Source organism: Bacillus sp. VT 712 (assembly GCF_001614195.1).
Classification (GTDB): Bacteria; Bacillota; Bacilli; order Bacillales; family Bacillaceae_H; genus Priestia; species Priestia flexa.
The window spans coordinates 1-115343 of sequence record NZ_LWBK01000013.1; the positions used below are offsets into that span (position 1 = coordinate 1).

At 38.5% G+C, this 115343-nt stretch carries 102 protein-coding genes, 2 pseudogenes and 3 riboswitches (1 of these 107 running past the window's edge); of the genes and pseudogenes, 26 read left to right on the forward strand and 78 right to left on the reverse strand.

What is annotated here, in order from left to right; translation table 11 throughout:
• Positions 1 to 263 precede the first annotated feature (263 nt).
• Positions 264 to 368, reverse strand: a riboswitch (SAM riboswitch).
• Between the two features lie 99 nt (positions 369 to 467).
• A riboswitch (SAM riboswitch) is annotated at positions 468 to 565 on the reverse strand.
• Between the two features lie 434 nt (positions 566 to 999).
• The 14 genes from A2U94_RS08050 to A2U94_RS08115 form a co-directional block, all read right to left on the reverse strand.
• Positions 1000 to 2319: an aspartate aminotransferase family protein gene (locus A2U94_RS08050; protein ID WP_025910408.1), complete on the reverse strand. Its 1320-nt coding sequence runs from the start codon at positions 2317 to 2319 to the stop codon at positions 1000 to 1002.
• A gap of 746 nt (positions 2320 to 3065) precedes the next feature.
• Positions 3066 to 3737 (reverse strand): HAD hydrolase-like protein, encoded by a 672-nt coding sequence (locus tag A2U94_RS08055; protein ID WP_025910407.1) that lies wholly within the window; start codon positions 3735 to 3737, stop codon positions 3066 to 3068.
• A gap of 342 nt (positions 3738 to 4079) precedes the next feature.
• The gene (locus A2U94_RS08060; RefSeq protein ID WP_025910405.1) at positions 4080 to 4667 is read right to left on the reverse strand and encodes a histidine phosphatase family protein; all 588 of its coding nucleotides are present in this window, start codon (positions 4665 to 4667) and stop codon (positions 4080 to 4082) included.
• Between the two features lie 66 nt (positions 4668 to 4733).
• Positions 4734 to 5213, reverse strand: a complete 480-nt coding sequence (locus tag A2U94_RS08065; protein WP_025910404.1) for a hypothetical protein — start codon at positions 5211 to 5213, stop codon at positions 4734 to 4736.
• Positions 5214 to 5624: 411 nt separating this feature from the next.
• Entirely contained in the window at positions 5625 to 6083 is a 459-nt protein-coding gene (locus A2U94_RS08070; protein WP_025910403.1) for a flavodoxin, read from the reverse strand.
• A gap of 23 nt (positions 6084 to 6106) precedes the next feature.
• Positions 6107 to 6505 carry a hypothetical protein gene (locus tag A2U94_RS08075; RefSeq protein ID WP_025910402.1) on the reverse strand — a complete coding sequence of 133 codons (399 nt, stop codon included), beginning with the start codon at positions 6503 to 6505 and terminating at the stop codon, positions 6107 to 6109.
• 188 nt (positions 6506 to 6693) lie between these two features.
• Entirely contained in the window at positions 6694 to 7497 is an 804-nt protein-coding gene (locus A2U94_RS08080; RefSeq protein WP_025910401.1) for an alpha/beta fold hydrolase, read from the reverse strand.
• 78 nt (positions 7498 to 7575) lie between these two features.
• Positions 7576 to 7947 (reverse strand): DnaJ family domain-containing protein, encoded by a 372-nt coding sequence (locus tag A2U94_RS08085; protein WP_025910399.1) that lies wholly within the window; start codon positions 7945 to 7947, stop codon positions 7576 to 7578.
• Positions 7948 to 8166: 219 nt separating this feature from the next.
• Complete coding sequence (locus A2U94_RS08090; protein ID WP_025910398.1) at positions 8167 to 11043, reverse strand: ATP-binding protein; 2877 nt, start codon at positions 11041 to 11043, stop codon at positions 8167 to 8169.
• The gene (locus tag A2U94_RS08095; protein WP_025910397.1) at positions 11033 to 11401 is read right to left on the reverse strand and encodes a response regulator transcription factor; all 369 of its coding nucleotides are present in this window, start codon (positions 11399 to 11401) and stop codon (positions 11033 to 11035) included. Before A2U94_RS08095 ends, A2U94_RS08090 begins: the two co-directional genes overlap by 11 nt.
• Positions 11401 to 14634, reverse strand: a complete 3234-nt coding sequence (locus tag A2U94_RS08100; RefSeq protein ID WP_025910396.1) for a hypothetical protein — start codon at positions 14632 to 14634, stop codon at positions 11401 to 11403. Before A2U94_RS08100 ends, A2U94_RS08095 begins: the two co-directional genes overlap by 1 nt.
• The gene (locus tag A2U94_RS08105; RefSeq protein ID WP_025910395.1) at positions 14631 to 16040 is read right to left on the reverse strand and encodes a glycosyltransferase family 2 protein; all 1410 of its coding nucleotides are present in this window, start codon (positions 16038 to 16040) and stop codon (positions 14631 to 14633) included. Before A2U94_RS08105 ends, A2U94_RS08100 begins: the two co-directional genes overlap by 4 nt.
• Positions 16030 to 17082 carry a HEAT repeat domain-containing protein gene (locus A2U94_RS08110; RefSeq protein ID WP_025910394.1) on the reverse strand — a complete coding sequence of 351 codons (1053 nt, stop codon included), beginning with the start codon at positions 17080 to 17082 and terminating at the stop codon, positions 16030 to 16032. Before A2U94_RS08110 ends, A2U94_RS08105 begins: the two co-directional genes overlap by 11 nt.
• A gap of 1 nt (position 17083) precedes the next feature.
• Complete coding sequence (locus A2U94_RS08115) at positions 17084 to 18688, reverse strand: diguanylate cyclase (protein WP_025910393.1); 1605 nt, start codon at positions 18686 to 18688, stop codon at positions 17084 to 17086.
• A 390-nt stretch (positions 18689 to 19078) separates the two neighbouring features.
• On the opposite strand from A2U94_RS08115, the gene A2U94_RS08120 reads away from it, so the two are divergent.
• Positions 19079 to 19588 carry a GNAT family protein gene (locus A2U94_RS08120; protein ID WP_025910392.1) on the forward strand — a complete coding sequence of 170 codons (510 nt, stop codon included), beginning with the start codon at positions 19079 to 19081 and terminating at the stop codon, positions 19586 to 19588.
• Positions 19589 to 19648: 60 nt separating this feature from the next.
• On the opposite strand, the gene A2U94_RS08125 is transcribed toward A2U94_RS08120, so the two are convergent.
• The 13 genes from A2U94_RS08125 to A2U94_RS08185 all read right to left on the reverse strand — a co-directional run bounded on the left by A2U94_RS08125 (position 19649) and on the right by A2U94_RS08185 (position 33662).
• Positions 19649 to 20392, reverse strand: coding sequence for a sugar phosphate isomerase/epimerase family protein (locus tag A2U94_RS08125; protein ID WP_025910391.1), 744 nt, complete (start codon positions 20390 to 20392; stop codon positions 19649 to 19651).
• A gap of 98 nt (positions 20393 to 20490) precedes the next feature.
• Positions 20491 to 21297, reverse strand: a complete 807-nt coding sequence (locus A2U94_RS08130) for a carbohydrate ABC transporter permease (RefSeq protein WP_025910390.1) — start codon at positions 21295 to 21297, stop codon at positions 20491 to 20493.
• Between the two features lie 77 nt (positions 21298 to 21374).
• Positions 21375 to 22226, reverse strand: a complete 852-nt coding sequence (locus tag A2U94_RS08135; RefSeq protein WP_025910389.1) for a carbohydrate ABC transporter permease — start codon at positions 22224 to 22226, stop codon at positions 21375 to 21377.
• 112 nt (positions 22227 to 22338) lie between these two features.
• A complete protein-coding gene (locus A2U94_RS08140) occupies positions 22339 to 23619 on the reverse strand; it encodes an ABC transporter substrate-binding protein (protein ID WP_025910388.1) in 1281 nt (426 codons plus the stop codon).
• A gap of 840 nt (positions 23620 to 24459) precedes the next feature.
• Positions 24460 to 25719: a 3D domain-containing protein gene (locus A2U94_RS22090; RefSeq protein ID WP_025910387.1), complete on the reverse strand. Its 1260-nt coding sequence runs from the start codon at positions 25717 to 25719 to the stop codon at positions 24460 to 24462.
• A gap of 436 nt (positions 25720 to 26155) precedes the next feature.
• Entirely contained in the window at positions 26156 to 27049 is an 894-nt protein-coding gene (gene rbsB / locus A2U94_RS08150; protein ID WP_242529457.1) for a ribose ABC transporter substrate-binding protein RbsB, read from the reverse strand.
• A 35-nt stretch (positions 27050 to 27084) separates the two neighbouring features.
• A complete protein-coding gene (gene rbsC, locus A2U94_RS08155; RefSeq protein WP_025910385.1) occupies positions 27085 to 28053 on the reverse strand; it encodes a ribose ABC transporter permease in 969 nt (322 codons plus the stop codon).
• Position 28054: 1 nt separating this feature from the next.
• Positions 28055 to 29536, reverse strand: a complete 1482-nt coding sequence (locus tag A2U94_RS08160) for a sugar ABC transporter ATP-binding protein (protein WP_025910384.1) — start codon at positions 29534 to 29536, stop codon at positions 28055 to 28057.
• Positions 29537 to 29550: 14 nt separating this feature from the next.
• On the reverse strand, positions 29551 to 29946 hold the full coding sequence (gene rbsD / locus A2U94_RS08165; protein WP_025910383.1) for a D-ribose pyranase: 396 nt from the start codon (positions 29944 to 29946) through the stop codon (positions 29551 to 29553).
• Positions 29947 to 29948: 2 nt separating this feature from the next.
• Positions 29949 to 30827, reverse strand: coding sequence for a ribokinase (gene rbsK, locus A2U94_RS08170; RefSeq protein ID WP_025910382.1), 879 nt, complete (start codon positions 30825 to 30827; stop codon positions 29949 to 29951).
• Position 30828: 1 nt separating this feature from the next.
• Positions 30829 to 31809 carry a LacI family DNA-binding transcriptional regulator gene (locus tag A2U94_RS08175; protein ID WP_025910381.1) on the reverse strand — a complete coding sequence of 327 codons (981 nt, stop codon included), beginning with the start codon at positions 31807 to 31809 and terminating at the stop codon, positions 30829 to 30831.
• 241 nt (positions 31810 to 32050) lie between these two features.
• The gene (pgoN, locus tag A2U94_RS08180) at positions 32051 to 32878 is read right to left on the reverse strand and encodes a glyoxal/methylglyoxal reductase (RefSeq protein WP_035320935.1); all 828 of its coding nucleotides are present in this window, start codon (positions 32876 to 32878) and stop codon (positions 32051 to 32053) included.
• Positions 32879 to 32912: 34 nt separating this feature from the next.
• Positions 32913 to 33662: an IclR family transcriptional regulator gene (locus A2U94_RS08185; protein WP_025910379.1), complete on the reverse strand. Its 750-nt coding sequence runs from the start codon at positions 33660 to 33662 to the stop codon at positions 32913 to 32915.
• Between the two features lie 266 nt (positions 33663 to 33928).
• Between A2U94_RS08185 and A2U94_RS08190 the strand changes: the two genes are divergently transcribed.
• Together A2U94_RS08190 and A2U94_RS08195 are read left to right on the forward strand one after the other, a co-directional pair.
• Entirely contained in the window at positions 33929 to 34264 is a 336-nt protein-coding gene (locus A2U94_RS08190) for a PadR family transcriptional regulator (protein WP_025910378.1), read from the forward strand.
• 2 nt (positions 34265 to 34266) lie between these two features.
• Positions 34267 to 35031, forward strand: a complete 765-nt coding sequence (locus A2U94_RS08195; protein ID WP_025910377.1) for a hypothetical protein — start codon at positions 34267 to 34269, stop codon at positions 35029 to 35031.
• Between the two features lie 8 nt (positions 35032 to 35039).
• On the opposite strand, the gene A2U94_RS08200 is transcribed toward A2U94_RS08195, so the two are convergent.
• Positions 35040 to 35351, reverse strand: coding sequence for a hypothetical protein (locus tag A2U94_RS08200; protein ID WP_025910376.1), 312 nt, complete (start codon positions 35349 to 35351; stop codon positions 35040 to 35042).
• A gap of 418 nt (positions 35352 to 35769) precedes the next feature.
• Between A2U94_RS08200 and A2U94_RS08205 the strand changes: the two genes are divergently transcribed.
• Both A2U94_RS08205 and A2U94_RS08210 read left to right on the forward strand, forming a co-directional pair.
• Complete coding sequence (locus tag A2U94_RS08205) at positions 35770 to 36102, forward strand: DUF485 domain-containing protein (RefSeq protein WP_035320939.1); 333 nt, start codon at positions 35770 to 35772, stop codon at positions 36100 to 36102.
• A 17-nt stretch (positions 36103 to 36119) separates the two neighbouring features.
• Positions 36120 to 37670, forward strand: coding sequence for a solute symporter family protein (locus A2U94_RS08210; protein ID WP_025910374.1), 1551 nt, complete (start codon positions 36120 to 36122; stop codon positions 37668 to 37670).
• A gap of 332 nt (positions 37671 to 38002) precedes the next feature.
• Here the strand turns inward: A2U94_RS08210 and A2U94_RS21795 are convergent, their stop codons facing one another.
• From A2U94_RS21795 to A2U94_RS08220, 3 genes are all read right to left on the reverse strand, one after another.
• Complete coding sequence (locus tag A2U94_RS21795; protein ID WP_226372970.1) at positions 38003 to 38506, reverse strand: zinc-binding dehydrogenase; 504 nt, start codon at positions 38504 to 38506, stop codon at positions 38003 to 38005.
• Positions 38507 to 38572: 66 nt separating this feature from the next.
• Entirely contained in the window at positions 38573 to 38968 is a 396-nt protein-coding gene (locus tag A2U94_RS21800) for an alcohol dehydrogenase catalytic domain-containing protein (RefSeq protein ID WP_231882740.1), read from the reverse strand.
• A gap of 13 nt (positions 38969 to 38981) precedes the next feature.
• Positions 38982 to 39479 (reverse strand): lactoylglutathione lyase family protein, encoded by a 498-nt coding sequence (locus A2U94_RS08220; RefSeq protein WP_025910373.1) that lies wholly within the window; start codon positions 39477 to 39479, stop codon positions 38982 to 38984.
• Positions 39480 to 39652: 173 nt separating this feature from the next.
• On the opposite strand from A2U94_RS08220, the gene A2U94_RS08225 reads away from it, so the two are divergent.
• A complete protein-coding gene (locus A2U94_RS08225) occupies positions 39653 to 40018 on the forward strand; it encodes a winged helix-turn-helix transcriptional regulator (RefSeq protein WP_025910372.1) in 366 nt (121 codons plus the stop codon).
• Positions 40019 to 40033: 15 nt separating this feature from the next.
• Here A2U94_RS08225 and A2U94_RS08230 read toward each other — a convergent pair whose 3' ends face one another.
• The 7 genes from A2U94_RS08230 to A2U94_RS08260 all read right to left on the reverse strand — a co-directional run bounded on the left by A2U94_RS08230 (position 40034) and on the right by A2U94_RS08260 (position 48478).
• On the reverse strand, positions 40034 to 42370 hold the full coding sequence (locus A2U94_RS08230) for a YhgE/Pip domain-containing protein (protein WP_025910371.1): 2337 nt from the start codon (positions 42368 to 42370) through the stop codon (positions 40034 to 40036).
• A gap of 482 nt (positions 42371 to 42852) precedes the next feature.
• Positions 42853 to 43857, reverse strand: coding sequence for an ABC transporter substrate-binding protein (locus A2U94_RS08235; protein WP_025910370.1), 1005 nt, complete (start codon positions 43855 to 43857; stop codon positions 42853 to 42855).
• Positions 43854 to 44606 carry an ABC transporter permease gene (locus A2U94_RS08240; RefSeq protein ID WP_025910369.1) on the reverse strand — a complete coding sequence of 251 codons (753 nt, stop codon included), beginning with the start codon at positions 44604 to 44606 and terminating at the stop codon, positions 43854 to 43856. The genes A2U94_RS08235 and A2U94_RS08240 overlap by 4 nt, the downstream gene beginning before the upstream one ends.
• Positions 44603 to 45367 carry an ABC transporter ATP-binding protein gene (locus A2U94_RS08245; RefSeq protein ID WP_025910368.1) on the reverse strand — a complete coding sequence of 255 codons (765 nt, stop codon included), beginning with the start codon at positions 45365 to 45367 and terminating at the stop codon, positions 44603 to 44605. The genes A2U94_RS08240 and A2U94_RS08245 overlap by 4 nt, the downstream gene beginning before the upstream one ends.
• Positions 45360 to 46031 carry a thiaminase II gene (gene tenA, locus A2U94_RS08250; RefSeq protein ID WP_025910367.1) on the reverse strand — a complete coding sequence of 224 codons (672 nt, stop codon included), beginning with the start codon at positions 46029 to 46031 and terminating at the stop codon, positions 45360 to 45362. Before tenA ends, A2U94_RS08245 begins: the two co-directional genes overlap by 8 nt.
• A complete protein-coding gene (locus tag A2U94_RS08255) occupies positions 46031 to 47308 on the reverse strand; it encodes an acetylornithine deacetylase (protein WP_025910366.1) in 1278 nt (425 codons plus the stop codon). Before A2U94_RS08255 ends, tenA begins: the two co-directional genes overlap by 1 nt.
• Positions 47309 to 47415: 107 nt before the next feature.
• A riboswitch (TPP riboswitch) is annotated at positions 47416 to 47518 on the reverse strand.
• 306 nt (positions 47519 to 47824) lie between these two features.
• Entirely contained in the window at positions 47825 to 48478 is a 654-nt protein-coding gene (locus A2U94_RS08260; protein ID WP_035320926.1) for an HAD family hydrolase, read from the reverse strand.
• Positions 48479 to 48791: 313 nt separating this feature from the next.
• On the opposite strand from A2U94_RS08260, the pseudogene A2U94_RS08265 reads away from it, so the two are divergent.
• Positions 48792 to 49292, forward strand: a pseudogene (locus tag A2U94_RS08265) (cytochrome P450); the annotation flags it as partial.
• Positions 49293 to 49310: 18 nt separating this feature from the next.
• On the opposite strand, the gene A2U94_RS08270 reads toward A2U94_RS08265, so the two are convergent.
• Both A2U94_RS08270 and A2U94_RS08275 read right to left on the reverse strand, forming a co-directional pair.
• On the reverse strand, positions 49311 to 50081 hold the full coding sequence (locus A2U94_RS08270) for a class I SAM-dependent methyltransferase (protein WP_025910363.1): 771 nt from the start codon (positions 50079 to 50081) through the stop codon (positions 49311 to 49313).
• A 33-nt stretch (positions 50082 to 50114) separates the two neighbouring features.
• Complete coding sequence (locus A2U94_RS08275) at positions 50115 to 51245, reverse strand: AbrB family transcriptional regulator (protein WP_025910362.1); 1131 nt, start codon at positions 51243 to 51245, stop codon at positions 50115 to 50117.
• 201 nt (positions 51246 to 51446) lie between these two features.
• Between A2U94_RS08275 and A2U94_RS08280 the strand changes: the two genes are divergently transcribed.
• Entirely contained in the window at positions 51447 to 52319 is an 873-nt protein-coding gene (locus tag A2U94_RS08280; RefSeq protein WP_062954508.1) for a LysR family transcriptional regulator, read from the forward strand.
• A 35-nt stretch (positions 52320 to 52354) separates the two neighbouring features.
• Here the strand turns inward: A2U94_RS08280 and A2U94_RS08285 are convergent, their stop codons facing one another.
• The 5 genes from A2U94_RS08285 to A2U94_RS08305 all read right to left on the reverse strand — a co-directional run bounded on the left by A2U94_RS08285 (position 52355) and on the right by A2U94_RS08305 (position 58334).
• On the reverse strand, positions 52355 to 53305 hold the full coding sequence (locus tag A2U94_RS08285) for a tripartite tricarboxylate transporter substrate binding protein (RefSeq protein ID WP_035320925.1): 951 nt from the start codon (positions 53303 to 53305) through the stop codon (positions 52355 to 52357).
• A gap of 15 nt (positions 53306 to 53320) precedes the next feature.
• Positions 53321 to 53995, reverse strand: coding sequence for a response regulator (locus A2U94_RS08290; protein WP_025910359.1), 675 nt, complete (start codon positions 53993 to 53995; stop codon positions 53321 to 53323).
• 44 nt (positions 53996 to 54039) lie between these two features.
• Positions 54040 to 55629, reverse strand: a complete 1590-nt coding sequence (locus A2U94_RS08295) for an ATP-binding protein (protein WP_025910358.1) — start codon at positions 55627 to 55629, stop codon at positions 54040 to 54042.
• 559 nt (positions 55630 to 56188) lie between these two features.
• Positions 56189 to 57496, reverse strand: coding sequence for a CitMHS family transporter (locus tag A2U94_RS08300; RefSeq protein ID WP_025910357.1), 1308 nt, complete (start codon positions 57494 to 57496; stop codon positions 56189 to 56191).
• Between the two features lie 271 nt (positions 57497 to 57767).
• Positions 57768 to 58334, reverse strand: coding sequence for an ImmA/IrrE family metallo-endopeptidase (locus tag A2U94_RS08305; RefSeq protein WP_025910356.1), 567 nt, complete (start codon positions 58332 to 58334; stop codon positions 57768 to 57770).
• Between the two features lie 997 nt (positions 58335 to 59331).
• On the opposite strand from A2U94_RS08305, the gene A2U94_RS08310 reads away from it, so the two are divergent.
• Positions 59332 to 59520: a YolD-like family protein gene (locus tag A2U94_RS08310; RefSeq protein ID WP_025910354.1), complete on the forward strand. Its 189-nt coding sequence runs from the start codon at positions 59332 to 59334 to the stop codon at positions 59518 to 59520.
• Between the two features lie 41 nt (positions 59521 to 59561).
• Here the strand turns inward: A2U94_RS08310 and A2U94_RS08315 are convergent, their stop codons facing one another.
• A complete protein-coding gene (locus tag A2U94_RS08315; RefSeq protein ID WP_025910352.1) occupies positions 59562 to 60248 on the reverse strand; it encodes a response regulator in 687 nt (228 codons plus the stop codon).
• 26 nt (positions 60249 to 60274) lie between these two features.
• Entirely contained in the window at positions 60275 to 61852 is a 1578-nt protein-coding gene (locus A2U94_RS08320; protein ID WP_025910349.1) for an ATP-binding protein, read from the reverse strand.
• A 135-nt stretch (positions 61853 to 61987) separates the two neighbouring features.
• On the opposite strand from A2U94_RS08320, the gene A2U94_RS08325 reads away from it, so the two are divergent.
• The 3 genes from A2U94_RS08325 to A2U94_RS08335 all read left to right on the forward strand — a co-directional run bounded on the left by A2U94_RS08325 (position 61988) and on the right by A2U94_RS08335 (position 65114).
• Positions 61988 to 63025: a DctP family TRAP transporter solute-binding subunit gene (locus tag A2U94_RS08325; RefSeq protein ID WP_025910347.1), complete on the forward strand. Its 1038-nt coding sequence runs from the start codon at positions 61988 to 61990 to the stop codon at positions 63023 to 63025.
• Positions 63026 to 63484: 459 nt separating this feature from the next.
• Positions 63485 to 64750: a dicarboxylate/amino acid:cation symporter gene (locus A2U94_RS08330; RefSeq protein WP_025910346.1), complete on the forward strand. Its 1266-nt coding sequence runs from the start codon at positions 63485 to 63487 to the stop codon at positions 64748 to 64750.
• Positions 64751 to 64880: 130 nt separating this feature from the next.
• The gene (locus A2U94_RS08335; protein WP_025910345.1) at positions 64881 to 65114 is read left to right on the forward strand and encodes a hypothetical protein; all 234 of its coding nucleotides are present in this window, start codon (positions 64881 to 64883) and stop codon (positions 65112 to 65114) included.
• Positions 65115 to 65154: 40 nt separating this feature from the next.
• Here A2U94_RS08335 and A2U94_RS21120 read toward each other — a convergent pair whose 3' ends face one another.
• Positions 65155 to 65319 (reverse strand): hypothetical protein, encoded by a 165-nt coding sequence (locus A2U94_RS21120; protein WP_156413457.1) that lies wholly within the window; start codon positions 65317 to 65319, stop codon positions 65155 to 65157.
• A gap of 393 nt (positions 65320 to 65712) precedes the next feature.
• Here A2U94_RS21120 and A2U94_RS08340 point away from each other — a divergent pair, with 393 nt between their 5' ends.
• Positions 65713 to 65910, forward strand: coding sequence for an IDEAL domain-containing protein (locus A2U94_RS08340; RefSeq protein ID WP_025910344.1), 198 nt, complete (start codon positions 65713 to 65715; stop codon positions 65908 to 65910).
• 37 nt (positions 65911 to 65947) lie between these two features.
• On the opposite strand, the gene A2U94_RS08345 is transcribed toward A2U94_RS08340, so the two are convergent.
• A complete protein-coding gene (locus A2U94_RS08345; protein WP_231882741.1) occupies positions 65948 to 66475 on the reverse strand; it encodes a cell wall hydrolase in 528 nt (175 codons plus the stop codon).
• 9 nt (positions 66476 to 66484) lie between these two features.
• A complete protein-coding gene (locus A2U94_RS21805) occupies positions 66485 to 66736 on the reverse strand; it encodes a LysM peptidoglycan-binding domain-containing protein (protein WP_231882742.1) in 252 nt (83 codons plus the stop codon).
• A 389-nt stretch (positions 66737 to 67125) separates the two neighbouring features.
• Between A2U94_RS21805 and A2U94_RS08350 the strand changes: the two genes are divergently transcribed.
• The gene (locus tag A2U94_RS08350) at positions 67126 to 67971 is read left to right on the forward strand and encodes a DUF4097 family beta strand repeat-containing protein (protein WP_025910343.1); all 846 of its coding nucleotides are present in this window, start codon (positions 67126 to 67128) and stop codon (positions 67969 to 67971) included.
• A gap of 303 nt (positions 67972 to 68274) precedes the next feature.
• On the opposite strand, the gene A2U94_RS08355 is transcribed toward A2U94_RS08350, so the two are convergent.
• The 8 genes from A2U94_RS08355 to A2U94_RS08390 form a co-directional block, all read right to left on the reverse strand.
• Complete coding sequence (locus tag A2U94_RS08355; RefSeq protein ID WP_025910342.1) at positions 68275 to 68466, reverse strand: hypothetical protein; 192 nt, start codon at positions 68464 to 68466, stop codon at positions 68275 to 68277.
• Positions 68467 to 68561: 95 nt separating this feature from the next.
• Complete coding sequence (locus A2U94_RS08360) at positions 68562 to 69758, reverse strand: ABC transporter permease (RefSeq protein ID WP_025910340.1); 1197 nt, start codon at positions 69756 to 69758, stop codon at positions 68562 to 68564.
• Positions 69755 to 70444 (reverse strand): ABC transporter ATP-binding protein, encoded by a 690-nt coding sequence (locus A2U94_RS08365; protein WP_025910339.1) that lies wholly within the window; start codon positions 70442 to 70444, stop codon positions 69755 to 69757. The genes A2U94_RS08360 and A2U94_RS08365 overlap by 4 nt, the downstream gene beginning before the upstream one ends.
• Complete coding sequence (locus A2U94_RS08370; protein ID WP_025910338.1) at positions 70441 to 71562, reverse strand: efflux RND transporter periplasmic adaptor subunit; 1122 nt, start codon at positions 71560 to 71562, stop codon at positions 70441 to 70443. Before A2U94_RS08370 ends, A2U94_RS08365 begins: the two co-directional genes overlap by 4 nt.
• Positions 71562 to 72221, reverse strand: coding sequence for a YknW family membrane protein (gene yknW / locus A2U94_RS08375; RefSeq protein WP_025910336.1), 660 nt, complete (start codon positions 72219 to 72221; stop codon positions 71562 to 71564). Before yknW ends, A2U94_RS08370 begins: the two co-directional genes overlap by 1 nt.
• 195 nt (positions 72222 to 72416) lie before the next feature.
• The gene (locus A2U94_RS08380) at positions 72417 to 73424 is read right to left on the reverse strand and encodes a Rieske 2Fe-2S domain-containing protein (RefSeq protein WP_025910335.1); all 1008 of its coding nucleotides are present in this window, start codon (positions 73422 to 73424) and stop codon (positions 72417 to 72419) included.
• Between the two features lie 104 nt (positions 73425 to 73528).
• A complete protein-coding gene (locus tag A2U94_RS08385) occupies positions 73529 to 74041 on the reverse strand; it encodes an acyl-CoA thioesterase (RefSeq protein WP_025910333.1) in 513 nt (170 codons plus the stop codon).
• A 467-nt stretch (positions 74042 to 74508) separates the two neighbouring features.
• Positions 74509 to 75552: a DUF5105 domain-containing protein gene (locus tag A2U94_RS08390; RefSeq protein ID WP_025909679.1), complete on the reverse strand. Its 1044-nt coding sequence runs from the start codon at positions 75550 to 75552 to the stop codon at positions 74509 to 74511.
• A gap of 484 nt (positions 75553 to 76036) precedes the next feature.
• Between A2U94_RS08390 and A2U94_RS08395 the strand changes: the two genes are divergently transcribed.
• Positions 76037 to 76555, forward strand: coding sequence for a cupin domain-containing protein (locus A2U94_RS08395; protein ID WP_035320624.1), 519 nt, complete (start codon positions 76037 to 76039; stop codon positions 76553 to 76555).
• 49 nt (positions 76556 to 76604) lie between these two features.
• On the opposite strand, the gene A2U94_RS08400 is transcribed toward A2U94_RS08395, so the two are convergent.
• Positions 76605 to 77798 carry an MFS transporter gene (locus tag A2U94_RS08400; protein ID WP_025909677.1) on the reverse strand — a complete coding sequence of 398 codons (1194 nt, stop codon included), beginning with the start codon at positions 77796 to 77798 and terminating at the stop codon, positions 76605 to 76607.
• Between the two features lie 313 nt (positions 77799 to 78111).
• On the opposite strand from A2U94_RS08400, the gene A2U94_RS08405 reads away from it, so the two are divergent.
• From A2U94_RS08405 to A2U94_RS08415, 3 genes are all read left to right on the forward strand, one after another.
• The gene (locus tag A2U94_RS08405) at positions 78112 to 78459 is read left to right on the forward strand and encodes a winged helix-turn-helix transcriptional regulator (RefSeq protein WP_025909676.1); all 348 of its coding nucleotides are present in this window, start codon (positions 78112 to 78114) and stop codon (positions 78457 to 78459) included.
• 35 nt (positions 78460 to 78494) lie between these two features.
• Complete coding sequence (locus tag A2U94_RS08410; RefSeq protein ID WP_025909675.1) at positions 78495 to 78692, forward strand: YwbE family protein; 198 nt, start codon at positions 78495 to 78497, stop codon at positions 78690 to 78692.
• A gap of 159 nt (positions 78693 to 78851) precedes the next feature.
• Positions 78852 to 79658 carry a glycerophosphodiester phosphodiesterase gene (locus tag A2U94_RS08415; RefSeq protein ID WP_025909674.1) on the forward strand — a complete coding sequence of 269 codons (807 nt, stop codon included), beginning with the start codon at positions 78852 to 78854 and terminating at the stop codon, positions 79656 to 79658.
• A gap of 226 nt (positions 79659 to 79884) precedes the next feature.
• Here A2U94_RS08415 and A2U94_RS08420 read toward each other — a convergent pair whose 3' ends face one another.
• The 17 genes from A2U94_RS08420 to A2U94_RS08500 all read right to left on the reverse strand — a co-directional run bounded on the left by A2U94_RS08420 (position 79885) and on the right by A2U94_RS08500 (position 106439).
• Positions 79885 to 81669: an L-lactate permease gene (locus A2U94_RS08420; RefSeq protein ID WP_025909673.1), complete on the reverse strand. Its 1785-nt coding sequence runs from the start codon at positions 81667 to 81669 to the stop codon at positions 79885 to 79887.
• Positions 81670 to 81913: 244 nt separating this feature from the next.
• Positions 81914 to 82687, reverse strand: coding sequence for a fumarylacetoacetate hydrolase family protein (locus A2U94_RS08425; protein ID WP_025909672.1), 774 nt, complete (start codon positions 82685 to 82687; stop codon positions 81914 to 81916).
• A 24-nt stretch (positions 82688 to 82711) separates the two neighbouring features.
• On the reverse strand, positions 82712 to 84892 hold the full coding sequence (locus tag A2U94_RS08430) for a malate synthase G (protein ID WP_025909671.1): 2181 nt from the start codon (positions 84890 to 84892) through the stop codon (positions 82712 to 82714).
• A gap of 21 nt (positions 84893 to 84913) precedes the next feature.
• Entirely contained in the window at positions 84914 to 86380 is a 1467-nt protein-coding gene (locus tag A2U94_RS08435; protein WP_025909670.1) for an FAD-binding oxidoreductase, read from the reverse strand.
• Positions 86377 to 87732: a (Fe-S)-binding protein gene (locus A2U94_RS08440; RefSeq protein ID WP_025909669.1), complete on the reverse strand. Its 1356-nt coding sequence runs from the start codon at positions 87730 to 87732 to the stop codon at positions 86377 to 86379. The genes A2U94_RS08435 and A2U94_RS08440 overlap by 4 nt, the downstream gene beginning before the upstream one ends.
• A gap of 3 nt (positions 87733 to 87735) precedes the next feature.
• Positions 87736 to 89058, reverse strand: coding sequence for an FAD-binding oxidoreductase (locus A2U94_RS08445; protein WP_025909668.1), 1323 nt, complete (start codon positions 89056 to 89058; stop codon positions 87736 to 87738).
• A gap of 36 nt (positions 89059 to 89094) precedes the next feature.
• Positions 89095 to 89790, reverse strand: coding sequence for a FadR/GntR family transcriptional regulator (locus tag A2U94_RS08450; RefSeq protein ID WP_025909667.1), 696 nt, complete (start codon positions 89788 to 89790; stop codon positions 89095 to 89097).
• A 180-nt stretch (positions 89791 to 89970) separates the two neighbouring features.
• On the reverse strand, positions 89971 to 90984 hold the full coding sequence (locus A2U94_RS08455) for a carbohydrate-binding protein (RefSeq protein WP_025909666.1): 1014 nt from the start codon (positions 90982 to 90984) through the stop codon (positions 89971 to 89973).
• Positions 90985 to 91224: 240 nt separating this feature from the next.
• Complete coding sequence (locus A2U94_RS08460; protein ID WP_025909665.1) at positions 91225 to 91929, reverse strand: 4'-phosphopantetheinyl transferase family protein; 705 nt, start codon at positions 91927 to 91929, stop codon at positions 91225 to 91227.
• 69 nt (positions 91930 to 91998) lie between these two features.
• Positions 91999 to 93441, reverse strand: coding sequence for an MDR family MFS transporter (locus A2U94_RS08465; protein WP_025909664.1), 1443 nt, complete (start codon positions 93439 to 93441; stop codon positions 91999 to 92001).
• A gap of 1 nt (position 93442) precedes the next feature.
• Positions 93443 to 93661, reverse strand: coding sequence for an MbtH family protein (locus A2U94_RS08470; RefSeq protein WP_025909663.1), 219 nt, complete (start codon positions 93659 to 93661; stop codon positions 93443 to 93445).
• A 35-nt stretch (positions 93662 to 93696) separates the two neighbouring features.
• A complete protein-coding gene (locus A2U94_RS08475) occupies positions 93697 to 100851 on the reverse strand; it encodes a non-ribosomal peptide synthetase (RefSeq protein WP_062954509.1) in 7155 nt (2384 codons plus the stop codon).
• Positions 100852 to 100870: 19 nt separating this feature from the next.
• Positions 100871 to 101776: an isochorismatase family protein gene (locus A2U94_RS08480; RefSeq protein WP_025909661.1), complete on the reverse strand. Its 906-nt coding sequence runs from the start codon at positions 101774 to 101776 to the stop codon at positions 100871 to 100873.
• A 34-nt stretch (positions 101777 to 101810) separates the two neighbouring features.
• Positions 101811 to 103433: a (2,3-dihydroxybenzoyl)adenylate synthase gene (locus A2U94_RS08485; RefSeq protein ID WP_025909660.1), complete on the reverse strand. Its 1623-nt coding sequence runs from the start codon at positions 103431 to 103433 to the stop codon at positions 101811 to 101813.
• A 2-nt stretch (positions 103434 to 103435) separates the two neighbouring features.
• Positions 103436 to 104671 carry an isochorismate synthase DhbC gene (dhbC, locus tag A2U94_RS08490; protein ID WP_025909659.1) on the reverse strand — a complete coding sequence of 412 codons (1236 nt, stop codon included), beginning with the start codon at positions 104669 to 104671 and terminating at the stop codon, positions 103436 to 103438.
• A gap of 37 nt (positions 104672 to 104708) precedes the next feature.
• Positions 104709 to 105494, reverse strand: a complete 786-nt coding sequence (locus tag A2U94_RS08495) for a 2,3-dihydro-2,3-dihydroxybenzoate dehydrogenase (protein WP_025909658.1) — start codon at positions 105492 to 105494, stop codon at positions 104709 to 104711.
• A gap of 132 nt (positions 105495 to 105626) precedes the next feature.
• Entirely contained in the window at positions 105627 to 106439 is an 813-nt protein-coding gene (locus A2U94_RS08500; RefSeq protein WP_025909657.1) for an alpha/beta hydrolase, read from the reverse strand.
• 356 nt (positions 106440 to 106795) lie between these two features.
• On the opposite strand from A2U94_RS08500, the gene A2U94_RS08505 reads away from it, so the two are divergent.
• From A2U94_RS08505 to A2U94_RS08530, 6 genes are all read left to right on the forward strand, one after another.
• A complete protein-coding gene (locus A2U94_RS08505) occupies positions 106796 to 107785 on the forward strand; it encodes an ABC transporter substrate-binding protein (protein WP_025909656.1) in 990 nt (329 codons plus the stop codon).
• A 15-nt stretch (positions 107786 to 107800) separates the two neighbouring features.
• Entirely contained in the window at positions 107801 to 108808 is a 1008-nt protein-coding gene (locus A2U94_RS08510) for a FecCD family ABC transporter permease (protein WP_025909655.1), read from the forward strand.
• Positions 108801 to 109823, forward strand: coding sequence for a FecCD family ABC transporter permease (locus A2U94_RS08515; RefSeq protein ID WP_025909654.1), 1023 nt, complete (start codon positions 108801 to 108803; stop codon positions 109821 to 109823). The genes A2U94_RS08510 and A2U94_RS08515 overlap by 8 nt, the downstream gene beginning before the upstream one ends.
• Before the next feature lie 15 nt (positions 109824 to 109838).
• A complete protein-coding gene (locus tag A2U94_RS08520) occupies positions 109839 to 110660 on the forward strand; it encodes an ABC transporter ATP-binding protein (protein ID WP_025909653.1) in 822 nt (273 codons plus the stop codon).
• Between the two features lie 14 nt (positions 110661 to 110674).
• Positions 110675 to 111460 (forward strand): alpha/beta hydrolase, encoded by a 786-nt coding sequence (locus A2U94_RS08525; protein WP_035320619.1) that lies wholly within the window; start codon positions 110675 to 110677, stop codon positions 111458 to 111460.
• A 205-nt stretch (positions 111461 to 111665) separates the two neighbouring features.
• Positions 111666 to 111944 (forward strand): Fur family transcriptional regulator, encoded by a 279-nt coding sequence (locus A2U94_RS08530; protein ID WP_025909651.1) that lies wholly within the window; start codon positions 111666 to 111668, stop codon positions 111942 to 111944.
• Between the two features lie 74 nt (positions 111945 to 112018).
• Here A2U94_RS08530 and A2U94_RS08540 read toward each other — a convergent pair.
• Positions 112019 to 112766 (reverse strand): annotated as a pseudogene (locus tag A2U94_RS08540) (PLP-dependent transferase).
• Positions 112767 to 113001: 235 nt separating this feature from the next.
• Positions 113002 to 114171, reverse strand: coding sequence for an IS701 family transposase (locus tag A2U94_RS08545; RefSeq protein WP_062954511.1), 1170 nt, complete (start codon positions 114169 to 114171; stop codon positions 113002 to 113004).
• Positions 114172 to 114438: 267 nt separating this feature from the next.
• Here A2U94_RS08545 and A2U94_RS08550 point away from each other — a divergent pair, with 267 nt between their 5' ends.
• Complete coding sequence (locus A2U94_RS08550; protein ID WP_224840068.1) at positions 114439 to 114705, forward strand: RNA polymerase sigma factor; 267 nt, start codon at positions 114439 to 114441, stop codon at positions 114703 to 114705.
• A protein-coding gene (locus A2U94_RS08555; RefSeq protein ID WP_025909857.1) for a DUF4030 domain-containing protein crosses the window boundary here: on the forward strand, positions 114677 to 115343 show its 5' portion. The gene runs 218 nt beyond the window's last position; the window shows 667 of its 885 coding nt (coding positions 1-667); it begins with the start codon at positions 114677 to 114679; its stop codon lies beyond the right edge, outside the window. The genes A2U94_RS08550 and A2U94_RS08555 overlap by 29 nt, the downstream gene beginning before the upstream one ends.

Genomic DNA, 115343 nt, shown 5'->3' on the forward strand with positions numbered 1-115343 from the left:
TGGATAGAAAAGGCGATATCGTTTTCTTGTAATTTCATTTCTAATTCTAAAGGTAAAATTAATTGATTCATGTTATAATCTTTAAACATAAGGACCCTTCTTTCTGGTTGAATTTGTTGTGGTGACTATATTTTATCAGAAGTGGTCCTTATTTTTATGGAAAAAATAAAACAAAGCCGTGAAATTTTACTCATCGTAAAATTTCACGGCTTTTTTCATCTCAGAGGAGGGTTTTGTCCCAGCCTCTTATCTAAAGAACCTGCTTCTTATCGTTCAAGCTGCTAAGCGCTTGCTGGAATTAGCACAGTGCAATCAGCCTGTTGCTGAGGTGTCATAGGGCCAAGTCCCTCTACCTCTCTAGATAAGAAAACGTACAGTATGTAGTTATAAAATAATAAAACCTCCACTTACAGTGTCTTAATGACTGTAAGAAGAGGTTGGGATCACGTAAGTAAGAACCAGCTCTCTTCTTATCTATCAAGCACTGCTTGTTGGAGTTGGCACGGTTCAAATGTCCGTTGCCGAGGTTTCACAGGGCCAGTCCCTCCACCTCTCTGGATAAGAAGTTTGTCGAATATTGTAGAATATTGTTGATAACTTAAATCCTATGTTACACGCTGAGCAAAGGAATGTCAATGACTTTTCTGAAAAGATTTTTCTTTCTAACAATATGATACCGCTATCATAACTAGACCAACAAGAGTTTGGGACATAACAAAATGATTGCTTCTAAAAGACGAAAACTAGCTGTTCCCATCTCTTTGGTTTGTCTCAACACGTTCGTTCCATTGCGCTACGGCCACTCGCTTTCCGCGGGGAGGAACCTGAGCTTCCTCGCTGCGCTGCGGGATCTCCGTTTTCCCTCTCTTTCCCGCAGGAGTCGAGTGTCCTACGCTCCATTCCACCCTGTTTCCAACATTGTTTTCACAATCAACCAAAAAACCTGAACGATTAAAAGTGAGAAACTCTCAATCGTTCAGGTATAGTAAGGACTGAACTCTATACATTAATAGCAACTTTTTGCTCATATAAATGAATAGCCTGATCTAGCATAGCAAGACCTTCATCAATCTGCTCTTTCGTTACGGATAAAGGTGGAACCATACGAATCACTTCGCTTGCATTGCCACAGAAATAGAAGAGAACGCCTTGTTCAAGAGCTAAGTCTAGAATTTCAAATAGTGCATCCCCATTGGGTTCACCTGTTTCAGGATGTACAATCTCAATTCCGATCATAAGTCCCACTCCACGGATGTCTCCAATTAGCGAATGCTTTTCTTTTAACAGCTCCAATTGTTTGAGCGCATAAGCACCCATTTCTTTTGCATTTTCGAGAAGATTTTCTTCTTGAAGCACTTCAAGTGTAGCAAGCGCAGCCGAACAGCCAATTGGATTACCGCCAAACGTAGTGCTATGCGTGCCAAGAGGCCATTTTTTCATAAGCTCTTGTGAAGCCACAGTAGCACTTAACGGAATGCCTGAAGCGATGCCTTTTGCAATAGCCATAATATCTGGCACGACGTCAAATGTCTGTGCAGCAAACCATTCTCCAGTACGTCCAAAACCTGTTTGCACCTCATCAAAAATGAGTAAAATGCCATGACGGTCACAGATTTCACGAAGCTTTTTCATCCAGCTTTTTGGTGGAATGATATATCCACCTTCACCAAGAACAGGCTCTAAAATAACAGCTGCTACTTCTTCTGGCGTTACTTGATGTTTGAACAGGGTATTAAAGTCTTTTTCAAGCTTGTCTTCAAAATAAGCATCCACATCAACATTCTCTGGACATTCTTTTGGGTTTGCATATGGAATTTGATAGGTTAAGCCAGAAGGCTGCTGAAACTGACGGTATTTACTTTTTGAAGTTGTGACGCTTAGCGCTCCCATTGAGCGTCCATGAAAACAGCCTAAGAATGACACGACGTAAGGTCGTTTTGTTACGTGACGAGCAAGCTTTAAGGCTCCTTCAATTGCTTCCGTACCGCTGTTTCCAAAGAAGAAACAGTCCAGGTTACCAGGCGTAACTTTTCCTAGTTCGTCAGCTAATCTTAAGATAGACTCGTACATAATAACGCCAGAAGGCCCATGAAGTAGCTGATCAGCTCCGTCTTTAATAGCTTGCACAACTTTTGGATGACGATGTCCAACATTCGTTGTTGCAATTCCAGATGTAAAGTCTAGGTATTGTTTGCCGTCTAATCCATAGTAGTAGCACCCTTCTTCTTTTATAACGGGTAGATTTGGATGATCTTTTGCCATAGTAGGTGCTAAAAGTTCAGGCATTCTGTTAAATAGATGATTCCAATCGTTTGACATAGTAATCCTCCTGTTTTCTAACAAATTATTAAAAATATTCTAAAAACATTTGATGTCTTTATGATAAATGATGTGCATGCCGATGTAAATGAGTGTTTTAGGAATGATGACTCCATCATAGACTACGACTCTACAGGGTTTGTATATAAAATAGATTATTTTTATTTTTATGCTTTTTTTCTTTTTAAAACTTCTGATAAAGCTTTGATAGAATAATATTTCTGTTTTATTCTACTATGTATTTTTATAAAAATCAATTGCATATATATAAATTTCTATGGTGACTAGTAGTTCTTATTTAGTTATTAAGAATGGGCTCTCCGCTTAGTGTAATTTAGAAACCATTCTTTACTTAGCATGATTTCCATTTCAGATTGCTCCCTTTCCGCAGGGCGAGCGTTGAGCCTCTTCGTAAACTGCGGGGTCTCAACTGACTCGCTAGTCCTGCTGGAGTGTCGCATCTTCCATTCCAATCACGGGCTTTTTATAGGGAAAACCTTTGATGAGGTTACACTCTGTATGCAATTTAAAAATACTCTTTGCTTTGCATCATTGCCACTTATCATTAACTCTTTACACATAGATTTGTCGCACGAAGCATTCTAAAACACTAGCATTTTATTAATTATATGCGAGTAAAAGACAAATTGGCTGATTTAAGCTTGGTACACTACCAGACTTAAACCAGCCAATCTGTTTCATCATTTAAAACCTAACTTTATTTAAAACCTAACTTTTTAGGATAATTAGATAAATAAGCTATTATTTATTTTAGGTACAATTGTTTTCAGTTCAATTAAATCATCTATTACGATATCAGCCTGAGCTAGTTCATGCTCTTGTGCAAAATCGAAATTACATCCTACTGCAATCAAATGATTATTTTTGGCAGCGTTGATATCGGACAGACGATCTCCGACTACTGCCGCTTGTTTTATATCGTATTTTTTTATAATTTTTTTTACTAAATCACTTTTGTCTAAGGTTTCTATTTGTTCAATACTAAATGTTTCAGTAATCCAATTATCCAAACGATAATAACTTACAATGGCTTCTAAATAATCCTTTAAGCCATTACTAGCTATGTAAATGGAACAACCATTCTCTTTTAAATAACTAAAAATCTCTTTTACATTAGGATATAGAGCACCTTTGCCCTTTTGGATATTCTCAATTAATCTATTCAAAAAATAAGCATCGGCTTGCATTCTTATTTCATTCGAATGATTAGGTAATAAAGCTTCCCATACTTTCGGCAAAGGTACCCCCATAATGTTACGATATTTATCAATAGGCGTCTCAGCATCCCATTCATTTAGTAAACGTAAATGATTAAAGGTATCATCAAGTGATATCTCTAAAATTTTATCCGTTTGAAACAACGTTCCATCCATATCAAAAATCAGTGATTGTATCATTACTCCCTCTCCCTTTTTCACAATTAAAACCTAACCTCTTATTCATAATACCATAAAAAGTAAATTAAACTTTTATAAACCAAGTACAAGTTCGTTACATTGCGCTACGGCCACTCGCTTTCCGCGGGGAGGAACCTGAGCTTCCTCGCTGCGCTGCGGGATCTCAGTTTTTCTCTCTTTCCCGCAGGAGTCGAGTGCCCTACGCTCCATTCCACCCTGTTTCCAACATTGTTTTCACAATCAACGAAAAAACCTGAACTCTCAACCGTTCAGGTTTATCATTGGCTGAATTACTTATTTCCCACCCTCTTTTAGTATTCATCTAAATAGCCATAAGATTCTTTAAATAAGATGACTGTGGTTGTTTAAGGTTTGAAGCTTCCACTTTTGGTCCTCATAGATAAAGGTTGTGATGCTCGTGTTTTGCAGGGCCGTTTTTCCTGTGCCGTGCTCTCCGTTTGTTACGTAGTGGATAAAGGTATTGATGATGGCTCCGTGGCTGACAACGACTACCTTTCTCCCTTTTGATTCTTTCATAATTTCTGTTAGTCGTTTTAAGAGTCGATCTTGAATGACTTCTAGTGATTCCATATTGTATAAAGCTTCGCTTCCCCAGTTCGTATCATAATTGGGCACTAAGTCTCTTAATGAAGCAACCGGCTTTCCTTCCAGCTGACCAAAAGAGCGCTCTCTCAGCCTTTCGCATGTTTCAATGTCATTAATGCCCGATGCAGCTGCAATTGCTGCAGCCGTATCGTATGCTCGCGTTAAATCGCTTGAATATAATTTTTCAATTCCTTCATTCTTCAAAAATTGTGCAACTTGCTGAGCTTGCTTCATACCTTGCTCATCAAGTCCTATATTGCGCTGCCCTTGAATAAGGCTCTTTTTATTCCATTCAGTTTGTCCGTGACGAATTAAGTACAGCATACTCTCACTCCCTTTTTAACTTTATTATAAATAAAGTTTGAGGGACATTCAGATAAAAAGTTTACGTCAATCAGGATTACATGATGCTTTTCCATAGCGAAGTACATCAAAGATAGCTTGGCCGTCACTTGAAGCATTCTCTGAAAACCTAACGGGTAATAAAGAAAACACCGTATAGTAAACTGAAAAATAAACAAACTGATAAAAAAATAGGTTTGCCGTAAAAAAACTAGATTCAATCAAACTATTCACAATAAAGATAGATGCTAAATTAGCCAACGCTCCCCCCGCATATACGCATGCATGAGAAAAACGATTATCGTATCGTAATTTTTCATAAACGCAAACAGAATCTAAAAAATAAATGGATTTTAATTTAATCTTCTTCCATTGAAAGATCGTTCTTCCTTTTCCAATTGTAAAGTTTACCTCTCCTCCAAATAATAGAGCCATAAACGAATGGCCTAACTGATGAATAAGAGATACAATTGGGACAATGAGTAAAAACGAAAACAAAAATTTAGGGATATCATCCATTCCAAACACGGTTCCATCTCCTTTATCATACGAATTGTTACCACTACTATTCCACTGTGTATCTCTTTAAAACCTAAGATTTCTCCATTTTTATTCATTCAATTAAACCAAAAGAGAGTGGGACATAACAAAACAAATTTTCAAAAAGACGAACAATCCCTTTTCTCACCTCTTTACGTTATCTGAACACGTTCGTTCCATTGCGCTACAGCCACTCGCTTTCCGCGGGGAGGAACGTGAGCTTCCTCGCTGGGCTGCGGGATCTCAGGTTTCCCTCTCTTTCCCGCAGGAGTCGAGTGTCCTACGCTCCATTCCACCTTGTTTTCACAATCAACAAAAAACCTAAATGATTAAAAGCGATGAACTCTCAATCGTTTAGGTTTATCATTGACTAAATTACTTATGCTCCAGCCTCTTTTGTTAATAAGGGCTAATATTTAGTTCATTTAAAAAGGTAACAGCAAATGCTTCACATGCTAGAATATCTTCTTCCGTCTCAGGAGCCATTTCAACTTTTAAACCGGCTTGAACAATATCCGCTCCACACTTTTTCAATCTTTCTTCAAGTAGGTCTACCGCCGCACAGAACTCTGGATAAACGCGATCCCCTGAACCAAAAGCAGCTGCCTTTTTACCAGTTAGATTCATTTCATCTAAATCGTCATAAAAATCTTCTGCTTCATAAGGTAAATCTCCGTTACCCCACGTATAAGCTCCAAGTAGAATACCATCGTACGCTGATAGGTTTTGTACATCTAATAATTCAAGCTCTTCCATATGTACCTCATGTCCTGCACTCTGAACTTTATTTTTCAGAAGAACTGCTATCTCTTCTGTGTTACCCGACATACTTGCATATCCAATTAGAATTTTCGCCATTTCTTTACTCCTCTTACTTACATTTAAACAATTTGTGCATAAATTGCATCCACTTTATCTCTTATCTTTTGTAAGTTAAATCGCTTGCTAACCATCGAATGGAATAATTCTCGGTTTTGTGTATCAAGTGCTTCGTTAATCTTAAAGTTCAAATGATTCATTTGAAGATCTACATCTAATATTGAACAGATGACTCCGCTCAGATATAAATCTTGAAGCTCTTCAGTACTTATGAAACATTGAAACTCTCGATTGACATCCATCAACGAATGCCAGCCTAACGAATCAATATATTTCCGTTCATCTGTAAGCGTCCATACATCTCCTTGGTGGAAGGTAATGACGTGTTGATGACTTTCTCCAGGACAACAACAGCTTACTTCATGACTAAATGCCTTTATTACCACTAAATGTTTATCCATTGATTTTTCTCCTTTTCTATTTATACATTTCAACTGAGTCTCTTTAAGTTTGTCTTATGTTCAAAAAGCTTATTATTTTCAATCAGTAATTGATAATTATCATCAGTTTATATGATAATGATTATCAATGTCAACTATACTTTTTCAGATAAACAAAAAAACATGCATATGTCGTCATATACATGCTTTTAATCTCTCTTTAAAAATTGATAAACGGCTTCATCGACTTCTTTGCTCTCATGTAAATTTGAGTGCGACTCATGGAATGTCTGAAAATGAATATGTTCGGTAAATGAGTCAAGTCCATATGCACTTTCAATCGTTACAACGCCATCCGTACCATCGCCAATATCTCCAGCTCCGGAAAATATATCAATATGTTGTGCAAAATCTTCTTTCCTAGCATGCATGTCTCTTAATGCAGCGGAATGAAAAACTAAATCACGAGCTCCTTCAGACGCCTGATAATTCTTTGCACGTGGATACATTTCCATTAGTTCACCATAGTCTAAGCCTTTTAATGGGGAACCAAGTGTTACAAGCTTATGAACATCTTTAGGTCTTTCTAAGCTAACGGCTGTAGCGGTTAAACCACCCATACTATGACCTAATAAATCAACAGAGGAAATATGATACATTTTCTTTAGGTCATCGATAATACGCCCAACCCATTTCGTCTGCTCTTCAAGACTTGCATCTGCCTTTTTAAAGACAACGTGTACCATAGGTAACTGTCCCGCTAACTTTCCTTTTTGTTTCCACTGTACTGTTCCATCACTTCTCACGATACAATATGCTGATTTTTGTCCCCAGTTGTTTTCTTCAAATCGTTTTATCATCGTTCCTAAGCTATTTTGACTTCCTAAATATCCATGTATAAACAAAACAGGTATTTCTCCCGACGAACTTGCCCGCTTTGTTTGGGACGAGAAGATATACCAGCAAAAAGCTACTAATAATATAATGCTAAGAAGCAAAATGAATATTCTCAAGCTGCTAGCCTCCGATCATGCCTTTACCATATTATTTCTCTAAAAGATTGTATCCCTATATTAGCTGTCTCTCGTTTGTTAGTCAAAAAATTTCGCATGAATCTTTTGTTGATATTGACGATAAGAAGGAGAAGACATCATGCCTTTTTGCTTCATGATTTGCTGTAGCATTACTTTTTTTTCTGTTAGCTTTTGTTCTACTTCAGCTTTTTCATCACCGCTACAAACAGCTGCCAGCTGTTCAAGCGTAAGGACTTCCTTTTTCAGTTGCTTCTCATCTGAAACCATACCAGCATTTTTCATCATCCGATATGCTTGACGCAGCTCTTCTGGAATATGACTCAAGTCTTCTAGCTGCAGCGGCTTTCCTGCTCCTGGTAAATTATCGAAATCACCATCGTTAATCGCTTGCTTGATTTTTTCTTCCGCGATAATATGAGCAATATCCATATAAGTCCCCCTTTTATATACTATCGACCAGTTATGACTAATTTATAAAAAAAGCCTCCTTATATCAAATAAGGAGGTGAAAAAGTTGTTCAAAGGTCATCATTGTTATGCCTATAGTTTAATAAAACCACATTATGATAGCGTTTTCAAGTTTTTTTAAAAGAAAGAATGGCTTTCACCACTCTTTTTTCACATCTTTCTCTAGCATTTTATTTTATGCTATTCTGTGTCTGATCGTGGAACTAAAATTTCCCCGTTCCCTTCATTTTTTTCTACAATCATTTGTAAAATCGTATTCGTTAATTTGCTAGGTTGATACGGTTTCACTAAATAAGCATATGCTCCAAATTCCATACCTTTATTTTTTTCATCGAGAGCTGACGAAATAAAAATTGGAATATGCTCAGTATTTGGATCGTCTTTCAGCGTCTTTAAAATATCCCACCCGTTCATCTCATGCTCGTGTAGCATAATATCTAATACAATAGCTTCTGGCGGATTAGCTTGTATCGCTTCTATTGCAGCTTCGCCTCGATCGAAATGTCGAACGTAAAAACCGCTTTCTTTTAGCTCTACCTGCAGCAGACTTGCTAGACTTTTATCATCTTCAATAATGATGATGCTACGCTTACCTTCTTCTTTTTCTTGGTCGAGTTGTTCAACGGAATGAGTTGTCATTAAAGGCAAACTAATCGTGAATGTGCTCCCTTTTTTCCACTCTGAATCAACTTTAATTTCACCTTGATGCGATTTAACGATTTCTTTTACAATAGAAAGCCCTAATCCTGTTCCACCAATTTTTCTCATATCCGAATTATCAACGCGATAAAACTTTGTAAACAGCTTATTTATTGCTTCTTCTGGAATTCCAATTCCTTCATCTTTAATAGCAATATACACTTTATCATGCTCTGCAAGTACTTTTATTTGTACATTCCCACCATCTGGTGAATACTTAACAGCATTGTGAATTAAGTTGTTAAATAGCTGTATGAGCTTATCCTCATCACCGAAAACAACAAGATTTTCACTACTTGTTATGATATCAAATGTATGCTTTCCCGCATTTATCTGCTGAACGTTTACGACTTGCTTTAAAATCGGAACTAAATCCACATAATTTTTATGATACGTTTGCGTTCCAGATTCCATTTTTTGCACATCAAGAAAATCATTAATTAAAGCTGTTAAGCGTTGAGCTTCTTGATAGATGGTATTTAAATATTTCGTTTGCCTTTCCGGTCGAAGCGTTTTGTTTAACATAAGTTCTGTAAAGCCTAATACACTCGCTAACGGTGTTCGAAGTTCATGACTTACTGTACTAACAAACTCAGACTTCATTTGGTCTACTTCAAACTCTTTGGTAATATCTCGGTGAACAAATAAAACACCAAAGCGCTGACGGTTACGATAAACGTATTCACTGTACACCTGAATTACACGATTTGAGCCTGCAATATTTACTCGATACATGACAGTTGACTGACGGTTTTTAGACATATCAATTGTGTCATTAATGAATGCTAGCAGTTCTTCGCTATTATCCACTCGCTCACTAATCTGCTTCGTCCATTCATCCAATGGTGAATTAAGAACTGTTTTTGAATGCTGAGACCCAAAGATTTCACAAATATTTGTATTCACTTGTAAAACCTTACCTGATGCATCCACAAGCTGAATACCTTCCTTAATGGAATTGAGTACATCCTGAGATAATAAACGATCATGCTCAGACTCTTCGTAAATATTAATCTTCTCTAGCGTAAGCGCTACTTGTTTACTTAAAGCCGAGAATGTATCTAAATCGTTTTCTGAAAAATCGTTCGCATATCGGCTATAGCACATACAAGCAATCAGTTCACCTGTTGATGAAACAACTGGTACAACAACATCATATACATAGAGCTCCTTTTCATGATGAAGCTGCTCTGACTGTTCGCATTGTCGCTTAATGACAACAGGCTGATGCTCTTCCTTAAGAATTGCTACATAACTATTTATATAAGTTAATGCTTGTGCCATAGCATGCTCTGATAAGCCAATTGAGGCATGCCCTTGTTCGGTTAAAAGGGCAATAAATCCGTGGTCAACTTTCATTACATTCCGCATATTTTTTACAATGTTATCTAGAACCTCTTGTTTTTTCAAGGAATTTGTTAATTCATCTATGAAATTGTTGCGCGCTTCTAATTCGTGCTCTCGTTCTTTCATTTTATCTAACGCATTTTGGAGTTCATCTTGCTGGCTATGCAACTCGTCTTGTTGCGCAGTCAGTTCTTCATTCTGAGCGAGTAATTCCTGTTCGTTCGCCTGCAAGCTCACCACCATTTTATAAAAAGCTTTGGATAGTACGCCAATTTCATCCTCACGCTTTTCATCTAGCTCATAAGATAAATCTTTACCATTGGCAATTTCGCTAGCCACATAAGCAAGCTCGTTAAGAGGCTTTCCAACTTGTTTTAATAGAATCCTTGTTAATACAATGAGCACTAATAAGCTAAATCCCAATAGCCCAATAAAGAACCACTGGCTTTGATTTATATCTTTAGAAGCAACCATATAGGCAATATTTATTTCATCGGAGAGCTGCTGTTGGTATTCATTTAAATCTTCTTGAACTTTTTCAATACCTGCTGTCGCTTCTTTACGATCTTGATTCTTTTTAATTCCCTCTATACCCTGTTTGTCATACACGTCTTTAAACTTTGGCATCGTCTCTGTAAAATAACTATTCACAAAATAATCAAGGTTACGAATCATGACTTGATCTTTTTCATCAGCTGAAAGGAATAACTCATCAATATGTTGCTGTAAAGGTTCTTTTCGACTTATTGCTTGCTGATACATGTCTTGCTCACCAAACGCAATGTAGCCTCGTGCTTGTAGAAAAGCACTATTTAAATCCGTTTTAATCGCAATAACAAGCTTTTCTTTTTTCATTAACTCTTGACGTTTTTCATCGAACGTTTCAGCAATATTTTTTTGATCGTTAATTAGCATGACAGAGCCGATTGTAAACATAACGAAAAACACTACTATCAATAAAATAAACTGGGAAGAAATGTTCTTTCTTCCCACTTTTAATTTAGTTTTCATTTAAAATATCCTCAACCTTTTCCGCTAAAGCTAGTGGACTAAACGGCTTTGACATAAAATGCGCCGCTCCTGCGTCAATGACCCTATACTGGTCAGCGAGCTGACTTTTGGCTGACAATACGAGAATGTTTTTATACTTCTCACTGTTGATTGCTTTTAGCTTTTGAATGACCTCCAAACCGGTAAACACCGGCATCATATAATCCACAATAAGTAGATCAAAGTCTTCTCTTTGTGCATATTCAACAGCTTCTTGACCATCCTGTGCTTCTACTACTTCATGCCCTTCGTCTTCTAGCGTATCTACAATTAGCATACGAAGCACTGCTTCATCTTCAGCCAGTAAAATTTTCGCCATTATTCTCCTCCTAAACGCTGGTTTTTAAAGGTATCTTGTAAAATATAATAAGACGATTTCAACCTCTCGTGATGCGTTGGCTCCTGCCACGTTTTCCACGTATAGTGATAAAAGTCTTTAGGTTCTAAACGGTTTTCTTTCATAGCTGGAATTGTATCCTTTATGGCTTTTGTTTTACGGTCAACTGCTACAACAGCTAGGTCAATTCCATCCAAAGTTACACTTTCTGATAGCTCACCTTTTTTCCATACATCTCCCATTGCTTCTCTAGAGCTAGGGTCTTTCATATTTAATAACGCCCATGGAATACGAAGCTCAAACACGCCCGTTTTTTGATTCAAATAATAGTCTGTTAAACTATCAAAATTCTTATCTTCTGGATCTGTAGTACCAAACCTGAGCTTTCCTGTTTCATATGATTCAAACGGAATTATTTCTTCCTTTCCGCTGCCATTCTTAATTTGAAGCTCTTTATTAAGCGTTAATCGAATTGGATGGAACACCCCGTTATCTTTTTGATTGGCATACGGTACAGTTGGAATCATCTGCAGCTTATGTGCATAAGAAAAATAAAACGTATCATAGTAGCTATCAATCCAAAGATGACTGTTTTCTTTTCCATTAAGTTCAGCGACAAAATCAATGCCTTGTGTTTTTAAGCCTGGTAGCTGCTTTATGTTCGACTGACCTTGATCTTTAATTGTGTTGAAAAGCACATATAAACTTTCATCTTTAAGATTGTCTGACTTCCCTTTTACGTATAAATATCCTTCATCACTCGTTACTTGGAAGTTCTTTAATGAAGAAGAGGAACTGCTTTCTGTTGTTGCTTTCTTCCAATCATCCTCTTTTCCGTCAATAATTACTTTTTGCTCTCGTCCCGGTTCAAAGCTTAGTAAACCAAAATGCTGTTCATTAGTTTGCATATTATTCCAAAACGGTCTGCGGTCAGGATTGTCATAGTCCATTGTATTCCACGTTCGCTTAAACCACTCATCTTGCCATGTGAAAACAAGTCCTCCAGCCATTTTTTCTTCGACGATGTCTTCAAACAAGTGCGTTAGCATTTCTCCTTGTTCTTGTTCTGAATGAAACCCTTGATTCCATCCATATCGATTGCGGTGCGTTAATCCTCGGGAAGCCGGAATGCCAAACTCAGCAACAAGGAGCGGCATGTCGTGAACTTCTTTCATATGCTGCAAATAACCAGCATAATTATTTTTGTTGCCACGGTGATCTACATAATTCACATAACGAGATTCATAGTTTAAAAAATCCGGATAATAAGGGTAAATATGATACGAAGCAAATAACCCGGGCTCAAATTGATCCGTCGCATGAATTAGATTTGGATTAACCGTTATTTTATCTTCGTCTTCTGAAGGCTCAGAAGGATGCGTCAGTAAATCCGTCGTCACCCAATTTGTAAAGCTCATCGGCCTTTGCCAGTTGTAATTTTCCTGTTCGTAATCAATTGTTTGTTCCATCATTTCAGCAAGCCATACCTCAAAAGGCTGTGCTCCTTGTGTATAAATATATTTACCTTTAAAATCCTTCATGCCCTGATGCTTCTCATTGGTTGATAGTGCAACATCCGGGTCCCACTCAACTCCAATCATCCATCCAAGTACGTATGGCGAAACATCTGCTTTATACGTACCGCTTGCATGCCCTGCACGCTTTGGTAGTGTTGCGTTACCGTGAACTAAATCAACTACGCGCTTGATTTCATCTACAAACTCATCGGTATTTTCTTTTGAAAAAGCGTCTTGTGACTCATAAAATACTTCTTCATTAATCCATACACCATGAAAAATATAAAGAGGATCTTTCGCTTGCTGATTGTATTCAGCTAATGCTTCATAAAAACCCGGGGGATGAATCGTATATACCCGAATAGCGTTGGCATTCATTTCACCTATTTGTTTAAACCATCTCATGTACTCTGCTTTTGTAATAGCCGTCTCACCAGGAAAATGTCCAGGGTTCGCAATCCCCATATTAACACCCTTTACTAGAATATCCTGCCATTTTCCATCTTTATAAACTTGCAGGTAATCGTCTCCTGCTTTTCCAGTAGATTGATAGTTTTTGCCGCTATAAATCTCAATCGGAAGCTTTTGATCTTTTGTTTCTTTACTTTGAGTGACAACCTCTTTCATTAACGGAATATAGATATTCCAATAAAAAGCGGTCGAATCATCTTTTCGTAAAGATGTAATCCATTTTTTCCATGTTGGATAAAAAGATGCTTGATGAACAGCAGGTATTTCTCCTTCATCTGCGAAGTCTCCTGCAAAATAATACGTATTATACTTACTTGTCTTATGATACGTTACCGCTGGAATCGTTGTTGGAATATTGTGCTCTGAGAGTTTTTGTTTAGCTGAATCTTTCAAGTTCAGCGTATACGTTGCCTGAATTTCACTTTCATCTTGTGCTTGGATAACGTCGAACCAGTACTGATATGCTGCTTCATCATTTAGTCCAAGTTCTTTCTGCCCGCTCTTGGTATACTGAAACCAAACTGGATTATCTTTTAATTCTTTTTCCGTAATCACAATTAGTTCATTTTGTTCATTTACAAATAATAATCCTTTACCTGTAAGAGCCCATTCTTCTCCAAACTGCTCTCGGTACGCTAGTTTAGCCCAATTTGGAACTTCACTACTGCTAAAGTCTTCGAAATAGCGTCCAATCCATCCTGTCCAAGTGACGTTATAAAGGTCATAAAGTTCTGTTCGCACCTCTTTTGGTGTTGGGCTCGCAAAAGAATTAAATTCTCCTACAAGAGTTGAGTGGTGATCGTATAAAGACGTACGGATAAAGGCAATATCCTCTGATGTTACTCCTCCGTATAAAAGCTTGGAGCGGTTACCTTCTTTTACGCCGCCATTCAAATCCTCTTCATATACTCCATATCCATCTGCTAGGTAGATCATGTCATAGTCATTTTGCTTTGGTAGAGAGCGAATTGTATACTTGTCGTTATCACCTGGAACAAACCCTACATAGTCTTCCTTTGCATCATAAGCTTGCCCGTCTTTGACTAACTTTGACTGATTTAACATCCACACAAGTCCTTGGTGCTCTCTGTACGTTGAGTCAGGTACTGTTTTATCAATAATTAATACGTTAAAGTCCGTTTTTCCTTTTAATGCCCATGCAATAAATGGAGAAACAGCTAGCAGTACAATCGCTGTAATCCCTGCTGTCCACAGCCATTTCCTCATTGCGACACACCCTTTCTTTGCATGTCACCCCAACCTGTTTTCTTACGTAAAACATCAATGAACCCGTGACAGCGCCAAATTACTGTTAATGGTCGGTACCAAAAAGATTCTGTTAGCGAAAAGAAAAATAAAACGAAAATATCCTGCACTTTTGGAAACTTTCTCAAGCTCCACTCTTCTAATAGGACCGCAGCCATTGAATACAGGGAGCCATAAATGACCATCATCATAAACAGCAAATACGCAAATTCTAAGTAAATTCCTCCTACAATGAGGGAAATTACAATAAATAAGTAACCAAATAATTCCATCAAAGGACCTAATAATTCGATGAAAAAGAAATAAGGCATCGATACCATCCCAATGCTTCCATACTTAGGGTTAAACATCACCTTTTTATGTTTCCAAAGACTATCAAAAAGACCACGATGCCAGCGGTTACGCTGTCTGCTTAAATACTTCATTTCATCCGGTGCTTCTGTCCAACAAACAGGATCGGCAATATACACAATTTGCTTCTTTTCTTTGCGGTCTTTTAAAAGGCGATGAAGGCGCACAACAAGCTCCATATCTTCACCAACCGTTTTAGAATATCCTCCTGCTTCAATTACCCAGCGTTTTGAAAATACGCCGAATGCCCCTGAAACAATCAGCAGTAAATTATGCCGACTCAGTCCAATTCTCCCCATTAAAAATGCTCGTAAATATTCAATGACCTGCATCACAACAATTGGTTCACGTGCCAGGCCTACTGATACAACCGCTCCGTTTTCAATTTGGCAGCCGTTAGCAATTCGCACGCTTCCCCCAGAAGCAATAACATCTCCATTTGAATCAATAATAGGCTTCATTACTTTCAAGAATGCATCGCGTTCTAGTACAGAGTCCCCATCAATTGAACAGAAATACGGATAGTGGGAAATGTTAATCCCAGCATTTAAAGCGTCTGATTTCCCACCATTTTCTTTATCAACCACATACAAATATTCATAAAGCTCTGACTGATAAAGTGCGTTTATCTCTTTCGTTTGTAGCTGTTGTCGAATGACTCGGTTGACTTTTTTTAGCTGAAATTCTTTAATTAATTGCTGCATTGTAGCATCCGATGAGCCATCATTGATAACGATTACTTCGTATTCTGGATATTCAATACTTAGTAATGAACGAACGCTCCCAATGATTCCTTTTTCTTCATTATATGCAGGAACCAAAATAGACAGCGGTGTCGTGTAGCTGACGTTAAGTAAATCTTCATACGGCTCTTCATCATTTAACTGATACTGTCTTCGAAGCTGAACCGCTGAAATTAAAAACATAATAAAATAAAAAAGCATTACAACTCCCATATAGATAAATACAGCCGTACCAAAAAAATATAATAAATAATGCCATATGCTATTGAGCATCTAGTTCACCGCCTTTTTCTAACCATTCATTTGCCATGTCACGCGCAAAGAGGTCTGTGGTTGTATTTGAAATTCTGCGCAGTCGCTCATATCCATTCGGAAGCTGCGTAATTGATCGAGCTGCGTTGGATCGAACCAGAAAATGACGGTCATTTAATAGCACCTCTAACCACATAATGGCTTCTTCTCCTTGCGCTTTACTTAATAGCTTCGCTGCCATCATTCGCTCTTCCCATAAATCTGATTTTATATGCCGAAGCAGGCGAGATGTATCTGAAACGTAAGAAAGTTCATTTAATGCTTTTAACGAGCGAATGCGAGTTTCATCAGAAGTAGAATGAAGCTGCTTCTCTAGAAAAGGAAGTTGTTCAAGATTGCGATTAATACCAATAATATCAATAGTTGCCAGCTGTACTTCTTCCATATGTTCATTAAATCGAACAATAAATTTTTCAAATTGCTCATCATTCATCATGCTTAATAAGGAACGATACGTAAACTCAGAACGTTTATAATGCTCATTGAACAAATACTGTTCATAGTGAGGGTCATGAAACCGAACTAATATTTTTAAGATTTGACTTTCCTCTGCCACTGTTATTTGCTTTTTTTCCATTACCTTTCGTACATCATCCAAGAGATTGACCATGTGTAGTCCTTCAATTGCATACAACGTATTCATTCGAACGCTCCAACGGCGATGTCGCAACTGCTTGCGATACAAAGCGCTGAGTTCTCTTTCAGCATATCGCTGAATAAAGTGCAAAATTTCTTCTCCATTCACAACTTTAACAAGTGCTAAAAGCAGCTCTTCTACGGCCGTCCTCTGTACATCATTCTTGGGGGTTATTTTCAAATTTTCATCTTGTAGATACATATATTGAATAAATGATTCTTGAATACTTTCTTTATAGTTTTCTACTTCTTCTCTTTTACAATTCACACGCGCTTTTTTTATCACTAAATACAAGAAGAAACCAATTAGCAAAGCAAATAAAACTAAAAATAAATAGAACACCCACTGAATCTGTATAAATTCCATATTATTTTACTCTCTTCATTAACAAGCGCATTCTCTCTTCTAACTCCATTAACTTAAATGGCTTTGTCATATAATCATCTGCTCCTAGCTGCAAGGCCCTTTGGATATCATTTTCACTGTTTCTAGAGGTTAACATCACAACTGTAAATTGATCATGTCTTTTTTCTTTTCTTAATCGTTGAAGCACTTCTAGCCCATCCATTTTCGGCATCATTCCGTCTAAAATAACAAAGCAATGAGTATTTTCATCTAGGATAGTTGAGTTCATAAACTCTAAACCATCTTTATACGTATGAACTTGCACCTCATATCGAGTACCAAGATCAATTCGTCCCAGTAATTCTGTTAACATCGTACGAATAATTGGATCATCATCAATAATGGCTAAATTAAACTTTTTGAGCTTCATTTGCTGATGATGACATGACACTACTACTTGGTTACGCCCTTTTTCCTTTGCTGTATAAAGTGCGCGGTCAGCTTGATTTAATATGTTTTCCAGAGTACTTTCACTACTCACTTCAGCTACCCCAGCTGAAAATGTGACAAAGAAAGTCTGATTATTAATATGGAAAGATTCTTTTCCAAAGCTACTTAAAATACGATTCAGCGTTGTTAGTGCCTCTTCAGCACTCGTTCTTGGAAGACATAATACAAATTCTTCACCACCGTAGCGAAACAGCTGATCGGTTGTTCGGATATGTGACTTTACATGCTTCACAAATCTTTGCAGTACTTCATCTCCCATTAAATGACCATATGTATCATTTATTTTTTTGAAGTAATCTAAGTCAATCATAGCTATACAATAAGTCTCTTTATTCCGAACATAATTCGTTTGTTGCTGCTTATATACTTCAGTTAAATACTTGCGGTTATAAGCACCTGTTAATTCATCTACCAATAAGTATTCAGTAAACAGCTTGCGGCGCTCTAAATGACGCCCAATCTTCACCACACATTCTTCTATATCAAGAGGCTTCGCTAGGAAATCATCTGCTCCCATTTGAAATGCTTTAATTCTTGTTTCTTTCCTGTTATCTGCACTAATCATAATTGTTGGAATGAAACGTTGCCTCGCCTGCTCATTAAAGAAAGAAAGTAGCTCAAATCCATCTTCCTCCTGCATGTATACATCTAAAATAAGGCAATCTGGCTTTAATTCATAAAAAGCAGCAACTGCTTTTTCTTTATTTGACGCCACAAATACGTGCCATCCTTGCTGTTCAAATTGCTCTTTCAAGTAAATTAAAATTGATAAATCATCATCAATTAATAAAATACTAGCTGATGTTTGAGATCGCTTATCGTTAACCATAAGTTGCTCAACTTCTACAATCTCATCTTTATAGCAAATTTTTATAATATCGATTAGCAGACTCTGTAGTTCTTTTGTATGCCAAGTTGACTGTGGATGTTCAGAAATATGATCCAAAAGCTCTGTTGATACTTTTCCTAAGTATTCAAGTCCAATGGTTTGAGATGTACCTGCCACCGAATGCAAGAACCGTTTTACATCTTGATACTGCACGGGTTGACTTTTTTCAAACCATTCCTGCAACTGCTTGCGTATATTCATTAGCAAAGCTACCTGATATTTTTCCATTTTAGACAACACCTTTTTTATTTTTTCATTCAGCCACATTTAAAAGTATTAACGTTAAACTATACTTTTTTACCTTTTGTTAGTTATAAAGACCTGTCAATTTCCAAACTATTACTCTAGAGAATATACCTCATTTTATAATTGCACACAACCTATTTAATCGATTAAAATAAAGGGTTATCGTTGACAATAATTGTTTCATTTGTTACGGTAATTAACGTTGTTTATTTTATAATACGAATAATATATCCTAGTCATAGATGATAAGAAGAGCACCTCAATTCTTATTTGTATGACTAATTATTTAATCTATAACTACTACGCTTTTTCCACTACTATCATTTTTCATTATTCCTAAAATATAAAATTAGACGAAAGGAGATTACATCAGTGTTAAGTGCATTTGCTCCATCAGAACCCAAAGATGCGGAAGAGTTACAGGAAACATTAGATGAATTAGAATTTCAGTTATATCGAATGCAGGATAATTTGAAAGAAATTGCTAAAAAATACGAGGTCATTGGTGTTGATCAACCTGAAGAAAATGAGTTAGTTATTGTATCGGCACAAAATGACGGAAATGAATGCAAAATTATGATTAACAATTGTCATAAAGCGTATAAAGGCGTTTGGGATTTTGCTATTCATGGCGTATATGAAGACGACCATACCATTCATATTGGCGATATTAAAGGACCTGCTAACAAAGGTTATGGTTCTATCTGCATGAACTATTTAAAAGAAGTAGCTCGTGACCAAAACGTACACACCATCAAAGGTGATATCGCAAAGCGCGATTGGGACCATGTTAATCGATTGGTTCATTTTTATGAAAAACACGACTTTCACGTTGAAATTGACTATAATAACCAATGTGGTGAGATTGAATGGACCCCTTAAATAAAAAAACACATCTGCAACAACTCGTTAATTAAACGGCTGTCGCAGATGTGTTTTTTATTATGCATGTTGTAGATAATAACCTAAGCTTTGTTTAACGCTATCTAACGCAGGGCCTTCACATTGATCTTGCTCAATGATCCACCACTTCACATCCATATTGTCTCCTTGACTTAAAATGGCAGTTAAATTCACTCCGCCAGTTCCAAGCGGCGCAAATAGCTGCTTGTCATCGGTTGTCATATCTTTTAGATGAATTAAACGAGCACGATTTTGATATTTCTTCATCCATTCAACAGGATTCCCCCCTGCTTTTGTAAGCCAATACACATCAAACTCGACGCCTACATTTGTTTCATCTAAAATCGTTTCAAGAGCTGACTTGCCATTTGGTAGCTCCTTTAATTCAAAGTCATGGTGGTGGTAATAAAGCCTAATACCTTCTTCGGCGCAGCGACGCTCTGCGTGATTTAGTACGCTGATTAATTGCTTATAGCCTTCTTCAGTTTGTCGTTCTGGAGCTAAATACGGACAAACAATCGCTGTATTACCAAGCTCTTTCTCAAACGAAATAACTTCTTCAAGGTTCTCTTCAAGCTGTTCTAATGAGATATGACTAGCAGCCACTTGTAAGCCTACTTGTTCCAAAAGCTCCCTTACTTCTTGTGCTGAATATCCTCCGTAACCCGCAAACTCAACGCCTTCGTAGCCTAATTCTGCTACTTTTTCAATCGTACCCTTAAAATCTTTTTCTAGCTCATCGCGCAGCGTATAAAGCTGCACTGCTACTGGAATCCTTGTCATATCTTTTCTCCCCTTTGTTTTTGATTTGCTTCTAGCATACATTGAAAACGTAATCATTTCCAGGAAAAAAGATCCAATAACCGGAGCTTTTTTGTTTCTTATTTTACAGCACTTCCTAACATACCTGAGATAAAGTGACGCTGCAGTGCAAGGAAGAAAATAATGATTGGAATCGTCGCAATCGTAACGCCCATCATCACTTGCCCGTAGTCAATAAACGATAAGCCAATTAAGCTAGATAACGCAACAGGCAATGTTGCCATTTCATTTGATGTAGTTGCAACAAGAGGCCACATGAAGTTATTCCACTGCGTCATAAACAGGAAGATTGCAGCTGCTGCCATCGCTGGTTTCATAGAAGGCAGAACAATCGTTAAGAAAATTCTAAACTCTCCAGCTCCATCAAGTCTCGCAGCTTCAATTAATTCCGTTGGAAAAGCCAAGAAATTTTGTCGAAGCAAGAAAATAGCAAATGGATAGCAAAGCTGCGGTGCGATTAACGCGAAATACGTATCCAATAAGTTGAAGTTAGACATCATTTGAAACAGCGGAATTAATGTTGCTTGATAAGGAATCATCATCGACAGTAAAAACGTCGTGAAAATAAGATTTCTCCCTTTAAATTCAAACTTAGATAATGCATAAGCTGCTGTCGAACAAACCATTAATGCCACAATAACATATACAATAGATACAAACATTGAATTAAAGAATACGCGTCCTAAGTCAATGGATGCATTTAAATTTTGAAAGTTTGTCATAAACTGATCGCCAGGTGTTAGCGTTGGCGGGTTGGTAAACATCTTGCCTGATTCATTTGTAGCACCGATAAACATCCAATAAAACGGAAAGATAGAAATGACGGTGAAGATACCTAATAAAAAATATAAACCAATTTTTCGCAGCAATCCACTTTTTCTCTTTTTATTTACATTTGGCTTTGTGTTAACAGTTGTCGTCTGTACTCTCTCTACTACACTCATTATTTATCACCCGTAAATTTAAATTGGAAGAATGTTAATACACCCACTAGTAATACAACAACATATGCAACTGCTGATGCATAACCAAAATCAAAATATTCGAAGCCATTTTGATAAATGTATAAACCAAGCGTCATCGTTGAGTCAGCTGGACCACCTTTAGTTAAGTTAAAAGGCTCATCGAATAATTGTAGCGTTCCAATTGTTGATAAAATGGTTGCAAATAAGATAACTGGTTTAAGCTGTGGAACCGTCACATGGAAAAACTTTTGGAAGCGATTAGCTCCATCTAAATCCGCAGCTTCATAAACTTCGTGAGACAAACTTTGTAATGCAGCTAAGAAAATAACCATATTGTAGCCTGTCCAGCGCCAAGTCATCGCCACGATAATTGATACTTTCGCCCAGAAAGGATCTCCTAGCCATTGTATTGGATCTATACCGATGAACCCAAGTAATGTGTTCATGATTCCTTCATCTTGAAGAATGATGGAAAATAAGATTGAATAGGCAACTAAAGACGTAACCGCTGGCAAGAAGAAGGATACGCGGAAAAGTCCTCTTAGCTTCAGTAGCTGGCTGTTTAATGCATTTGCTAACACTAATGCAAGAAGAATCATTACTGGAACTTGAATAATTAAAATGATTCCCGTATTACCAAGCGCTGTCCAGAAGATATCATCTTCAAGTAGGCGCGTATAGTTCGAAAGACCTGTAAACGAATATTCACCTGCATCCATTGTTTGAAAGCTTAACATAAACGAAGAAAAGATTGGATAAATCGTAAATAATGCAAACAAGATCAAGGCAGGTGCAATAAAGACATATGGCAATGATTTATTTGTTTTCATGATGACCTCCGTTTTACACCGCAAGCATGAGACTTTGAGTTGAATCCCCTGCTTCAAATAGCAGGGGATTCAACTCAACGCTTGCTTAACGTTCTATTTTTATAGTAAATGCTTACTTAATGCGATTTTCCAAACGCTTTTCAGCTGCTTCTAATGACTTTTTGATGTCTTTTCCATTCGTTACTTCTGATACAGCTTTTACAGCTTCGTCATTTGCAACAGAATAGTTTCCAGTAAAGTTAACTGGTTTGATGTCCTGCATTTCATCTGCGAACGTTTTCCAAATTGTTTGGTTGCTGAAGTACTCATCAGGCTGAGTGAATAACTCTGAATCATATACAGTGTTTAATGAAGGGAATAATCCACCTTCCATTGCTGCTTCTTGAACTGAATCTGTTGTTGAGAAGTACTCCATAAATTTGTAAGCTTCATCAGCTTTTTTACTGTTTGCTGTTACAACATAGTTACTACCACCTAGGTTTGAAGCACGATTTCCGCCTTTTTCAAATGATGGAAGTAAGAATACGCCCCATTTCCCTTTTAAATCTGGTGCTTGTTGCTCAATTGACCCATATAACCATGCACCTGATGGAGAAGATGCTACTTTTCCTTCTGCTAATGCACTGATTGAAGCATCCCAACCAACTGTGTTACGAACAACGCCAGCATCTTTTAGCTTTTTGTTTAGTTCCATTGCTTGTTGAGACTCTTTAGATGTTAAGTTAAGTTCACCTTTGTCATCAAAGTAGAATGTACCTTGTTGTGTTAATGTCATACGGAATAATCCGTCATCATTGTTTAAATCAAGACCAAGTAAGTCAACGCCTACTTTTTCTTTAATCTTTTTACCAGCAGCAATGTAGTCATCCCACGTTTCAATTGTAGCTGGGTCTACACCTGCTTGTTCAAAGAAATCTGTTCGATAGAAGACACCTGTTGGGCCAGCATCAAACGGGAAGCCATACATTTCACCGTCTTTAGAAAGAAGCTGCTTTTTAAATTCTGGGAATTTATCAGCGTGCTCATCAAAGCCTTTTTCTGATAGATTTAAGAATGCTTTTGGAAATGAATTAACGTACCCTTGGAAGCGATCATCTTCCACTAACACGATATCTGGAAGGCCTTTACCCCCTGCTTGTAAACCTGTTGTTAGTTTTGAGTAAACGTCTTCACGTCCCATATCTACAACTTTCAATTTAAAGTCTGGGTTTTCTTTTTGATATTCTTCAGCTGCTTTTTCTAAAACAGGAACGTTAATATTCCATGCCCAAGCAACTACCTCTTTTCCATTGCTTCCGCTCCCACTTGCTTCGTCTGCTGATTTCCCTCCACATCCTGCTAAGATCAGCGTGAAAATAAGTGTACAGCTGATAAGACCAAACCAACGCTTCATCGTAATCCCCCTCTGAATAAACTCATTTTCTTTTTCTTACAAAATTTGAGTTTGATGTAAACGTTACATAATTCTTTTTTGCCTTTTTGAAAGCTTTATGTAAGCGGATACAATTAACTTAGTTAAATTATATGAAGGATTGGCCATTTACTCAATGGTAAAAATAAAAGGCAAAAATGATACATTTTTGCCTTTTGATTAAATTTGTATAGGAAGAAGACCTTCACTAAAAGAAGAGAAACGTTTGTTAGTGACGGAAGGAGCTTAGAGTAAGTTAACCATTTGTTAACTAAAATCCCTTCGTTAAAGTAATTAGAAAATTCAATTACTTATTAAAAATGTAGGTGTTTAGCATTCTCCCCTTTATAAAGTTGTAAACGATTGTATTTTACACTATAAGAATATACTCAGCTAGCTTATTAAGAGGGAAAACAGATTTTTTTGCTATTGCAAAGAGACTTTTTTGCTTAATTTATCTTTTAACAGCAATAATTTATTTGAAGGTAATAAAGACTCTCGCTACTTGGCATACTTTTAATGAACACATTTCTTGCTTCTTATGATTTTAAAATCACTCTTTACTTGGCGTAATTCCCCTTACAAATTGCCACCTTTCCGCAGGGCGAGCGCTGAGCCTCCTCGTAAACTGCGGTGTCTCGCTAATCCTGCTGAAGTGTCGTATCTTTCATTTCAATCACGAGGCTTTTTTATCAGGAAGCTTTTGATGAGGACTGTTCTTTCCCCTAATAATTTAAAGCCTCTAGTAACTTATATATCTAACAGTTTGTTTCTTTTAAAATGGGGTAATAAAAAAGCATGGGAAGAGTCCCATGCTTTTTGTTAGTTCAGTACCGTTACTTTTACTGTGCGGCGTCCCCATGACATCGCTGCAGATTTGCTTGGTACGAATACGTCAATTTTATAACCTTTGATTGCGCCACCTGTATCACCAGCAACCGCAACTCCGTATCCTTCTACATACACTTTAGAACCTAAAGGAATGACTGATGGATCAACTGCGATTACTTTTAAGTGAGGGTTAGCTTTTAAATCAATACCTGTTGCTGTTTTACCGCTACAACCTGCGCAGCTTGCCGTGTATGCTGTTGATTGAACATACATTTCTTTTCCGCTTACTTTATCCGGTTTAGATTCAGAAGCTGGCTTTGATGCTGGTTTTGATTCTGTTTTAGAAACTGGCTTTGTGCTTTCAACTTTCTTTTCTTGCTTCACTTCAGCTTTAGCCGTTGCTAGGTCTGTTTGGCGCTGATTTTCTTCTTTTTCAGCTTGAGCTGCTACTTCTTTTTCTTTAGCTACTTTTTCAGCTTGCTCTTTAGCAGCTTTTTGCTCTGCAGAAATTTTATCTTGAATTGTTGCTAATTGTGACTGTAGGCTTGCTTTTTCAGATGAAGCTGTTTCAATATCACTTACAACTGCGCTGTACTTTTCTTGCATCTTTGTTAGAGCAGCTGTTTGTTTTGAGATATTTGATTCTAATTCAGCTTTTTTTGCTTTTAAATTAGCTTCTTCTTCTTCTAATACTTTTTCTTGCTTATCAATTTCTTTTTTATCTTTTTCAATTTGATCTAAGTCTTGTTGGTGCTGCTTTAAAATATCATTGTCTGCTGATAGAAGCGTTGTTGCTGCACCCATACGTGCAACTAAGTCACCAAAGCTTTCAGCATTCATTACCATTTCAAGCATAGCATTCGATTTATCATCATGTTGCAATGCAACTAAACGCTCTTCAATAATGTCTTTACGACTAAGAACTTTTTCTTGAAGCTCTACAATCTCTTCTTTCTTTTTCTCGATCATGCTTTTCGCTTCTTTAATTTTCTTTTCTGTAGAAGCTAATTCTTTCTCATTATCAGAAATAACTTTATGTAAAGAATCTAGTTCACTTTGTAATGCTTTTACGTCCGTATCGATTGACTGTTTCTCTTTTTCTTTTTGTTGAACAGCCTTTTCGCTTTCTTTAAGCTGTTGTTCAGTACTTTGGAGCGCTTCTTCATTCGATTGGGCGTGAGTCTCTGTTATGCCTGCCGTGAAGAACATTCCCGTGACTGCTACAAGAGTCATACGCTTTAAAATTTTCATAAAGTAATAGTCCCCTTTCCTCATAGACATAGTTATACCATAAAAAAGAGGGGAGTTATGTTACAATACCGTTAAAAGTTTCCCATTTTCTGTATATAAGTATAACTTTTTATTCATACATTCACATGAACCCTTACTGTATAAAGGTTTTTTTGCCTTGCTACCTTTTAAACTACTGTAAAAAAATGTCCAATATGCAACGCAGAATTTTGTCAAAAAGTCGTTATGTTACAGAAGTATTACATTGTTACAACAAAAAATAGCGAATTTGTGAACTTATTCACGTGATTTATTTCCATTTAATTACTTTAATGGTTGTTTATTTACTTTTTCTCTTGCGTTTTATAGTAAAAACATCATACATTTCTTACTTTCTCACAATAGTAAAGCCCCTTGTCTAATTTACTAGATAAGAGGCTTTATATCTTTATTTTTATTATTCTTTTGTAACAAGCTTTAATGGTGCAGAAATTTTCTCTTCAACTTTTTTACCCTGCAACACATCTTTCGCTGCGTTTACAGCAAGCTCTCCAATCAGCTCTGGCTGCTGAGCAACGGTTGCAGTTAGTGCACCTGATTCAACGGCTTTAAGAGCATCTTCATTGCCATCAAACCCGATGACCGCAATGTCTTTTCCAGAGCTAGTAATCGCTTCGATAGCGCCTAGTGCCATTTCATCGTTATGCGCAAATACCGCTTGGATATCAGGGTTTCCTTGCAGGACATTTTCCATAACGGTTAACCCTTTTGTACGATCAAAATCAGCGGATTGTTTAGCTACAACGTCTAGCTGCTCATCTGCGATATTATGGAACCCACTTCCACGTTCACGCGTTGCTGAAGCTCCAGGTACTCCTTCTAATTCCGCAACCTTTGCATTTTCTCCTAATGTTTTCACCACATATTCTGCAGCCATTTGGCCACCTTTTACATTATCAGATGCTACCAGCGCTTCTACTTTTCCTTTTTCAGCTGAACGGTCAAGCGTCACAACCGGTACTCCAATACCGTTTGCTGACTGAACCGCTGTTGAAATAGCCGAAGAATCCGTAGGATTAATAAGCAGTGCGTTAACTCCTTGTTGTAATAGATCTTCCACGTCGTTAATTTGTTTCGCAGAGTCGTTTTGTGCATCAACGACAATTACTTCAATACCTTGTTTTTTCGCTTCTTTTACAACGCCATTCTTTAACGAAACAAAGAATGGATTATTTAAAGTAGAAACCGATAAGCCAATTTTCATATCTTTAATATCTCCACTTTGAGAAGGCTTTGCCCAAGTTGGAGGCTCTAATGAGCAAGCTCCCAATAACAAAACGGACAAAGACATAATTAGTAATAATACTTTTTTCACGATGATCCCTCCTACGCTGCTTTTTTACGGTCAATTAGTACCGCAATCAAGATAACAATCCCTTTCACAACCATCTGGTAGAACGAAGAAACGCCGAGTAAGTTTAGGCCGTTGTTCAATGTTCCGATAATAAGTGCACCAATCAGCGTTCCGACGATGCGTCCTTTACCACCTGTTAAGCTTGTTCCACCTAAAACAACTGCTGCGATGGCATCTAGCTCATAAGAAGTACCAGCGGTTGGCTGAGCAGAATTTAAGCGTGATGTTAAAATTGCTCCGGCTAATGCAGCTAATAATCCTGCTAATGAATAAATCATAATTTTAACCCGTGGTACTTTAATTCCGGAAATAAACGCAGCTTTTTCATTACCACCAATTGCATACGTACGACGTCCAAACGGCGTTTTGTGTAAAATAACCCACAATACAATAAATGCAAGCATCATCGTGATAGCTGGTACTGGAATGCCTAAGAAATAGCCACGACCAAATAGTTGGAAATAGTAATTGTCTCCAAGTCCAGTGATGGGATTACCGTCTGTGTAAACGAGCGTTAAGCCTCTAAAGATAGTCATTGTAGCCAGTGTTGCAATAAAAGGTGCCATTTTCCCTTTTGTAATTAACAAGCCGTTCACTGCACCCATTGCAGCTCCTAATAAACACCCAATCAAAATCGCTAAAATCGGATCAACTCCTGATACAATCATGCCAGCCATTAATGCACTGGATAAAGCTAAAATTGAACCGACGGATAAATCGATTCCCCCTGTTAAAATAACAAATGTCATTCCAAATGCAATCAATGCATTAATCGCTACTTGGCGAAGTAAGTTTAAAATATTAAGCGGTTCCAAAAAACTAGGATTTAATACAGATACAATGACTACTAAAATAAAGAGTCCAAGTAGCGGCCCTAGCTTTTGCATCATGTTAGACATATAATTCCCGTTGTTTGACTGTAAATCATTAGGCGTATTCATGTTACTGACCTCCTGTTGCATATGTCATAATTTTTTCTTGCGTTGCTTCTTCTTTTGATAATTCTCCCGCTAGCTTTCCTTCATGAATTACTAAAACACGATCGCTCATCCCTAACACTTCCGGAAGTTCTGAAGAGACCATGATAATCGCCACTCCGCGCTCTGTGAGCTCGTTCATAAGCTGATAAATTTCACGCTTAGCTCCAACGTCTACTCCTCGAGTCGGTTCGTCTAAAATTAATATCTTCGGTCCAATACCAATCCATTTCGCAATAACTACTTTTTGTTGATTTCCTCCCGATAAGCTACCCGCACTAATTTCAGCTGATTGCGTTTTAATCGTTAAACGCTTAATAAGAAGCTCGACAAACTCTCGCTCACTTTTTTCAGCAATCATCCCTTTTGTTGAAAAGCTTTTTAAGTTTGGAAGCGCAATGTTTTCTCGAATTGAAAAATCCAATACAAGCCCTTCATCTTTTCGATCTTCTGTGATAAAGCCGATTCCGTACTTTACTGCTTCATCTGGCGTTTTAATTTTGACAGGTTTGTTGTTTACCCAAACTTCTCCTGAATCGATAGCATCCAGACCGAAAATGGCACGCATGATTTCAGTACGTCCAGCACCCATAAGACCAGCTACCCCAACAACTTCTCCCGATTTCACAGAAAATGAAATGTCATGAAAAGCATGTTTTCTTGTTAAACTTTTTAGCTCCAATACCGTTTCTCCAATTTTCGTTTGCCTGCTTGGGAATCGATCCGTTAATGAACGTCCTACCATCTTACGTACAACGTCGTCAAAGCTTGTTTCAAGAATTGGTGTTGTATCCACTGTTTTCCCATCACGCATAACGGTAATACGGTCACAAATGGTGAAAATCTCTTCCATCCTATGCGAGATGTAAACAATGGATACACCTTGTGCTCTTAATCCATTTATCACTTCAAAAAGCTTTTCAATTTCACGGTCTGTTAACGCTGCTGTCGGTTCATCCATAATGATTACTTTCGCATTCGTCATTAACGCTTTGGCAATTTCAATCATTTGCTGTTCACCAACAGAGCATAAGCTTGCTTCTTGCTCAAGTGGAATGGTCACAGCTAAGCGATCAAACTGCTTTTTAGCCTGCTCTTTCATTTCTTTTGTTTTCAAAATTCCAAGCGGTGAGTAAAGCTCTTTTCCAATAAATAAATTTTCAAGAACCGTCATATGAGGCCACACGTTCAGCTCTTGATGAATAAAGGTAACTCCTTCTTGTTCGGCTTCTTTTGGATTTGAAAAATAGCGCTCTTGGCCATCAATTTCAATTCTGCCTTCATCTCGTTTATGGAGGCCGGTTAAGATATTCATCAACGTTGATTTACCCGCACCGTTCTCTCCCATTAATGCGTGAACTTCTCCGGGAAGCAGTTCAAAGTCAACACCTGAAAGTACTTGGTTTGCACCAAATGCTTTATAAATATTTGACATTTTAATGTGCATATTGTTCACCCCTTTTAAAAGATAACTCCTGCTTGTAAGATACAGTTTGCATAGGGCGTTACTTCTCCTGTTCGAATAACGACTTTCGCTTCTTTTGTTAACGCTTTCAGTATTTTGTGTGAAACAAACTGCTTTTCTGTATCAAAAAAGACTTCATTTATATAGCTCATTGTTTCTTTGTTATTTTCTTTAATTTCATGTGCGACAATCACTTTTTCAATAACCATGTCATCGCGTACAGCATCCACGACGTCCTTAAAACTAGGAACACCTAGTTTTAAAGACAAATCGATACGAGGTACTCCATCTGGAATTGGTAAACCTGCATCCGCAATGACAACCATGTCCGTATGACCAAGATCTGTTAACACTTTTGAAATATGGCTATTTAAGATTCCATGGCGTTTCATTTTTATAAGTTCCCTTCTACTTGTTCTCTAGTTGGCATACCGCCTTGCGCTCCAAACTTTGTTACGGATAATGAAGCTGCTCTGTTTGCAAAACGAATACTTTCATCAAAGCTTTTCTTTTCAGCTAACGCTACGGCAAAAGCAGCGTTAAATGTATCTCCTGCTCCTGTTGTATCAACAGCTTCTACCTTATATGAAGGAACAAGCACTTCTTCCTTTCCGTTAAAGTAGCGTACGCCTGCTTTACCTTCTGTAATAAATAACTTATTCGCATATTTATGGAGCACTTCTTCTTTCGCTTTTTCTTTGAATAAAACCATTGTTTCATGCTCGTTTGGCGTTAAGTACGTCACTTGCTCAATGACCTCTTCTTTTAACTGTCTTGCTGGAGCTGGATTTAATAAAAGAGGCACATTCACTTCCTTACAAAGAGAAGCTACATATTCCACCGTCTCTTCCGGAATTTCTTGCTGAATAAGTACAATATCAGATGCTTTAATGATTTCTTTTGCACTTTCTACATATTCTGGCGTAATAAAGTCGTTCGCTCCTTTTACGACAACAATGCTGTTATCGCCTTCAGCGAGAATAATATGCGCTGTGCCGCTTTCCATATGTGTAACCGGTTCCACATAATCTATATTAACACCGTTTTCCTTAAAGTTATCTAAAATGATTTTTCCATAATGATCATCACCTACTCGACCAATCATGTACACTTCTGCTCCAAGCTTTGCAGCTGCTACCGCTTGATTTGCACCTTTTCCTCCTGGAACAGTTTTAAACGACTCTCCAAGCACTGTTTCTCCAGCACTTGGACGCTTGCTAGAAGTAACTACTAAATCCATTGATGAGCTACCAATAACCGAAATTTTCACCATGTTAATCAACCTTTCTTGTTGTATTTCGTTCAATAAACGTAACGGGTAATTCAATATGCTTATTTTGAACAATTTCTTTTTTAATATATTTTAATAGAAGTTTTGCTGCTTCTTTTCCCATTTCATAAGCGGGCTGCCTAATTGTTGAAAGAGCTGGAAATAACAGTTCACTTTGAGGTATATCATCGAATCCAACAATTTGTAACTCATCTGGAATTGATTTTCCCAGCTGTAACGCTTCACGTAAAATAGCTGCTGCCACAATATCGTTGCTGGCAATTACTCCATCCGTATTAGCATGCTTTTCAAACAGTTCTTTTGCCCATTTCTTTGCTTCATGAAATGAAAACGAAGTTGTATTCATCACTTGAAAGTCAACGTTTGCTCCGCTTAACGTTTCAAGTGCACCTTGAAACCGCTCTTGAGCTGGCTTTACGTTTGGAGGACCTTTTAATAAAGTAATTTGTTTGCTTCCTCTTTTAATAATTTCTTGTGCAGCAATTCTTCCACCTTCTCTTCCATCTGCATATACAGATGGATATTGGGGTGATGTACGGTCTAAAAAGACAACTGGAAAACCCAGTCTTTTATACGTTTCATCATCAGATATCGTTCTGGCTGTAATCATGCCTACAACGTGATTTTGAGTAAACGTATGTAAATAAGCCGCTTCTTTTTTTAAATCTTCATCACTATTTCCAAATAAAAGACGAAATCCTTGACTGTGCACTTCATCTTCAATACCGCGCGCAAGCTGTGGAAAGAATGGGTTCGTAATATCTGGAAGCAACAATCCAATCAAGCGTGACTCACGCTTATACAAAGATCGCGCTACTTCGTTTGGACTATAGTTTAGTAATGTAATTGCCTGCATTACTTTTTCTCTCGTATCTTCGCGTACATACCCTGTGCTATTAAGCACGCGAGAAACCGTTGCAACAGATACACCAGCATGCTTCGCTACGTCTCGAATTGTTACCATACGAACGCCTCCCTCCTTTATATGTAACCGTTTACAATGATAATATATCACGATTTTGCTTTGTTGACAATACAAATATTTTTACCAGTTCTCTTTCTCTTTAAAAAAACACATATATAATAGAAGAAACTCGGTTAGCTTATAGAGAGTATCTCTTATGTGCTTAATATACAGGTAGACAACATGAACAATAAAAGAGCGTCGCTTAGGAAAAAGCGACGCTCTTTATCATTCTTTTTTATTAAAAATCAAAGTTATCTGGGTCTGGACCAACGCGATGGTTTTTGTTTAGTTCATTAATCTTCGCCATATCTTCCTGAGATAATTCAAAGTCAAAGATTGATGCATTTTCAACGATGCGGTGCTCTTTAATAGACTTTGGAATTGTTACGATTTCGCTTTGTAAATCCCAGCGTAAGATGACTTGTGCTGTTGATTTACCATGCTTATCTGCAATCTCTTTCAATACTGCATTATCTAATAATTCACCTTGAGCTAACGGAGACCAAGCTTCAATTTGAATATCATTCTTTTTACAGAAATCACGAAGCTCTACTTGAGTTAATAATGGATGAAGCTCCACTTGGTTAACCATTGGCTTTATCTCAGCGTCTTTCATTAAATCTTCTAAGTGATGAATTTGGAAATTTGACACGCCGATTGCTTTTACTTTGCCATCTTTATATAGCTTTTCTAGCGCTCTCCAAGTGTCTTTATATTTGCCTTCTACCGGCCAGTGAATTAAGTATAAATCTAAGTAGTCAAGACCTAGCTTGTTTAAGCTTGTTTCAAATGCTTCTAACGTTGACTCATAGCCTTGGTCTGCATTCCATACTTTTGTTGTAATGAAAAGATCTTCACGTGGTACACCAGCTTCTTTAATAGCTTGTCCTACGCCCTCTTCATTTTCATAAATTTTGGCTGTATCAATACTTTTGTACCCTGCATTAATTGCCCATTTCACAGAGTCAATTACCTGCTGTCCATCTTCTACTTTAAATACACCTAGACCAAACCATGGCATTTCAACGCCGTTTGCTAACTTTGTTGTTGATTGTAAATTGTTCATTACCATTCATCCCCTCTATAACTGTATATTTGAATCACAAATTGTGAGTCATTGTGTGAGAAATTGCATCGGCACATTTTTTAACAAGCTTAGCGTGATACTCATCTTTATCGTGAGAAACACGACCAGAAGGACCCGAAAGTGCTACAGCAGCGATGACCTGCCCATTTTTTCGTACAGGCGCTGCAATACATCTTAAACCAATTTCCCCTTCTTCATTATCAACTGCATAGCCTTGTTCACGAATTTTATGTAGCTCGCCTTCCAAATCTGTGCGAGATGTAAGCGTTTGAGAAGTAAAGATTTCAAACGTTAGTTGTTCAATGATTTGATTTTGCACTTCTGCTGACTGATAGGCAAGAATACACTTCCCAATACCGTTTGCGTGAATTGCTTTTTTATTCCCTACTTCTGAATGTGTACGCGTGCTATAATATTCCCCGCTCACAACTTGAGTTGTCACCATTTTGTTACCGGAAATAACTCCCGCATAAATGGTTTCCTTTGTTTGTTGATTGAGCTGCTCCATTGGTGGAACAGAAAACCAGTTTAAATCGTAGCTGTTCCCACCCGATAGCCGTGACATGAGCACAGTCGAAACACGATAGCGGTGATCAGCCGTTCTTTCAATGAACTCGTTTTGTTCAAGCGTACTCACCAAGCGATACATCGTACTTTTATTGTATTGAAGCACATTCATCATTTCAGAAATTGTCATATTCGGCTCTTTTATCAGTAAAGAGAAGATATCTAATCCTTTTTTTAATGTACCCACTTCAGACATTTTAAGCTCCTCCTTTAGCCGAATGATAATTTCATTATAAATACCATATATATTTTTATCAAATAAAGAAACTCATTCTTTTTAAATTCCCTATAAAAGAGAATATAAAGAACTTCTACAATTGCTATTCCACGATTTTTACTAATTAAACGTGAAACCACTTGAATATTTTTACAAAAATTAGTATTATGTATCTTGTAATGCAAAATAGTAACATTTTTTAATCAACTATCTTATATTGCAAGATAGTTAAGGAGGAACGGCTTGTGTCTTCAACTCAGATGTTAAAAGGAATTTTAGAAGGCTGCTTATTAGCTATCATCTCAAAAGGCGAAACATATGGATATGAAATGATTGAAAAATTGGAAGCGCACGGTTTTCATATGGTCAGTGAAGGAAGCATCTATCCACTTCTTCTCCGTATGCAAAAAGAAAAGCTTATCACAAGCATCATGAAAGCTTCGCCTAACGGTCCAAAGCGAAAGTATTATACGTTAACACCTGAAGGACAACAAGAACTAAAGGACTTTCAAGAACGTTGGAATTCATTATCATACAGCGTTAATCAGTTAATGAACAACAAAAGAAAGAAAGGAGAATGAATATGACGTTATCAAAAGAAAGCACGGACTTCTTACAAAATTTACGCCTTTATTTGTTTTCAAGTGGAAAAAACGAAGAGGAAACAGAAGATATTATCCTTGAGTTATCTCATCATTTATGGGATGCGGAACAAGACGGCAAAAGTGTTCACCACATTGTCGGTCAATCCCCAAAAGCATATATGGAAAGTTTATCAAGTGAAATGAAGCCTGACTTAATGGGATGGTTAAAATACTTACCAATGATTATTTTAGGAGTATTTGCTTACAGCTTGCTTGGTGATGCCATTCACGGTAATATTGCGTATTCTGCCTACACACTTATTGGCATGCCTATTTTCATTATGGTTATGCTGCTTATTTTGCTAAGTCTCTTTCGTGTTGTGGCTGCTAGACAATTGTCAGGATTAGCTTTGCTAACTTTGTTTATCCCTTACAATTTATTATCGATTGGTGGGTTTGTTGCGCTTGTGTTCCTAGAGAAAAACACAGAAACAAAGCTTTTCGTGGTTTCCGGGGGCTTGTATTCGCTAAGTGGATTGTTAAGTGCACTAGTGGCTATTACATTCTTAGTAGCCATATCGATTTGGTCTAAAACATGGGTCAGTATTTTGATTCCTATTTTTCTTTATTTACCTGAAGTTGTTGTAGACTTTTTTTCAATGTCACAGTCTGCTGCGTTAGTAGTAAGCACACTTATTTCATACGGCGCTATTGGCCTTTACATATGGCTTGTAATGAGGAAATTGAATAAAGAAGCAGCGTAAAAAGCGGCTCATTTCGAGCCGTTTTTTTCAAATCTCTCTAACTGATCTAACTTCTTTTCTGCTGCTAATATTTCACGCTGTCGTTGTCCAAGTAAATCAAAATGAGGGTAGCCTGAACGATTATCAATATATTTAGACGGAATATTATATTTCTCCCCCCATTGAATGAGCTTTTCTATATCGCTGCAACCTACTTTTGTTACCGTTGTTGCACCTGGAAACCGATCATCGATCCAATAGTGAGTTAAAAATGCAACCTCTCCTCGATTCACAGCTTCCTTCCATGCGTATAACTCTTCACGCTTTAATCCAAATGCCATCGTGTCACCTTTTTTCTGTCATCTCATTTTCTGTTATATAACATATTTTAATATTGTTTATATCATATATAACAGAATTATATAAATATCTTCTAAATGAAAAAGTGTTTCTTTAATACATAAGCCTATCTTTTTATTATCTCAAAAAAAGATATTTCCGGAAAAATTGATGATTTTATGAGATATATATTCTTTTTTAACTTATTATCGTTATTTCACAATTATATATACTAGTTCTTCTCAGCTGCAACATCCATGCCTTTTACTTTTTCACGGCTAGATGAAATGTCGATATTTCTGAGTTTTTGTCATATAATCTAAATTTACTTTTTTTTCTGAAAACAATATAATGACGGTGTACAGGAACATCTATTCAATATGTTCCAAACTTAATTTAAAGGGGGTATTTTCATTGGCGATGAACGGAAGCTCGTTACAGAAAAACGAAGAACAACCTACCTCACCAGACTATACGAAAATTGTTCAATCTCCATCTTTTCAACAGCTCTTAAAAACAAAACGGAATTTCATTTTACCATTATCACTATTTTTCCTAGCTTTTTATTTTACACTACCTATTTTAACAGCTTATTCTAACGTATTAAATCAACCTGCTTTTTTATCAATGACATGGGCATGGGTATTTGCTTTTGCTCAATTTATTATGACGTGGACACTGTGTATTCTTTATACACGTCGTGCAGCTAAATTTGATGAATTAGTTGAAGTAATTAAAGCTGAAGCTCGCTAAAAAAGGAGGATCTGTTAATGAATGCTCTTGCATTTTCACTATTTCTTGTAATTGTTGGATTAACGCTCGTAATCACATACTTAGCTTCTAAACGAACCAAAACTTCCAGTGATTTCTATACGGCTGACGGAAGTTTAACAGGTCTACAAAACGGAATGGCGATTGCTGGAGACTATATGTCTGCCGCATCATTTTTAGGTATCGCAGGAATGGTAGCGCTTTCTGGATTTGATGGTTTCTTTTACAGCATTGGATTTTTAGTTGCTTACCTTGTTGTTTTGTATGTTGTGGCAGAACCACTGCGTAATCTTGGAAAATATACAATGGCTGATATGATTGCCGCACGATTTGACCAAAAGAAAGTTCGCGGAGTTGCGGCTTTAAATACCATTACGATTTCAATCTTTTATATGATTGCACAGCTTGTAGGCGCAGGCGCACTTATTCATTTATTACTAGGAATTGACTACGTCTACTCCGTGTTAATTGTTGGTGTTTTAATGACGATTTACGTTGTATTTGGCGGTATGACAGCAACAAGCTGGGTTCAAATTGCCAAAGCTATTTTATTAATGATTGGGACGTTTATTATTTCCGTGATTGTGTTTGCAAAGTTTGATTTTAGCATCGTAAAAATGTTTTCAGAGATGAAGACGGCAACACCTCTTGGCGAAGGCTTTTTAAACCCTGGAAACAAGTTTACCAACCCACTGGATATGATTTCTTTAAACTTAGCCTTAGTACTTGGTACTGCAGGATTACCTCATATTCTTATCCGTTTCTTTACGGTAAGGGACGCAATTACAGCAAGAAAATCCGTTATTTATGCAACATGGATTATTGGTGCGTTTTACATTATGACCATCTTCTTAGGATTCGGTGCTGCAGCCTTTGTTGGATACGATGAAATTGTTGCGGCAAACGCAGCTGGTAACATGGCTGCTCCGCTATTAGCCCAAGTTTTAGGCGGAGATTTCTTATTTGCTTTTGTATCAGCCGTTGCGTTTGCAACGATTTTAGCAGTTGTTGCGGGGCTCGTTTTATCAGCAGCTTCAGCTTTCGCACATGACTTCTATAGCCATATCGTTCGTCGCGGTGAAGCAACGGAAAAAGAACAGGTTGTTGCGGCACGCTGGGCGTCAATTGGTGTATCAATTGTCTCCATTATTCTTGCATTATTTGCTCAAAATATGAACGTAGCCTTTTTAGTAGCACTTGCCTTTGCAGTAGCTGCTAGTGCAAACTTACCAATCATTTTATTTACGATTTTCTGGAAACGATTTAATACAACAGGTGCCGTAACGGGTATGCTTGTAGGCTTACTAAGCTCTCTGATTCTTGTAGCAATTAGCCCGAACGTTTGGTCACCGGAAGCAGGAGCAGCCATCTTTGTTGGAGAACCTCTCATCACGCTCACTAACCCAGGCATCATTTCAATTCCGCTTGGGTTCTTAGCTGCTATTATCGGCACGCTTGTTTCAAGTGAAAAAGCGGATGCGAAGAAGTTTGATGAAGTACTAGTAAAAGCAAACACAGGCATGGGCATTCAAGGTCCTGTAAAGCATTAATAATAAACAAAGAGACTGAGACATAAGTAGTTCAGCTTCTACTATACCTGAACGATTGAGAGTTCATAACTTTTAATCGTTCAGGTTTTTTTGGTTGTGAAAACAATGTTGGAAACAGGGTGGAAGGGAACGTAGGACACTCGACTCCTGCGGGAAAGAGAGGGAAAACGGAGATCCTGCAGCGCAAGCGAGGAAGCTCAGGTTCCTCCCCGCGGAAAGCGAGTGACCGTAGCGCAATGGAACGAACGTGTTGAGACAAATCAAAGAGATGGGAACAGCGAGTGTTCGTCTTTTAGAAGCCATCATTTTGTTATGTCCCAAACTCTTTATGCTTATAGCACTGCAATGATTTTCCCTGTCATAGTGCGACTAGCTAACTGTGCTAGTGCTTGTAGAACCTCATCTAAAGAAATAGTTTTCTCAACAAGCGGATCTAGCTTTCCTTCTTTCACAAGCTCTAACATGTTATCGCCCATTTTCTTTAGAGCTGCTTGCTCGTGACGATTAGCTGATTGATGAGCACTGCCTAATGCAACTTGATGAAAAGAAAGTGGATGTGCAAATGAAATGGCGCTATTCACATCAGGTGGACCTGCAATAAAAGCGATTTGCCCGTTAAACGCAAGTGCTTCTAGTGCCTTGTTTGCATTTTCTCTTCCAACCGTGTCAAGCACAGCATGAACACCTAATCCATTTGTAATAGCAAGAGTTTCTTTCACAAAATCTTCTTCTTTATAATCAATGGCGTAATCTGCACCTAATGATTTCACATACTCATGATTTTTTTTAGAAACTGTTGTGATGACAGTTAAACCTGCCTGCTTAGCAAGTTGAATGGCAACCCCCCTACTCCACCTGCTCCGGCATGAATTAAAATGAACTGACCTTCCTCAATATGAAGCTTAGAGAATAGCGCTTGGTATGCAGTGTAGACAGCACAAGGTAGCGGCTGCTGCCGCTTCAAATGATACGCCTTCTGGGATAACAGATACCGTATGAGCTGTTGTGACAGTATACTCAGCAAAACCGCCTTTTTTCGTTAGATCTCCGTGATACACAACGCGGTCACTCACTTGAATATTGGTTACGTTCGCACCTACTTCTTCAACAACACCAGCTACGTCTAATCCTAAAATATGAGGATATGACCAGCTTGGATTTCCACCCGTTGCAGTCTTATAATCAACAGGGTTTAGCGCCGTAGCATGCACTTGCACAAGCACTTCTCCTTCACCAGGCACAGATTTTTTACTGTTTCCAACCTGCATTTGTTCCCATTTCCCTTTTCCCTCTAACAATAAAGCTTTTATCTTAGTAAGCTCCGTCTGAATACGTTAGCTCATAACTATGCGTATAGATTTCGATTAAATTGCCGAATGGATCTTCACAGTACACCATTTTGTAAGGCTTCTCGTTTGGATAATACTCACGAATTGGCATACGCTGCTTTCCACCATGAGCAACAATTTTTTCTGCAAGTCCTTCAATATCAGGGTCTTGAACGCAGAAGTGGAAAATACCAGTTTTCCAAAATTCAAAGTTATTTTCAGGCGTTTCATTTTGAAGAAACTCAAAGATTTCTACACCGATTTTATCTCCTGTTGCTAAGTGTGCAATACGAAACTTCCCCCAGCCTGATCCAAAAACATCCGTACACATTTGTCCAATTGCACTGTCATCTTCTACAATTTCAGATGGCTCCATAATGACGTACCATCCTAGTACTTCCTTATAAAATTTAACGGCTTCGTCCAAATTAGGAACAGAAAGCCCGATATGTGAAAATGAACGTGGATATGGTTGATTCATTTTTGTTTCCTCCTTCATATTTAAGATTGGTTTCAGTATAATGGAACCACCTATTCATGACTAGACGGCACTTTCGTGTAACCAGGTTACCAACTCGTAACCCTATTGACGAATTCATTCAATAGATTGTCCAACTAGTATGCTTCTATTACGTTACATAAGGAGAGATAAAGTTGAAAACCACAAAATACAATATTCCTGTCGAAGCCACGCTTGAAGTAATCGGTGGCAAATGGAAGGTTGTAATTCTTTGTCACTTAAAAGAACAAACACTTCGATTCAGCGAGCTACAGCGCATCATTCCAAATATCACAAAAAAAATGCTCTCCCAGCAGCTTAGAGAGTTAGAACATGACGGCATTATTAAACGTACTTTATATGATGAGATTCCACCTAAAGTCGAGTATTCGCTAACGGATGAAGGAGAGACCCTTCGAGAAGTGTTAGATTTGATGTGCTCATGGGGAAATGCACGCATTGAGAAAGATCCAAACGCCGTGAATTTGTATAAAGAACATGAAAAGAAGCTTAGCCATTAGGCTAAGCTTCTTTCATTAAGCTGTTGCTTCTTCATCTTCATTTACTTTGCGAAATTTTCGTGCATTCAAGCTGAAGATAATAATTGTTAAGATAATAAACACCAGCGCAAATATTCCTAGCACGCCCGCTTGACTCCAAGCAAACCCATAGTCATTACCAACCGAAATAATTTCACGGAATCCGCGAATCGCATACGTCATCGGTAAGAACGGATTAATTACTTGGAAAAATTCTGGCACTAGCGCTTTTGGGAACGTTCCAGAGCTTCCTCCGATTTGAAGGAGAAGCACAATAAACGTTAAGAACTGCCCTACTTTACCTAAAGCTGTTGTTAAGAATAACACCAGCGTAAAGAACGTTAAGCCTGTAATAATGGTGAACACATAAAATCTCCACACGCTTGTCACATGTAAATCAAGTCCCCACAGCAGTGCTGTTGCTACAAGAATCGATTGGAAAATTGCCATAAACCCAATTACGCTAAACTTACTTAAGAACCAAGCAAAGCCAGACGTTGGTGTAATCGCTGGATCTTTTAATGAGTAAACAGAAGAGAACATAAGCGCTCCTGCGAATAATCCAATACATAGAATGTATGGTGTTAAGCCCACTCCGTACTTATCTACATTGTTCTGTTTGTCAGCTTGCAAGTCAGTTGGACTAGCAAACATGCTGTACGTTTTATCGTTTGGATTCACTTCTTTGGCATCATTTGCTCCTTCTTGTAGAGAAGAATGAAGCTCACTTGTACCGTCTGCTAAATCGGATGACCCATCATAAAGCTTATTCGAACCATCTTGTAAATCTTTCGAACCATTTACAAGCTTCTGTCCACCTTTATTCAGTTCATCTAAACCATCTGCTAACTTGCCGCTTCCTGTTTCCGTTTTTTGGATTCCTTCTTTTAGGTCACCCGTTGCGTCAACAAGCTTGTTAGCTCCACTATTAATGGTTTCCATACCACTATTAAACGTTGTGAACTTTTCGTTAAAAGTTCCAAACTTTTCATTGAACGTTTTCTCGCTAGCTGCTAATTTAGCTGCCCCATCGTAAATCTGTGACTGTCCGTCAGAAATTTTACCGATAGCACTTTGAATGTCCTGACCACCTTTTGAAAGCTCTTGTAAACCATTTGCCAATACTTGAACCTGATCAACTTTTGCTTTCAATTCTTTAATCTGCTCTTGCTGCTGCTCCATAAACTGCTGGTTAGACAACTCGTTAATATCAGCAATTAATTTTTGTTTTTGGTCATCTGGAATCGATTCATTTTCATTAATTGAAGTAATAAGCTGCTGCTTTTTCGTATCAAATGATTGACGAACAGAATCAATTTTCTCTTTAAGAGCTGCGGCTTCTTTTTGCTTAACCGCAATTTCATTGGCTACTTCATTGACTTTGGTATTAGCTTCATTCAGTCCTGATACGAACTCAGGAAGCTTCCCTTCTAACTCTTTCGTCCCAGTTTGCAGTTCACCTAACTTTTCTTGCAAAGTTCCTGCACCTGTTTCTAATTGCTTAGACGCCGTATATAATTGATCAGAGCCTTCTTGTAGTTTCTTTGCTCCATCGGCGGCTGTTCCAATTCCTTTTGCTAACTCTCCTTGCTTCTCATTAATTTGTGTTGCGCCCTCTAAAAGCTTGACGGTTGCGCTATGCAGATCTGTTGCACCTTTATTCGCATCACTAATTCCATCTGCTAATTTTTCCACGCCATCTTCAAACGCAACTGTACTTTCTGCTAATTTTTTCAAATTATCGCGAAGCGTTTTGGAACCATCTTCAATTTTTCCAGCACCGTCGCTTGCTTCTTGAAGACCATCCGCCACTTCTTTGAAGCTATCAAATACAGTTTCCGCGTACTGCTTCGTTACTTCCTCTTTTATTTGTTCATTGATTTTTGTTACTGCGTTTGAACCAATCTGTGCACCGGAATAGTTTTTACCAGCGTTCGTATGGTAGACAAACTTCATTTTCTTTGGATCTTCGTCCATTAAAGTTGTTGCGTTTTCAGAGAAATTACTTGGCAGTTCTAGGACGAGATAATACTTTTCATTCTTTAAGCCTTCTAGCGCTTCTTCTTTATTCGTAAAACGCCAGTCAAACGTATCGTTATCCTTTAAATTTTCAACAAAATCATCACCGACGTGAAGTTCTTTCCCATCTAGAGTAGCGCCTTTGTCTTCATTGACAACGGCTACAGGAATTTGATCTGTTTTTCCATATGGATCCCAATAAGCTGATAAAAAAATCACATTATATAAGAACGGAACGAATAATAAGCCCACAATAATTAAGATATTCATCGGCTTTGAAATAATGGATTTCCATTCTCCCTTCAGCATATTCATCGTTAAATCCCCCAATAGCTTTTCAGTTAAATTGACTATTTGACTAAAAAACAAATACAGTCATTAAGTTCTGATTAATGTTATCATATTCACAAACAGTAGGTCAATTACAATTTATTAATTTTTTTCTTCTTATTTAATATAGAAAACGAATTTCTATATATTTTTTGTTAGGCACCATTATTTTATTCCCAGTTAGAACATAAAAAAACGAAAAAGAGTTTGGGACATAACAAAATGATGGCTTCTAAAAGACGAACACTAGCTGTTCCCATCTCTTTGGTTTGTATCAACACGTTCGTTCCATTGCGCTACGGCCACTCGCTTTCCCGCAGGAGTCGAGTGACCTACGCTCCATTCCACCCTGTTTCCAACATTATTTTCACAATCAACCAAAAAAACCTGAACGATTAAAAGTTATGAACTCTCAATCGTTCAGGTATAGTAAGGACTGAACTACTTATGTCTCAGTCTCTTTTTTATTAGTTTGTCAAATCTATAAACATATCCTCTGGCTTGGGTTCTTTTTTAATTAAACTAGAATCCTTTAACCACTTCGCTGTTTCTTCCCAAGACTTATTTGTCTGACTTCCAAAGCCTTTAGCTGACTCCATCTTTGGAAGTAAGATATCCAAACTTTGTTTTTCTACTCCTTCCACTAGTGGAAAATTCGCTTTGTCTTGATTGCTTAATAGAATATCAAGAGCTTCATCCGGATGTTCATTCATGAATTCATAGCCCTTTGTTGCCGCTTTCCAAAAAGCACGAATTGATTCTTCATCTTTTTCCCATGTATGATCACTTGTTACGGCTACTAGCTCGTAATAATTGGGAACACCATAATCGGTTGGATTAAAATAGCGTGTATCATATCCTTTGTCTTTTAAAACAGGAACTTCATGGTTAATATAAGCCCCGATTACCGCGTCGACTTTTTTGGTTACAACTGAAGACCCTAATTCAAAGCCTACGTCAGCCATTTTTACCTTGTCCGGATTCCCTCCGTCCGTTTTGATCATCTTTTTCAGCAGAGCTTCATTTAAAGGAATTCCCGTATAGCCTACCGTCTTGCCTTCTAAATCTTTTGGGCGTTTAACAGGACTTTCGTCTAAAAACACAACGTGATTTAACGGAGAACGGACAATAGCTCCTACTGACTTCACCGGAACGTTTTCGTTGGCTCTTGCCATTACGACATCTGGCTGATAGTAAAAACCTAACGTGACTTTACCCGTAGCCGCTAGATTTAACGGGTCGGTTGGGTTGGCAGGATATTGAATATCTACCTTTACACCTTCTTCTTCAAAATAACCTTTTTCTTGTGCTACGTATAAAAAGCTATGTACAGCGTTTGGATACCAATCGAGCATCACCGTTACTTCCTTTAAATCTTTTTTATTAATTGATGAGCTTGTAGCGTCTTTCCCACAAGCTGCCGTTACTACTACTAAAAGCAGCAGTGATAAACTAACTAGCCATTTTTTCATTTAAATTTCCTCCACTTCAGTGATTTACGTTCAATCCATGTAATGCCAATAAAAGAGATGATGCCGATAAGGGATAACACAACGATTGGAGCGAATACACCAGCCCCATCAAACTGTGTCATCATCCGTCGACTGAAATAACCTAAACCGGCTTGTGCACCGAGCCATTCACCGATCGCAGCGCCAATAACGCTTAAGGTTACCGCTACTTTTAAACCTGAATAAAAATGAGGTAAAGCGGCTGGAACACTTAGCTTCATAAAAAGATCTCGTTTAGTCGCTCCCATCGTTTTTAAAAGTTCAACGTGTTCACGTCTCGTTGAGCGAAGACCATCAAACGTGTTAACGGTAATGGGGAAAAACGTAATTAAGACCGTTACAACTACTTTGCTCCAGATTGAATAGCCAAACCAAAGTACAAAAATAGGCGCTAGCGCTATGATTGGAATGGTTTGCGAAGCTACTAACATAGGATAGATAGCCCGCTCAATGGTTTTGTTGTTATTCATCCAAATCGCAACCACCACGCCTACAACAATTGAAATGGCTAAACCTATTAAAATAATCCGTAGCGTTGAAGGTAAATGTTCAATGAACAGCACATCTTTTAGCTCCCATATTCTCACGCACACCTCAACTGGAGATGGTAAAATAAAGGGCATCGCCACAACATAAGCGATAACCTGCCAAATAAGCAGCAACATGAGCGTTAAAATAATAGATGAACTCCACTCTTTTACCTTCTTCATGCATCCACCTTCATTCTGAGCTCTTCCATCAATTGATGCTTTAGCTTTACAATCTCTGGTCGATCTATATCCTGCAGAGACCTTGGCCTTTCAAGAGGTACCTTGACCTGCTGAAATTCCTTTAAAGGCTGCTTATCAAAGATAAAGATTCGATCTGATAAAAACAGCGCTTCCTGTACATCATGGGTGATAAACAAAATGGTTTGCTTACGCTTTTGCCACTGTTCAAGCAGCCACTCCTGCATGGATAGACGAGTAATGGCATCCAAGGCACTAAACGGTTCATCTAGCAAAAGTACGTTTGACCCGCTTAGCACGCTACGAAGAAACGAAACCCGCTGCTTCATTCCTCCTGATAAATTGGCAGGAAATCGATGTTCATACCCTTCTAACCCAAATTCACTTAGCAGCTCTTTTACTTGTGTATATGCTTTTCCCTTCGCTACTCCTTTTAACTCTAAAGGTAAAGCAGCGTTATCTAGAATCGTCCTCCAAGGTAAAAGAAGATCTTCTTGGGGCATGTATCCCACATGACCCAATCTACTATGATGCTGCTGACCATTAATTAAAATCCTTCCCGTCTGCTCTATCTCTAACCCGGTAATGAGTCGAAAAAGCGTGCTCTTTCCTGAACCGCTTGCACCAACAATGCTGACAAACTCTCCTTCTTTAATATCAAAATTAAGAGATTCTAAGATTGCTCCTTTGCTTTCTTCATATGAGAAAGTCACCTTTTCAAACTCCAAAGCTTTTTTATACATGAACAGGCCACATCGCTTTTTCATAAGCCATATCCCAGAATAAGTATTCAAAGCGCGTCGTATTAATAAAGATTTCTTCTAGCTTGTTAAGCTCTGCTTCTGATTTTCCTTCTGCTAGCTGATCCATTAGATCGATGCACCAAGTCGCAAGCTCACCAAATTCAGCTGAGCTGTACATGTGAATCCACTCACTATAAAGCTCATGAGCTGCTCCAGGCTGAGTGGAAAGCTCTTTGCCAATTTCCCAATAGCTCCACATGCACGGGAGCAGTGCGGCAACAAGCTCAGCTAGCGTTCCGTTTTGAGAAACGTGAAGCATATAGTGCGTGTAAGCAAGCGTTGTTGGCGCGGGCTCTGCTGTTTCTAGTTCTTCAGGAGTAATTAAAAAACGTTTTGCATATTGTCTATGTAGCTCCATCTCTTCGTTGATCGTTGAATGTAATAACGCTGCAAATTTCCCCATCGTTTGAACATCTGTTGCTTTTACTGCTCCAAGTGCAAATAGCTTTGCATAATCAATTAAATACACGTAATCTTGTACCATATAAAAGCGAAACTTCTCTTGCTCTAACGTCCCTTCTCCCATCCCCTTTACAAAGGGATGCTCATGCGTTTGCTTCCAAATAGGCTTTACTTTTTCATATAAACGTTCACTGAATCTCATTAGGCACTCTCCTTTTTTGTATGTAGCCACTCATAAATAAACTGAACCATCACTTTCGTGTAATCGAGTAATTGATCAACGGACAGCTTTTCATTAACAGCGTGTGCTTCCGTTAATTCGCCTGGGCCATAAATAACTGTAGCTATACCTGCATCAGCTAGCCAGCCACCGTCCGTAACCGTTGGAGAAACGTTGACTTTCGCTTCTTTCATTGTCACTTCTCTATGAGCACTGACTAACGAGTGAACTGCTGGGTGATTTCTATCTACTTCAAATGCAGGGAAAATTTCACCTCTATCTTCAATCATTGATGTTCCTCCCCACTTAAACGTTGGGAGATTTTCTCTTAGCCACCGATCTGCTTTTGCAACCTGTAACAGATGGTCTTCTACTTCTTTCGCTACTTCTTCATACGATTCATTTGGATAATAATGAACGGTCACCCACAGCCTGCACTCATCTGCGATAAACGCTGCGTGGCGACCACCTTCAATAACCGCTGGATTTATTGTATTTGTTCCAGGCGGAAAGCCAGGGTAGCTTTTGACAACAGCCCAGTGGCGCTCTAACTCTTGTAGTGCACCAATTAATTTCATCATTTTTTCAATTGCACTGGCTCCCAACAAACCGCCGCCGGCATGAATCATTTGTCTTCTTGTGGCATCATGATATGTTTGCTTACTTTTCACAGTTATCCACCCGGTAATGACTCCACCTTGACCTTGGATTTGCAAATCACTTGTATCAACCACAACCGCAAAGTCTGCGCTATATCCTCGCTTGCAGCATTCAAGGGTACCTGCCTCTCCAACCTCTTCACCGATAACTGACTGAAACACTAAATCACCAGGAAACTCCACTCCAGCTTCACGTAGAAGCTTAATAGCAAACAGCGCACCAGCGAGTCCGCCTTTCATATCGGCAGCGCCTCTCCCCGTAATAAATTCTTCACCGCACCTCGCTTGAAACGGATCAGCATCCCATCCTTCGTCTTCGTTAACAGCTGCAACATCAATATGTCCATTAATAATCAAGCTCTGGTACCCACTTCGATTTGTTCCCTTTAATGTTCCAACAACGTTAGGATCATTTGGATACACGTCCCACATATCTGTTTCAAAACCATAGCTTTCCAACAGCCGCGCAATATAGCTCTGCGCTTCTTTTGTATTACGTGCAGGTGGTGCTGGTGTTTTGTAAGATATGAGCTTGGTCAAAAGTTCAATAAGCTCATCTCGTTTGTCATCTACTTGCTTTACTACATCCGTAATATTCATACCAATTCCCTCCTTCTAAACCACATAAAAAAGCGCTTCTTTTCATAGAAAAGAAGCGCTTGAATATACACATGTATCCCTCTTACATCACGTAAAAGTCATAGATGTAGCACACAATACCTCTTTCCTACGCTAGTATTACCTAGTTCAGGTTATAAGGGTTAAGACAAGCGTCTCTCTCAGCTTTGAAAAGCACCCCTAGTGGTTTGATAATGACTATTTTTTTGTAAAACTATCTGATTATTACCTCTATTAGTTGTACCACACTACCTTATATAGTTCAATACAATTTGCAGAATTCTAATTTGACCTTCAAAGCCACAATAGCGTTATGTTTAATTCTATCGGATGCCTACCAAGTATAGAAGACTAGGGACGAGCTATTCAGCTTAGAATCCCTCCTTTTCTATACTTACTTCTTTTGACAAGTTGGACAGTAATACAACCGCCTCGTATTCCGTTCCCAAAAATACACTTAGAACCATAGAAAGTGGAGCTAATGCTAGCTTCACTTTTTTAATGACTTACCTGTTCAATTACTTCTTGCAACGACTTCTCTTTCATAGAGGCAATGCGTAAGTGATACGTTTCAAACGTCAAATGTGCAGAGAGACGATTCGGCACAATTACACATTGTAAACCCGCAGCAATCGCAGCTTTTGCACCGTTGGCTGAGTCTTCAAAAGCAATGGCTTCAGAAGGTTTTACGCCTAGCTTTTCAACTGTTTGCTTATAAAGAGCTGGATCTGGCTTAACTTTTTCCACGTCGCCACGCGTTTGCATCACTTCGAAATGACCAAGGAGATCTAATTCCTTTAAAAACGACGTAACCCATGCACGGTCTGAACTGCTAGCTAAACCAATTTTCAGTCCTAATTCTTTCGCTTCTTTTAAATACTCAAGAACGCCTTCACGAGCTGCAAGCTGCTTCATTTTTTCTCGGTGACGCTTTAATGACTCTTTTGCAATTTCTTCCTTCGTTAATTCACGACCAAACTGCTCATATAAAAAGTCGTAAAGCGCTTTAGTATCCGTTCCTATATAAGACGCAAACTCTTCAATTTTCAAATGTACGCCACGAGGTTCTAGCATATCGCAGTATACTTCATACCAAACTGATTCTGTATCTACAATTAATCCATCAAAGTCAAACACAATTGCTTTAATCATCTTTCATACCGCCTTTATATCTCAATTCTAGTTAATATCCTATCACGTTCTTATGAGTAGGGCTACAAATGTATATTTCAGCTAGCACATCGACATATGGATATCATTTGCATTTTTTCATTTCTTTACGCTCAACTTTTCTATTTCAGTTGATGAGCAAACAATACCCCCTATATAATTAAGGTACATTTTGAACTATAGGTTCATTTTATCGAACTGTATGCACAAAAAGTTTAGAGAGCATTTACTCTTTTCCATCTCTATAGAAGGAGGAACGAACAATGAAACAAGAAGTAATTCCGGTAACTGAGATACCAAACTAACGCTGTTAGATCCACCTGATCACCGTAAAGCACGCTCTTTACTTTCTGCTGCTTTTACACCACGTAGCTTAAAGAACTGGGAGCCACGCATTCGTCAAATTGCTGCTAATCTTGTCAAAGACATCGAAGTGAATACAACTGTAGATATTGTCGAAGTTTTTGCATCGCCTTTACCTAGCTACGTGATTGCAGATTTATTCGGCGTACCGATTGAAGACCGTCACCAGTTCAAACATTGGATAGACGTATTATTTCAACCTTACGATAAAGAGCTCCTTCATGAACTCGAACAAGAAAAACAACAGGCAGCTAAAGAATATTTTGAATATCTCTATCCACTTGTCGTTCAAAAACGTTCAAATCTTGCAGATGACATTATTTCGGATTTAATTCAAGTCAATATAGATGGAGAAGGTTTCACAGACGAAGAAATTGTTCAAACAACCATGCTCTTACTTGGAGCTGGTGTTGAAACAACAAGCCACGCTCTCACAGGAGCACGGCTTCTCTTATTTTTTCGCAACAATTAAAACGGATTCTGCTTGAAACGATTGAATGCTTTTACCGTCTGTTTGAATATGAAAGAACGTTTTCAGTTCACTTGAAGCACGCAGCATCTTTTCTATGAGCTCTTGCTTATCGTTTAGCGGTACTTTCATCATTTCACACCAATCATCAAACAGAAATGTTTTTGGAAAGCGCGTCATTAGCTCAATTGTGAAGCCCGCTCCCTCTAACATTTTAAACCACTCTGTCTTTTTATAAGCACGCTTATGGCTAGGATCTCGCTTCTTTTCCACTTCGTTATAAAAAGTATCATATGCGTCGCTTTCTGGCGCCACGTTATCCACGACTATAAACGCTCCGTCTTTCTTTAATACCCGAGCTGATTCGTTAACAAAGCTTTGCACATCGGTAAAGTGATGAGGAGCGATTCGGCACGTTACGAGATTAAACGCTTCATCTAAAAACGGTAGTTTCTCTGCTTCACCCTGGACAAACGATACGTTCTCATGACCGTTACTTTTGATAAATTCTTCTGCATAAAGGAGCATTTGTGGAGTAAGATCAAAAGCTACTACCTCACCAAATAAACCGGCAAGCTTATTAGCTACGTGGCCTCCACCCGTTGCGATATCCAAGGCTTTTTCTCCGGCATAATCAGCCGCTACTTCTGTTAAGAAAGCTAAATCAGCTCCTTTGGAATGGCCTTTGCTTTTCACATAGTTTTTAGCATTGCTGCCAAATTGACTCACCACTAGCTCTTTTTCATGATTCATTTCCCACCACTACCTCTCTTCATAAGTCAGCTATTACCTTTCTTGAACCTTAGCATGAGCATGAACTTTCTGCTCCCCAACCTGATAGAACCATCTAAAGATTGGTGGTAATAGCAGCGAAACAATTAAAATACGAAATACTTGAACAGCTACAACAAACGGTGCATCTGCTCCTAGTACAACAGAAGTGGTCGCCATCTCCGCAACTCCTCCTGGAGCAAAAGCAAGTGCTGTTGTAATAAATGGTATGCCTCCAACCTCAGATACGATATATGCACATAGAAACATCGTACCAATTAACACAATTGTGCTAATAAAAGCCACTCCAATCGTTCGCTTCATACCCTGAAACATATCAGCGTGAAAACGTGAACCAATGCTTGTCGCAATGATTACTTGCGCAATAATTAAGACAAGATGTGGCCACCACGCTGTTAAGTTATAGCCTGCAATCGCTGAGCCTGCTACTTGCATGATGCCTACCGTCAGCATCCCTCCAACAAGCCACGGAGCCGGAAATTTGAAACGCTTGCCAATTAGGTATCCAATAAATGCTGCAAAGACTAATACAAATGTCCATGATACTGACTCTAAACTAAAAGAAAAAGCTGCCTTAGAGGGTGCTGCTACTGTTGCTTGTTCTCCTAACGATGAAACCAGAAGTGGAACCGTAAGCACAACAAGGAATACGCGCATAATTTGAACAACGCTTACCGTTGCAGTGTTTGCTCCCACCTCTTCTGCAATCCCTGGCATGGCACTTAGTCCACCAGGAGCTGTACTGAACAAGCTTGTTAACAAATCATTTGAGGTGAATTTAAAAAGAATAAACCCAGAGCCTAATGAAAATAAAATAGAGATTAATAAAATGATAGATACAGGAAGCCAATTATCTACAAATGTGCTGACAACCGTTAGATTAATTTGTTGCCCCAGCTCAATTGCTAGAATAAGCTGACCGATATACAGCCAAACCTTTGGCATTCCTTTAGAATTCGAAGGAACCTTCAAAAATTGAGGACGAGTAATTGCTAAAGTTGTTGCCACAATAAGTGTTCCAATCATCCAGCCGATTGACATTCCTAATGAAGACAATAACAGCCCGCCTAAAGCGCTTAGTATAATCAATAAAAGCGTAGATGAAAAAGATAATGTTGCTTTCATTTCAAATCCTTCTTTCTATTTTTGCTACGATTACTTTGTCAGTTAAAAAACAAAACAAGCGGTTTAAGTCCCCTTGCTCTTACGCATAAACTTTACGTTTTCTATCTATCTAAACTATAGTATACTTTTAGAGATAATTGAAATATCGGATTTGTATGTAGAAAGATAAAAAAAATTAATGCCTGAATAAAGGAGGAAGACATGGACGATCGCGATTGGCTCATTTTACAGCTTTTATACCAAGAGAAAAACATCACAAAAGCTGCAAAACTACTTTATATCTCACAACCAGCCCTGACGAACCGCCTGCAACAGATGGAAAAAGAATTTGGTGTACAGATTGTTAACCGTGGGCGCAGAGGTATCCACTTTACACCTCAAGGAGAATATTTAGCAAAATCTGCTGATAAAATGATTGCGCATCTCCAGCACATAAAAGACCACGTCTTAAATATGGGCGATAAATTAACAGGCACACTAAGGCTTGGCGTCTCGAATTTCTTCACAGATTATAAATTACCCGGACTCTTGCGTTTGTTTAAAGATAAGTATCCGGATGTTGAATTTAAAGTAACAACCGGCTGGAGCAGCGACGTTGTAAACCTCCTGCATCACCAAGATGTTCATATTGCTTTTGTAAAAGGTGATTATAACTGGCGCAACGAAAAGCGGCTTATCTTTGAAGAAACGGTGTGTATTGCTTCAAAGACACCGATCGAGCTAAACGATCTTCCGCGTCTACCTCGCATTGATTATCATCAAGACCGCTTTTTGAAAACAGCTGTCGACCATTGGTGGAGCGAAAATTTCAATCAGCCTCCAAGCGTCAGCATTCACGTAGATAAAGCAGATACATGTAAAAAGATGGTAGAAAACGACCTTGGTTACGCAATGCTTCCCCACATGCTAGTTGAAGATGTTGAAGGGCTTCACGTCATTCCGATGCAAAACGAAGATGGGACTGCTTTACTTCGAAAAACGTGGATGTACTTTCATGAGGAGTCACTTGAAATTAAAATTGTAAAAGCATTCATTGAGTTTATTGAAGAGATTGATTTGCATGATATTCATTAAACAAGTAAGAAGCTATATGAAGTCATATAGCTTTTTTACTTGCCGCTCATTAATTCTTCATATAGCTTACTTTGTCTTTCCAAAAACACAGAGGCACCGCTGCTGTTTTTATAAAAAGGATAAAAATCATTTTCTTTTAAAAGCTGTTTCCACGCCTTCGTATTGACCATTTTGTATATGGCTTGATTCCAGTAATCAATTTCTTCTTGCGTCATATTTGGTGGACCCATTAATCCTCTCCAATGGCTAAAAACAACGTCAATTCCTTCTTCTTTCCACGTTGGAACGTCATTAAATTCTGCTAAGCGCCGCGGAGCTGAAACGCCCAAAATCCGAACATCCCCTCGCTCATACGCATCCTTCGCTTCTGATAACGACATAGGAGCTACTTGAACTTCATTCTCTTGGAGCGCGTCCAGCACGCCATGGCTACTTCCATATACGTAAAAAGCTAAGCGAGACGTTTCAACTTTTGCTTTTTGCGCTGCTTGCACAAACGACAAATGATCATCATTACCTAACCGAGGGGATAATCCAATCTTTAATGGATGATGATTTTCTTTTAAAGCATCCATCAAGCTCTTCATTGTCATAATGGAGGAAGAGGCTGGAACAACGATGACTTCCCATTCGGTTGCCAAAATCGCAAGAGGCGTAAAGTTTTTATACGTTAGCTGACTTTGCCCCAGTAAATGATTCGTAATCAATAAGCTAGAGTTACCTGAAATGACGTTTCCCCCTTCAAGTTGCTGTACATAACGCCACGCTTCTTCTCCTTGACTTTGTGTTTTATTGACAACAGAAACAGGTACATCCATTACTTCTTGTTGTAACACGTGCTGCATGGTCCTAGCGGTTAAATCCGCTCCACCTCCAACCGCTCCTGGGGCTACTAATTCTATGTGATCAAAGTGCACATTTTGATCATGATTACTACAGCTCATTAACACAAGTATTATGCTTACTAAACTAATCCACTTCTTCATATAATTCATCCTGACCTATGTCAAATGATACTTTCGCTCTGGTCGACCAACAATGCCATAATCATACTGAACATGACATTCTTGCACAGATACTAAATATTCTAAGTAACGACGAGCCGTCGTTCGAGATACGCCCATCTTTTTGCCCATTTCTTCGATTGTAATACCTTCTGTGAGGCCTTTTAAAATAGCTTTCACCTGCTTTAACGTGATACCGTCAATTCCAGATGGTAAGACTTTTTCCACTGGCGACTGCTGCTTATCATAGCCAAAATACGAATTAACAAACGATTGGTCCACTTCATCTCGAGCTTGCAGCAAGCTTCTTTTTTTCTGGTACCCTTCAATTGCTTCAATGAATGACTCCATTTTTACAGGCTTAATCAAGTAATTAACAACACCATTTCGCAAACATCGCTCTAAAATATCCCTTTCAGTGGCAGCCGTCACCACAATGACATCTACTTCCGGAAATCGTTCTCGAATACGTGGTAATAAATCCGTTCCCATTTCATCAGGCATATAAATATCCAAAATAAGCAAATCGATAGGTTCTTGCTCGAGCATCTCTATCGCTTCTTTAGCATTTAAAGCTTTTCCTACCACTTTCACATTCTCTATTTCTTGTAAAAATCGTTCTTGAACCTGAGCGATTCGAAAATCATCCTCTGCAATGGCTACTTTTAACATGATGTCTCTCTCCTTTGTTTGATTTTCTCTCATCCCAATTGCGTCTACTTTTGCTTCGGTAGATAAACAGAGAATGTGGTACCTTCTTCTTCAGGATGAATGTCAATCCAACCTTGAAGCTCATCGATCATTTCTTTCACGTTTGAAAGCCCATATCCTCGGTTTTGTCCTTTCGTCGAAAATCCTTTTGAAAACAATTTATCAATTATTTCTTCTGAAATTCCACTTCCATTATCACTTACTTCAATAATGATGTCTTGACCAATATCGGTAATAAAAAACGATACTTTCTTGTCATCTTGCGTACTAACTGCATCAAAAGCATTATCAATTAGGTTTCCAATAATGATGATTAAGTGTGAGACATCAATATGCGAAGGTAGCTCTTTCAATAAGCTATCCTCTGCAATGGTAAACTCTACTTTCTTTTCAGACGCTTTGCCCATCTTACCTAATAGCACAGCTTGTACTTTAGCATCCAAAATTTGATGAAATAAAATTCGATTTTGCGTTTGGTGCGCATTGGACTCTTTTTGAATAAATTCAAAGGCCTCATCATACTCTCCTAGCTGTAGCAGTCCAGATAGCACATAAAGCTTGTTTGTGAATTCATGTGTTTGTGCCCGTAAGTCCTCAGAGTATCTCCGTACTTCTCCTAGCGTATGGATTAAATGATTCAGCTCTGTTTTATCGCGGAAACTTGCTACGACACCAACAATTTTGTCATTTTCAATAATGGGCAATAAGTTTAAAATAAAAAATTTATTACGAAAGCGAATCTCTTGATCATTTTGCGCTTGACCATCTACCAGCACCCGCATCATGTTTGTATAAGGGAATACTTCAATGATTGACTTTGGGGTATAGTTATCCTGCAAGCCGAGCATATGCCTCGCTGATGTATTCATCATCGTAATTCGACCTTTCGCATCAATGGCGATAATGCCTTCTTTTATCGATCGCAAAATTGCACTACGCTCCCGATACAAAGAAGCGATTTCGTTTGGCTCTAAGCCAAGAGTATCTTTTTTAATGCTTTTAGCGAGTAAGACTCCCCCAACGATTCCAAGAAGAAGGACGAGAAAAGCGTAAAAAATAATCTGTTGAATGCGCTTAATTAAATGAGCATGAACGTCTCGCTCTAGAAATTCTACGGTAACGACACCAATAATTTCACGGTATTTTCCTTGTTCGCTAATCACCGGAGCTTTCCCCATAATAGATAGACCCGAAGTTCCCATGCCTTCCAGCGTATAGTACCCTCCAAACATAAGCGCACGATAGTTGGAACTGGCATTGGTTTGACGGTCTGTTCTTTTCTCTTCGTCAGGCGAATAAATGGCTTTTTTTCGGTTTTCAACGATAATGGCTTCAGCACCAATTTGTTCACGTACTTGCTCTGCTAAAGGCTGAATGACCTTTGAAGGATTCTTGTCATTGAAAGCTTGTTTGACTTCTGGCATAAAGGAAATCGATTTGGCAGCCTGCAAAGCTAACTGTTCTGCTTGCTTTTTTGACTCCACTGCTTGCATATAAGAAAAGATACTAGCAAGTAATGTAACCACAAGTAGTACCAAACCAACAGTAAGGCCAACTGTTTTTGTTTCTAACGAAATGGAAATTGTTTTTTTCATTCTATTTTGACATCCTTCTTCTATTTGCACTCCTCTTTTATTCTACCAAAATTTTTATCTTACGTTTTGATTTGTCTGACTTTTATAAATATTATCTTTCAGCTTTGAATAAGGTCATTACAAAATGCGCTCTCTGCCTGGCAGGAGGCTTTCGAATAGGCACAACCTTTGATGAGTTTACTCTCTTGTTTGAATTTTAAAAGCACTGTTTTTACGTAGTGTGATTTCCATTCCAGATTGCCCCCTTTCCGCAGGGCGAGCGCCGAGCCTCCTCGTAAACTGCGGGATCTCGCCTGTCTCGCTAGTCCTGCGGGAGTGGCGCATCTTCCATTACAATCACAGGTTTTTTTATTAAGGTGCCTTTTGATGAGAACCGTTCATTTATTTGTGTTTTAAAAACCTCCCTCTACTTGGTATGAGGTTTCAAGATAAGAACTCTATCGTCTTCTTGATTATTTAAAAGCATTACTATCGAATTAGACTACTTTTTATATCTTGAACTTACCTATCAATTATATAGAAAAGAACTTATCCGCTTGAAAGCGAATAAGTTCTCATGTTACAAGGTAATGACCCCTGTAATGATAGCAACAAGCAGCATGACCATTGATGTACCAATCGTCCATTTTAACGTGTAGCGCTGGAATTCTCCAAGGTCAACTTTCGCCATACCTACTAATAGATATGTGGAAGCAACAAGTGGACTTAGCAAGTGAACTGGCTGACCGATTAATGATGCACGCGCAATTTCAGCTGCGTCGATTCCGTATGTGGCTGCTGCCTGTGCGATAATTGGTAGAATGCCATAGTAGTAAGCATCATTTGACATAAAGAATGTAAATGGCATGCTTGTAATGGCTGTGATGACTGACATGTAAGGTCCCAGTGCATCTGGAATAAGAGAAACTAGGCTATTTCCCATCGCATCAACCATCTTTGTACCAGATAAAATCCCTGTAAAGATCCCTGCTGCAAATACTAGTGACACAACGGCTAGTACGTTACCCGCATGAGCTGTAATTCGTTCTTTTTGTGTTTCCAAATTTGGATAGTTAATCATAATCGCAATCGCAAACGCTATCATAAATAAAATTTGTAAAGGCATGATTCCGCTAATTAACCCAACCATTAATAAAATTGTTAAGCCAAGATTTACATAAAGTAATTTTGGACGCTTGTAGCTTGGCTGCTCCACTGCTGCTGCTTGCTCTGCAAACGCAACTTGTACAGATGAAATATCTTTTAAATCAATTACGCCTAAACGTTGACGTTCTTTTTTACCAAATAGGTAAGCGGTGAAGATAACCCAAATTGCTCCTCCAACCATCGCTGGAATTAACGGTGTAAATACTTGAGAAGCGTCTAGATTTAATGCACTCATCGCACGAGCAGTTGGACCACCCCAAGGCGTTAAGTTCATAACTCCGCTTCCCATGATCGCAATACAGGCTAACATCATCGTACTCATGTTTAACTTTTTATAAAGCGGTAACATTGCAGAGAGCGTAATCATGTATGTTGTTGTTCCGTCACCATCCAATGAAATAGTTAAAACAAGAATCGCTGTCCCAATCGTAATTTTCAGTGGATCCCCTTTAACAATCTTTAAGATTTTACCTACAACTGGGTCAAATAACCCAGCATCAATCATAATACCAAAGTATAGAATAGCAAACATGAGCATTACGCCCGTTGGTGCTAATTCTTTTACACCTGCTAACGCCATTTCACCTATATCTGTTGTAAAGCCACCAATGATTGCAAATATAACAGGAATAACCATCAGTGCAATTAGTGGTGTTAAGCGATTTGTCATAATTAAAAACATGAAGGTACATACCATTGCAAAACCAAGTATTGCTAACATATAAATCCCCCCTACCCCTTTTTGTATACGCTTTCATTAAAGTTGACAAAGCTATGGTTTTATCTTCATTTACATGATGTTAAAAACTCAGCAGCCAGTTATACTAGTTTCTGTTCTTACATAACCTTAATTTTCTGTTTTTTCTTAAAATAATCATAATTTAAGATTCGGTTCGCTGTAAATAATTCGTCATATAAATACTTTTAAAACTTTTTATATAATTAAATCCTTTTTGTTCATGGCTTTTAAAACATAGGTAGGGGTGGGTTCGTTATTCAACACGAAGAGTAAGCGGAGGACAGAATGGATAGTGCGATTGTTGGTATTCCTGAATCGCTTCTTGAAGGTAAGGAATATTGTGAAGCTGCTTGGATTCCATTCCTTCCATTTGTAAAAAACATTCAATTGCATATGTGTTTGCAAATAGTTCTTGCTGTTTGTTTCCTTCTCTTAATACAGCTTGGTTTTGAGTTCGATCTACGTGATGACCTAGTTCATGAAGAACGATGAAAGCGAACTGATGAGCTTTTTTGTTTTTCATGGTGTCAACAAAGACAATAGGACACTCTGTCACTGTATATTTTTTATAGTTAATTTCAAATTGTAGAGCTTGCTTTTTTGAAGAGGTTTGCTTTGGAAATTGTCCGTAATAAACGCCTAATACGTCTCTTCCTTGTACCTTAACACTGCCGAGGCAATAAACGCCTTTTAAACCGTTCCATTCTTCAGGGGCAGTAACTTTTTCAATTTCTTTGAGGATTGCTCGTTGCTTTTTACTCAGCAAACCGTAAAAAAGTACACCATGAACAGCTACGGGTTCATCTTTTTTCCAAAACATCTTGTCGCCTCCTCTACAATCGATTAATTCTTTGTTACCTTAACTATATGATATTTATAGCCATAGTTAAAATATCGTTTTTTTATCGTTAGCTATTATATTTAGTTATGTCAGATTTAACTTGTTTTTAGAGGGGGAAGCACTTGTTCTCTGCCTAGCGTGATTTCCATTTCAGGTTGCTTCCTTTCCGCAGGGCGAGCGCTGAGCCTCCTCGTAAACTGCGGGGTCTCATCTGGCCCGCTAATCCTGCTAGAGTGGCGCACCTTTCATTTCAATCACGAGGCTTTTGGATAGGGAAAAACTCGATGAGATTACTCTTCTATTCTAACAACAGCCTTTACTTGGTATGATTTACAAAGAGCACGCTGTAAAATAGCGTGTTACCCTTTGACTTTATTTTCTATATACGTTCTAAATTCTTATTTTCCTTCATAAATTAAAAAGAGTTTGGGACATAACAAAATGATGGCTTCTAAAAGACGAACACTCGCTGTTCCCATCTCTTTGGTTTGTCTCAACACGTTCGTTCCATTGCGCTACGGTCACTCGCTTTCCGCGGGGAGGAACCTGAGCTTCCTCGCTGCGCTGCGGGATCTCCGTTTTCCCTCTCTTTCCCGCAGGAGTCGAGTGTCCTACGCTCCATTCCACCCTGTTTCCAACATTGTTTTCACAATCAACCAAAAAATCTGAATGATTAAAAGTTATGAACTCTCAATCGTTCAGGTATAGTAGAGGCAAAGGTGTTTGTCAAGAAAACCTTTAGGTAACAAACTCTTAACATGAGATTAACAGTTTTTTCACTTGAATTTCATAAAGAAAGAGTAAGATTTACGTTGTAAAGATTCTTTTTGAAAGTAGATGTGCAAAATTTCACAAAGTGTTCATTTTTTTAGTGAAAACGCTTACTATTTTTGTGTATACTAAAAGTAGATAAAAAACTGCTTACATTTTACTTCGGTTTTCATAAATAAAACATACAATGAGAGGAGATTATCTAATGATTTTAAAAGCTTTACGAAAAAACGGTTCTGTTACAGTTAATTATTATCGTGATGGTTTATTAGAAACTTTCAAAGGAAAAGTGAAACAGTTAAACCTAGTCGAACAAACATTATCTTTACAGGATGAAAATCACAATACGTTATCTTTACGCTTATCAGGAATTAAAGAAATCTATGAATCATAGCTACAAAGACCGGTCCAGCAAAGAACCGGTCTTTTTTATGACTACTTTTGTTGCAATAAATAACGGTTAACAGGCCTGCCGACTCGGCCATACTCTACGTAAAGCTCAACTTCTTTCTCTTGATCTAAATACTCTAAGTATCGACGTGCCGTGACCCTTGCAATACCCATTCCTTCTGCAACTTCTTCTGCTGAAATTGGATCAGTTTGGCTATGTAAATACGACCGGATTCCAGCTAACGTGACCGTGTTTAACCCTTTCGGTAACGTTGGATTTTTCTCAGCGGCTGTTTTAAATAATAGCGTATCGACTTCATCTTGAGTGATAGATTCGCTTTTGCTTAGTTTGGTTTGGCGCTGTCGATAGTTTTCTAAAGCTTGCTTCATGCGTTCAAACTTAAATGGCTTCATAATATAATCAACGGCTCCGTATTGCAATACACGCTTGACCGTTTCACTGTCACTGGCCGCTGTGACGGCAATTACATCTGATTGATAGCCCTTTGAGCGAATTTTTTGAAGTGTGGTAAGTCCGTCTTGATTCGGCATATACATGTCGATGATGATTAGATCCGGATTATCTTTTTCAATCATTTGTAACCCTTCTACTCCGTTTGATGCGACGTTTGTCACTACAAACCCTTCCACCTGCTCGATGAATTGCTTATTCACTTCTTGAACCATTAAATCATCTTCAATCACAAGTACCTTCCATTGGCTTTTTGTCATACTTCCATCCCCTTTTCACTTATAACCTATAGTACAAATGTAATGGTAAACGCCGTGCCACGCCCATATTCTGTTTCAATCGCAATATCTCCATCACCTTTTTGAACAATTTGGTGAATTAAATAAAGACCAATACCTCGATTTTCCTTTGCCTTTGTCGAAAATCCCTCTTCAAAGATATGCTTCGCTTCTTCTTTAGCCATGCCGCATCCGTTATCCTCTACCAAAATAGACAACACGTCCTCTGTTTGTTCAATGCTGACATAGACTTCTTTCTCATCCTGAAAAGAGTTAGCATACGAATCGAAAGCGTTTTCAATCAAATTCCCAATAATGATTACAAAATCATGATGATCTAAATGCTGAGGAAACGTTTCTAAATAGCTATGCTTATCAATTGTTAACGTAATTCCCAATTCTTTTCCTCTGCTTACTTTGCTAATTAACAAGCCTGATATGCTTTCATTTTTAATATTTTTGTGTAAGAAATTCGTCAATTCTTCCTGCTGCTCGGAAACATCGAAGACGTACTCCAGCGCTTTTTCATTGTTTCCAAGCTGTATCAGCCCTGCAATTGTATGAAGCTTATTCATATATTCATGACTTTGAACGCGAAGTGCACTGACAAATGCTTTTACCCCAGTTAGTTCTTCAGCTAGCTTCTTTACTTCAGTTCGGTCCTGGAAAATCGCAACTGCTCCTACCGTTTCTCCTTTTACCTTAATTGGAACCCGATTGCTTAAAATCGTTAAATTCCGTACTTGAAGCTCTTTGTTATAAACCGGTTGATTCAGCTGTAAAATCTCTGGTAAACGGGTATCTGGAATGACGTCATAAATCAATTTTCCAATTACATCATCATGAATATTCATAATGGTTTTTGCTTTATCGTTAAAAATTGTAATATACTCATCTTTATCAATCGCGATTACAGCTTCATGCATAGCGTTAAAGGTTTCCGTTCGCTCGACAAATAGCCGTGCAATCTCATCTGGTTCTAACTCAAACATTTGCTTTTTTATGTGAGAAGCTAGTACCCAAGCTCCCCATCCACCAAATAGTAGAATTAGCAGACTGATGATAAAAATCTCTTTTTTCAAGCTCTGTATAACTTCTGAAAAAGTCGGCAACAAATAACCACTAATTACAACGCCAACCTGTTCATGGTGGTGATTAATAATTGGAACGAGTGAACGCACTACGGTGCCACTTTCTCCTTTGGCCTTATCCGTGTATGTGTGTTCAGCAAATGCTTGTCCTTCATCTTCACCATGCGATTTTGTGCCAATCATAGCGTTGACTGGATGAGACAGCCTTATCTTTTCCATATCAAGTACCACTACATAATCTGCCCCGTGAATAATTCGAATGGGGTCTACTATTGTGTTAATTTTCTGCCTTTTTTGTTCATCTCCCGTTATCTTTTCGCTAACCTCCGTCATTTCAGCTACAGTTCTTGATGTTACAAGAGCTCTCTGACGTAAATCTTCTTCCTTTGATTCCACAAACTCTTTAATCACGACAAGACCGGCTAAAAACAGCGCAAAGACGATAATAAAAAAGATTAAGGCAGTCATTTTCGTTTGCATTGAAAATCGATTCATAAAGCCTAAGCTACCTCTTCTTTCTCACATATACTATCTATATTTATTTTACCATGCTCCAAATCTGCATGGTAAAATAAATCATAAGATTACAATTCTTCTCATCGAGATGCGAGGAGCTGAGAGTAAGACCCTATGCGAATATTTATTGTAACAGCTTTATTTGTCAGCGCTTTCTTTACTTATATTTTGCTTTTCCCTCCTTCGTTTTTACATTCAGAACACGTCTATAGAGATGATGAACAACGAGGACTGGATGAGCAGATTGTGATTAACTTTAGTCATGTTGTAGCTGAAAACACCCCAAAAGGATTAGCAGCTCAAAAGTTTGCCAAGGTTGTTAATGAACGATCAGATGGCAAGGTTAAAGTTGAAGTTTTCTCAAATAGTGTGCTCTATTCTGATACAGAAGAAGTAGATGCTTTAAGACGAAATGACGTTCAAATGATTGCTCCTTCTTTCTCAAAACTTGCAGATTTAAACGAGGATTGGCTACTTTTTGACCTCCCATTTATGTTTAAAGATGAAGGTGAAGTTGAAGCCGCGTTAAACGGTCAGATTGGCAAGAGTCTGCAAGCATCTCTCAAAAAAGAAAATTTAAAAGGACTAGCATTCTGGAACAATGGATTTAAACAAATGACGAGTAGTCAAAAAAAGCTGGCTGTCCCGGATGACTTTAAAGGCCAACGCTTTCGTATTATGCCAAGCGAAGTCATAAAAAAGCAGTTTGATCTACTTGATGCTAAATCTACCATTGCTCCATTTAACCGAGTGTATGAATCGCTGGAAAAACAAGAGTTTGACGGTCAAGAGAACACAATTTCAAATATCTATTCAAAGCGTTTATATATGCTGCAGCGCTACATGACGATTAGTAATCACGGCTACTTAGGCTATGCGGTCATGATGGACGAGAGCTATTGGAACAGCTTGCCTCCCGATGTTCAACTTCTGCTTTCAAATGCGATGGAGGAAACAACAGCTTGGATGTGGGAGCACTCGAAAGGAATGAATGATCAGCAGCTCGAAAAAATTAAAAATGAGTCTTCGATTCAAGTTCATTATTTAACAGAACAGGAAAGAGATAAGTGGAAGCAGCGCTTTAAACCACTTTATACAGAGTTTCAAAAGCGTTTAACAAAAGATATTGTGGAAGAAACATATAAGAAGTAATTAAAGAGACTGAGACATAAGTAGTTCAGCCTCTACTATACCTGAACGATTGAGAGTTCCTCACTTTTAATCGCTCAGGTTTTTTGTTGATTGTGAAAACAATGTTGGAAACAGGGTGGAATGGAGCGTAGGACACTCGACTCCTGCGGGAAAAAGAGGTAAACCTGAGATCCCAAAGCGCAGCGAGGAAGCTCAGGTTCCTCCCCGCAGAAAGCGAGTGGCCGTAACGCAATGGAACGAACGTGTTCAGATAACCTAAAGAGATGGGAACAGCTATTGCTCGTCTTTTAGAAGCAATTATTTTGTTATGTCCCAAACTCTTTTCTATGAAAATTCTAAGAACTTAATGAACAAAAAGACCATTATCACCAGAAATTTCACCCCCCATTCATATGCGGTACTATAGGTTTACAAGACAAATGAAAACGCTATCAAATTATGAATCAAGGGGGATGGAAGATGAAGATTAATTTTAACAACTTAACAGTTCGCGTTATTATTGGGATTATCTTAGGGATTATGGTTGGGTTTATTTTTCCTGAATTCGGCGCGCAGCTGAAAGTATTAGCTGACATCTTTATTAAATTAATTAAAATGGTTATCGCACCGATTATCTTTTTAACTGTTGTCATTGGAATTGGTGGTATGGGCGATTTGAAAAAAGTCGGGCGTATTGGTGGTAAAGCACTTCTTTATTTTGAAATTGTCACAACGTTCGCTTTAGCTATTGGTATTCTTGTTGTTAACTTCGTAAAACCTGGTGAAGGCTTTAATATAAGCGGAGCACAGGGAGCTGACGTCTCTGAGTATACGAAGCAAGCAGCCGAAGCTGAACATGGATTCATGGACTTTGTGATGAGCATTATTCCAGATAGCGTCTTTGGAGCAATGGCTAACGGAGAACTGCTTCCAATCTTATTTTTTGCCGTGTTATTTGGACTTGCAACAGCAGCTCTAGGCGAAAAAGCAGCACCTGTCATTACATTCTTTGAACGAGTGACGGATATTTTCTTCGGAATCGTTAATATGATTATGAAGATTTCTCCAATTGCTGCTTTCGGAGCGATGGCTTATACAATCGGAAATTTTGGAATTGGTTCACTTGTTTCGCTCGGAAAATTAATGGGATCTGTCTATATTACGATGTTCTTATTCATCATTTTTGTTTTAGGTACAATTGCTAAATTTTATGGCTTCAGTATTTTAAAATTCATTGCGTTTATTAAAGAAGAAATTTTACTCGTGCTTGGTACATCGTCATCTGAATCAGCTTTACCAAAAATGATGAATCGTATGGAGCAATACGGGTGCTCTAAGTCCGTTGTAGGTCTGGTTATCCCTACTGGTTATTCATTCAACCTTGATGGGACATCTATTTATCTATCAATGGCAGCAATTTTTATTGCACAAGCCTACGGAGTTGACTTAACGATTTGGCAAGAGTTAACGCTACTAGGTGTGTTAATGCTAACATCAAAAGGTGCCGCTGGCGTAACGGGTTCTGGGTTTATCACTCTAGCAGCAACATTAGCAGCCTTCCCAATGATTCCTGTTGAAGGTCTTGCATTATTAATTGGTGTGGATCGCTTTATGTCTGAAGCTCGTGCTATTACGAACTTAATTGGAAACGGAGTTGCAACGGTTGTTGTTTCAAAAATGGAAAACGAATTTCATCCACCAGCTCCACCTCAAAGTTCTGATTCTTCAATACCACTTGCAAAATAAAGAGAACCTTCCTCAGCTGATTGAGGAAGGTTTTTCGAATGGAAAACTTTAAATAATTAACAGTATCAAATAATTTGTTACAATAAAAATAGGTTTAAAAGATAACTAGTTTGGGTAAGGAGGAAAAAATATGATTCAGACCATTACAGCGCATTTAAAACAAGGCTTGCTTTCTTATAGACAAGCGATTTGGATTGCACGCTATCTCATCCTCGGTTTTATTATATTTGGCACGGTTGAAAAGATTTTAATGTTTCAAAGTCATGAACTTAACGGCTTACAGCTCACATTTGAGCTAACTGCTGCTTTAATCTGTGCATTAATTCCCTTTGCATACGGCATTGACTCGTCCACGCAAGAATAAAGGCAACGTTTTCTGATGAAACGTTGCCCTTTTTTTATAATCAAGCTTTTATCTGCATTTTTTTGTGATACAATTCCCCAAGCTCTACATCATCTAGCTGCCACACAACAGATTCACATTCTGGAAAGCTAGTAAGCAATGCATCTTCTAATTTTTCGCGTTCCCTTTCACTCAAAATATAGCGTTTCAATGTAAGCACTGACATTTTATGTTCCCCTCTCACAATTAATTTTAACGCTTTCAAAAACTGATGTTTATACATATCTTATACGAATAATATCTCATATGTACAATGAATAAATAGAATAATGCGAATAAGCAAATGGAATATAGGAAACACTCATAAAGAATAAGAAGGTCACCTATGCTAGAACACTCTTGTTTAGACTATAGATTTTTGTCAGAAAAAGACGACAATCAATTATATAACAAAGTTGATATACATATCCTGTTATAGTACAATTATCATTACTTAATTCGATTTTAAATGGCTTTCTTATCTCCCCCATAGGCTGTAAGCTACGAACCATTTTTAGAAACATCGCATAGCTTAGAGCATGAATAGGTAACTAAAAATTTCTGAGGAGTTGATTTCCCCGTGGAAAAGCATTTGAATCATATCCAGAAACAAAATGAAGAAGATACAATGAATTCATTAACGGCTGAAATGGTATTAGATCATGCGCTTCGGATGTTTCAAAAACAACAGCTTCAAAAAGAAATTGATCATGCCTTATTACATCGTAACAAACAAGAATTTCTTAAACTATCGCAACAGCTACAAGCATATCTATAAGCAATAAAAAAGAAACGAGGGAAATCCTCGTTTCTTTTTATTTAGCAAATACGTGATTTCCGATAACTGCTGTTACTTGCTTTGTTTCTAACCACGAATTTGTTGCAATCTGTGGATTATAGAAAAACAGCGCAGGGTTTTGATGATCTGGATTTGCTAACGCTTCTTCTACAGCACGTCTTGACTCCTCAGAAGCAGGCTGATTAATCGTTCCATTGCCTACTGGAGAAAACTCGTAACCACCGTTAGCTAAAGGTTGATTAATAACCTCTGTAATGCTGTTAGGGAATTGGGCTGACGCCACACGATTCATAACCACGGTTGCTACCGCTACTTTACCTTGGTACGGCTCACCTTTCGCTTCTGCTTCTACTAACCTTGCTAATAAATCTTTTTCCGCTTCCTCAACTCCTACGTTTGTAGGCTGTGGTGCTGGTGCCGTTTCAGAAGCTCCTTGTCCCGTTACAACTAGCTGTTGTCCTACGTTAATAAGATCACCTTGTAATCCGTTTAAATCTTTCAAACGATCTACGCTTGTATTATATGTCTGTGAAATACTAAACAATGTCTCACCTTATACTACTGTATGTACTGTCTCTTTTTCTGGAATTGTTAGGACTTCTCCAACATAAATCATATCATTCGTGCGATTATTCGCTTGTTTTAATTCATCTACCGATACACCTTCTTGTTGACTAAGCTTCCACAGCGTATCTCCTGTCGATACTTTATGAGATGCAGCTGATGCAGCTGTTCCTTGTACTCCAAAAAATGAAAGTGATGCAGCTGATGTAATGACCCACTTTGTCAATTTTCCTTTTTTCATAAAAATACCTCCCGAAAAAATAACCTGACATTATCTTAGCATAGAGAAAGCCAGTTTCATTGAAAGAATGGGTAACATTTGTTCAGATTGGATTAAGTTTCTTACAAGAGAAACAATAATATTACAAACCATACAATTCCTTTAAAATTCGTAATGAAACTAACATTTTTATGACTGTTACTTGAATTTTATGGATTATTTTTACTTTTAGCTTTCGGCAACTGAAACCCATTCATTATTTTAGAAAAATAAGTAAGTATATTCCAATCTCCAACTACATCTCAGGTCTTACCTATAATTCATTCCTCGGGCTATTGATTAACTCCCACAAAATGGATAACATTGGTGATGTATCTTATTTCTTTATAAAATTGAAAGCAGGGTGAAGCATGAAAAAACTATTGTTTTTGGTTCTAGTATTTATCGGAGCTGCTTTTCTTTTGACTAATCCATTTACCACATCTACATGGACGTTAGGATCCTCCAAAACCGAAGCAGCTCTGACAAATTCAATTGAAAGTATTAAGCTTAAAACAGCGAACGTAAATACAGTCATTGAAGAATATAACGGAAAAGAAGTAAAAGCGGATTTACAAGGGAAGGGAAAAGTAAATGTTCAACGCAATGGAAAAACGATTACCGTTACGTATAAAAATAAGCCTTTTTCATTTTTCTCATTCGGTAATAGCAGTAAATTAACAATTTATATTCCAAAAGAATACAGCAATGATTTAAAGCTAAACGTAGGTTCAGGCGATGTAGAGTTTAACGAAACCTCTTTATCTCTTACTAATTTTTCAGTTAAAGTCCAATCTGGCTATACTGTTATTCAAGGAATTGATGCGGATAAATTAGATATCAATGTTTCCTCAGGAGACCTCGTAATCAACAAAGTGCGCACAAAAGAAGGCTCAGTTGATTTACAGTCAGGAGATATTACGATTAAAAACTACGAAGGAAAGTTGGATTCTCACGTGTCTTCAGGTGATGCTTCTATTTCTATAAATAGAGTGGTTGATTCGATTAAAGCTCACGTTAGCTCTGGAGACATGACTGTTACGCTGCCACCTAAAGCTGATATTACCTTACAAGCCAAAGCGAGCACGGGAGATATTAATAATCGATTTAACTTTAAAACAATGAAAGAACAAGAAGATGAAATTCAAGCTACGAATGGGAAGGGTACGCATCGAATAGACGTAGATGTCTCAAGCGGAGATTTCAATTTGCGATAAAAACCGTAGCTGGGACATAACTAAATGATTTCTTCTCAAAGACAAACCATGACTGTTCGAACATAGTTAGGCAGTGAGAACACGTCCGTTCTATTGCGCTGCATTCCACTAGTTTTTTAACTTGTTTTCGGAATCAACAAAAAAACATCCGAACGATTGCAAGTCAGCAATCGTTCGGATATCTAAGTGACTGAAATACCTCAGCTACCTACCACAACAGTTTAACCTCTTCTTCAAGTACGCTAGTTAAATAATCTTTACCCTCTAATAATATTCGAGGTTCAAGGTAACCTACTTTCCAAATTAAATATTTGCAATATAAACAGCAACAGCAATAGCAGAACCTACTAGTAGCGCTACATAAATAAATGATAAGTTTCGAATTCGTTTTTTTTCAGTCTTTTTATACTGTTTGTCATCGTTATTCGCAATCCATATCGTCCCGACTAGCGAAACAATCCCCACAAACAAAATAAGAAAAAGTGAAATGGTCATCCTCTCTCCCCCTATTCATGTCCCCTTATCTTCTATTATATTATACATTCATCTAAAAAAAAGAAAATCACTCTGGTTTTGAGTGATTTTCTTCCTTATTCATATCTTAACGCTTCAATCGGATCGAGCTTGGCTGCTTTATTTGCTGGAAGCATTCCAAAAATCACGCCAATTGTCATTGAGAACAATAGTCCAATGACAATAATTTGCCATGAAATTAACGGTGGCCATCCTGCAAACATCGAAACGATAGAAGCACCGCCTGCTCCAAGTAAAATGCCAACGATACCGCCGATTAACGTTAGCGTTATTGATTCAATCAAGAACTGTGTTAAAATCTGTCTTTTCGTTGCGCCGAGAGCTTTACGAATACCTATTTCTCTTGTTCTTTCTGTAACCGATACAAGCATGATATTCATAACGCCGATGCCGCCAACTAATAATGAGATTCCAGCAATTGAACCAATAATTGTTGTCATAATTGTTGTGACTTGCCCAATGCCATCCGCAATGGCTTCCATATTCATGACGGTGTAGGAATCTTCTGTTCCGTACGTTTCATTTAATAGATTTGCTGCGCTCTCTCCAACAGTTTGTAATTCATCTGGATTGGAAGCTTGAAGACTTACAGACGTATAGTCTACTTTTCCAAAGCTTGATTTATACGTGTTGCTCGGCATATACACTTCCATCATGCCAAATGACCCTAATATGCCGGTTGGCTTTTCTAAAATTCCTACAACTTCAATTGGCTGGTTTTTCACCCAAATGATTTCGCCAAGGCCACTGCTATCTTTAAACATTTCCTTGTTTAGCTCATCGCTGATAAGAGCAACTCGGTTACCCGATAAAAAATCACCATCGGTTAAGCTTTGTCCCTGTGCAATTTTTAAATCATTTACGTCCAAATACGACTGGTTAATAGCATATACCGTTGTATCTAACGTGTCTTCTTTATAACGGACCGACATCATTTCCTGTAGAGATGCCACAACGTTTTCAACACCTGGTAACTTTCCTAGATTATCAATATCTTGCGACGTAAAAAACGCCTGCTCCCAAATGTTTGGGTTTGTTTGTATTTCTTCCTCTGAAGGTTCGTACATTAAATCAACCGTATTGCTATCGCCTGTAATTTGCGATTTAAGCATCTGCTCTCCACCTTGACCAATCGCTACAACGATAATAACTGCTGCAACCCCGATAATAATACCGAGCATCGTCAAGAGCGAGCGCAGCTTATGCGCAACAACCGACGCCAAAGCCATACGAATATTTTCCATCATGCTCATAGTTCAAGACTCTCCTTACCGTTGTACGCAACGATATTTCCATCACGAACTAATATTGTTCTTGAAGCATATTCAGCTACTTCTGGCTCATGAGTGATGACCACTACGGTTGTTCCATCTTTGTTTAAAGCAGCAAATTCCTCCATAATTGATACGCTTGTTTTTGTATCAAGCGCTCCCGTTGGTTCGTCTGCTAAAATGAGACTAGGCTTATTAACGATGGCACGAGCAATAGCAACACGCTGCTTTTGTCCACCCGATAGCTCATTTGGTAAGTGATTGATTCTTTCACCTAATCCTACCTTTAACAGCGCAGCTTCAGCACGCTTGCGTCGCTCTTTTCGAGATATGCCTGTATAGACCATCGGCAGCTCTACATTTTCCACGGCTTTTAACCGCGGCAACAGCTGGAATTGCTGAAACACAAATCCAATCTGTTCATTTCGCACCTTAGCTAGCTGATCATCACTGTACGTTGAAATCTCGAGTTCATTTAAAAAGTAAGCACCTGAAGTTGGTCGATCTAAACAACCAATAATGTTCATCAAGGTTGATTTACCCGAACCTGAAGGACCCATAATGGCAACAAACTCACCGTCTTTAATCGTTAAATCAATCCCTTTTAAAATAGGAACTTCTTCTTTCCCAAGACGATAGCTTTTAGAGATATTTTCTAATTTAATCATTTCACTGTCACTTCCACACCATCTGCTAGCTCATTAGATGGATTTGAGATGATTTGATCCTTACTCGTAATGCCTTTAACAATTTCAATTGACTTGTTTGTTGTTTGACCAACCTTCACTTCTCGCTTAACAGCTTTTCCATCTTTTACGATATACACATACTTCTCATCGCCTTCATTGACAATTGCTTTTGATGGAACGGCTTTTGCTTTTTTGCTTTCAGTTTCAATTTCTAATAAAAGCTTAAAGCCTGGACGAATACTTTTAATCCCTTCATCCGTTACCTTTACTTGTACTGGATATTGATTCGCTGCGTCTCCACCACTTGCTGCATCGGACTGCTGTGGTAAGAAATCAACTTGCTGAACTGATCCTTCCCACTCTTTGTCCGGCACCACATCAGATGTAATTTTTACTGGCTGACCTACTTCAATATTAAGAGCATCATATTCTGATAGAACACCTGTTGCCAAATATTGATCCGTATTGCCAATATGTATAAGCGGCTTTTGAACCTCGCTTGTGTTGTGAGCAGCTTCTTTATCCACAGACAGCACTGTGCCAGCTAATTCACTTTTTTCAGTGAGATTATTCTCTTTCTTTGTTAATGACTTGCGCTCTAGCTTGTTGCGTTCAGCTTCAATTTTTGCTGTTTCAAGATCTAAATTAAGCTGAGTACGTTCTTCTTCTATTTGCGCTTTCGCTTCTTCTTTTGGAAGTTCTTTTTCCAGCTTCTTCTGCTTATCTTTCAGCTTAGCAATCTGCTTATTTAGTGAGCTAACCTGTAGTTCATTCGATTTTTCGCCAAGCTTATTTTGTTCTTTTTCAAGCTCTAAATCATCATTTGTATATGTGACAAGCGGTGTGCCAACTTGAACTCTTGTACCTTCTGTTACTTTAATATCTTCAATCTCACCATTTTCTGGCTGATAATACACATACTGCTCATCGGCAAGCTTAAGAGTACCTGGAATCATAACCGTACTGCGCAACGTCATATCTTTTAATGACGTCACGCTAACTTGTACGTCTTCACTTTTCTGTGCTTTAAACACGTTTACACCAATTAGTACTACGATTAAGAGAGAAACAACTGTGATGATTATACCTTTTTTCATTACGCCATAACACTTCCTATAATTTGTGAAATAACAGACAGTACAAAAAAGACACTAGCAATAATAATTGCAGCTTTTTTAGATAAACCGCCTACTTTTTGTAAGCCCATTGCTGTTAAGATTAGCGACCAAATCGAGAAAATTTCAATGCTTGCTAATACGCCACCAACAGCTCCTTCAGCTCCAATTAAACCATTTAAAGACGTTATATTTGTTCCTGTTCCAGCCACAACTGCAATGACTGTATTTAGTAATAAACCAAGCATTGTAATGAACGTAATAAATGCTGTTAAACTAAACATGTGCTTATACTTTGCTGTTCCTTTTCCGATTTTTACAATAAGTAAAAGGATTCCTGCACCAATTAACAGCGCGATAGGCGTGACAATTAACGCTCCAATTCCAGCTCCAATCATGCTAAACAATTTCATAGAATCATCTGGCTCAATCCCAAGCTCCTGTAAAGAAGCCAAGCTTTCTGGCGTAATGGCACTAAGTGCGAATGCAACGGCACTTAGTAAGATAACGAGAATGAGTGAAGCCACAATCGCCGGACGCTGCTTCATTTTGTCAAACTCAGCACCTGGACTAAAAATAAACTTAAATACGGACGGCTTTGGCCCCTGCTTCTGTTCGGTCGTCGTAATTTCTGGATTCATATAATAGCTCCTTTTTCAATAAATTTTTATTTGTTTACCTTTACACAGAACCCTGATAAGTTATAAACAAATCAGTAACATTTTAACATAAAAATGTAATAAAGTTTACTTATTTACTATATTTTTACTTTTATAGTTTTATACTCAACAAAAAAGATGCTGCTTATTAAGATAAACGGCATCTTTTCTTTCTTATTATATAGTTTTTGCCTTTCTTCCCACATCGCTTCCAAACTCAACGCCAAGCTCTCCTAACCATTTTCGGTATGCAATGCTAACGCGATCAGGATTAAGATGCAGCTCTGCTTGTAAGTCTAACGGAAGTTCTTCTGGCTTTTGACTTTCAACAATGCCTGTATCTTGTTCGATGATAAGCTGTTGAAATTCTTGAAAATATTCATCTGGCTTATCCAGCTCATAATTTCGTGATACGAGTGCAAAAACGGTTGATTTCAGCTGTTCTTGGGGCAATACGGCAAACAGCATGGAGAAGATTTCGTTGGTTTGATAATTCACTTTTTTCAACCGCGCAACCGTCGGGCGAAGAATTTCAAACGTATAGTAAATGGTTGACCAGTTCCCTGTGCCGTCCGCATCAGCATATACTTCAATCTCGTCTGAGACGTAGTGGTTATCACGCCAGTTCACTTTGTAATCCGGAATTTCTGTATAATCTGGATGTCCTAAGCTTCCTTCATGAACAAATGCAAGATGGCTCACATCCAAAAAATTCTCAACCACGCGAGGTGCTGCTGCATTCATCGTATGAGCATACGCATGGACAGTCTTAAAAGATGGGTGATTATATTCCTCATAGTAAGGAAGAGGTTCTGCTGCATCAGATCCTTGTTCACTGAGTCGAACCCAAATCATTCCGTATACTTCTCTGCACTGATATACAATAGCTTTTGCTTTGAGTGGAATCGCTCTATTCGGTGGCTGCTGCGGAATTTTTTTACATTGTCCATCCACATTATATTCCCATCCATGATAAGGACAAACGATGCAATCATCTTTTACCTTACCAAGCGACAAAGCAGCTCCTCGGTGAATGCAAAGGTCTTTAAAGGCTTTAATTGCTCCTCTTACCCGAAAAAGCACTACTCTCTCTTCCAATACCTTCACAGCAAGTGGATCCGCTCCTAGATCTTGACTGTACGCAACTGGCAGCCATTCTTTTGCTAATACAGTATCTTTAAACATCTGCTTCCCCTCCAGTTTGTAGACGAAAATGATATTTTAAAGATTAGCATCTCCAGCACAATCCGTCTTTTAGTTGGTAAGGTTAGCTGACATATAATTTACATTTAGTTCCACGGCTGCTCGAGGCTTAAGAACTGTGCTAAGCTATTGCTGTTAGCGCGCACATTCTTTCTAATTTTTGCTCGCTCAGGTGCCGTTTGATATAAATACTTTTCTTCATCCGTTTCTGGGATTACGCTCGGCACTTCGCAAGGCTTTCCATCTTCTCCAAGCGCAACAAAAGTGATAAAGGACGTAGCAGCAATTTTTCGCTCTCCTGATTTTAAATTTTCTTTTATGATTTTCACAAAGATCTCCATTGAAGATCGGCCTGTCCAAGATACATATGATTCAAAACATACCGAATCCTGCGGAGTAATCGGATGTAAGAAATGCACAGAATCAGTTGATGCTGTTACGCACTCTGCTCGGCTATGACGAGAAGCAGAAATTGAAGCAATCATATCAATATCGCTCATGAGCTTACCACCAAATAACGTTTGATGATTATTTGTATCATTTGGAAATACGCGACTCGTTCTAACCGCTTTTGATTGTCTACAATATTTTGCTTTCATCTTCCATTCCTCCAACTATACACATAAAAACTTTTATTGAGACCATCATACTAGCACATCTTCATAAAAATAACTGTAAAATTTGCTCAAAACACAAACAAAATTTACAGTAAGCGCTTTATAACAATCAAAAAAGAGTTTGGGACATAACAAAATGATGGCTTCTAAAAGACGAACACTAGCTGTTTCCATCTCTTTAGTTTGTCTCAACACGTTCGTTCCATTGCGCTACGGCCACTCGCTTTCCGCGGGGAGGAACCTGAGCTTCCTCGCTGCGCTGCGGGATCTCAGTTTTCCCTCTCTTTCCCGCAGGAGTCGAGTGTCCTACGCTCCATTCCACCCTGTTTCCAACATTGTTTTCACAATCAACAAAAAACCTGAACGATTAAAAGTGAGAAACTCTTAATCGTTCAGGTATAGTAAGGACTGAACTACTTATGTCCCAGCCTCTTTCTAGGCTTACATCTTTAGTTAATGTCACCCGCAGCGAATGCTTTTTCAACTGTATCGCTATATTTATCTTTTGGCTTAACTTCCCATTTTCCGTCTTTTTCAACCATTTCAATTTCTAATGGATAGTTGCTTTCTTTAAGCTCTGCCCCACCTAGAATGTCTTTGAATTTTGAAATTGCATAAGCTTCTTGTTTTTTCGAATCATATTCATTTGTTTCTTGATAATAAGCGCGCTTATAATCAGAAACTGTATTATATAAGTTATATACGCCGATACCGGAATAATTCACTTCTACAACTGCTTTTCCATTAACATTTTCAATCGTTTTAGCTTCAAACGTCGCTTTTGAATTCAACTCGTCTTTATACATTTTATATAAATTAGACGCACCTTCTTCTGTTAAATCATTTGAAAACACTTTATTAATTGATTCACGGAATGCTTTATTAGCAGACTTTTCAACCTCTTCCTTATCTGCTACTACATATTTATCGAAGTCTTCATTTTCTTTCCCTAAGAACAACACGTCAATATAGGCTGTCAATGCTTTTTCAGGAGTTTCTAAGTTTTTTAAGCTTTTCTCATATTTTGCTGTATCTAATTTTAACTTTACTTCTTCAATCTTATTATTGTAGTCTTCACTAATTGGCTGAAGACCAATTTCATACTCTTTATCTTTTTCTACGTTAAAAAGATACGTAAGTTTTTTGGACTTATCAGACGCAATCTTTCCAGATCGCATGGACGTTTCAATTTCATCGCTGTATACGTCTGTATTAGGTTCTAATTGTTCGTCACCATCGTAAAGGCTGACATCATTGCTAGACAATGAAATGGCATCCTTAGACGTATTCTTTACTTCTAACTCCACCGCAAGTAAGGCCTCATCTCCGCTCACGCCACCGTCTTGCTCCGATACTAATATGTACTGTGCACCATCAATTTTTGCTTCAAACGACTTGTTTGCACCTGCTCCTTCTCCTTCTTCACTTGATCCACACGCTGCTAAGCCCAGTGAAAGAGCCCCAATTAAGACTAAACCTGCTGCTTTTTTCACGTAATCCTCTCCGTTTCTCTTTATGTTTTCATGAACTCTATCATCGACTAATTTCATAATCTCTATATTCACAATCACTTATTTCGAATTACTTTTTTACAGTTATTTGATAAAGTTCATTACTTAATTCTCCTTTACCATCATAAGGAAATCCTTAAACATCTTCAATCTTCCATAAGTCATTAAATTACCAGGATATTTTTGTAAGTATTTCGACTCATATTGTCCCATTAATCTACCTACTTCTCAGTTATTTAAAAATACACTCTTTCCATTACAAAACCTACCATGATAATATTTACCATATACATTCCTTTTTTTGGCGTTGTATTTTAAGCTTGGTTCTTATCAAGGAACAGACTTATAGTTCAAATGAATCACTTAGCCTCTTTTAGGAATTTAGTTTTAGTTATATTTCATTTTTTTACAGATAATCCAACGTTAGTTTATTTCTTTTACGAAGAGGGAATGTTAAGAAAATACGATGTTTGGAGGAGGAGAGATTGTGTCAGATGTAAAAGTTTTGTTTTTTGATGATGATGGGGTTATTCCCAACCACCCTTCCCTTCCTGTTTTACTCTATGAACATGCATTAATTGATCGTAAGGATAAAATGGAAACTATCTTTCATAATCACAACTGGAAAAATAGCTGGGTAAACGGCATTTATGATTTTCATCACTACCACAGCAACACACATGAGGTTCTCGGTATTATACGAGGCTGTGCTCGCTTACAGCTAGGTGGTCCCAAAGGTGAAAATATTGTTGTACACGCTGGAGATGTAATTGTACTGCCGGCAGGTACGGGACATAAGCGCCTTCAATCAACGGCTGATTTCCAAGTAGTTGGCGCGTATCCTGATGGAAGCAACTATAATTTAAAGACCGGTAATTCTAACGAACATGCAGAAGCTGTCAAACAAATAAAGAATGTGCCTCTTCCGAAAACAGATCCAATCTACGGAGAGGATGGACCCTTACTTTCTTTTTGGCAGCAATAATACATGCAAAAAAATGGAAGGCCGTTTAAGCCTTCCATTTTCATTTACCTTACACCTTTTCTATTCGTGCACTCCATGCAGTGAGTAAAACAGCTCCAATCACCATTACTCCACCAATCCACGGCGTATGAATAATGCCGATTGAATCCACAATAAGCCCACCTACAAATGCACCGATTGCAATTCCGATGTTAAATGCAGCGATATTAAGCGCTGATGCCACGTTCACAGCAGATGGAACATACTTTTCTGCTAAGTTTACCACTAAAATTTGTAAGCCCGGAACGTTCATGAAAGCGAACAGCCCCATTAAGAAAATCGTAATTAAGCCAACTATCTTAAACGGTGCCGTAAAGCTTAAAGCAACTAAGACAACAGCTTGGAAAATAAACATCCAAAACAGTGCTTTAAGCGGTGATTTATTCGCTGCTTTTCCACCTACAGTGTTACCAATTGCCACTGCAACACCATAGACCAGCAAGATGATACTTACCCATTTAGCACTAAAGCCTGTTACATTTTCTAAAAGAGGTGTTAAATAAGTGAATGCAACGAACGTACCTCCGTACCCTAGGGCCGTAATAGCAAATGCTAATAAAAGTGGACCATTTGTTAAAATCTTGACCTGTTCTTTAAACGACGTAGGCGGTGCTTCTTTTAAGTTATTCGGAATTAAAATTGCGCTTGCAATAATTCCAACCACTCCAAGTAAAGCCACTGCTCCAAAGGTTGCTCTCCAGCCAAATGTTTGACCAATAAACGTACCAAGCGGAACACCTGTTACGGTTGCAACGGTTAACCCTGTAAACATAAACGCAATAGCGCTCGCCCTCTTATGCTGTGGTACAAGATCTGCTGCAATTGTTGACCCAATTGAAAAGAATATTCCGTGTGAAAAAGCCGTAATGAAGCGGGCAACAAGCAATAACGTGAAGCTTGTAGAAACTGCTGCTGCTGCATTACCAATAATAAATACCACCATGAGTGCCATTAATAATGTTTTTCGATTCATTTTATTGGTTAAAGCCGTTAAAACTGGTGAGCCGATTGATACACCAATCGCATAGCCTGAAATCAATAATCCTGCTAGCGTAATTGAAATAGATAAATCATTCGATATACTAGATAATAAACCAACTGGCACAAATTCAGTTGTTCCAATACCAAATGCACTGATGGCTAACGCTAATAATGCAAAGGTACCGCCTTTCTCATTTGTTTTTGTATGTGAAAGTGAACTCATTATTTTTCCTCCTTAATCATTTCTTATCTTTTTTATTTTATGTTGAGCTCAGTATAGGCGCCTTTCTAGTTCCTGAGTCAATTCTGTCAGCAGCTAGCGCCGACTGGCTAGCTCTGTTAGTCATTATGCAAGATACCAATCCATAAAAAAAGTACGCACTTTCAAGTACGATAGGCACTAAAAAGTACCTAATGGACTATTTTGGGCGTAAAGCGGTACAATAACAATAAATTGATTAACGTTCACGCATGAGGAATATTTGTGGCATGCAAACGAATAGACAGAACATTGTTACGTAAGGAGGCTTTTAGTAATGAAAGTTTACAATATTCCAGTCGAAGCTTCTCTCGAAGTAATTGGTGGTAAGTGGAAAGTAGTGATTTTATGTCACTTGATTAAAGGAAAGAAAAGAACCGGAGAACTAAAGCGCTTGATGCCAGGCATCACTCAAAAAATGCTAACTCAGCAGCTTCGTGAGCTTGAAGAGGACGGCATTATTTTACGTGAGGTCTATAACCAAGTTCCTCCGAAAGTCGAGTATTCTCTAACGGAATATGGCTGGTCTCTTAAAGGAATTTTAGATGCTCTTTGTGCATGGGGCGAGCATCATATTGAAAAAACATACCCAAATAAAGAAGATGTGCTTGTACAGGTTGACTAAATCGTCAGCACATCGTGAAAGTGAAGTGGATAGAAATGAGCGGGCAAAATCGAAATGATATTTCTCCTGGAACGAAGGTATCAATCGTTCTGAAAGCTGATCAACGAACTGGAAAATTAACGGAGGGAATTGTGAAAGACTTGTTAACAAAGTCTTCGTTTCACCCTCATGGCATTAAAGTTCGGCTAACAGATGGACAGGTAGGGCGTGTAAAAGAGATTCATTCTGTCTAAAAGCTGTCGAAACATTGGCTGATTTGTAAATAAAAGTAAGACTTTGTATCTATTTTTATTCATCTTCCTGTAATCAAATCTCAATGTACGATTCATGCGGTATCAATATTCCAAATTTATACTGAATCATGAAAACAGTTTGAGTTGGGAGATGGAGAGATGAATAAAAAAGTATTAGCAGGGATTGGGATTTCATTTGCTTTGTTGCTAAGTCCTTTACAGCAAGCATCGGCTGCAAAAAATGACGTAGACAACGTAGCGCATCGTGGTGCATCTGGATATGCTCCAGAAAATACGGTCGCTGCGTTTGAGAAAGCATTCGAAATGAAATCAGATTATATTGAAATTGACGTACAGCAAAGTAAAGATGGCGAGCTTGTAGTCATTCACGATATAACCGTCGACCGTACGACAAACGGTACAGGTGCAGTCAAAGATCTAACACTAGAAGAACTACAATCATTAGACGCGGGAAGCTGGAAAGGAACCGAATTTGCTGGAGAACCCATTCCAACATTTGAAGAAATTTTGGATCGCTACCGCGGCAAAATTGGCATTCTAATTGAATTAAAGTCGCCCGAACTCTATCCAGGCATCGAAGCAAAAATAGCTGGTGAGCTAAAAGAACGCAACATGGACAAGCCAAACAATGAAAAGATCATTGTTCAGTCATTTAATTTCGACTCGATGAAAAAGATGGACGAGCTGCTTCCAAACGTTCCAATTGGCGTGTTAACAGGGTCTAAAGCAGATACAACAGAGGAAAAGCTTCAGCAGTTTGCGACATATGCTGATTACTTTAACCCTCATTACGGGCTTGTTACAAATGAGTTAGTGACAAATGTACATAATAACGGAATGAAGATCTCTTCTTGGACGGTGCGTAATCAGCAAACGGCTGATTTCCTGTTATCAATGAATATAGACGCTATTATTACTGATTACCCTGATTTTGTTCAAAAATAACAAAAGAGTTTGGGACATAACAAAATGATTGCTTCTAAGAGACGAACACTAGCTGTTCCAATCTTTTTGGTTTGTCTGAACACGTTCGTTCCATTGCGCTACGGCCACTCGCTTTCCAACATTGTTTTCACAATCAACAAAAAACCTGAACGATTAAAAGTGAGAAACTCTCAATCGTTCAGGTTTATCATTGGCTGAATTACTTATGTCCCAGCCTCTTGTTTTATTAGTCTAAGAACTTTGTTTTATTCCCAACAGAGATGAGCTGCGTACGACGTTGATTTGTACTGATTATATACACCGCTACTAAAAAGACACCTACGACAATTGCTGATCCAATATTTACTAGTCCTTTTTCAGCATACCATACGATTGCATACCCAACCGCTCCGGATAAAAGCGCATAGTACATAAACGGCAGCAGCGTTTTTCGAATAACCGCTCCTTCTTTTCCAACCAGCCCTACAACAGCTGAAGCTGCCACAACATTATGAACGCAAATCATGTTTCCAGCCGCTCCTCCAACCGCTTGTAAAGCAACAACCCAAGTTGGATTCACGCCAATTTGAGTACCAACATCGTATTGAAATAACGAAAACATCATATTGCTTACGGTGTTGCTTCCAGCAATAAATGCACCAAGTCCTCCAATAAAAGTTGAAAGCAACGGCCAATATTCGCCTGCTAAAGCTGCTGCACCGTTTGCTAATTCAATTGGCATTTTATCGAACCCCGCTTCTCCTCCTCCAGAATTAATAAAAACCTGTACCATCGGAACCGTAAAAATTAAAGCTGTAGACGCAGCAATCGTTGTTTTTGCAGACTGTGCCCACGCCTTTTTATAAGCTTTTTTATTCATATGATGAAGGAAATAAGTGATTAGAGATACTAAGATGAAAATTGTTCCCGGAAGATACAGTGGCTGAAAGCTTGCACTTACTTCAGAACCAAATATATTCGGAAACGAAACGGTCCATGATTGTAGCCACCCTAAAATAGGAAGCGCTTTCAACCTTGATAGCACTAAGAACACGCCAACTAATACATAAGGGAGCCACGCACGAAACATGCTCATTTGTCCGTTATGATACGCAACATCTTTTATTTCTAAACTGCCTATCCACTCAGGGTCCCACTTGCTTTTCTCTTCAAAGTCCCATGCTTCTTCTTTAGCTGGCATTAAAAATCCTCTTTTAGCAGCAAAGACAACAACGACAAGTCCTACTAATCCACCAATCATTGATGGAAACTCAGGACCTAGTAGGTTTGCAACCAAGACATATGGAATGGTCATTGCAAACGCAGCAAAGAGTGCAAACTTCCAAACGCGGATTCCTTCGGTAAATGATTTATTCTTCCCAAAGAACTTTGTCATAAGCGCTACAACAAACAGTGGAATAAACGTACCCGCGATCATGTGTAAAATTGCTACCTGTCCACCAATTTCAGTTACCAGTGCTAGAAAGTTATCCGTAATGCTTGCATCTGCTGATAATCCTGTTTGAACGCCGACTAGCATTGGTGTTCCTACTGCCCCGAACGAAACGGGCGTACTTTGAATAACCATTCCAGCAATAACCGCTGCCATGGCAGGAAAGCCTAGGCCTACTAACAGCGGAACCGCAACCGCAGCCGGCGTACCGAAACCCGAAGCTCCTTCAATAAAGGAACCAAATAGCCATGCAATAATAATAACTTGAATACGGCGGTCCGGTGAAATATCCGTAAAGCCTTGGCGGATGGTTTTAATTCCGCCGCTTTCTTGCAGGGTGTTCAGTAATAAAATTGCACCAAAAATAATATATAAAAGCGTTCCTGCAACGACCAAACCATTAATAGAAGCAGCAGCGATTGTTACGCCAGGCACCTTCCATACAAATAACGCTAACCCTACAGCCACCAAGTAAGAAATTGGCATCGCTTTGCTAGCAGGCCATCTCAGCCCTACTAAAAAAATACCAACCGCTAAAATCGGTAAAAGTGATAGAAGTGCTAACATTCCAGTACTCATGCTTTTCTTCCTCCTTTTCAACAAGTGTTTAAAACAGTTTATTTTATGTGAGAGAATATCCGTTTCAGTCAAGCTATTACCTTTTTTCATAAATAAAAACCTGTTCGAAATCCGATTACGTCGCAATTCGAACAGGTTGTTTTTTGTTGTGATCGAAATACCTAAGCAGCCTGAACCTGTTTTATTCATGTAGACAAGCATGTTTACCGCAGATACCAAACTGTATTCAAATCATTCTTTCTTATTAATTCACGCTGACTTTTACTTTGCTAAAAGTATTTTTCAGCGAGCCAATTTCATCAATATGACAATTAATAATGCTTCCTGCGCCCACTAATTCCGCTCCTACTGGACTACCTGTTAAAATAACGTCTCCTGGTTTGAGCGTCATCACATTTGAAAGATAAGCAATCATTTTTTCAACCGAGATGATGATAAGATCCATACCGCTATTTTGTTTTTCTATGCCATCCAGCGTCGCTTTTACACGAATGTTTGCAAGATCAAGCTCGGTTTCAATATAGGGACCAAGCGGCGTGAATGTATCAAATGATTTCCCCACCGTCCAGTGGCCGTCCGGGTGAATAAACTGCGGTGCTGTGACGTCATTTCCAATCGTATAGCCAAAGATATACTCACGAACATTTGACGCTGAAAGTTTTTTTGCTTCTTTTCCAATGACAACCGCAAGCTCAGATTCAAACTTTACTTCTTCAATTCCTTCTGGAATGATGATATCTTCACCAGGCCCAATAACCGATGAAATGGGTTTAAAGAAAAATACCGGAATATCAGGAAGCTTTTCAGGCAGCTCGCTCACATCTTTCACGTAATTAGCTCCAATGCCAATAATCTGATTTGGCTGTATTGGTGCTAACAGCTTCACATCTTCTCGTATAAATGTGCGCCCCGTGTATTCCCATTTCGTAAACAAATCTCCTGTTATTTCACGAATGTTTTCTTTTTCTACTACTCCTTGGCAAATCACACCTTCTGATTCAAAACGTGTAAATTTCATACGTAGCCTCGCTCCTTGATTCGCTTATTTTTGTTCGATTGCTTGCTTTGCTTTTGCTTCAATGCGGCGCGCATGCAAGATTGGCTCAGTGTATCCGTTTGGTTGATCATATCCTTTAAACACAAGGTCGCACGCTGCTTGGAACGCAATAGACTCTTCATAATGAGGTGCCATTGGCTGATAGTTAGCGTCACCCGCATTTTGGCTATCCACGACTTTCGCCATTCGTTGTAGCGTCGCAAGAACTTGCTCTTTTGTACAAATTCCGTGATGTAACCAGTTTGCTACGTGCTGACTTGAGATACGAAGCGTTGCTCGGTCTTCCATTAAGCCTACGTCGTTGATGTCTGGAACCTTTGAACACCCAATTCCTTGATCTACCCAGCGTACTACGTAGCCCAATATACCTTGTGCGTTATTATCTAATTCTTGCTGTACCTCTTCTTTTGTCCAATTTGGTTCTTTAGCAAGCGGTACCTGTAAAATGTCATCTCGCAGATTAGTAGAATTGTTCGCCAGCTGGTTTTGAACATCCACAACCGAGACTTCATGATAATGAAGAGCATGTAACGTTGCAGCGGTTGGGGATGGAACCCATGCCGTATTTGCTCCTGCTTGTAAGTGGCCTACTTTTTGTTTCAGCATTTCAGCCATTAAATCTGGCATTGCCCACATACCTTTTCCAATTTGCGCTTTTCCTTGGAATCCGCTTGCTAAGCCTGTTAGTACATTTGATTTTTCATATCCTGCTAGCCAAACGGAAGATTTCATATCATTTTTTCGAATCATGACGCCTGCTTCCATAGATGTATGCATTTCATCTCCGGTGCGGTCTAAGAACCCTGTGTTAATGAACGCAACGCGATTTTTAACTTTTTCAATGCACGCTTTTAAGTTCAGTGACGTTCTGCGCTCTTCGTCCATCACTCCAATCTTAAGAGTATGGCGTGGCAATCCGACTAAATCTTCTACGCGATCAAACAGCTTATTAGCAAATGCTACTTCTTCAGAGCCGTGCATTTTCGGTTTTACAATATACACAGAGCCTTTTTGAGAGTTTTGATACTTACCAGTTCCAAGCAGCGTATGCTTTGCAATTAAACTCGTAATTATGCTATCTAAAATCCCTTCTTGAATTTCATCACCGTTGGCGTCTAAGATGGCGCTGTTGCTCATCAAATGACCTACGTTTCGTACAAACATCAAAGAGCGTCCGGAAAGCGTCACAGTATCTCCGTTTGCAGTTTTATACTGACGATCGTCATTTAGCGTACGGGTCATTGTTTTTGCACCTTTTTTAAACCTTGCCTTTAAATCACCTTTCATTAAGCCTAACCAGTTGCGATACACTTCTACTTTGTCTTCTGCATCTACTGCAGCTACCGAGTCTTCACAGTCCATAATAGTTGTGACAGCCGATTCAAGCAGCACATCTTTTACGCCTGCATCATCGCTTTTTCCAATCGCATCCTGGCGGTCAATTTGAATTTCAAAATGCAGCCCGTTATTTTTAAATAACAGGGCACTCGGGTTTGAACCATCACCTTGATAGCCAACCCATTTGCTCGGTTCTTTCAGCTCCGTTGTTGTCCCGTCCTGTAACAATGCTTCCATCTTATTTGTCACGACGTACTGCACAACGTCTTCGTGTTTGCCTTCTTTTAATGGAATCGTATGATTTAAAAAGGATTTTGCAAACGTAATGACCTTTTCACCCCGAATCGGATTATACTGACTTTGAACTCCAGCTCCATTTTCGGAGCTAATCGCATCCGTTCCGTAAAGCGCATCGTATAAGCTGCCCCAGCGAGCATTCGCCGCGTTAATTGCGTAGCGGGCATTATTAACTGGTACAACAAGCTGCGGTCCAGCTTGAAGCGCAATTTCATCGTCTACGTTAGCTGTTGAAATTTGAAAGTCAGCTACGTCTGCTTCTAAATAGCCAATGCTCGTAAGAAATGCTTTGTACGCTTCAAAGTCAAAGGAATCACGATTTTCACGATACCATCGATTTAATTTGGCTTGCAGTTCATCACGTTTAGCAAGCAGTGCTTTATTTTCCGGTGTTAGCTCATGAATAAGTTGTTCGAATCCTGCCCAAAACGCCTCCTCTTGTAGTCCAGTCTCCGGAAGAGCTTCTTCATTAATAAAATTGTACAAAACAGGTGCTACTTGAAGTTTTCCAATTTGCTTATAAGCTACCATTTTACTTCCTCCTTTTAATGATTACGGACGTGCAACTGTTTGCTTATCCTTTAAATCACGCTTAACTTCAGCGCAGCGACTTGGGCTTGGAAACAGTTTACCCGCATTTAGTAAATTTTCTGGGTTAAACACTTCACGAATGTTTGTTTGAGCCAAAATTTCTTCATCCGTAAAGACAAATTTCATTTCCTCTTTCTTTTCGATACCCACACCGTGTTCTCCTGTAATGGTTCCGCCAACATCTGCACAAACCTGTAAGCACTCACTGCCTGCTTTTAACGCTCTGTCTGTTTCTCCCAGCTTTGCCATATCGAATAGAATGAGCGGATGTAGATTACCGTCACCAGCATGAAAAATATTCGCAATTCTTAACTCATATCGCTTGCTAATTTCGTTGATCCGCTCCAGCACTTCTGGCAGTTTGCTTCTCGGAATGACGCCGTCTTGCACTAGATAATCCGGCGAGATGGCTCCCATTGCTCCAAAGCCCGTTTTCCGGTTTGCCCACCAGCTCGCTCGTTCTTGCTCATCTGTTGCAACTTTTACTTCTCTGACATGATGCCGTCGGCAAACGGCAAGAATTTCTTCAATTTGTTCCTCAATACCTGCTGAGATTCCATCAACTTCAATAAGCAACACCGCTTCAATATCTTTTGGATGTCCTACTGGAAAAGCAGCTGCTTCTACGCCTTCAATCGCAATTTTATCCATCATTTCAAGAGCCGCCGGAACAATACCTGCTGAAATGATGTCAGACACGGCTTGGCTTCCATCTGAAACATGGTCAAAATACGCTAGCACCGTCTGCTTGGCTTCAGGATTTTTCAAAATACGAACCGTAATTTTTGTTACGATTCCAAGCGTCCCTTCAGATCCTGTCAAAAGCCCAAGAAGGTCATAGCCTGGCGTATCCAGGATGCCTTCTCCACCAATAGTGATAATTTCACCATTCGGCAATACCACTTCAAGCGCTAAAATATGGTTTGTTGTGACTCCATACTTTAAACAATGAGCGCCGCCTGCGTTTTCCGCAACGTTGCCTCCGATTGTACAACAGTATTGACTTGATGGATCGGGAGCATAATAATAGCCCTTATCTGCAATTGAGTTTGTGAGCTTTAAATTAATGAAGCCGGGCTCAACAACTGCTTGCCGGTTTTCAAGATCCACGCTCACCAAGCGCTTCATTCGAACAAGGCTAATGATCACTTCATTGTTGAGAGGAATAGCTCCACCGCTTAGCCCTGTACCAGCTCCTCTAGCTAAAAACGGAAGGTTATGCTTCGCACAGTAGCGCACAACTTTTGCTACTTCTTCAGCATCTTTTGGAAACACCACCGCTCGTGGCAGTTTGCGGTGAACGGTAAACCCGTCACAGTCATAAGCGAGCAAATCAGCTTCTTCATATAAGATCGACCCACTGCCTTCCATGAGAGCAGCTAGCGCTAGGATATGCGCATCATTTGAACGAATTTTTTTCTTCTTCATGAGCGATACCCCTTTTCTTCATCTTCTTTTTCATACGCCCACTGCAGCAGCTGAACCGTATGGACAACCTTTTGGCTGCGACCGTATTTTTTTACACCCATGGCCATTTGGAGCATGCAGCCAGGATTCCCCATTGAAATTAACTCTGCATCTTCCGGCACGCTTTCCATTTTGCTTTTTAAGATTTCACCTGCCATTTCTGGATTGGTCATATTATAAATCCCCGCGCTACCACAGCACCGATCAGCATTTGGCATATGCACCATTTCCACTCCCGGTATATTAAGAAGTAAATCGCGCGGCTCTTTTCTCACGCCTTGACCATGCGCAAGATGGCAAGCATCATGATAGGTAATCGTTGTGTGTAAAGACGCTTTCGGTTTTTCATAGCCCGTATCGTATAAGTATTTTGAAATATCTTGGACTTTTCTGGAAAATGCTTTGGCTCTGTCGTACCATTCCGTTTCCTCTTCTCGAAACAGCTCGGGATATTCTTGCAGCATACACCCGCATCCCGCTGCATTTACAACGATGGTTTCCTCATTTTCAAATGCTTCAATGTTTTGTTTTGCAAGCTTCCTTCCCGTATCTCGGTCGCCGGCATGCACATGCAAAGCACCGCAGCACGTTTGTTTTTTTGGAATCGTCACGTTGTTTCCGTTGCGGGTTAATACTTGAATAGTAGCATCATTAATATCGCTGAACATCACGTCCATGACGCACCCAGTTAAAAAAGCCACGTTTGCTTTCGCTTCATTTTTTGCAGGAATCGTTGTTTGCTTCTTATATTTCTTTTGTACAGGCTTTTTAATATCTGGCATAACTGCTTCCATTTCAGCTAAATGCTTTGGCATCACGCTCATAAGTCCCGTTTTTCGCATAGCTTTTTGCAGCCCGCTTTTTTGATAAAACTTCAGCAGTGAACCGACGGATTCAAGACGTCGCTGGTATGGGAATAATCCTTTTAAAAAGAACTCGTTTACAGTTCCTTTCACACCGGTAAGCGGCATCGCTTGACGGATTTGACCGCGCGCTTCTTCAATCAACCCACCGACATCCACATCGGCTGGACAAGCTGTCGTACAGGCTCTGCAGTCTAAGCAATCAAAAACTGGCTCAATTAGCTGTTCGTTTACTTCAAGCTTCCCTTCAGCTACGGACTTAATGAGATGAACGCGCCCTCTTGGTGAATGCTGCTCTTGACCCGTTATTTCATAGGTTGGGCACGATTCCAAACACATGCCACAGTGCACACAATCAGCCCATTTCATTGGGTCAGGCTTATCTTTCCATAAGTAGTTTGTTAGGCTACTTGCTGTACAGGCCGGCTCGTTTACAACCTCTCCACTCATAAATCAAATCCCTCCCACAAATCGCTTATGATTTAACATTTTGTTCGGGTCTATCCTTGATTTAATTCCTTCGTATAAAAAGAAGTGAGATGGCTTTTCTCCCCAGACGTTGAGCTGCTGACGAAATACAAGCGGTGCGTGCGTAACGACTACATATCCTTTTAGTTCATGAGCTTGCTTACGCATATCAACAATTGCTCCTAGAATGTCTTTAGAGCCCCCACTAATTTCGATTTGACAAAGACCGTGACCGATTCCCCCATGTGCCCGAATGCGGACATCATATCGATCCGTAAGCAAATATGCGCTTTCTACTACCTTGAGGGCATCGAGATTTTTCACTCCTACCTTTAAAACGGCTGTTAGAGAGTCCCCATCTATAAAAGAAGCTCCATTGACACCCATTCTGTAAAGCTGGTGCCAAAAGCGAATTCGCTCCTCTTCCGATTTGATGGAAACAACTGCTTGTGAGCTTCCCAGCCCTTGAATTGCTTTTTCTTGATAGCGAACAGAGCTCTCAACATCCTCCAGCGCAATGGCTAAACAGTAAGCTTCTTCTCCAACTAGCTCCCTACTCAAAGAAGGACTCATGAGTTGTAAGGATACGGGCTCTAGCATGGAATCCAGGATCTGAGTCGCTAAGGACCTGATATCAATTAAAGATGCCTCTGGAAACGCGATAACGACAAGTGATTGGCACTTTGGAAGCGGACGAAGCTTTAGCGTAATTTCAGACATAACAGCAAGCGTCCCCATTGAACCAATGAAGAGCTTATTCATATCATAGCCGGCTACGTTTTTGACGACTTTTCCGCCAGAACGAATGATTTGTCCGTCAGCATACACAAGCGTCATGCCAATGACAACATCTCGACAAGATCCATATCCAAGGCGTTTAGGACCGCTGTCATTGGCTGCTACAATACCACCAATTGTTGCTGTTTCGGGCCAAGATGGATCTAACGAAAGCTGCTGACCGTATGTGGCTAAATGATCTTGTAACTCCTTAAACGATGTACCTGCTTTCACCGTAACCGTCATGTCGCCCGGTACATGCTCCACAATTCCCTTATAGCGAGAAAGAGATAGCAAGATATCAGCAGATTGAACTAAACCGCCGAACCCTCGCTTCGTACCTGCACCCATGATGGATACCGTATATCCATTTTGATTCGCATACGTTAAAACAGCTGCAATTTCGGCTTCAGAAGTCGGGTAAACCGTAACCTCCCCTCCATTTCCAAGCGGATGTGCTACTGCTGTTTCCTGCACTTGCTCAGTAGAAAAAAGCGCTTGAAGGTCAGAAAAAAGTCGTTCTGCAATCATCAAACTCCCCCATCGAAATTCAATTTTTATGAAGCATTAGCGCTGGATGCGCGCTAAGCTTGTTTGTAGAATATTTTCAACAAGTTCTAAATGATTCAGCATGTGTATGTAGGCATCTTTTGAATTTGATTGTTTAATGGATTCATAGATGTGATAGTGGTGTGACGCAATTTCTTTTAAAAAGGCTTCGTGTGGTTGAATGTACTGATAAAAATCAATCATTGCTTTTTGCATCTTCGTGGAAATAAACTGGATGAATTGAGTTAGCATTTTATTGCCTGCTGCATGGACAATCACTTGATGGAAGTGGTAATCGGCTTCCCAGTCATTTTCAAATGTTTTGGAAAGCGCTAGTTTTAATTTCTTTAAATCTTCTGGAGAGCGATTCTTGGCAGCCATTTCAGCAATGCCTGGCTCCAGCATTTTTCGGACTTGAAATAGTTCTCGAACATCCTCTTCGCTCGGTAAAAGCATGGTATATTGAAACATTCTTGATGAATCAAACTGACAAATAAACGTGCCTTCTCCCTGCTTTACATCCACAATTCCTTTACCTTTGAGTGCGGTAATGGCATCGCGTACAGATGAACGCCCCACGCCAAATAACGTGCACAGCTCTCTGACTGAAGGAAGCTTCTCTCCAGGCTTAAACTGACCCGAAGCAATCATGCCTTCAATTTGCTCTTCAATTGATTCTGAGATTTTCTTTCGAGCGATTCGTTCTACATTCACAATAACACCACCTTTCAGTTATCACATATGTGATATGTTATCGCTTACATTTATTAAAGCACCTTCAGTTTTTGATTTCAATCTTTTTTTAAAAAAATTTACAAAAAATAAAATTAGCATATCGATTTGCAACATCAAAAAAGGACACTCATCGAAACGAATGTCCTCTTTGGTACAATCTTATTCTACTACTTTCCATACGACGGACGTACCTGGCGTATCACCAAGCGTCCACCACCGTGCTTCGTATGTGCGGTTTCCATAGTTTACTTTTGAACCACTTAGATAGGCTTTTTGTGCATTCCACTCCACTACGGTATCACTTACTAATTCCCACGCATCTGATGAATCAGGCTGATTGCCTTTGGTCCAGTATTTCGCTTTATATTCAAGCCCTTTAAACTGAACAATCATGCCAGCAGTATAGACTTTCTCTTCGCTCCATTCTTCAACGGAAGAATCACTTTTTAATGTCGATACCTCTAGCGGTGAGCTTGAATCCGAAACGTTCCCTGCTCCATCAATAGCAAAGACTGTATACGTATAGCTCGTATCTGGCTTAAGATTTTTATCAATATAGTACGTAGTAACCGTCGTTGCAACTAGCTGTCCATCACGGTAGACTGCATATTCTTTAACGCCTACTTGATCTTCTGATGGCGACCACATTAATTCAATAGAACTCTCTGATTCTTTCATACTATGAAGACCGCTTGGAGGTGTTGGGGCTTCCATGTCTTCAACTGGCTTTAGTGTTTTCACAGCTACAGCCTTACTAGCAGAACTAGTATTACCAGATAAGTCAATGGCTTTTACATAGTATTCGTAGCTTGTGTCTGGCTTAACGCCAGCATCTTTATAGACGGTATTCATCGTAGTAGCAACCTTTTCTCCGTTGCGATAAATTTCATATTCTTTAATTCCTTCTGCTGATGCGATATGTCCATCAGCCGGCCCGCGTTCTGGAAACCCTTTTGGACCTTCTACAGACTGAGGACTGTCGATGACTCTTCCGTGCTTCTCCATCGCAGCTTGCCAGCCAATAACTTGCTTTTCAAGCGATCCAACGTACCCTCTACTTGCCGGTTCCTGTATGTAACCATGAGCAGATGCATCATCAGCTGAAACCCACATACCAAACGAGAGCACAGCCGCTGTCACGGCGCCTTTTCCAATTGTTTTTTTCCACTTCAAAACTCATCACCTCATTCGTAAAGTCCACTTTATGACTAAGTGTCACTTTTAATTATAAGGAACCGAGCTCTTCTAATTACTACAATCCGTCATTTTGATTCAATAGGTTTAGAAAAACGTAGAGTAACCTTGTCTCATTTCCAGTTATATACTCATAAAGAACTAAACTTTATATTTTCGCATTCATTTTTTAAACAGTGCTCTAATCTAACGTTCAATATACAAACCCAAGAAGTAGATTTAACAAAGAATTTTCAATTTATGACATAAATCTGAAAGAGAAAGGTGAATAAGTTGGCTAACATTACAAGGCTCATACGCGCATACTGAAAGCTGATAAGAATCTCCTATGTTCTGTTGTTTAAAACAAATATTCTTAATTGGTTTATTCTTCACCGTATCTATAGCAGTTATAGGTTCTTCATCTTTTCCTTGAATCTGAAAAGAAGTAAGAGGTCTACTCATTCCTTCCCCCGTTGCTTTAATATAACTTTCCTTTAAAGTCCAAACACGATAGAAAGCTGTGATTTTATTCTCTGATTCTTTAATAACCTCTTTGTATTCTTCTTCAGTAAAGAATCCTTTTGCTATGTTCATATCAATGGATTGTACCTTCTCAATATCAACTCCTACACTTTTGTCATGCACAGCGCAAACAACAAATTCACCAGAATGAGAAATATTATATTGAAAATCTGGATATTCAGGGACAAAAGGCTTCCCGTATTTATTTTTATGAAACGTTAGCTCCTTTGGTATCACGTTGTATTTCCTATAAAGTCCATAACGTACTAATAGTTCACCAATTGCAGTGCGGTAAGAATCTTCAAGGTGAAAAAAACGCTTAATTTGTTTTTGTTTGGCCAACGAAAGCTGTGATGCAATTTTATTTAACGCGTCATCATCTATTGTTTTAGGAAGCTGACATATGTATATATGAACCAATTTTTTCTTCCTTTCTATTTTTAATAAATGAGAGTACTACTTATAAGCAGTACTCTCATTTATTACACTTTATTTACTAACTTTTACATCTTCGTTCATTGAACTATCGGAACGTGTGAAACGTTTTGTTTTTGGCATTTCAAAATTAGCTGTATGGATACGAAACGTTAAAATTAACGCAAGTAATAGAAATAAGCTGGCTACTAATAATGCAATTTGATAAGGAATTACGCTTGAATAATCTCCATCAAAAGCCGTTTGTTTCATTCCAATAATACTTGATAAGATAGCTATACCAACAGCTGATCCTAATCGATTATGAACATTAAACAAGGTAGTTGCTCTCCCCATTAAGCTAGGGGAAATATTATTAAAGCTGATTGCTTGTACAGATACGACCGTATGTCCTAAAAACAATCCAACGCTAAACAAAATCATGCGAAAAATCCATGGACTTGCTTCTGTACTAATCAAGCTTAAACATATAAGCATAAGCGCCGATCCTACTAAACCCATTCTAATTACCCCGTGAACCCCTATCTTTTTGGTTGACCACGGCATAATGCGAGAAGCAATAATTAAGCCTATTGCTTCTGGAAATGTTGTTAATCCACTTTCCAGCGCTGAAGCACCAAAAGCATTTTGATACATTAAAGGAAACACATAAAGAATGCCTAGTAATCCAGCAACGCAAAGCGCTGAAATTATGCTCATTGTTTGAAACAAGCGATCTGATAGCAAGTGAAAATTCAGCATCGGATTTTTGGTACGCAATTGAACTACAATAAAGATTGAAACGAATAGAAGGCCCAATCCACCTATCGATAAGATTAGAGGTGATAACCAACCTACTGATGGCCCATGGTTTAAAGCATACATCAAACTAGCTAAACCTACAGCAGACAGCATAAACCCTCTAAAGTCAAAGCTACCAGCTTCATTTTCCTTATGTTCATTTAAAAACTTAAGTCCAAAGAAAAATGCGAAAAATCCAAATGGAATGTTAATATAAAATACCCATGGCCATGACATAGCTTCAACTAAAAGACCACCGATAACAGGTCCAATTGCAGGTGCAACTGCAATTGGAAGTACTAGCGTACGCGCGACCTTCGAGCGCTCTTCTGGTAAAAACGTTCGATAAAGCATAGCCATTCCTACAGGTGTTAGTAACCCTCCAGCCGCTCCTTGACAAATACGGAATAGATTTAGTGAAAAGAGATGGGTTGCTAATCCACATAAAGCAGAAGAGACTGTAAAAATAGCTAAAGCAACTAAAAAGACTTTCTTTGTGCCAAATCGATCTCCAAGCCAACCCGATATTGGCAAAAATACGGCTAGACTAACAAGGTACCCTACATTAATACTACCGGTAGCCGCCGGAGAAATTTGAAACTCTTGGCTAATAGTTGGTAAAGCAACATTTACAATCGTACCATCCATCGCAGCCATAAACATTGCCATTACATACACAATCATAACAACTAGCTTTTGATTAGAATAAAGCTTCACTTCAATTACCTTTTAAGCTGCTTGCAACAAGCTTTAAACTATTCGGCTTGATATCAATCCAATGAGAATTTATATATTTTAAGCAGCTTTCACGATTTGATTCTCCATATACAACTTTCCACCCTAAAGGTACCTCAACAAAAGTTGGCCATAATGAATGTTGGCCTTCTTCATTAATCAATACCAAATAAGAACCAGATTGATTTTCAAAAGGATTCATTTTTTACTTCCTCTCTTTCATTTTTAATAGCATATCTATTCTTTCAATGAGAGTAACTTACGTGCTACTATTTCTCCAATTTCAGCAAGTGGCTCAGGCTGACACATATCTTTATGACGGCAGTTGATATCATACTGTTCAATTTCACCATGAATAAAAGATTTCCATGATTCTGGCTCAATCGGATCAAACCACTCTGGAATAATTGTAGATCTAAAAAATAAAAGATTGCCTGTAAATATTTTCGGATTATATTCCCCTAAAATTTGCACTGAGTTAACATAGGTATCTTTTAAGTTTAATATAGTTGATTTTTTTAAGCTCGCCAGCGCACTTCCATCTTTACGGAGAAATTCAATTGCACTAGCAATATCCAACTTGTCCGCGCCTACGCTTTCTGGGTCATATCCACCTAAAGCAAGTAGTGCAACTAATGCTTCCTCTTCATTAGGCGCTTCATTTATTGGTAAGAAGTGGCTCGGATATGCATCTAGCATAGCAACAAGCCTGACTTCTTCACCTTGATTTTGAAGTTGAGTTGCCATTGCATGAACAACGTTTCCTCCAAGAGACCAACCTAAAAGATGGTATGGTCCTTCAGGCTGAACGGTACGAATCTTCTCAATATACCTTATGGCCATTTCATCTAATGATTTAGGATGTTGTCCTTTCTTAGCAATTCCTTCAGCTTGCAATCCATAAATTGGGTAATCCACACCCAAAGATTTCATTAAACCGGCATAGCACCAACTTAATCCTCCTGCTGGGTGTACACAAAATACAGGCAGCTCTTTTCCAGTTATTCTCAGTGGCAGTAAACTATCCAATGCACTGCCTTCACTACCTTTTTCTAAATATTCAGCTAATCCAGCGACTGTTGGAGCTTCAAAGAGACTACCGATTCCAAGCTCTATACCAAAGGCATCGCGAATTTTACTCATTAGCTGTACCGCAAGTAAAGAGTGCCCACCTAAGTCAAAGAAACCATCGTCAATTCCTACTTTTGTTAAACCTAATACTTCCATAAACAGCTGACAAAGTATTTCTTCTTTTGGATTACGAGGTACACGTTCTGTCACAAGCAAACCAAAATCTGGATTAGGCAAAGCTTTACGATCCAGTTTTCCATTTGGCGTAAGCGGAATACTTTCAATCTTCACGAAAGCTGCTGGTACCATGTAGTTTGGAAGTTGATTAGACACGTACTGACGAATTGAATTTACATCGATAGATTCAGATTTATGATTTGGTGCTACGATGTACGCAATTAAGCGTTTGTCTCCAGGGTCACCCTCATGTACAACAACCACTGCATGTTTCACAGCAGGATGCTGAGCTAGAACCGCTTCAATTTCCCCTAATTCAATTCGAAAACCGCGAATTTTAATTTGATGATCCGCACGGCCCATATAATCTAGAGAACCGTCTTGACAAAAACGCGCTAAGTCACCCGTTCGATACATTCTCTTACCTGAAGTGCTAAAAGGATTAGCTACAAAGCGTTCCGCAGTTAAGTCTGGTCGACCTAGGTAGCCGCGAGCAAGACCTTCGCCAGCTACATACATTTCTCCAACAACGCCCGGTGGTACTGGTTGCAAATATGAATCCAACACATACACATCAAGATCCGAGATGCCTTTACCAATCAAACTGTTAGCCTTTGAAACAGCGATTTCTTTCGTAACCTTTAAATAACTAACGTGTACTGTTGTTTCGGTAATGCCATACATATTAATGAGAGAAGGAGAACCTTCTGGGTGGCGCACGTACCACTCATTTAAACGGCTAAGCTCTAGAGCTTCCCCACCAAACACGATATATCTTAAGCTTAATCTCTGGTCAATGGGAGATGCTTTATCTGCTTCAATAAGCTGATAAAAAGCCGATGGCGTTTGGTTCAAAATCGTAACATTTTCATCAACAAGCAGCTGTAAAAAATCTTTGGGTGATCTCGTAACATCATGAGATACAATAACAAGGCGTCCACCATATAGTAATGGGCCCCAAATTTCCCATACAGAAAAATCAAATGCATAAGAATGGAACATTGTCCACGTATCATCAGAACTAAAGTTAAACCACTGCTTTGTTGTATTAAAAAGACGAACAACATTTTGGTGAGGAATAACCACACCTTTTGGTAGGCCAGTAGAGCCTGAAGTATAAATAATATAAGCAGGATGATCAGGTGACAGTGGCTGTGAGCGCTCATTGTCACTTGGATTAATGCTAGAACAACCCTTTAACTCGTCAACGATGTCCCAATTATCTAACAATACTAAAGATGCATCCTTCATATCAGGGAGCTTTTGATATACAGAACCGTTGGTTACTACGTACCTAGGCTTTGTATCTTGTAGCATAAAGGCAATTCGCTCGTTTGGATATTCTGGATCTAAAGGTAAATAGGCGGCTCCGGCTTTAAGAATCGCAAGTAAGCCAATAACCATATCAATCGACCTCGGCAGGGATAAAGCGACAAATTCCTCAGGTCCAATTCCTTTAGAAATAAGCCAATGCGCAAGCTGATTCGATTTTTCATTTAACTCTTGGTATGTTAATACTTCTTTCTTAAAAGTAACTGCTATACGATGAGGGTGTAACACAACTTGCTTTTCGAATAATTCTGTCAATGAATGTTTTGATGTTTTCGTTGTAGGTTCATTCCAGTCTACAAGAATTTTGTGACGTTCCTTGTCAGTCATAATGTCCAAACGCTCAATTGGCTGTTCTGGATGCGAAACTGCCGATTCTAATACTGTTAAAAAACGTTTAATAAACGTTTTGATTGTCTCTTTTTTAAATAAATCTGTGCTATATTCCAAAAACCCTTCTAAACCACTAGCTTGTCCTTTATTATGAGTCTCTTTAAACTCTAATGTCATATCAAATTTAGCTGCACCAACGCTACGGACTTCCACAGTTGAATTAACCTTAGGTAAATCTACTTTTGGATCTGGTGTGTTTTGTAAAGCTAACATTATTTGAAATAAAGGATGTCTAGAACGCGATCTTACAGGATTTATAATTTCTACTAAGCGCTCAAAAGGTAAATCTTGATGGTCATAGGCTCTTAAGTTTACCTGCTTAACGCGTGCTAATAATTCTAGAAAGCTTGGGTTTCCAGAGGTGTTGGTTCTTAATACTAACGTATTGACGAAAAACCCAATTAAATCGTCAAGGACATCGTCATTTCTTCCTGCTATTGGACTACCAATAGGAATATCATTCCCTGCTCCAAGCCTTGTTAATAAAGTTGTTAACCCTGCCTGTAAAACCATGAATAAGCTGACACCTGCTTTTCTTGATAGCTCCAACAGCCTCTGATGTAAGTGAGCATTAATGTTAATTGCTATGGTTTCACCAAGATAACTGGATTCTAAAGGTCGAGAGTAATCACGTGGAATATCAATTTCACCTGGAAGATCCTTTAACTCTTTTTTCCAAAATTCAATTTGCTCGTTGACTAAGCTATTTGCTTCTTCATTATTTAATAACTTCTTTTGCCACATTGTATAATCGGCATATTGGACGGATAGAGGCGCCCATTCTACTTTTGAGCTTTGATAACGTGCTTTATACGCTTTAGATAAATCACCTGTAAGAGGTGTTAACGACCATCCATCTCCTATAATATGATGAACAACCAATACAAGCGCGTATTCTTGAGAGTCAAGGGCAAAAAGCTGTGCACGAACGGCTGGTTCACTCTCAAGATTAAAACTATACCTCACTGCTTCATTTATTTTCTCTTCAACTTCTCTCTTGTTAATATGAGAAACCTTAAGCTCAACATGCATTTCATTTGGTTGTAAGATATGCTGATAGGATTCCCCATTTACTTTCGGAAATATTGTACGAAGTGGCTCATGACGATTCACTACGTCGTTTAGAGCTTCTTGGAGCGCTTTTATATTCAGCTCACCCATCAACCTTACAACTATAGGAATATTATAGGTAGGGCTTGCTCCTTCTAAATGGTTTAAAAACCATAATCGACGCTGTGCAAATGACAGTGGGATTCGCTCAGGTCTGCTTATCTTTTCAATAGGCGGCCGTTTTGACTGCCCTTTATCTAACTGACTGGCTAATCCAGCAATTGTAGGGGTCTCAAAAATTTGAGAAATTCCTAATTCTATCCCAAAAGAATCACGAATACGCATCATTAGCTTTGAAGCTAATAGAGAATGTCCACCTAATTCAAAAAAGCTGTCGTCAATGCCAATATTAGAAACACCCAGAACCTCACTAAATAAATCGCTTATTATTTCCTCTTGAGGTGTACGAGGTCCGCGGTTCGTCACCATCGCTTCAATATTAGGAGCTGGCAGATTTCTTCGATTCAATTTGCCATTAGACGTCAGCGGAAGTTCGTCCATTACTACAAATGCAGATGGAATCATATAGTCTGGTAATCGCTTATTTATATAGTTTCGTAGGCTCTTAAGGTCAAGCTTAGAAGTAGTTGGAACAAGATAAGCAACTAGACGCTTATCTTCTTTTATATCTTCTCTTACAATTACTGCAGCTTGAGCAACTTCAGAGTGACTCGTTAGCGCAGTCTCTATCTCTCCTACCTCAATTCGAAATCCGCGAATTTTAACCTGGTAGTCTGATCGACTAATATATTCTAAAGAACCATCTTTATGCCAACGAACAAGATCACCCGTGCGATACATCCTACTTCCTTTTTCTCCGTAAGGATTTGCAACAAAACGTTCAGCTGTTAAATCCATACGTCCTAAGTAGCCGTGTGCTAACCCTTTACCACCTATATATAAATCGCCAATAACCCCTTCTGGAACAGGCTGTAAACTGTTATCTAGCACATACATCTCAGTATTCCAAATTGGAAAACCAATTCTTGGCACACCTTTCTCTTCTGGATTCAATTTCAATGAAGAAGACCAGATTGTTGTTTCAGTAGGTCCATACAAATTAGTTACTTCACACTCTAAATCCTGTAGCTTGTCTTTAAGCTCACGAGAAAGAGCTTCTCCTCCTACCAAGACGCGGAGACCTCTTAGTTTTTCTGGATAACTTGAGGACAACGCCTGCCAAAGTGTAGGGGTTGCTTGCATGATTGTAATGTTGTGTTCATGCATCATATTCGTTAGAGTTTTTGGATCTTTAATATCTTCCTTCCTGGAAATTACGCAGCTAGCTCCACTAATTAGAGGTAAAAAAATTTCTAAAACTGAAATATCAAATGCAATTGTTGTTACAGCTAGTAAACAATCATCTGTACTTAAAGAGAACTGTTGTTTCATAGATAATAAAAAGTTAATTAATCCTTCAGAGGAAATGACAACTCCTTTTGGCTTACCAGTTGAACCCGATGTATAAATCATATAAACCGGGTTTAATACATGCCTTGGCCCGTAAATGGTGGTCAGGTCAACGTTTTCATCTGAATAAATTTTCAGTGTTTTTGTTGTTTGCTCATCGTCTAGAATAAGTAGATTAATGTTCGAATAATCTAGCTGCTTACTAGTTACTTTATCCGTTACTATGTAAGTAGGTTGAGCATTACTTAGCATAAATTCAACTCTGTCGGCTGGATAATCAGGATCAATTGGTAAATAGGCTGCTCCAGCTTTAAGAACAGCTAACATCGCAATTACCATATCTGCAGAGCGTGGCAATACTAAAGCCACAAACTGCTCAGGTCCAATGCCTTTTTCGATTAATAAATTAGTAAAGCGATTTACTTGTTGATTTAATTGACGATAACTCAGAGTTTTACCTTGATAAAGTAAAGCTGTAGCTTCAGGATTTTCTGCTACTTGTTTTTCAAATAATGTAGGCAAGCTCACTGCAGGAAGTGGCTGAACTGTTTCATTAACTTCATGCACTAACTGCTTTCGTTCCCGCGATAATAATAGATTGATATTTCCAATGAATACATCTTTCTCTGCTTTGGAAATAGTTTCAAGTAGATGTAAAAAGCGACGATGATGCATATTTAACTCTTCATGGCTATAAACGGTAGGATTTGCATCTATGTCAACTCTTAACCCGCTTTCATGAGCTTGACTATAAACATTAATAGATAAGTCATCAACTGGACCCGTTGCTAACTTATGTGTAACCCCCTGACTTCCAGCAAAATTCAAACTATATTCAAACGGCATAACATTTACTTGCGGCCCAAATAAGCGATGGTTGTCTCCCACTAGCTTCAAATTTCTACGAAGCTCTTCATGGCGATACTTTTGGTGCTTTCGTATAGCATTAATTTCAGTGGAAATTTGCATCACCAAGTCTGACAAGCACATATCAGGACGTACTTGTAACCGTAGTGGCAATAAGTTCATAACCATAGCAGGTGTTTTAATCGCTTTGGAACCTAACCTTCCCATCATTGGTAAACTAAGCACAACATCGTTTGTACCAGTCAAACGACTTACGTACAAAGCAGTAGCTGCGATAATTAACTCGTGCCACTTTCCATTAAACAATTCTGATGCTTTATGTAACTCTTTCGTTACAGTAGGTGATAAATTCCCTGTCGCTTGAAGGTAACTAGTAGAACGCTTGGGTACCTGATTGGATAAGCTTGCAACTTCTAGATTTTCCTCGAAACGATTAACCCAAAATTCTTGATCGTTTATAAAACTTTCTGAATGACGATAAGCCTCATCTTCTTCTAACACAGATTGAAATGAATTGAAGAACCTTTCTTCATAATTGTTGTCATTCATTAATGCCGTATAAAGTGTCGCCACGCGCTGCGAAATAAGTGAAAAGCCAAACGCATCCATGACAATATGATGGATTCGCTGATACCATAAAAAGCGATGATTATTAACTTTAAATAAAGCTTGATTAAAAAGCGGATCTTTTTCAAGATCAATTGGCATTTTCAAATCGTTAAGCATTTCTTCTTTTGCTAACTCTTCGGCATTTGGCTGATCACTCAAATCAGAAAACTGCAGTTTAAATACGTCTGGTTTTTCAATTCTTTGCTGAGGTCCTTGTTCACCGTTCTCGAAGCGAATATGGAGAGCATCAGCTTCGAGAATTGTATATTGAACCGCTTTTTGAAATGTTTCAATGTCAACGGGTCCATTTATTTCAATATATTCACCTGTATTGTAAATTGGGTTATTTGGTTCTAACTGTTGAGCAAACCAAATCCCAGATTGTGCGCCGGACAAAGTCCAGCGCTCCTGTTGATTGCTTACCATCTTCTCTCTCCTTTCTACCTTATTCTGCATTTACTACTTCTGTTAATTGTTTATCTAAAACTAACTCCCACCATTTTAAAATCGTTGGTTCTTCTGCTAGTGTCATAAAGTTAACATCAACCCCTTTACCTCGAAGAGTTTCTACTAGACTCATCATTCGAATAGAATCTAAGCCTCTGTCAATGAGGTTTTCATCTTCTTTAATTTCTGAAGTAGATTCTTCTAATAACTTAGCGACCTCTTCCTTTAGTTCATCTAATGTAAAACCTTTAGCAACTAAGCTTGTATTAGCTTGTAGCTGATCTAGTACTTGAGCCGTAGAAGCGGTAACTGCGCAGCGTTCAGCTGCATATTGTATGGCCATTTTGTGATGCTCTAATGAAAAGTCAGCTATAGCATCTGCTACCAAGAAGGATTGAATATCTTCCATAAATGCTTCATTTGCTGTTGTTAAGCAACCGATATGCGCGTAAACCCCTGTAATAATTAATTGATTTCTATCTTGTTGCTTCATGATTTCTTTTAATTTTGTGCGCTTAAAGGCACTGTATCTCCATTTTGTTAATACCGTATCATTTTCATTTGGGGCTAATTCATCAATAACTTTTGTTTGCGTAGGATCATCTTCAAGTCCAGGCCCCCAGAAATCTGTTAATAACGCTCGGTCTTCTAACTTTTGATTTCCTGGTTGTGCCGTATATACAACTGGAATTCCTAGCTCAATGCACTTTTCCTTTAAAGCTTTAACATGTTCAATCAGTTCAGGAATAGGTGATTCAGAAAGCGTGTAATTATTAAGAAAATATTGTTGCATATCGTGAATTAATAACACGGCTTGGTTTGGATTTACGCTCCAAGAAACTTTATTTTTAGGTAAATTAGATTGTTCAGGCATTACATATGGTGTGATAGCTGGAATTGCCATCAAATCACTCCTTCATTTTTAATTTGGTTTTTGATTAGTTAACTGTCTTCATTAATTGGTCTGCAATCTGTTGGCGCAGTTTATTTTTGCTGACTTTGCCTAATGGTGTGTATGGAAATTCTTCAACAAATTCAATTCGATCGGGAATTTTAAAAGTTGCTAAGCCACGCTTCTTTAAAAAACTTTTCAGCTCATTGCTTGCGATTGTGGAATGCGGGCGACGAATCACAAACGCGCAAGATCGCTCTCCTAAATATTGATCCGGCATGGCTACAATTGCGACATCGTGTATATCTGCATGAGCTAGAAGGTGGTTTTCAACCTCTTCAGCAGCTACCTTTTCACCTCCTCGATTAATTTGATCTTTGTCACGCCCTTCTACCGTTAGATAGCCTTTTGAATCAACGCTTACTAAATCACCTGTACGATAAAAACCATCCGTCGTAAACGCTTTTGCGTTATGTTCTTCAGCTTTATAATATCCACGAATTGTATAAGGTCCTCTTGTTAAAAGATGTCCTACTTTCCCAATCCCTATGTCCTCGTCATTATCATCAACGACACGTATTTCATCATAAGGAGACATAGGCTTTCCTTGAGTGAAAATAATTGTTTCCTCGTCATCATCTAAGCGCGTATAGTTTACTAAGCCTTCTGCCATTCCAAATACTTGTTGTAACAAGCAATCGAACGTAGGCTTTATTCGCCTTGCCACTTCAGCGCTTAGCTTGGCACCTCCTACCTGCATAACTCGTAAACTAGAAAAATCATAATGGCGCGAACTTTTTGCTTCTAACCATACTAAAGCAAGCGGAGGCACCAGTGCCGTAATGGTCACACGTTCTTTTTCAATAAGAGGAAAGGCTTGATCTGGACTCGGTCCTGGTGACAGAACCACTCTTCCTCCTGCATAGAGTGTTCCCAGTACCCCTGGCGAACTCAAAGGAAAATTATGAGCAACAGGAAGAGCACATAAATATACGCTTTTCTCATTCATTCCACATACTTCGTTACTAGTTCTTAAACTATAAATATAATCATCATGCGTTCTAGGTATTAGTTTAGATAGTCCTGTACTTCCACCTGATAGCTGTAAGAATGCTATATCACTCGGTGAAACCTCTAGCTTTTTTTGAATTGGTTTACGATATAGTGTAGATAAATTCACAAATTCTTGAGAGTCGCCAACTACAATGACATGCTTTAAACTAGGAGCGCTTTGCTTAGCTTGACGAGCTAATGATCTATAGTCGAATCCAGCATGCTTATCTGCAATGACATATGCAGTGGCCTCAGCAAACTGACAAAAATAATTAATTTCACTACTGCGATGAGTTGGAAGTGCAAATACAGGCAGGGCACCAATTTTAAACAGGGCAAAACATACTTCAAAGAATTCAATGATGTTTGGAAGTTGAATCACAACCCGATCATTCTTTTTCAGGCCTATTGCTAGGAACCCTGACACCAGCTCATTAACTCGTTTATCTAGCTCTGCATAACTTACGTTCCTTGCACCGCATGTGAGCGCAACGCAATCACCATAAGAGTTTGCACGCTTCTCTAGCATTTCCCCAAACGTTTCTCCCCTCCAGCACCCTTCTTTTCTGTAAAGCTCTTGAAACTCTTTAGGCCACAGTGGGCAATCCTTTAACATCATCATTCCTCCACATTCGATATAAACCGTTCTTCTTCAATTCCCATAGCCTTTAGAACGGTACGAAACTTAGCAGATGTTTCAGCTAGTTCTTCTTCTGGCTTAGATGCCCCAACCACTCCTGCACCGGCAAACAATTTAATTGAGCAGTCTTCAATCTCAGCACAACGAATTGTGACAATCCACTCTCCATCACCATTTTCATCGCACCACCCGACCATACCTGTGAAAAAAGCTCGGTCAAATGGCTCAATTTCATAGATTGATTCTCTAGCTGCTTCTGTTGGCGTACCACAAACAGCTGGAGTTGGATGAAGAGCACTTGCTAATTGGAAAGAAGATGTTGAAGAATTTACTATTTCACCGCGAATTTCTGTAGACAAGTGCCACATCGTTTCCGTATGCATAATGGATGGTTGGCTCGGTACTTCTAGCGTTTTACAATATGGCTTAAGAGCTTCTGCTACTGCCTGTACAACCACTGCGTGCTCATGCAAATCTTTTTCCGATGCTAAAAGCTCTGCTGCCCTTCTTTCATCTTCAACAGGATCTGCACTGCGAGGTCTAGATCCTGCAAGTGGATTAGCCACTATTTTTGGGCCTGCCTTAGAAACTAATAATTCAGGGCTAGCACCAATTAATGTGCGTTCAGGGGAATGATGACTGTCCTTATGACCTTCGTCTTTCAAATTAACAGCGAACGTATAACCTTGATGATTATGCTGTGCTAAACTACTTAACAATGCAGGCACATTCACTTGCTGCGAAGCCATAAGATGCAGTGAACGAGATAATACAATCTTTTGAAGATTTCCGTCTTTTATCTGTGCAATACCTTTCGCTACCCCTTGCTTGTATTGTTCAAGGGAAGGTACAGATTTAATACGGTATGAAACCTCTGCAGCAGATGGTGCTTCATTCTCTACTGGAATATTTTCTGATTCAGATATCTCTACATGCTTAGGTATAATTAACTGAGCGCTGTTTTGATAATCGAATGGTACAGCTCCAACAACAATTGGTTTTGAATGCCCAGCCAATTTTGCATTTATCAATGTATCTGAAATACGATTTGCTAAGCCTTTTAGCTGGTTATCATTGGTATGATCGCGAGGAACTTGCGCAAAAACACCTTTTCCTAAAACAGTATTGCTTGGAGAAGCTAGAAAAAAATCTCCTGGTTGATAATCAGCCAACAGGTGTTTTTCTAAGAGAATCGTTTGATTAGTATTGTTCATAATGTCTATACCTCCATTTGACAGATGACGTTGAATGTTATGCTCCTAAAGTAGCTCCTCCATCTACGCACATGTCGTTCATCGTAATATGACTAGCCTGACTAGAAATTAAAAACAGAACTGCATTCGCAATATCAGAAGGCTTTGCAATTTTTTTCAAAGGGATTCCTACCTTAAAGTTTTCAGGTGTTCCTTGAATGACGGTCTCAGCACCTTTATCGCTATCCCATAAAGACCACTGCATCTCCGTATCTGTAGAGCCTGGTGAAACTAAATTACAACGGATGTTATGCTTGGCTAATTCCAGCCCTAAGCACTTTGTAAACATTGTCGCTGCCGCTTTTGATGCAGCATAAGCAGCCATCGATACTCGAGGTACATGAGCTGCATTTGAACCGATAGTGACGATATTTCCACCTTGCCGCAAAATCATTTTTTTACTTACAGCTTGCGAGACATTAAATACCCCTGTTGAATTCACAGAGAATATATCATTCCAATCCTTTTCTCTAATAGATTCGATTGTATCCATTTTCAATATGCCAGCAACGTTAATAAGAATTTCAATTGGCCCTATCTGTTCTTCAACTAAATCAACTTTTTTATTAACTTCTTTATAATTACTTACGTCGATTTCATATACCGTTACGTCCAAACCTTTAGACTGTAACTCTTCTTTTAGCATTTGTAGTTTTTCTATATTTTTATCTGTTGCAACAACTCTCGCACCAAACTTAGCTAATTTTCGTACAATTTCTTTTCCAATCCCTTGAGCACTGCCTGTTACAAGTGCTACCTTTCCTTTTAATTCCTCAGCTTCCATTTAGGTACTCCCCTGCCTTCCATTACTATAGTTTACTTTGATTTCAATTAATTGATAAAGATTATCGTTATCACTTAAAAAGAGGTAGACTGCTGCCTTTTCATCATTTCTTAAAGCGTAAGAAATGCCTTATTAAACAACGGATGAAAACCTTATTGCTTTGTTAACTAGCGGAAGCAGTACGGAAAGGTGACCTTCATCTTCAAACTCCTTAAATTCAACGTGTAGTCCATACTTCTTGAATCGATTGGAACATTGAAACGCATTATCGTTCATACCGCTTTTATGGTGTTTTTCTAATTCTCCTACGCTAATTAAAACATTAACATTAATTTTTTCTTTTCTTGCTTTTTCTTGAAACTGCTCTTCCAGCTGCGAAAATAACCGTTTATTCCAATGAATCGATGGACTTCCAGCTATATAGGTTTGAAATGTATGAGGCTTTACTAACAATGTGCTAAGAACAAAAAGCCCTCCTAGGGAATGACCAAAAATTGTTTGTTTATTTTGATCTACATGAAAATCTCGATGCATAATAGGTTTTAAGTCTTCCTCAATAAAACGCAAAAAGTTTTCAGCCCCCCCGTGTTTAGGCCACGCCCTTCCAGATGGTGAAATCGGTAACTCTTCATTTGTAGATGGGAATGTAAAGTCATAATATCGCTCTACAGAAAACGGCGTATCAACCGGATAACCGATTCCAACAATAATTGCCGGAACTACGCCCGTTTTTTCTGACCTACCACTTTGCAAACGCATCGCTTCAACAACAGTACCAAAGATGGAGTTTGCATCTAATACATAGATAATTGGATAACCATTCTCAGGCGGTTCACTTGAAGGTTTTGAAACAAAGATTTGATACTCTTTGGCTTCAAACCTTGATTTAACTTGCTTTTGCTCTGCTCCAACAATTACTACTTCTTTTCGTTCAGTTGTGTTCACATAAGCCCTCCTTTTATTTTTTGTTTAAAACTACCAAAAACCATTGAGAAGTGTTATCATTTAAACAAGTCAAATGATAAACATTCTCAATAGTTATGTCAACCATATTTTCTTTTTTTTATAAAATATGGTCTTATTAACCATTTTTATTTAATTAGAAAATTTTTAATAAATAAAGATAAATTCTTCTTGAAATGATCTTTACATAGTTATATACTTGTCAATGCAAGTAATTGATACTGATAATCATTTTCAATTATTGAGGGAGGAGGTGATAAATATACCCAGCACACACGTTATTTTCTTAATATTCAGTATTTAAATTTAAAATTCATTTAAAAAGGGGCAATAAAACGATGAACGTAAAGAAAAAATTATTTTTAGCTAGTATGGCAACTGTTATTAGTATTAACCTGGCCGCTTGTGGTAGCACTGAAACAACTTCACAGTCTGACACAAAGCAAGAAACAAACGCCAAAGATAAAGAAAAAACTGAAGCAAAACAGGAAACAAGAGAAATTACATACCTTGATAAAACCTATACTGTTCCTACAAATGTTAAGAAAATTGCAGCAGCTAGCTTAGAATCCATGGAAGATGCGGCCGTATTAGGAGTAAAACCTGTTGGGACAATTACAGTAGGTGGTGAGCTACCTTCTTATTTAGCTAAAGAGCTACAAGGTGCTGAATCACTAGGAGAAAAAATGCAACCAAACTACGAGACTATCTTAAGCTTAAAACCTGATGTTATTTTCTGGACTTCTAAATCTCCCGAAAATGTTACGCAACAATTAGAAAAACTTGGTCCAACCTTCCCTTATTCTCATATTTCAACAAACTGGGAAGCTAACTTGCGCTTAATGGCCGAGCTTACTGGTAAAGAAGATAAGGCGGAGAAAATCATTTCAGATTATACGAAAAATGCTCAGGAAACAAAAGCGAAAATTGGCGATCAACTAACTGATAAAAAGGTTATCGTAGCTAGAGTACGCAATGGTAATCTTAACCTGTATCCACAGGATGTTTATTTAAATCCTGTACTATACAATGATTTAGGCATTGCTGTTCCAGAAGAAATTAAAAGTGTAAAAGCTCAAGAAATGATCTCAGTAGAACAGATGGCTAAGATGAACCCTGATTATATCTTTTTACAATTCGCCGAGAGCGAAAACGCTAATCAACCTAAAGGACTAGAAGAATTAGAAAACAACCCTATTTGGAAAAGTATGAATGCTGCTAAAAATGATAAAATATTTGTTAATTCTGTAGACCCTCTTGCTCAAGGCGGTACAGCATGGAGTAAAACCAAATTTTTAGAAGCAGCATCAAAAGATTTAACAAAATAACAGGTGTTAACCGATATGACAAAAACAACTTGGTTACCAGTGCTCATTTTAGTAGTGGCTCCTTTATTTGTGGTTGGTTCTCTTATTCTATCAATCCTATATGGTGCCGATAATATTGGAATTAAAACCGTATGGAATGCTATTTTTCATTATGACCAAGCAAACCTGGATCATAATATAATTCTTACTTCGCGCGTACCAAGAGCGGTTGCTGCATTACTTGTAGGAGCATTTTTAGCCATATCGGGTTCCATTATGCAGGGGATGACAAGAAACTATCTTGCATCCCCTTCCATTATGGGGGTTACAGATGGCTCTGCTTTTGTTATTACGCTTTGCATGGTGCTTGCTCCTAGTATGTCTTCTTTAGAAATGGTGTTATTTTCAATCGTTGGTTCTGCTTTAGGAGCTGGAATTGTATTTGGATTCGGGTCTTTACTTCCAAACGGCTTATCTCCTGTTAGATTAGCAATTATCGGTACCGTCATAGGGACCTTTTTAAGTGGTACCTCTGCAGCTATCGCTTCTTATTTTCAAGTTTCTCAAGATATTAGCTTTTGGTATAATACAAAGCTTCATCAAATTGACCCTGCTCTCTTAAAGTTAACGATACCTTTTGGTTTAATTGGACTCCTTTTAGCACTGTCAATTTCAAAATCAATTACAATTCTTTCTCTAGGTGATGAAGTTTCAATTAGTCTAGGTCAACGTACGAAGGCTATTAAATTACTTTCTCTTTTAGCGGTTGTTTGTTTAACAGGAATTGCTGTTGCGCTTGTTGGAAAAGTAGGTTTTGTAGGATTGATTATTCCACACATCACCCGCTTTTTAGTCGGCATTGATTATAAATGGGTAATACCTTGTGCAGGTGTAATCGGAGGTGTCTTTCTAGTAGTATCTGACATTATCAGCCGGTTTATTAACTCCCCATTTGAAACACCAGTGGGCGTAATTACATCTCTTATCGGTGTACCATTCTTTCTTTATTTAATTCGAACACGAGGAGGAGAAAAGCATGCTTAATACTCCTCAGCAAAAATATATTGCAACGCTATTTATCATCACCATTCTAATTTTTATTTCTGCGTATTTAAGTATAAGCAGTGGTTTATTTAACATGAATATCTGGGATATTATAAAAACAATTTTGCGCATTGATCCAAATCCAGATTACGATTTAGTTATCTTCGACTTTAGACTTCCTCGGATTGTCATTGCGCTCTTAGTAGGAATTGGATTGGGGATTGCAGGAACAGTTGTTCAAGGGATAACTCGAAACGGATTAGCAGAGCCAGGTATTTTGGGCATCAATGCTGGCGCTGGAACCGCCATCGTTATTTTTATGCTTATCTTTCAGTTTCAAACTGCTGCAACAGGGTGGCTTGCTATCATGATGATGCCTCTTTTTGGACTGGCTGGTGGTTTACTAGCCGCTTTCTTAATTTATACATTCGCTTGGAAAGACGGCGAACTTGATGTGTCTCGCCTTCTACTAACAGGAATTGCAATTGGTTCTGCTTTCGGATCTTTATCTTTATATTTATCGTTAAAGATGAAGGCAACTGATTTTGAAATGGCAGCTGTTTGGGTTTCAGGAAGCATCTATGATGCTAACTGGATATATATTTCAGCTATGCTACCTTGGCTTATTCTTTTCATACCCATCATCTATAAAAAAGCGTACTTACTTGATTTATTTCAACTGGAAGAAACAAGTGTTAAAAGCTTAGGAGTATCTGTTCAAAAAGAGAAATCCATTTTACTCATCACCAGTATTGGATTAGTAAGCGCCTGCGTAGCTGTTTCAGGTAGTATTGGTTTCGTTGGGCTTATCGCTCCTCATATCGCTAAACGCCTGGTAGGCATTGATCATCGCTATGTTTTACCAGTTAGTGGCGCAATCGGTGCGTTATTGGTTATGTTCTCAGACTTTATTGGAAAAACCGTATTTGCCCCAGCTGAGCTTGCAGTAGGAATCGTCATTTCCATTATCGGCGTCCCTTATTTTCTGTATCTATTATTAAAAGCAAAAGCTTAGAAGGAGAGATTACTTATGAGCATTCTCCGCGTAGAAGATTTAGAAACTTGCTACGACAAATCACCTATCTTTCAAAACTTAAATCTAGACATACAAGAAGGAAAGATTACAACAATTATTGGACCAAACGGCTGTGGGAAATCAACGTTATTAAAAACAATTGGACGAATTTTAAAGCAAACAAACGGAAAAGTGTATCTACAAGAAAAAGACTTAGCAACGATCCATACAAAGGAGATTGCTAAGCATCTTGCTTTACTTCCACAGCACCCAACAGCTCCAGGGCAGTTAAAAGTGGAAGAGCTGATTTCATACGGAAGATATCCGCATCGTAAAAATGTAAATAAACTTACAAAACAAGATCAAGAATTAATTAATTGGGCCATGGATATTACCAATGTTTCGGATTTTAAGAACCGACAAATTGCTAATCTATCGGGTGGGCAGCGCCAAAAGGTTTGGCTTGCAATGGCTTTAGCTCAAGAAACGGATATTCTACTATTAGATGAACCGACTACGTTTCTTGACATGTCTCATCAGCTTGAAGTTCTTCAAATTGTTGAAGAACTCAATGTAGAAAAGCATTGTACAGTTGTAATGGTGCTGCATGATATTAATCATGCAGCACGCTTCTCTGATGAAATCATCGCAATGAAACAAGGAAAGCTAATAAACGTAGGAAAACCTACTGAAATCATTACACCTGAAACACTTAAAACAGTTTTTGAAATCGAAGCACGCGTAATGGTGGACCCATATACTGGAGCTCCTGTTTGCTTTAGCTATGATAGCTTATCATCTAAAAAGCCTACTTTAGATATGTACGTCACAAACTGAATGAGGAGATTTCTATGAGCAATTCTACTTATCAACCAAACTCTAGTACGGAATCTTGGTCCATTACTTCTAAGGTAGATCAAACACAATATGAAATTGTGATTTCAAAACCCCTACAGCCTCCTCCACCTACAGGCTATCCAGTAATTTACGTATTAGATGGAAATGCTTTTTTCCAAACGGTTAAAGATGCCGTTCGTTTGCAGGCTAGAAAAAGTGAGAAAACAGGGGTATCTCCTGCTGTTGTAGTAGGAGTTGGTTATGCAACGGACCAAGATTTTGATACCGCTAACCGCTTGTATCATTTCACTCCTACTTCGAGAAGAAGTATAGATGCGGGAAAATCAGGTGGGGCTAAAAATTTTTTAGCATTCATTGAAGAGGAACTAAAACCACAAATTGAAAAGACTTTTTCTATAAATGTCTTGCATCAAACTTTATTCGGACATTCTTTAGGAGGATTATTTGCTTTATATACGCTGTTTATTAAAGCTACAGCTTTCCAATATTACATAGCAATTAGCCCTTCTATCTGGTGGGATAACCGCTATATCCTAACAAGAGTAGAACCATTTATGACAAATCTTCACAAACAAAAAAACAGGCTGAATCTATTTTTAGCAGTGGGCTCTAGAGAAACTGACTTTATGATTTCTGATTCAAGTGAACTATTTCATACGTTATTTCCCGCTACAAGCAGCAACCTTAACGTAACGTATTATAAAGCTGATGAAGAGAATCATATTTCAATGGTTCCCTCGGTTGTTAGCCGCGTGTTAAGATTTATATCAAACAGCTAAATATGAACAGTCTTTATTTCTAGTAAATAAAGACTGTTCTCGATTATACTTGTTTAAACAAGTATTTAAGAAATACTGTTTTTGAAGGATATAAAATAATACAAACCTCTAGTCCCAACAATCATTAAACTACTTTTATCACTGTACCTTTATGTCCTCCTCAACAGATTTGACTGACTAAAAATTTTCAAGGAGTATATAAACCATGTCAACAGACGAATATTTACTTTTTTTAAAACAGAACGGTTATCACATAACAAACCAAAGACGCGTCTTAATCTCTTTTTTTTGTGACCGCCAAGATGCCGAGCTGTCTGCTCAGCAAGTTATTGATCACTTGAAGAATACAAATAAAAGAATCAGCTTCGATACGGTTTATAAGAACTTATCTTTATTTGTAGAGTTAGGATTCTTAAACTGTAGAGAAGATGAAACAACAAAGACATTTTCATTGAATATAGTTGACTCTCCTGTTTACTACTGAGAGAAGTTACTACATTTACTCAATACAAAGAGCAAAAGGGTTCGCAACCATGAACACTTTTGCTCTTTTTCTTATTATTCTTGGCTTAATTCTATCGCTTGCTTAAGGTCATCAATAATGTCGTCAATCGCTTCCGTTCCATTTGATAAACGAATTAACCCTGGCGTTACCCCGCTTGCTATCTGTTCTTCAAGTGTTAGCTGTTGATGCGTCGTACTCGCTGGATGAATAATTAATGACTTGGAATCTCCTACGTTCGCTAAATGAGAAAATAGCTGAACCGAATCAATAAGCTTTTGACCCGCTTTTTTTCCAATCAAACTTGCCGCTGTCCACAATGACACCACCGATTGTTTCTGCGAAAATGGCTTTTGTTTTATCCGTAATGGCATGCTCAAAATTGCTAGCGTCACTAGCATCTACAAAATGCACCTTGATGCCAAGCTTCCCTAACGTATGGGCGAATAGATTGTACGTTCCTCCGTAAATACTGGATGACGACACAATTTCATCGCCCGCTGACGCAATGTTTAAGATTGAAAACGTAATTGCCGACTGACCGGATGCTACCGCGAGCGCTCCCGTTCCTTTTTCCAGTAGCGCTATTCGCTTTTCAAACACGTCCGTAGTTGGATTCATAATGCGGCTGTAAATATTTCCTTCACTCTGTAAGCTGAACAAACTTGCTGCGTGTTCACTATCATGAAACACATACGAAGACGTTTGGTAAATTGGGACTGTTCTTGATAACGTCGTCGGATCAACTTCCTGCCCTCCGTGAATAGCTACTGTTTCAGGCTTCAATTCTCTTTTTTGTGTCATAATGCTTTCTCCCTTGTCTTGGTTTTAACATAAGAACATTCTTTTACATAAATGCACAAAATCCTTTTTATTTTTACAACAAGGCAAATTATTTTTTCTATACCATTTTTTAGTTCACAAAAATGAATTGAATGATTTGCTACAATAAATCAGCTTAAACTGATATACCAAGTTTTACTGATAATGAGCATTTTTCGATACAAATATTTCCATTCGATTAGAAATGATAGGTACCCTATGCCACTTGGAGCTCATTTTTAATTTGCTCAAGTGACGTTCCATTTGTGGTTTCACGATACACAAACTCAATGATACTGCCGATTTTTTGTTTTCTTATGCACTGAATGGCTAGGTTAAAGGCAGCCTTTCTAAGGTACATCGCAAAAACATAGGTGAACTGGACAATGGTCCAAAAACGCTTAATCGCTCGTTCACTCCGGACTTGATAACCGTTAAAGCCAACCATGCCTTTGACCTGTTTAAAGTAGGTCTCGATGCTCCAGCGTTGACTGTAATACGATAAAATTTGTTCTGTTGTCAGTTCTGTATCGGTGCTTAAAAAACAACGCATACGCTTAGGTTCCATGGGATATTCTTCCTTCCAGCACATTAATACGACACCCATATCAAGATCGTTTAAGGCACCTTCGTACCGGTAGACTCGATAAGATTCATGACCGATTGTCACTAAATCAGTCTCTTTTTCTCTAATATAACGGGCGAATTCTTTCGCTTGAATTCGAATCCCTTGCGGATAAAGAATACGGTTTGTTTTTAAGGCACCAATCACATGAATCCCTTTTGACAACGCAACGTCAATAATGGAACCAGAGGTGTACCAACTATCACAAAGTAAGTAAACAGATGGCTGAAGCGCTGGAACACGTTTAATCATCTCTATGGAGAGTTTAATTTTACTTTCCGTTGTTTCTTTATGGAATAGCCGAAACTCGTATGGATATGCTTGGTCACCGTTTTTCAACATCAGTTGGACGACTTGATGACCCCAAACGCTTTTACCGTCTGTGTGTGAAAAGTGGTACCCGCATGATTCTGTCGGGGTGCTTGCCTGTGACGAAGGCTTGGTCTTTTCACAAATTGTGTCATCCAGTAGTAGAAAAACCGGTTCATCTTGATCCATTTTTTGAAGAATCTGTTCTTGGGTCTGTCGAAGCAGGTAGCCTTCATTCCATGAACCTTTTTTCAAGAAATGGCCAAGAGTCGTACGATGTTTCTTTTGATGACTAAACGAATGAATTTCCGTTAGTTTACCTGTAAACCCCACACTCAACATTCCATCTATAAAGTGGGTTAAGTGGTTGATGACAGGTTTTGAGAAATAAAAGGGCAGCTTCCATTTTATTAAGCCATTGTAGATTTCTTCTTGATGTGATAGTCTATTCATTGGACAAATAATGCTCCTCTGGATGGATGATTGGGTCAGAGCTTTCATTCTAAACCAGGTTTGCGTATTTGTCTTTTTTATTTTATAAGATGGAAATATTTTGAACTGAATTTACTCATTATCAGGTTTTATTTTTATTAGCAATCAACTAAACTTTTTATTGATAAAAATAGATATAAACCACAACTTTTCTCTAACTCTTTCTTCTAAACAATAGATTTTAACAAAAAGGAGCGTCAATCACTTGGTCGATTTACCAAAAAACAGATTTCTCTCTGGTACGATCAGTACGGTGAAGCAGTCTTTAAGTTTATCTTTATGATGATTAAAGACTACCAGCAAGCAGAAGATTTAACCGAAGAAACCTTTGTAAAAGCATACGTTCATATCGATGCTTTTCAAGAAACAGCGGACATTCTAAACTGGTCAGAAAGCAAAGTGAAGTCTACTTTATTTCGGGCACTGCACGGCTTAGAACGACAGCTTCTGAAGGGAGATTATGAATATGACAGCAAACCAAGACAAACGCAATAAACATATTTTCAAAGAGTTAGATGCAAGCTTTTCGCTGAGCGAATCAACGAGGAAAAGAATGAAGCAAAATATTATGGTGGAAATTGACCAAAGAGCTACAAGAATTCATTCACCTGTCCGAAAGAAACCGTTTCAAAAGAAGCTGCTTTATACAAGCTTAGCCACATGTCTACTAGCAGCTTTGTTTATTGGTTCAACCTTTGTCTCACCTGCCATGGCTCAGGTAGCTTCTAAAATCCCTTACCTTGGAAAGCTTTTTGAACCTGAACCAATTACAGATATAATCTTTGATACCTTAGAGAAACAAAACTATAAAGTAAGCAGTGTAGGAACTGTTTATCCAGACGGCAAAATCATGGATGACATACAACGAACATTGAAAGCTAAAGGATACCATTTAGTAACGATTGGAATTACTACTCATGTTGATAAAGATAATCACGATAGCTATTCTATTGACCTGGAAATAGCGGATACAGAAACAAGAACAGACGCTATAAAAAAAGAAGCGCAACAAATTTTAAAGAAATATGATCAAGCAAACACGGACATTACATTTACAAAAGTAAACGGACCAAAACGCGAACAAGACGGACGCTGGGGAACAATCGTTACCACAATAGGGGATGGTTTACTAA

Excerpts from the sequence above, each read along its gene's own strand:
- A2U94_RS08050 (WP_025910408.1), bottom strand. The coding sequence starts at position 2,319 with ATGTCAAACGATTGGAATCATCTATTTAACAGAATGCCTGAACTTTTA.
- A2U94_RS08055 (WP_025910407.1), bottom strand. The coding sequence starts at position 3,737 with ATGATACAATCACTGATTTTTGATATGGATGGAACGTTGTTTCAAACG.
- A2U94_RS08060 (WP_025910405.1), bottom strand. The coding sequence starts at position 4,667 with ATGCTGTACTTAATTCGTCACGGACAAACTGAATGGAATAAAAAGAGC.
- A2U94_RS08070 (WP_025910403.1), bottom strand. The coding sequence starts at position 6,083 with ATGGCGAAAATTCTAATTGGATATGCAAGTATGTCGGGTAACACAGAA.
- A2U94_RS08075 (WP_025910402.1), bottom strand. The coding sequence starts at position 6,505 with ATGGATAAACATTTAGTGGTAATAAAGGCATTTAGTCATGAAGTAAGC.
- A2U94_RS08085 (WP_025910399.1), bottom strand. The coding sequence starts at position 7,947 with ATGGATATTGCTCATATTATCGCGGAAGAAAAAATCAAGCAAGCGATT.
- A2U94_RS08090 (WP_025910398.1), bottom strand. The coding sequence starts at position 11,043 with ATGAAAACTAAATTAAAAGTGGGAAGAAAGAACATTTCTTCCCAGTTT.
- A2U94_RS08095 (WP_025910397.1), bottom strand. The coding sequence starts at position 11,401 with ATGGCGAAAATTTTACTGGCTGAAGATGAAGCAGTGCTTCGTATGCTA.
- A2U94_RS08100 (WP_025910396.1), bottom strand. The coding sequence starts at position 14,634 with ATGAGGAAATGGCTGTGGACAGCAGGGATTACAGCGATTGTACTGCTA.
- A2U94_RS08105 (WP_025910395.1), bottom strand. The coding sequence starts at position 16,040 with ATGCTCAATAGCATATGGCATTATTTATTATATTTTTTTGGTACGGCT.
- A2U94_RS08110 (WP_025910394.1), bottom strand. The coding sequence starts at position 17,082 with ATGGAATTTATACAGATTCAGTGGGTGTTCTATTTATTTTTAGTTTTA.
- A2U94_RS08115 (WP_025910393.1), bottom strand. The coding sequence starts at position 18,688 with ATGGAAAAATATCAGGTAGCTTTGCTAATGAATATACGCAAGCAGTTG.
- A2U94_RS08125 (WP_025910391.1), bottom strand. The coding sequence starts at position 20,392 with ATGACAAGGATTCCAGTAGCAGTGCAGCTTTATACGCTGCGCGATGAG.
- A2U94_RS08135 (WP_025910389.1), bottom strand. The coding sequence starts at position 22,226 with ATGAAAACAAATAAATCATTGCCATATGTCTTTATTGCACCTGCCTTG.
- A2U94_RS08140 (WP_025910388.1), bottom strand. The coding sequence starts at position 23,619 with ATGAAGCGTTGGTTTGGTCTTATCAGCTGTACACTTATTTTCACGCTG.
- A2U94_RS22090 (WP_025910387.1), bottom strand. The coding sequence starts at position 25,719 with ATGAAAATTTTAAAGCGTATGACTCTTGTAGCAGTCACGGGAATGTTC.
- rbsB (WP_242529457.1), bottom strand. The coding sequence starts at position 27,049 with ATGTCTTTGTCCGTTTTGTTATTGGGAGCTTGCTCATTAGAGCCTCCA.
- rbsC (WP_025910385.1), bottom strand. The coding sequence starts at position 28,053 with ATGAATACGCCTAATGATTTACAGTCAAACAACGGGAATTATATGTCT.
- A2U94_RS08160 (WP_025910384.1), bottom strand. The coding sequence starts at position 29,536 with ATGCACATTAAAATGTCAAATATTTATAAAGCATTTGGTGCAAACCAA.
- rbsD (WP_025910383.1), bottom strand. The coding sequence starts at position 29,946 with ATGAAACGCCATGGAATCTTAAATAGCCATATTTCAAAAGTGTTAACA.
- rbsK (WP_025910382.1), bottom strand. The coding sequence starts at position 30,827 with ATGGTGAAAATTTCGGTTATTGGTAGCTCATCAATGGATTTAGTAGTT.
- A2U94_RS08175 (WP_025910381.1), bottom strand. The coding sequence starts at position 31,809 with ATGGTAACAATTCGAGACGTAGCGAAGCATGCTGGTGTATCTGTTGCA.
- pgoN (WP_035320935.1), bottom strand. The coding sequence starts at position 32,878 with ATGAACAATTTACAATCAACAACAAAGTTAGCAAACGGCGTTGAAATG.
- A2U94_RS08185 (WP_025910379.1), bottom strand. The coding sequence starts at position 33,662 with ATGTCTGAAGTGGGTACATTAAAAAAAGGATTAGATATCTTCTCTTTA.
- A2U94_RS08195 (WP_025910377.1), top strand. The coding sequence starts at position 34,267 with ATGACGTTATCAAAAGAAAGCACGGACTTCTTACAAAATTTACGCCTT.
- A2U94_RS08200 (WP_025910376.1), bottom strand. The coding sequence starts at position 35,351 with ATGGCATTTGGATTAAAGCGTGAAGAGTTATACGCATGGAAGGAAGCT.
- A2U94_RS08205 (WP_035320939.1), top strand. The coding sequence starts at position 35,770 with ATGAACGGAAGCTCGTTACAGAAAAACGAAGAACAACCTACCTCACCA.
- A2U94_RS08210 (WP_025910374.1), top strand. The coding sequence starts at position 36,120 with ATGAATGCTCTTGCATTTTCACTATTTCTTGTAATTGTTGGATTAACG.
- A2U94_RS08220 (WP_025910373.1), bottom strand. The coding sequence starts at position 39,479 with ATGAATCAACCATATCCACGTTCATTTTCACATATCGGGCTTTCTGTT.
- A2U94_RS08230 (WP_025910371.1), bottom strand. The coding sequence starts at position 42,370 with ATGAATATGCTGAAGGGAGAATGGAAATCCATTATTTCAAAGCCGATG.
- A2U94_RS08235 (WP_025910370.1), bottom strand. The coding sequence starts at position 43,857 with ATGAAAAAATGGCTAGTTAGTTTATCACTGCTGCTTTTAGTAGTAGTA.
- A2U94_RS08240 (WP_025910369.1), bottom strand. The coding sequence starts at position 44,606 with ATGAAGAAGGTAAAAGAGTGGAGTTCATCTATTATTTTAACGCTCATG.
- A2U94_RS08245 (WP_025910368.1), bottom strand. The coding sequence starts at position 45,367 with ATGTATAAAAAAGCTTTGGAGTTTGAAAAGGTGACTTTCTCATATGAA.
- tenA (WP_025910367.1), bottom strand. The coding sequence starts at position 46,031 with ATGAGATTCAGTGAACGTTTATATGAAAAAGTAAAGCCTATTTGGAAG.
- A2U94_RS08255 (WP_025910366.1), bottom strand. The coding sequence starts at position 47,308 with ATGAATATTACGGATGTAGTAAAGCAAGTAGATGACAAACGAGATGAG.
- A2U94_RS08260 (WP_035320926.1), bottom strand. The coding sequence starts at position 48,478 with ATGATTAAAGCAATTGTGTTTGACTTTGATGGATTAATTGTAGATACA.
- A2U94_RS08270 (WP_025910363.1), bottom strand. The coding sequence starts at position 50,081 with ATGAATCATGAAAAAGAGCTAGTGGTGAGTCAATTTGGCAGCAATGCT.
- A2U94_RS08275 (WP_025910362.1), bottom strand. The coding sequence starts at position 51,245 with ATGAAAGCAACATTATCTTTTTCATCTACGCTTTTATTGATTATACTA.
- A2U94_RS08280 (WP_062954508.1), top strand. The coding sequence starts at position 51,447 with ATGGACGATCGCGATTGGCTCATTTTACAGCTTTTATACCAAGAGAAA.
- A2U94_RS08285 (WP_035320925.1), bottom strand. The coding sequence starts at position 53,305 with ATGAAGAAGTGGATTAGTTTAGTAAGCATAATACTTGTGTTAATGAGC.
- A2U94_RS08290 (WP_025910359.1), bottom strand. The coding sequence starts at position 53,995 with ATGTTAAAAGTAGCCATTGCAGAGGATGATTTTCGAATCGCTCAGGTT.
- A2U94_RS08295 (WP_025910358.1), bottom strand. The coding sequence starts at position 55,629 with ATGAAAAAAACAATTTCCATTTCGTTAGAAACAAAAACAGTTGGCCTT.
- A2U94_RS08300 (WP_025910357.1), bottom strand. The coding sequence starts at position 57,496 with ATGTTAGCAATACTTGGTTTTGCAATGGTATGTACCTTCATGTTTTTA.
- A2U94_RS08305 (WP_025910356.1), bottom strand. The coding sequence starts at position 58,334 with ATGTTTTGGAAAAAAGATGAACCCGTAGCTGTTCATGGTGTACTTTTT.
- A2U94_RS08310 (WP_025910354.1), top strand. The coding sequence starts at position 59,332 with ATGATTTTAAAAGCTTTACGAAAAAACGGTTCTGTTACAGTTAATTAT.
- A2U94_RS08315 (WP_025910352.1), bottom strand. The coding sequence starts at position 60,248 with ATGACAAAAAGCCAATGGAAGGTACTTGTGATTGAAGATGATTTAATG.
- A2U94_RS08320 (WP_025910349.1), bottom strand. The coding sequence starts at position 61,852 with ATGAATCGATTTTCAATGCAAACGAAAATGACTGCCTTAATCTTTTTT.
- A2U94_RS08325 (WP_025910347.1), top strand. The coding sequence starts at position 61,988 with ATGCGAATATTTATTGTAACAGCTTTATTTGTCAGCGCTTTCTTTACT.
- A2U94_RS08330 (WP_025910346.1), top strand. The coding sequence starts at position 63,485 with ATGAAGATTAATTTTAACAACTTAACAGTTCGCGTTATTATTGGGATT.
- A2U94_RS08335 (WP_025910345.1), top strand. The coding sequence starts at position 64,881 with ATGATTCAGACCATTACAGCGCATTTAAAACAAGGCTTGCTTTCTTAT.
- A2U94_RS21120 (WP_156413457.1), bottom strand. The coding sequence starts at position 65,319 with ATGTCAGTGCTTACATTGAAACGCTATATTTTGAGTGAAAGGGAACGC.
- A2U94_RS21805 (WP_231882742.1), bottom strand. The coding sequence starts at position 66,736 with ATGAAAAAAGGAAAATTGACAAAGTGGGTCATTACATCAGCTGCATCA.
- A2U94_RS08350 (WP_025910343.1), top strand. The coding sequence starts at position 67,126 with ATGAAAAAACTATTGTTTTTGGTTCTAGTATTTATCGGAGCTGCTTTT.
- A2U94_RS08355 (WP_025910342.1), bottom strand. The coding sequence starts at position 68,466 with ATGACCATTTCACTTTTTCTTATTTTGTTTGTGGGGATTGTTTCGCTA.
- A2U94_RS08360 (WP_025910340.1), bottom strand. The coding sequence starts at position 69,758 with ATGAGCATGATGGAAAATATTCGTATGGCTTTGGCGTCGGTTGTTGCG.
- A2U94_RS08365 (WP_025910339.1), bottom strand. The coding sequence starts at position 70,444 with ATGATTAAATTAGAAAATATCTCTAAAAGCTATCGTCTTGGGAAAGAA.
- A2U94_RS08370 (WP_025910338.1), bottom strand. The coding sequence starts at position 71,562 with ATGAAAAAAGGTATAATCATCACAGTTGTTTCTCTCTTAATCGTAGTA.
- yknW (WP_025910336.1), bottom strand. The coding sequence starts at position 72,221 with ATGAATCCAGAAATTACGACGACCGAACAGAAGCAGGGGCCAAAGCCG.
- A2U94_RS08380 (WP_025910335.1), bottom strand. The coding sequence starts at position 73,424 with ATGTTTAAAGATACTGTATTAGCAAAAGAATGGCTGCCAGTTGCGTAC.
- A2U94_RS08385 (WP_025910333.1), bottom strand. The coding sequence starts at position 74,041 with ATGAAAGCAAAATATTGTAGACAATCAAAAGCGGTTAGAACGAGTCGC.
- A2U94_RS08395 (WP_035320624.1), top strand. The coding sequence starts at position 76,037 with ATGTTTGGAGGAGGAGAGATTGTGTCAGATGTAAAAGTTTTGTTTTTT.
- A2U94_RS08400 (WP_025909677.1), bottom strand. The coding sequence starts at position 77,798 with ATGAGTTCACTTTCACATACAAAAACAAATGAGAAAGGCGGTACCTTT.
- A2U94_RS08405 (WP_025909676.1), top strand. The coding sequence starts at position 78,112 with ATGAAAGTTTACAATATTCCAGTCGAAGCTTCTCTCGAAGTAATTGGT.
- A2U94_RS08410 (WP_025909675.1), top strand. The coding sequence starts at position 78,495 with ATGAGCGGGCAAAATCGAAATGATATTTCTCCTGGAACGAAGGTATCA.
- A2U94_RS08415 (WP_025909674.1), top strand. The coding sequence starts at position 78,852 with ATGAATAAAAAAGTATTAGCAGGGATTGGGATTTCATTTGCTTTGTTG.
- A2U94_RS08420 (WP_025909673.1), bottom strand. The coding sequence starts at position 81,669 with ATGAGTACTGGAATGTTAGCACTTCTATCACTTTTACCGATTTTAGCG.
- A2U94_RS08425 (WP_025909672.1), bottom strand. The coding sequence starts at position 82,687 with ATGAAATTTACACGTTTTGAATCAGAAGGTGTGATTTGCCAAGGAGTA.
- A2U94_RS08430 (WP_025909671.1), bottom strand. The coding sequence starts at position 84,892 with ATGGTAGCTTATAAGCAAATTGGAAAACTTCAAGTAGCACCTGTTTTG.
- A2U94_RS08435 (WP_025909670.1), bottom strand. The coding sequence starts at position 86,380 with ATGAAGAAGAAAAAAATTCGTTCAAATGATGCGCATATCCTAGCGCTA.
- A2U94_RS08440 (WP_025909669.1), bottom strand. The coding sequence starts at position 87,732 with ATGAGTGGAGAGGTTGTAAACGAGCCGGCCTGTACAGCAAGTAGCCTA.
- A2U94_RS08445 (WP_025909668.1), bottom strand. The coding sequence starts at position 89,058 with ATGATTGCAGAACGACTTTTTTCTGACCTTCAAGCGCTTTTTTCTACT.
- A2U94_RS08470 (WP_025909663.1), bottom strand. The coding sequence starts at position 93,661 with ATGAATCCTTTTGAAAATCAATCTGGTTCTTATTTGGTATTGATTAAT.
- A2U94_RS08475 (WP_062954509.1), bottom strand. The coding sequence starts at position 100,851 with ATGGTAAGCAATCAACAGGAGCGCTGGACTTTGTCCGGCGCACAATCT.
- A2U94_RS08480 (WP_025909661.1), bottom strand. The coding sequence starts at position 101,776 with ATGGCAATTCCAGCTATCACACCATATGTAATGCCTGAACAATCTAAT.
- A2U94_RS08485 (WP_025909660.1), bottom strand. The coding sequence starts at position 103,433 with ATGTTAAAGGATTGCCCACTGTGGCCTAAAGAGTTTCAAGAGCTTTAC.
- dhbC (WP_025909659.1), bottom strand. The coding sequence starts at position 104,671 with ATGAACAATACTAATCAAACGATTCTCTTAGAAAAACACCTGTTGGCT.
- A2U94_RS08495 (WP_025909658.1), bottom strand. The coding sequence starts at position 105,494 with ATGGAAGCTGAGGAATTAAAAGGAAAGGTAGCACTTGTAACAGGCAGT.
- A2U94_RS08505 (WP_025909656.1), top strand. The coding sequence starts at position 106,796 with ATGAACGTAAAGAAAAAATTATTTTTAGCTAGTATGGCAACTGTTATT.
- A2U94_RS08510 (WP_025909655.1), top strand. The coding sequence starts at position 107,801 with ATGACAAAAACAACTTGGTTACCAGTGCTCATTTTAGTAGTGGCTCCT.
- A2U94_RS08515 (WP_025909654.1), top strand. The coding sequence starts at position 108,801 with ATGCTTAATACTCCTCAGCAAAAATATATTGCAACGCTATTTATCATC.
- A2U94_RS08520 (WP_025909653.1), top strand. The coding sequence starts at position 109,839 with ATGAGCATTCTCCGCGTAGAAGATTTAGAAACTTGCTACGACAAATCA.
- A2U94_RS08525 (WP_035320619.1), top strand. The coding sequence starts at position 110,675 with ATGAGCAATTCTACTTATCAACCAAACTCTAGTACGGAATCTTGGTCC.
- A2U94_RS08530 (WP_025909651.1), top strand. The coding sequence starts at position 111,666 with ATGTCAACAGACGAATATTTACTTTTTTTAAAACAGAACGGTTATCAC.
- A2U94_RS08545 (WP_062954511.1), bottom strand. The coding sequence starts at position 114,171 with ATGAATAGACTATCACATCAAGAAGAAATCTACAATGGCTTAATAAAA.